Origin of the sequence: Streptomyces sp. NBC_01320 (genome assembly GCF_035974375.1) — a bacterium.
Taxonomy (GTDB): domain Bacteria; phylum Actinomycetota; class Actinomycetes; order Streptomycetales; family Streptomycetaceae; genus Streptomyces; species Streptomyces yanii.
The window spans coordinates 1551714-1667056 of the sequence record NZ_CP108390.1 but is presented as its reverse complement, the minus strand read 5'-3'; the positions used below and the strand labels follow the sequence as shown (position 1 = coordinate 1667056).

90 protein-coding genes and 24 pseudogenes (2 of these 114 cut by a window edge) are annotated in these 115343 nt (G+C 69.0%); 58 read left to right on the top strand and 56 right to left on the bottom strand.

Going from position 1 to position 115343, the window contains the following annotated elements; translation table 11 throughout:
• The 3 genes from OG395_RS08040 to OG395_RS08030 all read right to left on the bottom strand — a co-directional run.
• Window positions 1-1052, bottom strand: partial view of an IS200/IS605 family accessory protein TnpB-related protein gene (locus OG395_RS08040; protein ID WP_327242258.1) — the 5' portion only. 589 nt of this gene lie to the left of the window's left edge; 1052 of the gene's 1641 nt are visible here — the first part of the coding sequence; it begins with the start codon at window positions 1050-1052; its stop codon lies beyond the left edge, outside the window.
• Window positions 1045-1623, bottom strand: a complete 579-nt coding sequence (locus OG395_RS08035; RefSeq protein ID WP_327242257.1) for an IS607 family transposase — start codon at window positions 1621-1623, stop codon at window positions 1045-1047. The genes OG395_RS08040 and OG395_RS08035 overlap by 8 nt, the downstream gene beginning before the upstream one ends.
• A gap of 384 nt (window positions 1624-2007) precedes the next feature.
• Complete coding sequence (locus OG395_RS08030; protein WP_327242256.1) at window positions 2008-2475, bottom strand: SAM-dependent methyltransferase; 468 nt, start codon at window positions 2473-2475, stop codon at window positions 2008-2010.
• Window positions 2476-3366: 891 nt separating this feature from the next.
• Between OG395_RS08030 and OG395_RS08025 the strand changes: the two genes are divergently transcribed.
• Complete coding sequence (locus tag OG395_RS08025; RefSeq protein ID WP_327249275.1) at window positions 3367-4896, top strand: ISL3 family transposase; 1530 nt, start codon at window positions 3367-3369, stop codon at window positions 4894-4896.
• A gap of 78 nt (window positions 4897-4974) precedes the next feature.
• Here the strand turns inward: OG395_RS08025 and OG395_RS08020 are convergent, their stop codons facing one another.
• On the bottom strand, window positions 4975-5685 hold the full coding sequence (locus OG395_RS08020; RefSeq protein WP_327242255.1) for a hypothetical protein: 711 nt from the start codon (window positions 5683-5685) through the stop codon (window positions 4975-4977).
• A 122-nt stretch (window positions 5686-5807) separates the two neighbouring features.
• On the bottom strand, window positions 5808-7073 hold the full coding sequence (locus tag OG395_RS08015; protein WP_327241463.1) for an ISL3 family transposase: 1266 nt from the start codon (window positions 7071-7073) through the stop codon (window positions 5808-5810).
• Between OG395_RS08015 and OG395_RS08010 the strand changes: the two are divergent.
• Together OG395_RS08010 and OG395_RS08005 are read left to right on the top strand one after the other, a co-directional pair.
• Window positions 7057-7374 (top strand): annotated as a pseudogene (locus OG395_RS08010) (DUF5131 family protein); the annotation flags it as partial. The gene OG395_RS08015 and the pseudogene OG395_RS08010 overlap by 17 nt on opposite strands.
• A 19-nt stretch (window positions 7375-7393) precedes the next feature.
• Window positions 7394-7588, top strand: a pseudogene (locus OG395_RS08005) (ATP-binding protein); the annotation flags it as partial.
• A 36-nt stretch (window positions 7589-7624) separates the two neighbouring features.
• Here the strand turns inward: OG395_RS08005 and OG395_RS08000 are convergent.
• Window positions 7625-8392 (bottom strand): class I SAM-dependent methyltransferase, encoded by a 768-nt coding sequence (locus tag OG395_RS08000; RefSeq protein WP_327242254.1) that lies wholly within the window; start codon window positions 8390-8392, stop codon window positions 7625-7627.
• A 297-nt stretch (window positions 8393-8689) separates the two neighbouring features.
• On the opposite strand from OG395_RS08000, the gene OG395_RS07995 reads away from it, so the two are divergent.
• The gene (locus tag OG395_RS07995; RefSeq protein WP_327242253.1) at window positions 8690-9253 is read left to right on the top strand and encodes a dihydrofolate reductase family protein; all 564 of its coding nucleotides are present in this window, start codon (window positions 8690-8692) and stop codon (window positions 9251-9253) included.
• A gap of 61 nt (window positions 9254-9314) precedes the next feature.
• On the opposite strand, the pseudogene OG395_RS07990 reads toward OG395_RS07995, so the two are convergent.
• Window positions 9315-9691, bottom strand: a pseudogene (locus OG395_RS07990) (transposase family protein); the annotation flags it as partial.
• A 27-nt stretch (window positions 9692-9718) separates the two neighbouring features.
• Between OG395_RS07990 and OG395_RS07985 the strand changes: the two are divergent.
• Window positions 9719-9841: a hypothetical protein gene (locus OG395_RS07985; RefSeq protein ID WP_327242252.1), complete on the top strand. Its 123-nt coding sequence runs from the start codon at window positions 9719-9721 to the stop codon at window positions 9839-9841.
• Window positions 9842-9847: 6 nt separating this feature from the next.
• Here the strand turns inward: OG395_RS07985 and OG395_RS07980 are convergent.
• A pseudogene (locus tag OG395_RS07980) lies at window positions 9848-11054 on the bottom strand (esterase/lipase family protein).
• A gap of 251 nt (window positions 11055-11305) precedes the next feature.
• On the opposite strand from OG395_RS07980, the gene OG395_RS07975 reads away from it, so the two are divergent.
• Window positions 11306-11611 carry a hypothetical protein gene (locus OG395_RS07975; RefSeq protein WP_327242251.1) on the top strand — a complete coding sequence of 102 codons (306 nt, stop codon included), beginning with the start codon at window positions 11306-11308 and terminating at the stop codon, window positions 11609-11611.
• 51 nt (window positions 11612-11662) lie between these two features.
• Here the strand turns inward: OG395_RS07975 and OG395_RS07970 are convergent, their stop codons facing one another.
• From OG395_RS07970 to OG395_RS07955, 4 genes and pseudogenes are all read right to left on the bottom strand, one after another.
• A complete protein-coding gene (locus OG395_RS07970) occupies window positions 11663-12859 on the bottom strand; it encodes a HEAT repeat domain-containing protein (RefSeq protein WP_327242250.1) in 1197 nt (398 codons plus the stop codon).
• Between the two features lie 1085 nt (window positions 12860-13944).
• Entirely contained in the window at window positions 13945-15921 is a 1977-nt protein-coding gene (locus OG395_RS07965; protein WP_327242249.1) for a LamG-like jellyroll fold domain-containing protein, read from the bottom strand.
• A 474-nt stretch (window positions 15922-16395) separates the two neighbouring features.
• Window positions 16396-17243 (bottom strand): annotated as a pseudogene (locus OG395_RS07960) (IS5 family transposase).
• 117 nt (window positions 17244-17360) lie between these two features.
• A complete protein-coding gene (locus tag OG395_RS07955) occupies window positions 17361-17816 on the bottom strand; it encodes a DinB family protein (protein WP_327249274.1) in 456 nt (151 codons plus the stop codon).
• A 170-nt stretch (window positions 17817-17986) separates the two neighbouring features.
• Here OG395_RS07955 and OG395_RS07950 point away from each other — a divergent pair, with 170 nt between their 5' ends.
• Window positions 17987-19414: an IS1182 family transposase gene (locus OG395_RS07950; protein WP_442818744.1), complete on the top strand. Its 1428-nt coding sequence runs from the start codon at window positions 17987-17989 to the stop codon at window positions 19412-19414.
• 420 nt (window positions 19415-19834) lie between these two features.
• The gene (locus OG395_RS07945) at window positions 19835-21232 is read left to right on the top strand and encodes an IS1380 family transposase (protein ID WP_327242073.1); all 1398 of its coding nucleotides are present in this window, start codon (window positions 19835-19837) and stop codon (window positions 21230-21232) included.
• 366 nt (window positions 21233-21598) lie between these two features.
• Here the strand turns inward: OG395_RS07945 and OG395_RS07940 are convergent, their stop codons facing one another.
• Window positions 21599-22810, bottom strand: coding sequence for an IS4 family transposase (locus tag OG395_RS07940; protein ID WP_327249272.1), 1212 nt, complete (start codon window positions 22808-22810; stop codon window positions 21599-21601).
• A 168-nt stretch (window positions 22811-22978) separates the two neighbouring features.
• Window positions 22979-23253, bottom strand: a pseudogene (locus tag OG395_RS58185) (hypothetical protein).
• Window positions 23254-23301: 48 nt separating this feature from the next.
• On the opposite strand from OG395_RS58185, the pseudogene OG395_RS07930 reads away from it, so the two are divergent.
• Window positions 23302-23490: pseudogene (locus OG395_RS07930) on the top strand (helix-turn-helix domain-containing protein); the annotation flags it as partial.
• On the opposite strand, the pseudogene OG395_RS07925 reads toward OG395_RS07930, so the two are convergent.
• A pseudogene (locus OG395_RS07925) lies at window positions 23491-24324 on the bottom strand (transposase); the annotation flags it as partial. It lies immediately after the preceding pseudogene.
• A 118-nt stretch (window positions 24325-24442) separates the two neighbouring features.
• Between OG395_RS07925 and OG395_RS07920 the strand changes: the two are divergent.
• The 3 genes and pseudogenes from OG395_RS07920 to OG395_RS07910 all read left to right on the top strand — a co-directional run.
• Window positions 24443-24916: a recombinase family protein gene (locus OG395_RS07920; RefSeq protein WP_327242248.1), complete on the top strand. Its 474-nt coding sequence runs from the start codon at window positions 24443-24445 to the stop codon at window positions 24914-24916.
• Window positions 24917-24920: 4 nt separating this feature from the next.
• Window positions 24921-27026 carry a zinc ribbon domain-containing protein gene (locus tag OG395_RS07915; protein ID WP_327242247.1) on the top strand — a complete coding sequence of 702 codons (2106 nt, stop codon included), beginning with the start codon at window positions 24921-24923 and terminating at the stop codon, window positions 27024-27026.
• Window positions 27027-27059: 33 nt separating this feature from the next.
• Window positions 27060-27179 (top strand): annotated as a pseudogene (locus tag OG395_RS07910) (IS5/IS1182 family transposase); the annotation flags it as partial.
• Here the strand turns inward: OG395_RS07910 and OG395_RS07905 are convergent.
• Together OG395_RS07905 and OG395_RS07900 are read right to left on the bottom strand one after the other, a co-directional pair.
• Window positions 27173-27724 (bottom strand): annotated as a pseudogene (locus tag OG395_RS07905) (flavoprotein); the annotation flags it as partial. The pseudogenes OG395_RS07910 and OG395_RS07905 sit on opposite strands and share 7 nt — an antisense overlap.
• A 174-nt stretch (window positions 27725-27898) precedes the next feature.
• Entirely contained in the window at window positions 27899-28792 is an 894-nt protein-coding gene (locus OG395_RS07900) for a helix-turn-helix transcriptional regulator (protein WP_327242246.1), read from the bottom strand.
• Between the two features lie 234 nt (window positions 28793-29026).
• On the opposite strand from OG395_RS07900, the gene OG395_RS07895 reads away from it, so the two are divergent.
• The 6 genes from OG395_RS07895 (at window position 29027) to OG395_RS07870 (ending at window position 33015) form a co-directional block, all read left to right on the top strand.
• Window positions 29027-30043, top strand: coding sequence for a zinc-dependent alcohol dehydrogenase family protein (locus OG395_RS07895; protein WP_327242245.1), 1017 nt, complete (start codon window positions 29027-29029; stop codon window positions 30041-30043).
• A 65-nt stretch (window positions 30044-30108) separates the two neighbouring features.
• The gene (locus OG395_RS07890; protein ID WP_327242244.1) at window positions 30109-30774 is read left to right on the top strand and encodes an SDR family NAD(P)-dependent oxidoreductase; all 666 of its coding nucleotides are present in this window, start codon (window positions 30109-30111) and stop codon (window positions 30772-30774) included.
• Between the two features lie 10 nt (window positions 30775-30784).
• A complete protein-coding gene (locus tag OG395_RS07885) occupies window positions 30785-31336 on the top strand; it encodes a cyclophilin-like fold protein (protein ID WP_327242243.1) in 552 nt (183 codons plus the stop codon).
• Between the two features lie 64 nt (window positions 31337-31400).
• Entirely contained in the window at window positions 31401-32168 is a 768-nt protein-coding gene (locus OG395_RS07880; protein ID WP_327242242.1) for a glucose 1-dehydrogenase, read from the top strand.
• Window positions 32169-32232: 64 nt separating this feature from the next.
• Entirely contained in the window at window positions 32233-32553 is a 321-nt protein-coding gene (locus tag OG395_RS07875) for a carboxymuconolactone decarboxylase family protein (RefSeq protein WP_327242241.1), read from the top strand.
• A 48-nt stretch (window positions 32554-32601) separates the two neighbouring features.
• On the top strand, window positions 32602-33015 hold the full coding sequence (locus OG395_RS07870; RefSeq protein WP_327242240.1) for a (R)-mandelonitrile lyase: 414 nt from the start codon (window positions 32602-32604) through the stop codon (window positions 33013-33015).
• 158 nt (window positions 33016-33173) lie between these two features.
• Here OG395_RS07870 and OG395_RS07865 read toward each other — a convergent pair.
• Window positions 33174-33452: pseudogene (locus OG395_RS07865) on the bottom strand (VOC family protein); the annotation flags it as partial.
• A 647-nt stretch (window positions 33453-34099) separates the two neighbouring features.
• On the opposite strand from OG395_RS07865, the gene gyrB reads away from it, so the two are divergent.
• The 3 genes from gyrB to OG395_RS07850 all read left to right on the top strand — a co-directional run bounded on the left by gyrB (window position 34100) and on the right by OG395_RS07850 (window position 37597).
• The gene (gene gyrB / locus OG395_RS07860) at window positions 34100-36082 is read left to right on the top strand and encodes a DNA topoisomerase (ATP-hydrolyzing) subunit B (protein ID WP_327249271.1); all 1983 of its coding nucleotides are present in this window, start codon (window positions 34100-34102) and stop codon (window positions 36080-36082) included.
• Between the two features lie 456 nt (window positions 36083-36538).
• Complete coding sequence (locus OG395_RS07855; RefSeq protein WP_327242239.1) at window positions 36539-37192, top strand: helix-turn-helix domain-containing protein; 654 nt, start codon at window positions 36539-36541, stop codon at window positions 37190-37192.
• Window positions 37193-37219: 27 nt separating this feature from the next.
• Complete coding sequence (locus OG395_RS07850) at window positions 37220-37597, top strand: integrase core domain-containing protein (RefSeq protein ID WP_327242238.1); 378 nt, start codon at window positions 37220-37222, stop codon at window positions 37595-37597.
• Window positions 37598-37732: 135 nt separating this feature from the next.
• Here the strand turns inward: OG395_RS07850 and OG395_RS07845 are convergent, their stop codons facing one another.
• From OG395_RS07845 to OG395_RS07835, 3 genes are all read right to left on the bottom strand, one after another.
• Window positions 37733-41059 (bottom strand): S8 family peptidase, encoded by a 3327-nt coding sequence (locus OG395_RS07845; protein ID WP_327242237.1) that lies wholly within the window; start codon window positions 41057-41059, stop codon window positions 37733-37735.
• Window positions 41056-41388 (bottom strand): sulfurtransferase TusA family protein, encoded by a 333-nt coding sequence (locus tag OG395_RS07840; RefSeq protein ID WP_327242236.1) that lies wholly within the window; start codon window positions 41386-41388, stop codon window positions 41056-41058. The genes OG395_RS07845 and OG395_RS07840 overlap by 4 nt, the downstream gene beginning before the upstream one ends.
• 93 nt (window positions 41389-41481) lie before the next feature.
• Entirely contained in the window at window positions 41482-44610 is a 3129-nt protein-coding gene (locus OG395_RS07835) for an ATP-binding protein (protein WP_327242235.1), read from the bottom strand.
• A 268-nt stretch (window positions 44611-44878) separates the two neighbouring features.
• Between OG395_RS07835 and OG395_RS07830 the strand changes: the two genes are divergently transcribed.
• Window positions 44879-45061, top strand: a complete 183-nt coding sequence (locus OG395_RS07830) for a hypothetical protein (RefSeq protein ID WP_327242234.1) — start codon at window positions 44879-44881, stop codon at window positions 45059-45061.
• Between the two features lie 26 nt (window positions 45062-45087).
• Here OG395_RS07830 and OG395_RS07825 read toward each other — a convergent pair whose 3' ends face one another.
• Both OG395_RS07825 and OG395_RS07820 read right to left on the bottom strand, forming a co-directional pair.
• Entirely contained in the window at window positions 45088-45426 is a 339-nt protein-coding gene (locus OG395_RS07825; protein ID WP_327242233.1) for a hypothetical protein, read from the bottom strand.
• A gap of 185 nt (window positions 45427-45611) precedes the next feature.
• Window positions 45612-47915, bottom strand: a complete 2304-nt coding sequence (locus tag OG395_RS07820; protein WP_442818526.1) for a family 20 glycosylhydrolase — start codon at window positions 47913-47915, stop codon at window positions 45612-45614.
• A gap of 601 nt (window positions 47916-48516) precedes the next feature.
• Between OG395_RS07820 and OG395_RS07815 the strand changes: the two genes are divergently transcribed.
• The 4 genes and pseudogenes from OG395_RS07815 to OG395_RS07795 all read left to right on the top strand — a co-directional run bounded on the left by OG395_RS07815 (window position 48517) and on the right by OG395_RS07795 (window position 52006).
• Window positions 48517-49776 carry an acyl-CoA thioesterase/bile acid-CoA:amino acid N-acyltransferase family protein gene (locus tag OG395_RS07815; RefSeq protein ID WP_327242231.1) on the top strand — a complete coding sequence of 420 codons (1260 nt, stop codon included), beginning with the start codon at window positions 48517-48519 and terminating at the stop codon, window positions 49774-49776.
• A 31-nt stretch (window positions 49777-49807) separates the two neighbouring features.
• The gene (locus tag OG395_RS07810) at window positions 49808-50410 is read left to right on the top strand and encodes a DUF1349 domain-containing protein (RefSeq protein WP_327242230.1); all 603 of its coding nucleotides are present in this window, start codon (window positions 49808-49810) and stop codon (window positions 50408-50410) included.
• 171 nt (window positions 50411-50581) lie between these two features.
• A pseudogene (locus tag OG395_RS07805) lies at window positions 50582-51303 on the top strand (IS6 family transposase).
• Window positions 51304-51748: 445 nt separating this feature from the next.
• The gene (locus OG395_RS07795) at window positions 51749-52006 is read left to right on the top strand and encodes a hypothetical protein (protein ID WP_327242228.1); all 258 of its coding nucleotides are present in this window, start codon (window positions 51749-51751) and stop codon (window positions 52004-52006) included.
• A gap of 578 nt (window positions 52007-52584) precedes the next feature.
• On the opposite strand, the gene OG395_RS07790 is transcribed toward OG395_RS07795, so the two are convergent.
• Both OG395_RS07790 and OG395_RS07785 read right to left on the bottom strand, forming a co-directional pair.
• Window positions 52585-53505 (bottom strand): hypothetical protein, encoded by a 921-nt coding sequence (locus OG395_RS07790; protein ID WP_327242227.1) that lies wholly within the window; start codon window positions 53503-53505, stop codon window positions 52585-52587.
• Window positions 53506-54015: 510 nt separating this feature from the next.
• A complete protein-coding gene (locus OG395_RS07785) occupies window positions 54016-55269 on the bottom strand; it encodes a DUF3533 domain-containing protein (RefSeq protein WP_327242226.1) in 1254 nt (417 codons plus the stop codon).
• Window positions 55270-55455: 186 nt separating this feature from the next.
• Between OG395_RS07785 and OG395_RS58180 the strand changes: the two are divergent.
• The 4 genes and pseudogenes from OG395_RS58180 to OG395_RS07765 form a co-directional block, all read left to right on the top strand.
• A pseudogene (locus OG395_RS58180) lies at window positions 55456-55900 on the top strand (PAS domain-containing protein); the annotation flags it as partial.
• Window positions 55901-55936: 36 nt separating this feature from the next.
• On the top strand, window positions 55937-57658 hold the full coding sequence (locus tag OG395_RS07775) for an ATP-binding SpoIIE family protein phosphatase (protein WP_442818743.1): 1722 nt from the start codon (window positions 55937-55939) through the stop codon (window positions 57656-57658).
• Between the two features lie 162 nt (window positions 57659-57820).
• Complete coding sequence (locus tag OG395_RS07770) at window positions 57821-58537, top strand: hypothetical protein (protein ID WP_327242224.1); 717 nt, start codon at window positions 57821-57823, stop codon at window positions 58535-58537.
• Between the two features lie 107 nt (window positions 58538-58644).
• Window positions 58645-58806, top strand: a pseudogene (locus tag OG395_RS07765) (IS6 family transposase); the annotation flags it as partial.
• Window positions 58807-58939: 133 nt separating this feature from the next.
• Here the strand turns inward: OG395_RS07765 and OG395_RS07760 are convergent.
• From OG395_RS07760 to OG395_RS07750, 3 genes are all read right to left on the bottom strand, one after another.
• Window positions 58940-59326 (bottom strand): fic family toxin-antitoxin system, toxin component, encoded by a 387-nt coding sequence (locus tag OG395_RS07760; RefSeq protein WP_327242223.1) that lies wholly within the window; start codon window positions 59324-59326, stop codon window positions 58940-58942.
• On the bottom strand, window positions 59323-59616 hold the full coding sequence (locus tag OG395_RS07755) for a type II toxin -antitoxin system TacA 1-like antitoxin (RefSeq protein ID WP_327242222.1): 294 nt from the start codon (window positions 59614-59616) through the stop codon (window positions 59323-59325). Before OG395_RS07755 ends, OG395_RS07760 begins: the two co-directional genes overlap by 4 nt.
• Before the next feature lie 135 nt (window positions 59617-59751).
• The gene (locus tag OG395_RS07750; protein WP_327242221.1) at window positions 59752-60177 is read right to left on the bottom strand and encodes a hypothetical protein; all 426 of its coding nucleotides are present in this window, start codon (window positions 60175-60177) and stop codon (window positions 59752-59754) included.
• Window positions 60178-60845: 668 nt separating this feature from the next.
• Between OG395_RS07750 and OG395_RS07745 the strand changes: the two genes are divergently transcribed.
• Window positions 60846-61679, top strand: a complete 834-nt coding sequence (locus OG395_RS07745; RefSeq protein WP_327242220.1) for a sulfurtransferase — start codon at window positions 60846-60848, stop codon at window positions 61677-61679.
• 43 nt (window positions 61680-61722) lie between these two features.
• Window positions 61723-63369 carry a DUF1416 domain-containing protein gene (locus OG395_RS07740; protein ID WP_327242219.1) on the top strand — a complete coding sequence of 549 codons (1647 nt, stop codon included), beginning with the start codon at window positions 61723-61725 and terminating at the stop codon, window positions 63367-63369.
• A gap of 283 nt (window positions 63370-63652) precedes the next feature.
• On the opposite strand, the gene OG395_RS07735 is transcribed toward OG395_RS07740, so the two are convergent.
• The 7 genes and pseudogenes from OG395_RS07735 to OG395_RS07705 all read right to left on the bottom strand — a co-directional run bounded on the left by OG395_RS07735 (window position 63653) and on the right by OG395_RS07705 (window position 68758).
• Window positions 63653-64768, bottom strand: a complete 1116-nt coding sequence (locus OG395_RS07735) for a sensor histidine kinase (RefSeq protein WP_327242218.1) — start codon at window positions 64766-64768, stop codon at window positions 63653-63655.
• Window positions 64769-64799: 31 nt separating this feature from the next.
• The gene (locus OG395_RS07730) at window positions 64800-65504 is read right to left on the bottom strand and encodes a response regulator transcription factor (protein WP_327242217.1); all 705 of its coding nucleotides are present in this window, start codon (window positions 65502-65504) and stop codon (window positions 64800-64802) included.
• Window positions 65476-66351, bottom strand: coding sequence for a glycosyltransferase (locus OG395_RS07725; RefSeq protein ID WP_327242216.1), 876 nt, complete (start codon window positions 66349-66351; stop codon window positions 65476-65478). The genes OG395_RS07730 and OG395_RS07725 overlap by 29 nt, the downstream gene beginning before the upstream one ends.
• A gap of 22 nt (window positions 66352-66373) precedes the next feature.
• Window positions 66374-66727 (bottom strand): annotated as a pseudogene (locus OG395_RS07720) (glycosyltransferase); the annotation flags it as partial.
• Between the two features lie 9 nt (window positions 66728-66736).
• Complete coding sequence (locus OG395_RS07715; RefSeq protein WP_327242215.1) at window positions 66737-67615, bottom strand: hypothetical protein; 879 nt, start codon at window positions 67613-67615, stop codon at window positions 66737-66739.
• Entirely contained in the window at window positions 67612-68268 is a 657-nt protein-coding gene (locus OG395_RS07710) for a DUF998 domain-containing protein (protein WP_327242214.1), read from the bottom strand. Before OG395_RS07710 ends, OG395_RS07715 begins: the two co-directional genes overlap by 4 nt.
• A gap of 145 nt (window positions 68269-68413) precedes the next feature.
• A complete protein-coding gene (locus OG395_RS07705; protein ID WP_327249762.1) occupies window positions 68414-68758 on the bottom strand; it encodes a hypothetical protein in 345 nt (114 codons plus the stop codon).
• 53 nt (window positions 68759-68811) lie between these two features.
• On the opposite strand from OG395_RS07705, the pseudogene OG395_RS07700 reads away from it, so the two are divergent.
• A pseudogene (locus tag OG395_RS07700) lies at window positions 68812-69646 on the top strand (HAMP domain-containing sensor histidine kinase); the annotation flags it as partial.
• 109 nt (window positions 69647-69755) lie between these two features.
• On the opposite strand, the gene OG395_RS07695 reads toward OG395_RS07700, so the two are convergent.
• Both OG395_RS07695 and OG395_RS07690 read right to left on the bottom strand, forming a co-directional pair.
• The gene (locus OG395_RS07695) at window positions 69756-70700 is read right to left on the bottom strand and encodes a lysylphosphatidylglycerol synthase transmembrane domain-containing protein (protein ID WP_327242213.1); all 945 of its coding nucleotides are present in this window, start codon (window positions 70698-70700) and stop codon (window positions 69756-69758) included.
• The gene (locus OG395_RS07690; protein ID WP_442818525.1) at window positions 70697-72205 is read right to left on the bottom strand and encodes a hypothetical protein; all 1509 of its coding nucleotides are present in this window, start codon (window positions 72203-72205) and stop codon (window positions 70697-70699) included. The genes OG395_RS07695 and OG395_RS07690 overlap by 4 nt, the downstream gene beginning before the upstream one ends.
• Before the next feature lie 93 nt (window positions 72206-72298).
• On the opposite strand from OG395_RS07690, the gene OG395_RS07685 reads away from it, so the two are divergent.
• The 4 genes from OG395_RS07685 (at window position 72299) to OG395_RS58175 (ending at window position 75763) form a co-directional block, all read left to right on the top strand.
• Window positions 72299-72745, top strand: a complete 447-nt coding sequence (locus tag OG395_RS07685) for a hypothetical protein (RefSeq protein ID WP_327242212.1) — start codon at window positions 72299-72301, stop codon at window positions 72743-72745.
• A 103-nt stretch (window positions 72746-72848) separates the two neighbouring features.
• On the top strand, window positions 72849-73310 hold the full coding sequence (locus OG395_RS07680) for a BlaI/MecI/CopY family transcriptional regulator (protein WP_327242211.1): 462 nt from the start codon (window positions 72849-72851) through the stop codon (window positions 73308-73310).
• Entirely contained in the window at window positions 73286-75136 is a 1851-nt protein-coding gene (locus tag OG395_RS07675) for a phosphatidylglycerol lysyltransferase domain-containing protein (RefSeq protein WP_327242210.1), read from the top strand. The genes OG395_RS07680 and OG395_RS07675 overlap by 25 nt, the downstream gene beginning before the upstream one ends.
• Before the next feature lie 468 nt (window positions 75137-75604).
• Entirely contained in the window at window positions 75605-75763 is a 159-nt protein-coding gene (locus tag OG395_RS58175) for a hypothetical protein (protein WP_442818524.1), read from the top strand.
• Window positions 75764-75775: 12 nt separating this feature from the next.
• Here OG395_RS58175 and OG395_RS07665 read toward each other — a convergent pair.
• Window positions 75776-76360 (bottom strand): annotated as a pseudogene (locus OG395_RS07665) (transposase); the annotation flags it as partial.
• Window positions 76361-76748: 388 nt separating this feature from the next.
• Between OG395_RS07665 and OG395_RS07660 the strand changes: the two are divergent.
• From OG395_RS07660 to OG395_RS07650, 3 genes are all read left to right on the top strand, one after another.
• Window positions 76749-77132 carry a BlaI/MecI/CopY family transcriptional regulator gene (locus tag OG395_RS07660; RefSeq protein ID WP_327242207.1) on the top strand — a complete coding sequence of 128 codons (384 nt, stop codon included), beginning with the start codon at window positions 76749-76751 and terminating at the stop codon, window positions 77130-77132.
• Window positions 77129-78031, top strand: a complete 903-nt coding sequence (locus OG395_RS07655; protein WP_327242206.1) for a M48 family metalloprotease — start codon at window positions 77129-77131, stop codon at window positions 78029-78031. The genes OG395_RS07660 and OG395_RS07655 overlap by 4 nt, the downstream gene beginning before the upstream one ends.
• 309 nt (window positions 78032-78340) lie before the next feature.
• A complete protein-coding gene (locus OG395_RS07650; RefSeq protein ID WP_327242205.1) occupies window positions 78341-78532 on the top strand; it encodes a hypothetical protein in 192 nt (63 codons plus the stop codon).
• A 240-nt stretch (window positions 78533-78772) separates the two neighbouring features.
• On the opposite strand, the gene OG395_RS07645 is transcribed toward OG395_RS07650, so the two are convergent.
• Window positions 78773-79264 (bottom strand): GNAT family N-acetyltransferase, encoded by a 492-nt coding sequence (locus OG395_RS07645; RefSeq protein WP_327242204.1) that lies wholly within the window; start codon window positions 79262-79264, stop codon window positions 78773-78775.
• A 51-nt stretch (window positions 79265-79315) separates the two neighbouring features.
• Here OG395_RS07645 and OG395_RS07640 point away from each other — a divergent pair, with 51 nt between their 5' ends.
• Complete coding sequence (locus OG395_RS07640; RefSeq protein WP_327242203.1) at window positions 79316-79894, top strand: TetR/AcrR family transcriptional regulator; 579 nt, start codon at window positions 79316-79318, stop codon at window positions 79892-79894.
• A gap of 471 nt (window positions 79895-80365) precedes the next feature.
• Here the strand turns inward: OG395_RS07640 and OG395_RS07635 are convergent, their stop codons facing one another.
• Entirely contained in the window at window positions 80366-84238 is a 3873-nt protein-coding gene (locus OG395_RS07635) for a S8 family serine peptidase (RefSeq protein WP_327242202.1), read from the bottom strand.
• 195 nt (window positions 84239-84433) lie between these two features.
• Here OG395_RS07635 and OG395_RS07630 point away from each other — a divergent pair, with 195 nt between their 5' ends.
• Together OG395_RS07630 and OG395_RS07625 are read left to right on the top strand one after the other, a co-directional pair.
• A complete protein-coding gene (locus tag OG395_RS07630) occupies window positions 84434-84904 on the top strand; it encodes a helix-turn-helix domain-containing protein (RefSeq protein ID WP_327242201.1) in 471 nt (156 codons plus the stop codon).
• Window positions 84793-85575 (top strand): IS630 family transposase, encoded by a 783-nt coding sequence (locus tag OG395_RS07625; RefSeq protein WP_327242200.1) that lies wholly within the window; start codon window positions 84793-84795, stop codon window positions 85573-85575. The genes OG395_RS07630 and OG395_RS07625 overlap by 112 nt, the downstream gene beginning before the upstream one ends.
• A gap of 469 nt (window positions 85576-86044) precedes the next feature.
• Here OG395_RS07625 and OG395_RS58170 read toward each other — a convergent pair.
• Window positions 86045-86486, bottom strand: a pseudogene (locus OG395_RS58170) (helix-turn-helix domain-containing protein); the annotation flags it as partial.
• Window positions 86487-86936: 450 nt separating this feature from the next.
• On the opposite strand from OG395_RS58170, the gene OG395_RS07605 reads away from it, so the two are divergent.
• From OG395_RS07605 to OG395_RS07595, 3 genes are all read left to right on the top strand, one after another.
• Window positions 86937-87320: a hypothetical protein gene (locus OG395_RS07605; RefSeq protein ID WP_327241097.1), complete on the top strand. Its 384-nt coding sequence runs from the start codon at window positions 86937-86939 to the stop codon at window positions 87318-87320.
• A gap of 20 nt (window positions 87321-87340) precedes the next feature.
• On the top strand, window positions 87341-88348 hold the full coding sequence (locus tag OG395_RS07600) for an IS3 family transposase (protein ID WP_327242197.1): 1008 nt from the start codon (window positions 87341-87343) through the stop codon (window positions 88346-88348).
• An 81-nt stretch (window positions 88349-88429) separates the two neighbouring features.
• Entirely contained in the window at window positions 88430-89290 is an 861-nt protein-coding gene (locus OG395_RS07595) for an aminoglycoside phosphotransferase family protein (RefSeq protein ID WP_327249269.1), read from the top strand.
• Between the two features lie 284 nt (window positions 89291-89574).
• Here OG395_RS07595 and OG395_RS07590 read toward each other — a convergent pair whose 3' ends face one another.
• Together OG395_RS07590 and OG395_RS07585 are read right to left on the bottom strand one after the other, a co-directional pair.
• Window positions 89575-90720: a hypothetical protein gene (locus tag OG395_RS07590; RefSeq protein ID WP_327242196.1), complete on the bottom strand. Its 1146-nt coding sequence runs from the start codon at window positions 90718-90720 to the stop codon at window positions 89575-89577.
• A 72-nt stretch (window positions 90721-90792) separates the two neighbouring features.
• Window positions 90793-91476, bottom strand: a pseudogene (locus tag OG395_RS07585) (IS701 family transposase); the annotation flags it as partial.
• A gap of 526 nt (window positions 91477-92002) precedes the next feature.
• On the opposite strand from OG395_RS07585, the gene OG395_RS07580 reads away from it, so the two are divergent.
• Window positions 92003-93244 carry an IS110 family transposase gene (locus OG395_RS07580; protein WP_327242195.1) on the top strand — a complete coding sequence of 414 codons (1242 nt, stop codon included), beginning with the start codon at window positions 92003-92005 and terminating at the stop codon, window positions 93242-93244.
• Window positions 93245-93265: 21 nt separating this feature from the next.
• On the opposite strand, the pseudogene OG395_RS07575 reads toward OG395_RS07580, so the two are convergent.
• The 3 genes and pseudogenes from OG395_RS07575 to OG395_RS07565 all read right to left on the bottom strand — a co-directional run.
• Window positions 93266-93820 (bottom strand): annotated as a pseudogene (locus OG395_RS07575) (IS701 family transposase); the annotation flags it as partial.
• A gap of 156 nt (window positions 93821-93976) precedes the next feature.
• Complete coding sequence (locus tag OG395_RS07570; RefSeq protein WP_327242194.1) at window positions 93977-94369, bottom strand: hypothetical protein; 393 nt, start codon at window positions 94367-94369, stop codon at window positions 93977-93979.
• A 399-nt stretch (window positions 94370-94768) separates the two neighbouring features.
• Window positions 94769-95974, bottom strand: coding sequence for a hypothetical protein (locus OG395_RS07565; RefSeq protein ID WP_327242193.1), 1206 nt, complete (start codon window positions 95972-95974; stop codon window positions 94769-94771).
• Window positions 95975-96587: 613 nt separating this feature from the next.
• On the opposite strand from OG395_RS07565, the gene OG395_RS07560 reads away from it, so the two are divergent.
• Together OG395_RS07560 and OG395_RS07555 are read left to right on the top strand one after the other, a co-directional pair.
• Window positions 96588-97877: a DUF4241 domain-containing protein gene (locus OG395_RS07560; protein ID WP_327242192.1), complete on the top strand. Its 1290-nt coding sequence runs from the start codon at window positions 96588-96590 to the stop codon at window positions 97875-97877.
• 175 nt (window positions 97878-98052) lie between these two features.
• Window positions 98053-98454, top strand: a complete 402-nt coding sequence (locus OG395_RS07555) for an SMI1/KNR4 family protein (RefSeq protein ID WP_327242191.1) — start codon at window positions 98053-98055, stop codon at window positions 98452-98454.
• A gap of 164 nt (window positions 98455-98618) precedes the next feature.
• Here the strand turns inward: OG395_RS07555 and OG395_RS07550 are convergent, their stop codons facing one another.
• Entirely contained in the window at window positions 98619-99551 is a 933-nt protein-coding gene (locus OG395_RS07550; RefSeq protein ID WP_327242190.1) for a DMT family transporter, read from the bottom strand.
• 40 nt (window positions 99552-99591) lie between these two features.
• Between OG395_RS07550 and OG395_RS07545 the strand changes: the two genes are divergently transcribed.
• From OG395_RS07545 to OG395_RS07530, 4 genes are all read left to right on the top strand, one after another.
• Window positions 99592-100116, top strand: coding sequence for a MarR family winged helix-turn-helix transcriptional regulator (locus OG395_RS07545; RefSeq protein WP_327242189.1), 525 nt, complete (start codon window positions 99592-99594; stop codon window positions 100114-100116).
• An 860-nt stretch (window positions 100117-100976) separates the two neighbouring features.
• Window positions 100977-102521, top strand: a complete 1545-nt coding sequence (locus OG395_RS07540; RefSeq protein ID WP_327242188.1) for an FMN-binding glutamate synthase family protein — start codon at window positions 100977-100979, stop codon at window positions 102519-102521.
• A 554-nt stretch (window positions 102522-103075) separates the two neighbouring features.
• Window positions 103076-104152 (top strand): tyrosine-protein phosphatase, encoded by a 1077-nt coding sequence (locus OG395_RS07535; protein WP_327242187.1) that lies wholly within the window; start codon window positions 103076-103078, stop codon window positions 104150-104152.
• 53 nt (window positions 104153-104205) lie between these two features.
• Complete coding sequence (locus OG395_RS07530) at window positions 104206-104994, top strand: hypothetical protein (RefSeq protein ID WP_327242186.1); 789 nt, start codon at window positions 104206-104208, stop codon at window positions 104992-104994.
• A 75-nt stretch (window positions 104995-105069) separates the two neighbouring features.
• On the opposite strand, the pseudogene OG395_RS07525 reads toward OG395_RS07530, so the two are convergent.
• A pseudogene (locus tag OG395_RS07525) lies at window positions 105070-105338 on the bottom strand (hypothetical protein); the annotation flags it as partial.
• On the opposite strand from OG395_RS07525, the pseudogene OG395_RS07520 reads away from it, so the two are divergent.
• Window positions 105337-105591 (top strand): annotated as a pseudogene (locus OG395_RS07520) (aminoglycoside phosphotransferase family protein); the annotation flags it as partial. The pseudogenes OG395_RS07525 and OG395_RS07520 sit on opposite strands and share 2 nt — an antisense overlap.
• 130 nt (window positions 105592-105721) lie before the next feature.
• On the opposite strand, the gene OG395_RS07515 reads toward OG395_RS07520, so the two are convergent.
• Together OG395_RS07515 and OG395_RS07510 are read right to left on the bottom strand one after the other, a co-directional pair.
• Window positions 105722-106246, bottom strand: coding sequence for a hypothetical protein (locus OG395_RS07515; RefSeq protein ID WP_327242185.1), 525 nt, complete (start codon window positions 106244-106246; stop codon window positions 105722-105724).
• Window positions 106247-106415: 169 nt separating this feature from the next.
• On the bottom strand, window positions 106416-106661 hold the full coding sequence (locus tag OG395_RS07510) for a hypothetical protein (RefSeq protein ID WP_327242184.1): 246 nt from the start codon (window positions 106659-106661) through the stop codon (window positions 106416-106418).
• Window positions 106662-106698: 37 nt separating this feature from the next.
• Here OG395_RS07510 and OG395_RS58165 point away from each other — a divergent pair.
• A pseudogene (locus tag OG395_RS58165) lies at window positions 106699-106806 on the top strand (transposase family protein); the annotation flags it as partial.
• A gap of 33 nt (window positions 106807-106839) precedes the next feature.
• Here the strand turns inward: OG395_RS58165 and OG395_RS07505 are convergent.
• A pseudogene (locus OG395_RS07505) lies at window positions 106840-107308 on the bottom strand (Lrp/AsnC family transcriptional regulator); the annotation flags it as partial.
• 258 nt (window positions 107309-107566) lie between these two features.
• On the opposite strand from OG395_RS07505, the gene kynU reads away from it, so the two are divergent.
• Window positions 107567-108778 (top strand): kynureninase, encoded by a 1212-nt coding sequence (gene kynU, locus OG395_RS07500; RefSeq protein ID WP_327242183.1) that lies wholly within the window; start codon window positions 107567-107569, stop codon window positions 108776-108778.
• Window positions 108775-110202, top strand: coding sequence for an amino acid permease (locus OG395_RS07495; RefSeq protein WP_327242182.1), 1428 nt, complete (start codon window positions 108775-108777; stop codon window positions 110200-110202). Before kynU ends, OG395_RS07495 begins: the two co-directional genes overlap by 4 nt.
• Before the next feature lie 36 nt (window positions 110203-110238).
• Here OG395_RS07495 and OG395_RS07490 read toward each other — a convergent pair whose 3' ends face one another.
• The 5 genes from OG395_RS07490 to OG395_RS07470 form a co-directional block, all read right to left on the bottom strand.
• Window positions 110239-111099 (bottom strand): PaaX family transcriptional regulator, encoded by an 861-nt coding sequence (locus OG395_RS07490; protein WP_327242181.1) that lies wholly within the window; start codon window positions 111097-111099, stop codon window positions 110239-110241.
• Window positions 111100-111198: 99 nt separating this feature from the next.
• Complete coding sequence (locus OG395_RS07485; protein WP_327242180.1) at window positions 111199-111822, bottom strand: nitrilase-related carbon-nitrogen hydrolase; 624 nt, start codon at window positions 111820-111822, stop codon at window positions 111199-111201.
• 173 nt (window positions 111823-111995) lie between these two features.
• On the bottom strand, window positions 111996-112367 hold the full coding sequence (locus OG395_RS07480; protein ID WP_327242179.1) for a nitrilase-related carbon-nitrogen hydrolase: 372 nt from the start codon (window positions 112365-112367) through the stop codon (window positions 111996-111998).
• 2 nt (window positions 112368-112369) lie between these two features.
• Window positions 112370-114721, bottom strand: coding sequence for an oxidoreductase (locus tag OG395_RS07475; RefSeq protein ID WP_327242178.1), 2352 nt, complete (start codon window positions 114719-114721; stop codon window positions 112370-112372).
• Window positions 114718-115185 carry an acyl-CoA thioesterase gene (locus OG395_RS07470; protein WP_327242177.1) on the bottom strand — a complete coding sequence of 156 codons (468 nt, stop codon included), beginning with the start codon at window positions 115183-115185 and terminating at the stop codon, window positions 114718-114720. The genes OG395_RS07475 and OG395_RS07470 overlap by 4 nt, the downstream gene beginning before the upstream one ends.
• Before the next feature lie 99 nt (window positions 115186-115284).
• Here OG395_RS07470 and OG395_RS07465 point away from each other — a divergent pair, with 99 nt between their 5' ends.
• Window positions 115285-115343, top strand: the beginning of a protein-coding gene (locus tag OG395_RS07465) for a cupin domain-containing protein (protein WP_327242176.1). The gene runs 1054 nt beyond the window's last position; the window shows 59 of its 1113 coding nt (coding positions 1-59); its start codon is at window positions 115285-115287; its stop codon lies beyond the right edge, outside the window.

Genomic DNA, 115343 nt, shown 5'->3' with positions numbered 1-115343 from the left:
GCGTCGCGGTGGTCGGCGGTGCCGGACAGGTCGTAGTGGAAGCGGCGCGGGTCGCCGACCGGGTTGCCGTGCCGGTCGAGCCGGTAGGCGGCGAAGTGGTCGGCGTTCGTGTCGACGCCGACCATGCCCTTGGCGCGGGCGGTGGCCGGCGGCATCGTCTGCACGGCGGGCCTGGTCCACGAAGCGGTGAGATACCAGCGGCCCCGCTCAACGTGGTAGTGGATGCGGTAGGCGACGGCACGGTTGGCCTCGGTGCGGTCGCGCCACTGGTCCCCACGGTGCGCGAACGCGACCTTGGAGGCAAGAACGTACCGGCCATGCTTACTGTTGGCCAGGTGGGCGAGCGGGGCGGGCATCTTGATCGACACTTCGCCGTCAGGAGTGACGCGGATCGTCTCGTTCCCGAAGCGTTTTCCGGACTCGCCGTCCGCGGCGAGGAACCAGCGCCCAGCCTCCCAACGCTGACGCCACTCGCGCTCGGTGAGCTGCGCGGCCTGAAGGTTGTGCCGGTTCTTGAGCAGCCGCCGGCCGCCGCGAACGACACGGACATGTCCGGTCTTCCAGTCGTCGCGGGCCACGTCGAGGCGGTGTTCCAGGGTGGCCAGGCGGCGGGACTTGTGGAACCACTCGCCCTTGGACCGGTACCCGCCCGGCCCCCGCTTGCTGCCTTTCTCCCCGATCGGGAGGGACAGGCGGTGTCGCAGCGTGCGGATACCGGCCTCAAGGTTCTGGACATGGGCGAGCAGGCAGCGTCGGGCCAGGCCGTACTGGTCATGCGTGGCCTTCGTGATCGCACCCGCGATGCGCGACGACGACTGCTCGGTCAGGTCACGCTTGCGGGATGCCCACGCGTCGTTGTCGTGCTTGTGCCCGGCTTCGCAACGGGCCTTGAGGTCGAGGGAGGCCAGGCGGCCCTGGTGCTCGCCGACCAGACGCAACACCTTCTCGTCCTTTGGTGTGAGGTGCTTGAGGCGGTCGCGTAACGCCACACCGGACGGGCCGACAGCAACGAACGGCGGGTCGATGGTGCGGAGCTGCTTCTTGTCAGCCATCGGCAGCCGCCGCTTCCAGTGCCTTCCTGGCACGGTTCTTTGCACTGCGGCGGCCGTACAGGCGGGCACAGAACGAGGTCAGAACCTCCACCATGTCGCGCACCAGGTCGTCTTCGACCTCGCCGTCATCCAGCACAACGAGTCGACGGCCGGTTGCAGCCAGAGCGGCCTCAACGAGTTCGACGTTCATACGGCCCAACCGGTCTTTGTGCTCCACCACTACGGTGGTCACCGCCGGGTCGGCCAGCAGGCGACGGGCCTTGGCGCGGGCGCCGTTCATGCCCGAAGCGATCTCGGATTCGACGCGCACGACCTTATGCCCGGCCTTCGCGGCCCATGCCGACAAGCGTGCGGTCTGCCGCTCCAGATCGGCCTTCTGGTCATGGAAGGAGACACGGGCGTACAGGCCCACGCCACCGGTCACGGACGGTGAGGTGTTCGCATCGATGTTCACCAGGATCGTGCGCGGCCCCACTCGCTCCGCAGGGACCGGCAGCGTGCCCTCACGGAACCAGCGGTACGCAGTACGCGGGGCGACCCCCTGTGCGCGTGCCCATTCCGTCAGGTTCATACACCAGATCATACGACACTCCTGACACCTGAAGGACACTCATGGACACTTAGTCGAGAGCAGTTCCTGACCCCCGTAGCCAGCGCTTTTGCCCCGGGCTCCGGAGGGGCGGCAGTCGGCGTCCCGCCGGTCACCACCGAGCTGCTGCCCGAAGTCGTGAACATCCGGCGCGGGCACTGCCTTCCGAACTGCTGTCGAAACGCTCCTCTGCGACGTGAACAGAGCCACCAGCGGAAACTCAACGGTCATGACCGGTAACGGGTGAGGTCGTTAGGTCGGGCGGTCAGTTGATCGGATGCGTCTGTCCGATTTGTACTCCACCGGGGTTCGTGACCTGTCAGAGGGTCAGGTGGTGAGCGCAAGCGGTGGATCACGGGAGGCCGTCTACGGCTGGAAGTACTCCGACATCAGGCGGCTGACCCATTCGGGCTGCTTGATGTTCACTGCGCGGAACTCCGCCATCGTCGGCTTCAGGTCAATGATCGGGGTGCCGGAGACCGCGTCGAGGCCCACCACTGTCAGTTCGCGGCCGTGGACGGATTCGATGGCGCAGCACGTTACCCCGATGCGGTTCGGTCTGCGGGGGCCGCGGCCGGCGAAGACACCAACGGGCGGGAGGTCGGAGCGGCCGCGGTAGGGGCGGGGTTCGCGGTAGTCGTCGTGTTCCGGGAACTGGTCGAAGATGAAGAGGATCTCCACGTGGGAGAAGCCCTCCAGACCCTGGAGGCACGCCTCGCCGAAGCGCTCGTCGATGGTGATCGTGCTGCGGACGGCACCCCAGTTGTCCGTGTGCTGGACGTCCGTTCGGTTGTTCCGGACTGTACCTATCGGTGTGACCTCGAAGCTTGGCATGGCAAGGTTCTATCTCTTTGGTTGCCGACGGTCACGGAATTCCCCACTTGGAGTGGGTTGAGCGTCAGGCTTCGCCAGAGCCGGTAATTCCCACCCCTGCGCTCGCGATTCCCCATGGGGACGGCGATCGCGGGTAGTGCTGCTGACGAGTGTGGGATCGGGGGAGGGTTCCTGGCGCCCAGGTCTGTCGACGTTCCACTCCTGCGGCAGGATCCCGTTGCAGAAGACACAGACGAAGTCGGCCTCACGCGCGATGTTGATCTGTTGGCAGGATGGACACCGCCGGAAGATCACCTTGTGTGTGAAGCCGGACGGCCGGGCGACGCCGGCGCGATCCAGCGCCTCAGCAACGGCCGGCCACGAGCTGATGTCCGGGCAGTAGCCGGTCGACTGGTTGCTGATCTCATCGACAGCCCACCGACCGGGCTCTGCGCGGAAGCTGATCTCGCCAGCGCTCAGGACTTCATCTCCGCCGGCACATACCACGTGCTCACTACGGCGGGAGGCGAGCCGCAGGACCCCGGCGGCATCGACAACGAAGGTGAAGGGCTCTGCGAACTCCTCCGCGGGCCGGCTCGATGCCCACTCGTCGAAGTCCGCCGGCGAGCGTATGCTCTGGCCCTCGCCACCTGTTTGGATGAGGGTCCTCAGTTCGTCAGGCCCCACGTAGCGATAGCTCCACCCCCGCACACCCATAAGGGCAAACCTAGCCCCATCCGCCGCGAGGACCTGGGGAATTACGGGCTCTGTCGCTGATCTTGTGATCGGGGCTGGTGTCGGTGGTGCCTGCCATCGTGTCCCTGGTGTACTTCGCAGAGTTTCGAGGCGCTTGTTCCTCATCTATCTGGTGTCGTGGTGGAGTTGGTCGAGCGAACGGCGAACGGGATCACGATGCATGCCCGTGTCCGTAGCGCCGATGCGCCGTGCTCACGCTGTCAGAGCACCTCGGCGCGGGTGCACGGCCGGTACCTGCGACGCCTGTCCGACGCGGCGGTCAGCGGCACCCGGGTGGTCATCAAGCTGCTGGTACGCCGGTTCCGCTGCCTCAACAACGTCTGCCCGACGGTGACGTTCGCCGAACAGGTCACCGGGTTAACCAGCCCACACGCCCGCTACACCCCGCTGATGCGCGGGACACTGACCTCGATCGCCCTCGCGCTGGCCGGGCGAGCGGGCAGCCGACTAGCCCACGCGCTGGGGACACCGGCGGCGAAGGACACCCTGTTACGCCTGCTCAGAGCCTTCCCGGAGGAGCCCGTCGGGCAGGTCAGGGTGCTCGGCGTCGACGATTTCGCACTGCGGAAGGGTGACTCGTACGCCACCGTCCTGGTCGACCTGGAGCGACGCCGCCCCGTCGACGTCCTGCCGGGACGCGACGCCGACCCACTGGCCACCTGGCTCCTGGAACACCCCGAGGTGGAGATCATCTGCCGCGACCGGGCCGGAGCTTACGCGGAGGGCGCCCGCACCGGCGCCCCACAAGCGGTGCAGGTCGCCGACGCCTGGCACCTATGGAAAAACGTCGGCGAGGCGGTCGAGAAGACCGTCGCCGCCCACTACACCTGCGTGCGGGCCGTGTTCGAGAAGCCACCGGTCCCTGAACCCACCACCGCGCCCACTGGCGACGACGGCCCCCTTGCCGCATCGATCGGGACACTGGACGTCTGCGGGCGCGAGCGCCGCCTGGTGGTCCGCACCCGGGAACGGTTCGCCCTGGTCCAGGACCTGCTGCACGAGGGAGCCTCGCTGGAGTCGATCTGCCACCAGCTGCAGCTGGACCGCTCGACCGTGCGCCGCTTCGCCCGCGCAACCAGTATCGACGAACTCCTGGTCAAAGCGGTCAACCGGTCCACGATCCTGGACGCCCACCGGCCCTATCTCCACCAGCGGTGGAACGAGGGCTGCCACGACACCGCCGAACTGCACCGTGAGATCACCGCCCTCGGCTTCCCCGGGGGCATCCAGACCGTCCGCCGCTACCTGCGGAACTTCACGCCGTCCGCCCCCACGCCGGCGCCTAGGCCCGCGCCGCGGCCCCGTCGCGTCGTCCGATGGATCATGACCAATCCGGGCAGCCTCCCCGACGAGGACACCCTCTCGCTCAAGGAGATCCGCGCCGGTTGTCCCGAGCTCGACGCGGTCACCGACCACGTCCGCGACTTCGCCGAGATGATGCGCGACCTGCGCGGCGACCAACTGCCCCAGTGGATGGAGCGAGTCGAACAGGACCCCCTGCCCGCACTTCACTCCCTGGTCAACGGCCTTCGTCGCGACCAGGACGCCGTCGTCGCCGGACTGTCCAACCCATGGAGCTCCGGCCAGGTCGAGGGACAGAACACGAGAGTGAAGCTCCTCAAGCGCGCCGGATACGGCCGCGCCAACTTCGACCTCCTACGCAAGCGGATCCTGCACAGAACCTGATCCCCGATCACAAGATCAGCGACGCTTTCCATGGGGACGGTGGTCGCGAGCGGCGGCTCGGGCAGCCCTGGAGCCGGCCTAGACGTGCAGCCAGATCCGCAGCGGACCGACCGGCTCGAAGCCATGGCGGACGGCAACCGCCAGGTCATCGCCGTGCTCGTAGCCGACCACCGGCAGGGTGGGGAACAGCCAGTGCACCGCGTCAAGTACGACCGGCCAGGCCGCGTCAGGGCCGCCGTCCAGAGCGAAGACGTTGGAGATTCCGACCACCTGGTCGCTGCGGCTCGCCACCGCTCCGGCAATCACCCGGCCGCCAGGGGACTGTCCGGCGAGCACGAAGGTGGCCGGGTCGTCTAGCAGTTCGGGCCGGAAGAGGTCTGCGTTGCCGTCCCCGTCGTCCCAGGCGAGCGCCCAGGCGCGCAGCGTGTCCGGGTCGCCCGCCACGTCCCAGGCAAGGTCCGATGCGGTGGCGGGCGCACTCGCCGGGCGGTGGACCCACTGTGCCTCGAACAGCACCTGGAAGCCGGCCTCCGCCAGGTCGAGGTCAGCGAAGCTGTCCTTGACGGAGGCGCCGGGCGCGGTGGTGTCGATCCGGGCTGCCAGCACGGCCGAGTCGGCACCCGGCACCAACGTCACCGCGTCGGGGTAATACAACGGCGTTCGGGCCGGGGCAGCCCAGGCCTGTGCCCTGAACTCACTCGCCAGGTCGTGCGATCGGCTCATCGCCGCGCACCACTCGGCGTTGTTGCGGGCGGCGGCCTGGATCAGGAGCTGCTTCGGCGTCGTCACGAGCGCGGATCATGCTCCATCCCGGCCAGGCCTGTCGAACGGTTTTCCGCTGCCCGCAGGACGGATGCTCCGAACGTCGGCCAGCTCCTGGGGATTACGGGCTCTCCTGCCGTATGTGTGGGTCATCGGGTTGCGAGTTGACGGCCGGGGAGGGTGGGTTTGTCTCCTGCGAGGGTGAGCATGACGAGGGCGATGATGGCGTCGGCGGAGTGGAAGCCGAAGCCGCGGCGGATGATCAGGCGGGTCTTGGTGTTCGTGGATTCGATCAGCCCGTTACTCATCCCCGTGATCAACGCGGCCCGGATGGCGTCGTAGTGCCGGACGATTCGGCGTTGGAGACCAACGAAGGCATCGATGCGGCAGCGTCGGGCCCAGCCGATCCATCGGTCCAGTGCCGTGAGGGCCGCGGTGGGACGGGTCTTGGCCAGGGTGAACACCATCCGCAGGGCCTCCTTGAGGCGCCAGGCGCGGTGCAGGCGGGGGTCGGTGGCTTGGATCCAGGCGAGTTTGGCGATCTGCCGGTCGGTGAGGTCGGCCTCGTTCTTCCACAGCGCGAAGCGGGAGTCCTTCAACGCCCGGGCCCGTTCGCGGTCGTCGGCTTCGCGGCGGGCGCGGTTCCAGGAGGCCCGGCGCTCGGTGTCCAGGGCGTCGGTGGCCCAGGCGACGATGTGAAAGGGGTCCATGACACGCACGGCGCCGGGGACGCGTTCGGCGAGGACGTCGGCGATCCAGCTCGCACCGTCGGCGCTGATGTGAGTGAGCCGCGGGGCGCGTTGCTCTCCCAGGGTGTCGAAGAAGCGGTGCAGGACGTCCTTGCCGTGACCGTCGGCCATCCACACCACCTTCGCGGTGTCGTGGTCGACCACCACGGTCATGTACTTCTGACCCTTGCGGTAAGAGATCTCGTCGATCCCGATCCGGCGCAGACCGGACAGCCGGTCACGATCACGGTCGCGGTCGGTGACGTGCCGCTCGACGATGGCCCCGACCGTCCGCCACGAGGTCCGCATCAGCGCGGCCGTCGCGGACTTGGAACATTCGGCAGCCATCCAGGCCGTCTGCTGGTCGAAGCCTCGGGTGTGTCCCGCACCGTGCCTCGCCCAGGGCATCGATGTCACCGTCGGCCCGTGCACCCGGCAATCCACCCGGGGCGCGTCGGCCTCCAGGAACACCTTCACCACCCCGTGGTCCAGATCCCGCCAGCGGCGCCGGCCCCGCCCGGCGTCGTACCGGACCGCGGGTCTGCGACAGATCCCGCATCGCTGCCGACGTCGCGCGTCGGACCGTACCGACACGATCACACACTGTTCGGACCCGTCCCAGCGGACACCCTCGACCACGGCGTTTTCGACCGTCAGGGTCCGCTTCCATATGCTGAAGGTAGACACGCCGTTTCCTTGCAAGATCAAGCTTGTGACTAGACACCTCAAGCCTTGCAGGAAGCGGCGTGTTTCATGTATCACCGCAGGTCACAGCACCCACACATACGGCAGGAGAGCCGGATTACGGGCTCTGTCGCCGATCACAAGATCAGCGACAGAGCCGAATTACGTGATCGCCCACAGGGGCATCGCCGGAGGAGAGTCCGGGGCAGGCCACCGTCTCTTGGACGAGGCGTGGGTGACCGGGATCCGCGACACGTGCCAGGACGCGGGGGTGGCGTTCTTCTTCAAGCAGTGGGGCGGCCGCACGCCGAAGGCCAGCGGCCCGCGAGGAGAAGAACAGCGTCGCCATAGCCTCCAACGAATCGTTCGGCTGGACCAAGATCTTCGCCGACCCCCGCCTCTGCGCGGCCATCGTCGACCGCCTCACCTTCAACGGCACCGTCATCGAAACCGGCACCGACTCATACCGCCTCGGCAGCACCCGAGTGCGGGCCGAGGAACCCGCCAAGGCCAGCTGACACCTGCCGTCCCACACCAGGCGGTGGAACCATCACCTACTGACCAGCGCGGGCCACGAGTAGCGGCTGGAAGAAGCCCGTCTCCTGCGGCATCCGCCACCCAGGGTCAACAAACCCGGCCTCGGCTGCGAGGCCGGCCAGCCGGTCCCGGCCGAGTGCCCAGTAGGTGGTCCGGCGGACCTGGACGCGCCATTCTCCGCTTGCCGGAAGAAGTTGGAAGTGCTCCAAGTCGTAGTGTTCGCCGTCGTCATGCCAGTGCCAGAGCTGGAAGGTGACGGTTCGTTCCTCGCCATCGGCGGTCCGGTGGACTTGTGGAGGCGTCGAAGCCGGGCGCTCGCGCAGCAGGTCGTCGTAGTGGCGTGTGCTGACCAGCAGCAGGCCGTCGGGACGCAGCACGCGGCGCATCTCGGCCAGGGCGGCGTGTACATCCTGCTCAGTCAGCAGGTGAGGCAGCGAGTTGTCGGCGCTGACGACGGTGTCGAACCGGCCATCAGGAAAAGGGAGGCGTCGCATGTCGGCGGCGGCTGTGCGCAGGCTCAGGCTCCGGCGAGCGGCCTCACGGGCAGCGCGGGCGGCGGCGCGGTGGCTGATGTCGGTCCCCGTGACGCGGTGCCCGCGCAGCGCCAGGCCGATGGCCTGCGTGCCGATGCCGCAGGAACAGTCGAGCACCGTCGCACGATCCTGGCCGATCAGGGCGTCCAGGGCGTCTCCCTGCCGACGGATGCTTGCGTCCCAGTCTGAGTAGATCAGGTGGTAGTCGTCGGCCAGTTCGTCGTAGAAGTGCGCCACCGATGTCTCGGGCATGACCCGAGATTACCGTGCCTGATTCCCCGGAGGGGCTGGTCATCCCCGTGATTGGCGCGAACGCCGTCACTGACGACAGTGCCGTCATGTCCCGTGAACATCTTCGAGCGCGCTGATCGTCAACTGCTGTCGAAGCTCATCGATAAACGCTGCTGCTGAACGTGAATGAAGCCAGTGAGATTTTCTCAACGAAATGATCTCGTGAGGTGACTTGGCCCAGGGGATCCCGCGAGCCGCGACGAGTCCTGCGGCGTCCGGCGGTCGTACTGTCGAACCCGTTACCGGGGAGGACTTCTGATGCGCAGCGTGACCTATTCGATGAGCGTCTCACTTGACGGCGACATCGTCGGGCCGGACGGCGACTTCGCCTGGACGGCGCCCGACGATGAGGTCTTTCGCTTCTGGATCGACGAGATTCGACAGGTCGGCGTCCACCTGTTGGGACGACGGCTGTACGAGACGATGCTGTACTGGGAGACCGCCGACCAGAATCCCTCGCTCGACGACTCAATGCTCGAGTGGACCGCGATCTGGAAGCCGCTCCCAAAGGTGGTGTTCTCCACCACGCTGTCGGCGGTGCAGGGCCATGCCCGCCTGGCTTCCGGCGGCCTGGCGGAGGAGATCGAGCGGTTGCGAGCCGAGCCGGGGGAGGGCGACATCGCGATCGGCGGCGCGACTCTCGCCGCCGAGGCGGCCGCGTTGGGTCTGATCGACGAGTACCGGGCCATGGTCTACCCGGTGCTGGTTGGCGGTGGCATTCCGTTCTTTCCCCAGCGCGAGCGCTGGGTGGATCTCGAACCCGTCGAGACCCGTCCCTTCAGCTCGAGAGTCGTCTACCTCCGCTACCGCGTGGCGCGTTAGCCGGCTCGTCCGCCGAGCCCTAGGAAGAGCGGGCCAGTCAGTGACGTCTTCTCAGCGAAGATCACTTCCAGTGTCTGTTGAGGACGAGGGCGGCGCGGGTGATTCGCCGATTCGGCTTGGGCTGAGGGTGACATGTTGCAGGGTGCGCCAGCGTTGTTTGAGTTCGGCGGCGGTGCGTTCGCCCAGGGCGCGGACGTTTCTGATCAGGGCGTTCGTTGCGCGGGTGTCGGCGCGCAGGGCCTGCTCGGACTGGCCCTTGGGGCGGCGGACGGGCGCCCGGATACCGATGCCCGCACCGATATAGCCCTTGTCCGCCGAAGTCGGCATTCCCTCGGCGGCTGCCTTGTACAGCGCGGGTAGCGCGTGGCGGCGGGCGGCGGTGATATCGGGGGTGGAACCGGGCTCGACGTCGGAGACCCACAACGGGGTGCCGTCCGGGGCGGCTGGGCCCGCCACTCCCGCTCGATGCTCGGCTACGTGCAGCGCGAGGACGGCTGGGACGACAACGCCTCCGCCGGCCTCACGATGAAGGGGCTTGGGGCTGCCGTCCGCTGGTGTGAGCGGACGGCAGCCCCGGTCGGCGCGTGACGCGGATTAGTCGACGAGCCGTTCGATGAGCCAGGTGCACAGCTCTTCGGTGATGGCTGTGTGCGCGGTGGTCGTGGACGAACAGAGGAAGTCGTTCAGCTCGCTCTCCTGCGTGTCCAGTGCGTTGATGTCCGCGTACAGGTCGTCCTGCTTTTCGATGTCGCGGATCGCGACCGCGCTGACCGAGGGGACGAAGCACACGTCCTCGTGCCGCAGGTCCGCCTTGCCGCCGAGCTTCTCCATCGTCTCGGCGAGGATCTTGTAGGTGTGCAGGGTTCCGCCCGGCGCGCCGTCCACTTCCGGGAAGCCGCTGGTCGTGATGGTCTTCTCGGCCTTGGGGAGCCTCCGGTTCAGGTAAGCGGCCGTCACGTCGTCGCCTTGAGCCTGGGTGTAGAAGGTGGTGCCCGGGTAGATCCGGTCGATCCGCAGCGCGACCTCGCCGGGCTTCACGTCCGGCAGGCCGACCCCGTCGGCGCGACCGTTCGCCACGCCGATCGTCATCGGGATCTGTGGCCACCTGCCGACCCGGTCCAGGGCGGCCAGGAACTCCGAGCGCTCAGGGGCGATGCCGATCTTGCCGGTGTCCTTGTCGTAGTGCCGCCACAGCATCTGGCGTGCGGCCGGGCTGTTCATCTGCTTCGCGAAGTCGTTCGGGAACGGGATGAAGTGGGAGAACGCCTGCACACCGACGGGGATGGAAGCGCCGCGGTGCGGGCTGTCGTAGGAGAAGTACAGCGCGGTCCGGTGGTCCATCCGCTGCATCTCCAGTTTGGCGAGTGCGTAGCGGGTGACGATGCCGCCCATGCTGAAGCCGCCGACGACCAGGCGGGCGTCGCTCAGCTGCTCGGAGCGAGCCCGCATGATGGCGGCCTCGGCCGCCTGCGCGTTGTCCAGGATCGAGGCGCTGCGCTCATTGAAGCCGAGCAGGATCACGTCCCTGCCGCGCCGGCGCAGCTCGCTGATGAACGGGTAGCCGCTCTCCAGCCCGTGGTAGAGCGCGTCGAGTTTGCTCCGGCCGAGGTTGAAGCCGTCGGCCATGATCACGGGCCGGACGAGACCGCTGCGGTTGCCCTCGCCGGGGAACACCCAGGCGAAGCCGTTGGGCAGGGTCCACTCCGCGTGCTCCGGTACCTGGATCGCTCTGGCGGGTTCGGCGGTCAGCGAGACCGCCGAGAGTGAACGAACCAACGTTCGGCTCGGTCGTCTCGGGCATGGTTGTACTCCTTGTGGGAGAGGTGGTTGAGACGACGTCATCATGGTGGGCAATTCGGGCGCATCACTCTTTTGAGCTGCGGGTTTCACCACATCTGATGGACTGCGCAAGGGAAGTGTTTAGTGCGTTTGGCATGTGCCGTTGGCCTGTTCTTATCGCTCGTCCGTTCCAGGCCGAATGCCGAGAGGAGCGGCCATGTGACGGAGCAGGGCCGCTTGTCCAGGACGACGGGCGGAGACGATCATTCGGCCATGAGACCCGAAGTGCAGACGTTCGTTGCTGACGGACCGCTTCCCGACTGGGACGCGAGCGAGGAAGCAGTGGACAGGCGTTACCGCCAGCTGGCCATGATCTCCCGACCCGTCACACCCGACGAGGCTGCGGCGTTGGCCACGTGTTTCGGTCCCGATGACTGCTACGGGGTCGCCTGGACGCTCGTGCACCTCATCGAGACGGCCCCCGGTCCGGTGCCGAGGCTGCCGGACTCCTGTCTGGAGGCGGGCGACTGGGACAAGACTCTGCGGGGGCGATGGGCCAGCGAAGAACCCACGACTTGACGGCCTAACTGCATGAGGTGTCTTTCTCCCCGGGAGTCGGATGTAGAGGTTCTATGACGACGGCGGCCGCGGGCCGGGCAGGAGTGCCCTGATGGCGTTGCGGTCCGCAGGCAGGCCTGCTTCGTCGAACCACGAGGTGATGAGGTGGGTATATCGCCAGCACACGTCACGGTCGACGAGAGCAGCCAGGTATCCGTGCTGGGCCGGCGTGAGCTCGGTGCCTTGGTCGAAGCCGGAGGGGAATGCCGCGGCGAGCAGCGGGCCCCAGTCCTCGGCGACGGTGAGGTTGCTGCAGTACGGCACGGAGGCCAAGGCGGCCGGCAGGAGTTCCCCGAAGTCGGCGGCGCGGTCGATGGCCGCTGTCAGGAGTGCGTGCCGCAGGCGGCGTTCGATGTGCGGCAGCGGGTTGCCGGCCAACGGGTCGGTGGCGGTGGGTTCGAGGAACCAGGAGTCGATGGTGGCGGGTTCGAGCAGAGCACTGAGGATTGTTCGCGTTGCTTCGGGGTTGTCGGCGCATGCTGGTGACAGAGCGGCGCATGCTCGGATGGCGGGGTCGGGGTCGGCGAGCCAGCTTGCCGTGTCCTCGCCCCAGGCGCCGATGGTCAGGATCGTGGCGGCGCGTTCACGCCGATCGGTGCTCTCCGAAAGCAGCCGCCGGAGGATCTTGGTGGCTTCTGCGACGCGACCAGCCAGGTCGGGAGACTGGAGGAGCGCGGCTGTAGCGCTGAGCGCTGCCTCTCGGACGGCAGGGTCCGAGGCGAGGAGATGCGGGAGGACGGCGTCACAGATCAGGCCGCGCACGGCGCGCACCGCATCGGTGACGCCCGGCTCGTTGCCGTCCTCCTCGCCGGTCGTCTCGCCGTAGGCGGCCGAGTCCACGATCTGACCCAGCCACTCGAGCAAGGCCGCGCGCAGTGGCCGTGGGCGGTCATCCCAGGCCGCGTAGTCCTCGTGGCTGGTCATGGTGCGGGGATCGTTCAACACCGCTGCGACATACAGCGCGGCCGGCGCCGTCGCACTGTACAAGGACTCCTGGTGCAGGACGGACATGTCCAGCATGCCCAGCGATCCTGCTTGGACCTCCGGGTCCTCGTCCAAGAGCTGGACCAGGCGGTGCGGCGTGTCCTCCGCCGCACCGTAGGCATGCTCCAGTGCAGCCCAGTCGGTGCCCTCGATCACGGAACGTGGATCGGGCAGTCGGCCACCCAAGGCCTCACCGGGAATCGGGTACTCATCTTGCGTCGTCATGCGGAAAGCATCGCCCCTGCCACTGACAAGCCCCGTGGTCGGAGTCCGGGATCTCATCACTGCGCTCGTTGGCGAGGCGAGCCGCCCCTGTGGCGACCAGGTCGTCACAGGCGCTGTGCCAGGGCCCGGCAGATTCCTGGGGCAGTTCATTTGGCTGGGTGGCCGTTTCCACCGAAGAAGCGATCACTGCCCGGGCGGCGGTCGTGTGCCCCTGAGGGCGTTCGCCGCGCGCAGCGCCTCCTCGAGCGTCACGCTCCGGCCACGCCACCGTGAGTGGCGGCAGCGGCGGGATCCTGGGGTTTCACTGCCAGCTGGGAGCGGCCTCAGGCCACGGCGTCGTCCCTGGGCGGCCAGGGCGCCGGCTTCCGCGTAGGAGCGGGCGACGGCGAGGTTCTCCGCCAAGCTGGCGTCAGCGGTGTCCGGTGCAGCACCGGAGCTCTGCCGGTCTTTGTCCTCCGTCGCATCACCCGCCCCGCCCCCCCAACGGGTGCTCCCGGGCTGGCCGCGAGGGCTGGCGCATCTGCGGGGCTGGGAGGCCGCGTGCGAGTCCCGACCCTGCGCAATCACGGATGGCTCCCGACCCGCACTCCATCGACCCTGCCTGCTGCGTGACAGCACGATCACAGCCCAGAGGTTACGCGGGGCGCATACGGAAAGGCTGAGACATGGACCTCAACGAACTTCAGCGCCGCGCCCTGCGCGGCCGGGCCCCTGATCCCGCGTCTGGGTGATGAGCCGCGGGGCCAGGGGCGAGCGCAGTCTTGTCAGAGCACTCACCGTCGAACGTACAAGCCCAGCTCTGCTGCCGCCCGGCTGAATGCTCCGGCCGATCCGGCGACGCCCCTCTGCCGTGTGTGCGGCGCGACCGCCGTCTGCTCCGGGGTGGCGCGGATCAGGGCCGGGCGTGCCCGGGTGAGGATCTCGTCGCTGTGCTGGACTACGCCGAGATCGTGCATCTGCTGGCTGGGCTGCGCCTGAAAGCCCAGGGCTTGTTCGCCACCGGAGTCGGCCGGGTCGCGGAGGGGGCGGGACGTGTCCCGGGCCGCGGACCCGGCCGGAGTGGCCGGGGGAGCCGGAGGATGTGGTTACTTGCCGATCATGAACTCGCTGACCTTGAGCGGGCGGTTGACGATGCGGACGTCGCCGATCCAGCCGTGGAAGATCTGGTCGATGCTGCCGCCGTACTCGTAACCGCCCAGCAACCAGGGCAGGTTGAGAGTGGTCAGGCCGATGGCTACGGTCGAGGGGTTGTCGACCGTCTCGCAGCCCTCGACGTACATGACGGTGCGGCGGCCGTCGTTGACGACGGCGAGGTGCCACCAGGCGTCCTCCGGGAGGGCGTGGCCCCAGTTTGTGGATCCCTCCGTGAGGTTCGTCGGATAGACGGCCCACTGGGGTTCGCGTCCGCTGGAGAGGCTGAGGGTGACGATGGGCTCATCCGGGTCCGTGTTGCCCGTGGACTTGCCGGCCTGGCCGGCCTCGCCCCAGCGGCTGAGCAGGGCCATCCACGAGTTGTCGTCGGACGACCACGTGGTGGGGACCTTCACGAACGCCTCGAAGGTGTAACCCTGCTTGAAAGTCTCGGAGTTGAGCGGGGCCTTGTCGCCGGTCGTCAAGTAGGCGCCGTGCAGCGGGTTCTTGCCGCCGGAGAAGAGCAGGCTCCCGTGGCCGGGCTGGTCGGGGTGGTGGTCGTCGGACCAGACCAGCGCGTCGCCCGCGGAACCCGGCACGGTCACCAGCGTGCTGAGGTCGTTGCCGTGGCCGGACAGGTCCGGGATCCGCTGGCCGGAGGCGAACGCCGAACCAGGCTTGCCGCCCTGGTCGAAGCGCCAGTACGCGAGCGTACCGGGCACGATCATGCGCTGCGCGGATCGCGCGGGCCGCACCGGGACGGGAATGAAGCCCGAGAAGCGCTGCTCGAAGTCGATCGCCACCGAGAAGTAGTCCACGGGCGAGGTCAGGCGGGCCATCTGTCCGGCGAGCACGTTCCGTTCGGCGGACTTCTGGTCCAGGATCCACGGCGCCATGGTCTCGACGTCGATTGTGTTCCGGTCGAGGTCGAAGTGGTACAGGCGGATCATCGCCGCGCCGCCGTAGTAGCGGTTCTGGTAGTTGGTGATGTGGACATGGACATCGTTGTCGGTCGTGTTCTTCATCGTGGTGCGCGCGGGCGGCCAGTAGTGCCCGTTGAGCGTGAGGAAGATCTGGTCGTTGTCCTTGATCAGCTCGTCCCACATCTTGTGGCCGAAGTTGCTCAGCACGGCGTCGTCGTCCGGGTTCCCGTAATCCTCGGGGTACACGTCGTCGGTGTAGTTCGCGTTGGCGATCTCGTGCGTCGTCAGGATCACCGGCATGTGAGGGTGGTCCTTGATGACCTTGTTCGCCCAGGCGAAGCCGGCCGCAGACGGCCGCCAGTCCATCGCCAGCAGCAGCCACTCGTGGTCGGCCGCGCGGAAGACGTGGTAGGTGTTGTAGCCGTCCGGCGACGCGCCGCGGAACGACGGCGACTTCTTGAACCGCTGCGGGCCCAGGGTCTGGAGGTACGGGGTGCTGCCGCGCTGGTCGTCACCCCGGACGTCGTGGTTTCCCGCGACCACGCTGTAGGCGGCGCCGCCGCGGTCCAGCATGTCGAAGACCTGGTCCATGTGGGCGAATTCGGCGGCCGTGCCGTTCTCGGTCAGGTCGCCGAGGTGCGCCATGAAGACGATGTTGTCGCCCTCCGCGTTCGCGTTGTCCAGGATGTACTGGAACGACGCCTGCAGGGGCTCGGGCTTGATGCTGTCGCCGAAGAACAGGAACTGAGTGTCGGGCATCACAGCCACCGTGAACTGACGGCTCTCGGTGTCCGGCCTCCATCGCCCGCGCTGCCGCGCGGCCGGGTTGCCGGAGGCCGGGCCGGACGTGGCCGGCGCGGCGGCGAACGCGGGCGCCGCGCTTCCTGCCGTGAGGGCCGCGGCCCCTATGCCCGCGAGCCCGGTCGTCTGCAGGAACGACCTACGGCTGCGGCCGGCCGCCCCGCCGGCCGACAGGTCATCGGCGTCATGCTGATCATGGTTGCACATCTATCCTCCACAGGCCCCTGCGGCGACTGTTCGGCCGGAGCGAGCGAGTCGCACCGTACGGGGGATCGGCCAACGAGCGGAGAACGTTCCATGAATCGCCTGCATCCGGAAAAAGCAGCTCGCACCAGGCATTTCACGGAATCCATGTAGTCCGGGCACGGGGCGTCCGGGGGAGTCCCGGGGGAGGTGTGGCCCCGTCTCCTGTGGCGCGACAAGGGGTGCGGCCGGCGTGAGCAGGGCTGGGGACGTCGATGCCGTCTTTGACGTGACCGGCTCCGAGCCCGCGCTGAGCGTTGATGGCTGGGACCATGTCGTCGAGGTCAGGTCGTACCTTCACAGGCTGCGCCGGCCCGGTGGTGACCTCACTCCGAAGCCGATGCTGCTACCGGGCAACAGCGAGCGACGGCGAGCATATGACGCTCTGTCACACTCGCTTGCACTCTGGGAGGGCGTTAAGACCGACCGGCAAATGGATTACTTGAGGCGGCGTGTGGTGGGGCGCTGATCCCAGCGATAGTGAATGGTGGCGTGGCGGATCAGCATGCGGAGAGTGACGAGTGCTGCGGCCAGGTGGAGGTAGAACTCGACGACGGTGCTGCTCTTCTCGGTGCAGCGTCGTAGCTTGCCGTAGCTGTTCATCCACGAGTGCGTTCGTTCCACGACCCACCGCTTGCCGGCCTGGATCGGGGCGGGCACGCCCTTACGGGCGATCTCACCGGTGAAGCCCAACTCCCGGAGCAGAGCGCGGGACGTGTTGCTGTCATAGCCCCGGTCGAGATTAACGTTCACGTCCTCCGGCAGTGGCCCGACCTGGACCATTACTGCGTGGAGAGTCGGTCCGAACAGGGGCGAGTCATGGCGGTTGGCTCCCGCCGCGACCAGGCCGAGCGGGACGCCGCGGGCATCAGTGGCGACCGAGCGGTTCAGGCCCCGCTTCCCGCGGTCCACCGGGGACCGGCCCGCACTCTGGCCACCACACGGGGCCTTGGTGATGCAACCGTCCACGGATATCTCGGACAGTTCCAGGCCGATCATCCGGTCGTACGCCTCCAGAGCGAGAACGTGCACCACTTCATCCCCTGCTCAGCCCACTCTTTGACACGTCGACGGATGGTCCGGTCAGAACATCCGGGGCTGGAAACCCGTTCGTAGCCCGAGCCGTGGACCAAAGCGAGCACCACATGCTCGAACACCGTCCGGTCGGGGACATGGCGGCGGTGGCAGCCAAGCGGGTGGCCCGCGGCGAACTCCTCCCGAGCGGGCAGGAGCGCCACGAACTGGTTCCAGGGGGGTTCGAGCAGGCAAGACGGCAGTGCGGGCACGGCCGTCCTTCGTGATCACTGAGGGTAGAGAACTCCATGATCACGTAGGCCCGTGCCCGTTCTGATGCTCATCCCATCTCGCGGGCACCTGCTGCCGGGCCGGTCTGAGAAAGAAACTCAGTCACCCGTTGCCCCGTCGGTCCGCTCCCGCAGAAAGTCGGCGTGGCCGTTGTGGCGGGCGTACTCCTGGATCATCAACACGTAGACCCAGCGCAGGCTGAGGGAAACTCCGCGAGAGGACATGAAGGTCTCGTCGAGGTCGTGCCTGGCCGCCGCCGCGTCGCACGCTTTGACCTCGGTCTGGAACAATCCGAAGTCTCTCTCCGCATCGGCTGCGTGAACTCCGTCGAGTCCCTCATTGCCATCTGACGGGCCGGTGAAGACATCGCCGATAGCCTCGCCTGCGAAGCTTCGCCGGAACCACCATCGCTCTACCTCCGCCATGTGCCGGACCAAGCCAAGGAGGGTGAGGTTCGACGGCTCTACGGTCGTCTGCGCCAATTGGGCCGGCTCAAGCCCGGCACACTTGGCCAGCAACGTTTCCCGGTGCCAGCTCAGCCAACCCTCCAACATGTGACGCTCAGTTACGGTACCCAGGTCGCCTAGGAGCGTGTCCCAGTAACCCGCACCCCGCCTGCGGTTCGTGATCATTCGTGCGGGATGATCACGGTATGCGTGATCGGGATGGGCTGTTCGAGATCGAGCCGGGTGAGAAGAAGCAGCCGCAGGGTCGTCCCGCGGCGGTGGACAAGACGTTCCGGGCGTTCGACCCGCACCAGGTCCTGCTGCTGCCGCCGTCGCTGGAGGACTGGCTGCCGGAGGACCACCTGGCCCGGTTCGTCGCCGACCTGGTCGACGAGGTGCTCGACCTGTCGCCGATCCTGGCCGACTACACCGAAAAGCGCGGCTACCCGCCCTACGACCCGCGGCTGATGGTGCGGCTGCTGATCTACGGCTACACCACCGGGGTGCGCTCCTCGCGGGCGATCACGCGTAAGTGTGTCGATGACGTCGCGTTCCGGTTCCTGGCCGCCGACCAGACTCCGGACTTCCGCTCGATCGCCCGGTTCCGCCGCCGCCACCTGGACGCGCTCGCCGGCCTGTTCCTGCAGTCGCTGCACCTGGCGCGGAAGCTGGACATGGTCAAGATGGGCCGCGTCGCGCTGGACGGCACCAAGCTGGAGGCCAGCGCCTCCAAACACAAGGCGATGAGCTACGGCCGCCTGATCGGCAAGGAAGAGCAGATCGAAGCCGAGATCGCCGCCCTGGAGGCCGCGGCCCGGTCCCTGCTGGACGACGCCGAAGCAGTCGATACCACCGAAGATGCCCGGTTCGGCGTGGACGGCAAAGAGGCCGACCTGCCTGCCGAGCTGGACCGGCGTGAGAAGCGCCTGGCCAGGCTGCAGGCCGCCCGCGCGCAGATCGAGGCCGAGGCTGCCGACAAGGCCCGCCGCCACGCCGAGGACAAGGAACGCCGCCGTCAGGAGCGCGCCGGGACCAGCGACGAACGGGCCGTCACCGACGCCGGGCAGAAGGCCGCCGCGAAGGTCCGGCCCAAGCCCAAGGCCCAGGCCAACTTCACCGACCCCGACTCGCGGATCATGAAGAACAGCGACGGCGCCTACATCCAGGCCTACAACGCCCAAGCTGTCGTCGATGAAAAGCACCAGGTCATCACGGCCGCCGACATCACTACCAACGCCTCGGACGCGCTGAACTACACCCCGATGCTCGACCAGTCCGCGCAGAACACCGGCGTCCACCCCAAGCAGGCCCTCGTCGACGCCGGCTACTGCTCCGAAACCAACCTGGAAGCCGCCCAAGAGCGCCAACTCGCCTGCGGCACCGACACGTTCATGGCCACCGGCCGACTCGGCCACGACGAACAGGTCCCGCCCGCGCCCCGCGGACGCATCCCTGCCAGCGCCACCCTCAAGGAGCGCATGGCCCGCAAACTGCGGACCAAGCCCGGCAAGGCCGCCTACAGCCGCCGCAAAGCCATCGTCGAACCCGTCTTCGGCCAGATCATGACCTGCCAGAACGGCCGCCAACTCCTCCTGCGCGGTGAGGACGGAGCCCGCGGCGAGTGGCGACTGTTGGCCGCCTGCCACAACCTCCGCAAGATCTTCCGACACGCCGGAACCGCAGGACTCGCCGCGGCGATCAGCTGACCAGCCCGGTCAACGGCCCCCTTCAGGCCGATCCCCAAGCCGACATAACCAGGCCACCCGCCTCAGCAGGCACCCAGCGAGCAACCACCGATCTCACCGTCACGATCACCAGCCGATTGCCCGTTACCGGGACACGCTCCTAGCTGCTTGGTGCGCTCGACCGGTGGTGCTGTCCATGTCATGGATCCACCCTGCACCGCCATCTTGGAGGGTTCAAGCAGGCGAAATGGCAGGTCCGTGGACCGTGGCCGTTCTGCTGCCCCCGTCGCCTCCCGGGCGCCTATTGCCGGTCGGTCTAAGCCTGAATCCACCGGCTGTCCCGGGTCCTGTGGATAGAGAAATGAAGAGAGGTGCCTGCTGACCTGCGAAGATGGGAGTTACCACACCACCATCACGCACTATCAGCAAGGCACCTCGTAGATGAAAGTTTCCCACACCCCGGCGGCGGTCTCCGCTGCGTTCGATGACCGGAATCTGATCGCGTATGCGGGGCTGGTCCCGGTGATGCGGCTGGCCGAGCGGTGCGGTCTTTCGCGCCTGGTGGCCGAGAAGGTGAAGCTGCCCGGGGCGGGCAACGGCGCGGGTGCGGCGGCGGACGCCAAGGTCACCAGCATCGTGGGCGGTATGGCCGCAGGCGCGGACAGCATCGACGACCTTCGCCTGCTGCGGCACGGTGCGATGCCGGCCGTGTTCGACGGTATCCGTGCCCCGTCCACGCTGGGCACGTTCCTGCGCGCGTTCACCCACGGTCATGCTCTCCAGCTCCACGCCGTGCATCGCAGGTTCCTCGGCGCGCTGGCCGCACACACGCCGCTGCTGCCGGGCGCCGGTGTGATGGCGTTCATCGACGTCGACTCCACTCATAAACGGGTTTACGGGCGGGCCAAGCAGGGCGCGGAGTACGGCCGGTTCAAGGGCATCCGCACTCTGCACCCGTTGCTCGCCACGATCTGCACCCCGCACTCCCGGCCGGTGATCGCCGCGGTCCGGATGCGACGCGGCAAGGCAGCAGACTCCCGAGGCGCCCCGAAATTCGTGAGCGAGGCCCTGGCCACCGCCGCCGAGGCGGGCTGCACCGGCATGCGGATCCTGCGGGCGGACTCACAGTTCTACAACGCCGGTGTGATCGCAGCCTGCCGCCGGGCCGGAGCCCGCTTCTCCATCACCACCGGCATGAACCCGTCCATCAAACGGGCCGTCCTCAGCATCCCCAACCAGGCATGGCAGAAGATCAGTTACCCGAACGCGGTGGAAAATCCAGACACCGGTGATCTCATCTCGGACGCCGAGGTCGCCGAGATACCCGCATACACCGCGTTCGCCAGCCGCAACAAGAGTGAGCGCGTCACGGCCCGGCTGATCGTGCGCCGGGTCCGTGACCTGGCCAAACCCACCGTCGTGGGAGAACAGGGCGAGCTGTTTCCCGTCTGGCGCTACCACCCCTTCTTCACCGACAACCCCGCCGGGACACTCCAGGCCGAACGAGAACACCGCCACCACGCGGTGGTGGAACAGGTCATCGCGGACAGCAAAGCCGGAGCTCTGGCCCACCTGCCCTCCGGGCACTTCCACGCCAACTCGGCCTGGCTCATCTTGTGGGCGATGGCTTACAACCTGCTGCGGGCCGTCGGAGCACACACCTCGGCCTTCCACGCGAAGGCGACCACCGCCACGCTCCGGGCCCACCTGGTCCACGTCCCGGCCCGGATCGCCCGCTCAGCACGGCGCATCACCCTGCACCTGCCCCACAACTGGCCCTGGCAGCAAGCCTGGACGCATATGTTCGCCATCACGCACGGCCCACCGGGACTGATCTGACACCCCTGTCCACCCCGCCCTCAAGGCCCGACCGGAACCGAACCCGTGGAAAAGCTGGGCAGACCAGCAGATACCACCTGCCCCAAACCGAGCACCGACCCGGCACCAGCTCAGAAAACCGTTAGAAGATCCTTTTCAATCCAAGCCGGTGGATTCAGGCTAAGTCCAATACCGTTCAGTTAGTGGACTCGGATGGTGATGTGGGGGCTGTGTTTGGGCTGGGGCCAGTGTGCGTGGTGGGAGCGTTTCGCGGCCCATTTCAGGACCTTGCGTTTGACGACTCGCGGGTGTGAGCGTTTTCGGCGGGGTGGGTTGAGGTGTTGGGTGAGCCATCGGATGGCGTGACGCCATGCTGCGTCGGCCGTGTCAGCGCCCGGAGGGGGAAAATGCGCCCTGCGCGACTGAACGGCGGGCGATGCGGAGGGCCTTGACGAAGGAGACTCTGTCGGGGTCCTGGCCGGTGTGCGCGGCGGTGTCGGCCATCAGGGTACGGATGGCGTAGTGGCAGCACAGGTGTCCCCAGATTTCTTGCTGGACGAGGTCGGGGGCTTTCGAGCGCAGTACCGCGCGGGGCCCGCGTTGATGGGTCTTCAGTTCGTCGAAGGTTGTCTCGATCTCCCATCGTTGGGCATAGGCGGCTGCGAGGTCTTCGGCGCCGACGTCGGCCGGGTCGAGGATCGTGGTCAGCAGCCGGTATTCCTCGGGGTTGTCCCGGCCGTCATCGACCGTGTAGTCGATCACTCTGACTGTGAGCGGCTCTGTCGTGGCCCGGTTCGTGCCCGACGTCGGGACTATCCGGGCCAGCCAGGATCCATCGGCCAGTGTTTCCAGATGCCGGGGCCGCAGGTTCGTTTTCACTCGCCAGAGCAGATCCGCGCCCGTGGCGGCGGCCTGCTGCCACAGACGGAACCCGTAGAAGCCCCGGTCGGCCAGGACCAGTTGGTCCTGCTCCAGCCGACCGGCGAGCTGCCGGGACAACTCGATCTCCGACACGCTGCACGGGCCGGTGGCAGCGTCGAAGACGGCATGGGTGCCGCATTCCGCCAATGCCACCAGGCGGGCCTGCGGAAACGCGGACTGCTCCCCCCGGCTGGAAGCGGTGCGCCCGAAGAATTCTGCGTTGGCTGCCGTGTCTGCCACGTCCAGGCACGTCCCGTCGATCGCCACCAGACGACGCCCGGCCAGCCACGACCCCGGCGTGTCCGGCCCCGCCAGCGGACGCGCGACCCGCGCGAAGAGATCCCGCACCGGCTCGAACCCCAGACGAGCCCTGGCCTGGAAGATCGCCGACTTCGAGGGCGGCGTGAACGACTCCGACCACCCCGACGCCCACGACAGCCCATCCGTGAGCTGCGCGAACACATCCTCGTAGGAGCCATCCGAATACAGCGCCATCCCCATCGAGAAGTACGCCATCACCCGCGCGGGCAAGGACCGGTGACGCCGCTCAGTACGCCCCGCCTCCTCGATCACCGCGTCAACCACATCCGCGGGAAACACCCGCGTCAGCAACCCCACAGACACCAAATCCGACAACCGGACATCAGAAGACGGCTTCACCCAACCAGAACGCGGCATCCCCCACAATAACCCAGAAGCTCTTAACTGAACGGTATTGAGGCTAAGTCCCATCCCTCTTCTTCGGAGGGAATCCCCGCCTTCAGGCGGGGAGGGAATCCGATCCTGAACCCTGCGGCGCGGAGCGCCGCAGTTTCGCTCCGGAATGCCTCGCCCGCGGAGCCGCGCTCAGTCGGGCCGCTTCTGGTTCTCGATGCAGTCCTTGACCACGTGGAGGGGTGCGCCGGCGCATGACCCCGCGAAGTAGGAGCCGGACCAGAAGCGGCCGTGCATGATGGCCTGGTTGACGTGGCCGGTGAACTCCTCTCTTCGCAGCGTGTCAGTATCTCGTCGTTGAAGACGGTCCGCCGGTACCTGGTGACGAACACCAAATGCGCGTGCAGGTGGTGGACGACGTGACGGCCGCGCCGTACGTCGGGGTTTGGTTCCCAACGTGGTGACATGAACCAATGTTACGGTTAAGGTCGATTCGAGTCGGAGGGGTGGGCTGAATGATCCGTGCGTACAAGTTCCTCATGCGGCCCACCGCCCGGCAGGAACAAGCGCTCGGTGAGATGCTGCGCGATCACTGCTCGCTCTACAACGGCGCGTTGCAAGAGCGTCGTGACGCCTACCGGCACGCCTCGAAGACGACGGTCCGGTACGGGCAGCAGTCGGTGCAGCTCAAGGAGATCCGGGCATGCCTTGGTGGTCCGGCCCTTGCCCTTGCGTTCGGTGTTCCAGACCTCGCGGCGTACGACGTCCAGCGCGTCGGTGGCCCACTTCACCGTGTGGAAGGGGTCCATCACCCGCACCGCGTTCGGGCAGTGCGCGGAGACCGGGCCGGCGACCCAGTCCGCCGCATCGGCCGAAACGTGCGTGATCTTCGCGGAGCGTTCGGGTCCCAGCAGGTCGAAGAACTTGTTCAAGGTGGCCTTGTCCCGGCCGGGTTCGGCCCACAGCAGACGCCCGGAATCGTGGTCGACGACGACGGTGAGGTACTTGTGGCGCTTCTTGTAACTGATCTCGTCGATCCCGATCCGACGGAGCCCGGCCAGCCGGTCGGTCTGCGCCTCGGCATCCGCCCAGACCCGGGCAACGATGGAGCCGACCGTGCGCCACCCAATCCGCATCAGCTGCGTGACGGCCGTCTTGGAACAGCAGGTCGCCAGCCAGGCGACCTGCGCGTCGAAAGCCAGGGTGTGACCGGCGCCGTGCCGGGCCCAGGGCACCCCAGCCACCGTCACCCCGTGCACCGGACACGACACCCGGGGCGCGTCGGCCTCGATGAAAGCCGTGAGCACGCCGATGTCCAGGGCCCGCCAGCGACGCCGCCCCTCACCGGCGTCGTACTTCGCCGCCCTGCGCCCACAGATCCCGCACCTCTGCCGCCGCCCCTTGACCGGACGGGCATGGACAACGATCACCACACTGCCGTCGGCATCCTCGCCGGAGCCTTCCTCTTCGGCCTCGACCTGCTCGATCACCGTCTTTTCGACATCGAGCAGCCGAGTCCATATCCTTGTACTTCGCACGCCGTATCCAGGTTCTTCCGTTTCGTTCCTTAAGCAGTCGAAACGTACCCCGGGTACGGCGTGTTCTGCGTATCAGCCCTGGTCAGCGACCCACGGATCCGACAGGAGAGCCCTTTATGTGCGGGTCTCGGGCACCAGCGGGCAGGAGTCGTCGCTGGCCGCGCAGGAGGCCGAGCTGCGGGCCTCGGCTTCAGGGGTGGTGGTCGCGGTCTTCAAGGACCGGGCCTCGGGACTGCGGGAGTCGCGGCCGGGGCTTGACCGGCTGTTGAAGCGGGCCGCGGCGGGTGAGTTCACTCATGTGCGGGTCACGCACGGCGACCGGCTGGCCCGTTTCGGTGCGGGCTGGTTGACACAGGTTCTGGCCCATCACCACGTCACCGTCGAGGTGTTGCATGCCAAGGGGGCGGCCGGGGGGATGGAGGAGCTGCTGGACGACTTCATGTCGTTGGTAGCCACCTTCGCCGGCCGTATGTACGGGATGCGCTCACGCGCGGCGCGTCGGCGGCTTCTGGCCGAGGCCGAGGGCCGCGTGGAGCACCCTGCCCCCGAAGCCATAGCCGAAGCCGAAGTTGCGGGTGAACGTCGTGGCTAGGTTGATGGCGACGGCTTCGTGTACGGCCTTCCGTGGTGTCCTGGAGGGCAGTGGTGAGCGGGTCGGGCAGGGCTTGCTGTTCGAACGGGTGGGGTTTTGGGCCCGGTTGAGTCAGTCGCTGACCGGTGCTCTGGTGGCTTCGCGGTGGGACGAGGACTCGCTGGACGTGCTGGCTGCCGGGGTGGACGAGCGGGGCGAGGACCTGCCGTCCAAGGGGTGGATGGCGATGCGCCGCCTGGACTGGCGGCAGGACGTCACGCCCCCGGCCGGGGTGTATGTGTCGGACCGGGTGCGCCGCGGTGCCGAGGAGTACGCGGCCCGGGCTCTGCGTCTGGCCCTGCGCCGGCGCACCATCGTGACCGCGATCCTGGCCACCTGGCCCGGTGATCCCCGTCGGCGTACCGAGGCGGAGTGGGCCGCGCTGCGCAAGCTGCTGCCCGCCGGGGTGGCGGGTGCCGAAATCCGTAACCGCACCCGCCAGATCCGTGCGTATGCGGCCGAGCACGGGAAGCTGCCTACCGGGTTGTGCGTACTGGAGGGACCGCCGCAGGTCGGCGAGTTGGTGCTGCTTGCCGCGATGGACCGCCAGCAGGTCACCCTGGCCAGGGTGGACGAGACCACCGCCCGTTTGCGTCTCAAGCTTCCGCTGTGTGCGGCTCCCGCCTCGGGCCGTGACTGGGCCTGGCACGTGATCGACATCCGCCTGCCCGGCACCGTCGGGGTGGACTCGGTGCTGCACACCCCCACCCTGCGCCCCACTCGGGCCGGGAGGATCGCGGTGGATCTGCCGCACTCCCGGCCCGCCCCGGCCACCAAGGCGAGCGGGCATACTGTGGCACTCGGCTTCGACTGGGGTGTGGGCACCCTGCTCACCGGCACGCTCGGCCGCCTGACCGGCAAAGGACAGACCCGGCGGGTTCTCACCGACGGGCGTCCGCTGATCTTCGACGCCACGACGGTCAGTGCCGCCCTGCACCGGTTGCGCGGTGTGCGTGAGCACCTCGCGGCCAAACGCGATCACCAGCGGGCCCTCGCGGACGGGCTGGGCTCCCCGCACCTGGCCTGGGGTGAGCACCTTGATCGGGCCCGGGTGCTGGAGGTCGAGCACGGGCGGGTGTGTGCCCGGATCCGGCACTTGAACGACGCGCTGGCCTGGTCGGCGGCCCGCTGGGCCGTCGACCAGGCCGTAGCGCTCGGCGCGAGCGTCGTCTACCTCGAAGACCTCGCCACCCTCGAAGCCCGTGGCCACCGGCGCGGCAATGCCCGCCTGTCCGGGCAGGTGCGCGGCACCGTGGCCCAGGCGATGCGGCACCTGGCCGCGAAGGCGGGCATCGCGGTGGTCACCGTCCCGGCCCGCGGCACCTCCAGGCTGTGCCCCGGCTGCCTGGGCGCCCTGACCCACCACCCCGCCCCCGACCGGCTGGCCGAACGCGGCTGGAGATGGGCGCACTGCACCGGGTGCGGGCTGTCCATGGACCGCGACCATGCCGCCGCCCGCCGGATCGTCTCCCGCGGCCTGCTCGCCCAGACCCACACCACCACCACCGACCCCACCACCCACACCCGCACCATCCGCACCACCGTGGACGGCACCGTGGCCCTGGTCCGCCGCCCGAAGAAGACCACCCACCGCATGCGCCGCCAACGCCAAGCGGAGCAGGCCCCACCCCGGCTACGCGGAACCAACACCACCCCGGGCAAGGGCCGCCCCACCCCCAGCAGGCCCACCGGCCCTGGTGGCCGAGGCACCCGGCACGCTGCCGCAGGGCAGGCCCCGGGCCCGAAGACTTCCCGCCGTATGCCCGATGTGCGTACGGTCCCCGCCACCACCCCCACCGGGGTGGTTCAGCGTCCGGCGGGGCATGACACCCAGACACCCACCCCCACCGGGCCGGTGCCAGGTCATGGAGTACCCGCCCGCGTCCGGCCGGAAGAAGACCCTCTACCCGGACGCAGGCGGCTCTCACGCAGAACCTGTCGGCGGCGCACCCGCGCCGCCGAGCGGACCGGCTTCCACCACCTGCACGCCACCGAGGTCCACCCCCTCACCCCGAGGATCGGACCACCGGACGGCAACCGCACACGGCCACGCCGCGCCCGAAAAGCCTGAATCTCACAGGCACACACAGAGTTCTAGAGACGCTTCGTCCCACAGCCGAAAAGGTGGGTGGTCGAGCAGGTCAACGGCACGTTGATGCTGCACCGGCGACTGGCCCGCGAATACGACCACCGGCCCGACAACGCCGCCTCGCGTGTCTACTGGGTCGTCGCGCCGATGGTCAAAGCGGCGGGGGCCGCGCAGCAGCTGCTGTTGGTCTCCTCGGCGGCGGGCTGGTCGAAGAGGCCCGCGCCGCCGCAGACACCGGTCTCGGGCAGGGTGAGTTCGACTCGTTCGGCGGCCTCACGGTCGCCGGCGAGGGCGGCCGCGATGGAGCGGACCTGCTCGTAGCCGGTCATGGCCAGGAAGGTCGGCGCACGGCCGTAGGACTTCATGCCGACGAGGTAGACGTCCTTCTCCGGGTGGGAGAGCTCGCCCTCGCCGTGGGGGTAGACGGTGCCGCAGGAGTGCTGGTTCGGGTCGATCAGCGGGGCGAGCGCGGTCGGGGCCTGGAGGCGCTCGTCGAGACCGAGGCGGAGTTCGTCGAGGAAGGTGAGGTCGGGGCGGAAGCCGGTGAGGACGATGACCTCGTCGACCGGATCGAGTTGGCGGCCGTCCTCGCCGACCAGGACCAGGCGGCCGTCGGCGTCGTGTTCGATGGTGTCGGTGCGGAAGCCGGTGACGGCGTCGGCGCGTCCGTGGTCGTCCGCAGTGTCGGACCGAAGATCGACGGCGACGACCCGACCGGCCGTTCGGCTCGCCGGCCACACCGTCGGCAAGCCTGGATCAGGTCTTCAGTCTCGAAGGGCGCCAGATGGTCTGGGCCGGCGGCAACGGGCCCGACCATCCTCCCCCCGGAGCGGGTGCCAAGCGCGGTGGTGAGCTCACGTCTCCTGCGGGCGGCGGGCGGGAGTGAGGGCGTCCTGTGTCGCGGCCCACGAAGCGAGCAGGCGCAGACCCTCTTCGGAGGGTGAGCCGGGTTCGGCGGTGTAGATCGTGAGGGTGAGGCCCGGTTCGGCCGCCATCTCCAGCCCCTCGAAAGCGAGGGTGAGGTCGCCGACGGCGTGGTGATGGAAGCGCTTGGTGCCGGTGCCGTGGTGACGGACGTTGTGGGCGCCCCAGCGGGTGCGGAACTCATCGCTGCGGGTGGACAGTTCGCCGACGAGGTCGTGGAGATCCTTGTCGTGGGGGTTGCGGCCGGCCTCGGTGCGCAGGATCGCAACGGTGACGTCGGCGGCGAGGTCCCAGTCGGGGTAGAAGGGGCGGGAGACGGGGTCCAGGAAGGTGAAGCGGGCCAGGTTCGCCTGGTTGTGGGCGGTGGCGTAGACGTCGCCGTAGAAGGCGCGGGCGAGCGCGTTGGCGGCGAGGATGTCCATGCGGCCGTTGCGGACGAACGCGGGCCCGGCGGTGATCGCGTCGAGGGTCCACTGCAGGCTGGGGTGCGGGGTCCACTGGCGGGCGGGGCGTCGGCGCCGGGGGCGGGTGAGGGCGTCGGAGCCGTCGGCGGCCTGGGCCAGGCGGAGGAGGTGGGCCCGTTCGGCGTCGTCGAGCCTCAGGGCGCGGGCGACGGCTTCGAGGACGGCGGGGGAGACGCCGGCGAGGTTGCCGCGTTCGAGCTTGGCGTAGTACTCCACGCTCATGTCGGCCAGGGCTGCGACCTCGCTGCGGCGCAGGCCGGGGACACGGCGCCGGGCCCCGGAGGGCAGTCCGGCCTGCTCGGGGGTGATCTTGGCTCGCCGCGAGGTGAGGAACTCGCGGACCTCCTGATGGTTGTCCACCCTTCGACCGTACGTGCAGCGGGCCGCGGGAGGGATGTACTGCCAGTACACCCATCGACGGTGACTGGCTGCCCACGATGAATGGCAGTTACCTGGAGGACGTGGTGCTTTTCCCCGGCCGTCCGTCGGCGGGGAGGAGACCGCCCGACCCTGGTGTGCGGTACCTCGCGGCTCGGGGCCGGTACCACGCGGACCGCAACAGCGGTCCGGACCACGTACGCAAAGGAACCCCTCATGCGCGGCGCAGTGATCCACGCCCCCGGTGACGTCCGCTTCGAGACGCTGGACGACCCGAAGATCCTCCACCCCACGGATGCGATCATCCGTACGGCCGCCACCTGCGTGTGCGGCTCCGACCTGTGGGCCTGGCGCGGTCTGGAGCCGATCGGTGACCCGCATCCGATGGGGCACGAGTATGTCGGTTTCGTCGAGGAGGTCGGTTCCGAGGTCACGGCCGTGGAGCCGGGGCAGTTTGTGGTCGGATCGTTCGCGACCTCGGACAACACCTGCGCGAACTGCAGGAACGGCTTCCAGTCGAACTGTCTGCATCGCGAGTTTATGAGCACCTGCCAGGCCGACTATGTCCGCATCCCCAACGCCCAGGGCACCCTGGTCGCCACCGACGAGGTGCCGGCCGAGGAAGTGTGGCCGAGCCTGCTGGCCGTCTCCGACGTGATGGGGACCGGCTGGTGGGCCGCCGACGCCGCCGAGGTGCGGCCTGGCTCGACCGTCGTGGTCGTCGGGGACGGCGCCGTCGGACTGTCCGCCGTGATCGCGGCGAAGGAGATGGGTGCGGAGCGAATCATCGCAATGAGCCGCCACGAGTCCCGGCAGAAGCTGGCCCGCGAGTTCGGCGCCACCGACATCGTCACCGAACGCGGCGATGAGGGCATCGCCCGGATCAAGGAACTCACCGGCGGCATCGGCGCCGACAGCGTGCTTGAGTGCGTGGGCACTGCGCAGGCCATGCAGCAGGCACTACACTCCGCCCGGCCCGGCGGCAGCGTCGGCTTCGTCGGCGTCCCCCACGAGGTCGCCATTGACGGGCAGGAACTGTTCTTCTCCCACGTCGGCCTGCGGGGCGGCCCCGCCCCCGTGCGCCGCTACCTTCCCGACCTCATCGACCGCGTCGTGACCGGCCGGATCGACCCGGGCAAGGTCTTCGACCTCACCCTTCCCCTGGACCAGGTCGCGGAGGGATACCAGGCGATGGACGAACGCCGCGCCATCAAGGCACTTCTCAAGCCCTGACCCCGCACGTTCCCGTTTCCACGGGGCCGGACGCCCGGCCCGGCCCGCTTGAGGAGGACCCCAGCATGACCACGTACGTTCTCGTCGGTGCCGGTCCCGGCCTCGGACTGGCCACCGCCCGCCGCTTCGGCACCGCCGGCCACGGCGTCGCCTTGATCGCCCGCAGCGCCGAACACCTCGAGCACCTGACGGATGAGCTCCGCCGCGACGGCATCTGGGCCCGAGGATTCCCCGCGGACGTCCTGGACCCGGCCGCGCTCACCGGCGCCCTCCAGGACGCGGCCGAGGCGCTCGGGCCGGTCGAGATCCTGCAGTACAGCCCGGTGCCGCGCGCCGACTTCATGAAACCGGTCCTCGACACCACCGCCGACGACCTGGAGGATCCGCTCGCCTTCTCCCTGAAGGGGCCGATCACCTGTGTGAACGCGGTCCTGCCCGGCATGCGGGCCCTGGGGCGCGGCACCCTTCTCTTCGTCAACGGCGGCAGCGCTGTCCGCCCGCACCCCCAGCGGGCCGGTACCTCGATCGCGTTCGCCGCCGAAAGCGCCTACGCCCGCATGCTCCACGATGCGCTCGCCGCCGAGAACATCCACGCCGCGCAACTGATCGTCCCCGGAGCGATCCGGCCCGACGCCGAACAGAGCAGCCCCGAGGTGCTGGCCGAGCGCCTGTACGCCCTGCATGCCGAGCGCGACGGCTTCCGCCATTACGCCGAGCCGATGCCCGAGTGACGGAAAGGCGATGGACATGTTTCGGGTGTCCCATCCGGACGTGCGGCTCCGGCCGGCCCTTCCGGCGATCTCGGCGGTCGTGGGACTGCTGGCCCTGACCGCCTGCTCCGGCAGCGGGCAGACCACCGGCCCCTCCTCCCCGGCGGCCTCCTCCGAGCGCTCCCGGACAACCAGCACCCAGCCCGCCACACCGTACGACAGGAGCAGCGTCATGCGTATCCAGCTCACCCTCGACGGACACCCGGTCCGAGCCACGCTGAACGAAAGCCCTGCCGCCCAGGACTTCGCCGCGCTGCTCCCGCTCTCCCTCGAGCTGGAGGACTTCCACCGGACCGAGAGGGTCGCCGACCTCCCGAGAAAACTGGGCACCTCCGGCGCACCGGTCGCGCCCACCCCTCGGGCAGGGGACCTGGCCCACTACGCGCCCTGGCGCAACCTGGCCCTCTTCTACCGCGACGGCGAGGCGTCCCCGGGCCTGGTCGTTCTCGGGCACCTCGACGACAGCCAGGACATCGACCGGCTGGCCACCGCCGACCGCGTCACCATCAAGTCCCTGACCTGAACCGGCCGTCACACCTGCTCGGCGTACCGCTGTGTCCACACCGCACCGAAAGGGGAAAGCCCCGTTGAACCCCACGTACGACTTCACCGGTCAGGTCGCCTTCGTCACCGGAGCTTCCTCCGGCATGGGCCTGGCCACTGCCCGCGCCTTCGCCGAAGCCGGTGCCGCAGTCGGCCTCGCCGACATCGACGAAGCCGCCCTGGACGCGGCGGCACAGCAGCTCACCAACGAAGGTCACCGAGCGATCGCGCTCACCTGCGACGTCACCGACGAGTCCCAGGTCGCCGCTGCCGTCGACCGCACGGTGGAGACCTTCGGCCGCCTGGACATGGCCTACAACAACGCCGGCATCCAGATCCCGCCTGCCGATGCCGCCGAGGAAGCGGCCGAGGTGTTCGACCGTGTCCACGCCATCAACCTGCGCGGCATCTGGGCGAGCATGAAGCACGAGCTGCGTCACATGCGCGACCAGGGCAGCGGCGCGATCGTCAACTGCTCCTCCCTCGGCGGCCTCGTCGGCATCCCCGGCCGCGCCTCCTACCACGCCTCCAAGCACGGCGTGATCGGCCTGACCGGCAGCGCCGCCCTGGAGTACGCCCCACGCGGCATCCGCATCAACGCGATCTGCCCCGGCACCATCGACACCCCCATGGTCAGCGACATGATCGCCAAGGGAGAACTCGACCGCGCAGAGGCCGAAGCGAATCAGCCCATCAACCGTCTCGGCACCGCAGACGAGATCGCGCAGGCCGTCCTGTGGCTGTGCAGCCCCGGTGCCGGCTTCGTCATCGGCGTCGCCCTGCCCGTCGACGGCGGCTACGTCGCCCGGTAACCACAGAGACAGTGAGCGGCTTCCCCTGCGGAAGCTGCCCTGATGCACATCAAGGAGTGACAACATGCCCAAGCGGTCCGCCCCGAAGGAGCTGGAGGTGATCGCGCCCAAGCTCGTCGAGGTCACCAACGGGGTGCTCTTCGGCGACGTCTGGGAGCGTCCCGGGCTCTCACCACGCGACCGTAGCCTGGTGACCGTCAGCGTCCTGGCCGCCCTCTACCGCAGCGAGCAACTGCCGTACCACCTCGGCGTGGCACTGGAGAACGGCCTGAGCGTCGAGGAGCTCTCCGAGGCCATCACCCACCTCGCCTTCTACGCGGGCTGGCCCAACGCCATGACCGCGATCAGCCTGCTCAAGAAGCTCGCCGACGAGCGCGGCGCCTGACACCGGCCCACCGCTTCCTCCACACCCGCACAGCAAGGAACACCTTTCGTGGAACACATCACGCAGACTCCGACCGTCAAGGCCCCCGCCGAGCGCTTCACCGGCGAGGTCTACCTCAACATGATCGAGACCCCAGCGGAACCGGCCCGGCTGGCGACCGCCCTGGTCCGCTTCACCCCCGGCGCCCGCACCAACTGGCACTCCCACGCCAACGGCCAGACCCTCTACATCACCGACGGCGTCGGCCTCGTCGGCACCCGCGACGGCCATGTCGTACGGGTCAGCGCCGGGCAGACCGTCAAGTGCCCGCCCGAAGAGGAGCACTGGCACGGAGGCACCGACACCACCCTCATGGCGCACATCGCCATGGTCGTCGGCGATGCCGACGGCGACGGCACCACGTGGCTGGAACCAGTGACCGACGAGGAGTACGCCGCGGCGCTCGCCGCCGTCACCCGCTGACGCTGAGGCAGAGTGCGACGGTCGGCGACGTGCGAGACCCAGGGAAGGGGCGCAGTCATACCCTCAACTGGACTCGCACGTATCGAGCAACGATCGGACCATGTTAGAACTGACTCGGACCGGTGGGGACAGAGCGAGCAGCGTGATCCGGGCGGGGTGATCTGGACGACGTGCACGTCGGGCGTCATCTGGATGTCGGTGTCGACCTCGAAGCCCAGCCGGTCGGCGTAGAACTCCTTGGCTCGGTCCAGGTCGGCGACGGGGGCGCGGACGACTTCGAGTGTCCAGTTCACGATGGTCTCCTGGTGTAGAGGCGGCCCGTATGCGGCGGTTCGGCCGGGTGGGGCCGCCTCAATGTGCACAGCTGTTGATTCGTGCGGGCTTCGCACACACCGTGCTTCCCCCGGATGCTCGCGGGGAGGACGCCGGGCCACCATCTCTGGAGTGGTGGGCGAAGGACGGGGACGGTTGGGTTCCCCCACGCCTCTCTATCTCTGGGGGAACCCTGACGCATGCCGGGCCACACGAGCCTCGGGGCCGTCGGGGACTCCGATTCGGCGCCGCTGGCGGAGCGTTACGGACGCCGCGTGCGGGGCGCGGTGGGCGAGCCGAGGTCCTGGACCCTCGGGCTGGGTCCTGCACTTCCCACGGGTGGCCTTGCGGGCCCACAGGGGGCAAATCCCGGCCGCGCCCAGGTGCCTTTTTTGACGACAGTCGACCCAGAAGCAGAAGAAGCCGCGTGAGGCGTTTTAAGAGCCTCGCGCGTGCTGCGCGTAGGGGGGATCATCTTCGCCTTCGATCCACCGCTGAAGCGCCATTCGGAGGGCCTATTGCCCTATGAATGGAGGCCGTGTTGGGTATGCTAAATCTAGTTCTCGGTTCTATGGTGAACCTTGCGGAGTAGGGCTTGGCCGGTCGGCCGGGCCCTGCTGTCGACCCCTTTTGTCCGATGCCAGCCCGCTTCCACCTCCCGGGTGGGAGCGCGGTTTGTCGTGCCAGAAAAGAGAGCGCCCCTGTGACTCATCCCGGCATTCCCTCCGACCTTCCGGCCGACAACGCCGCGCCCGCGCCTGGCCCCGGCAACGTGGGAGACGCGTCTTACACCGGTGGCGACATCCAGGTGCTGGAGGGCCTGGAGGCGGTCCGCAAGCGGCCCGGCATGTACATCGGCTCGACCGGCGAGCGGGGTCTGCACCATCTGGTCTACGAGATCGTCGACAACTCGGTCGACGAGGCGCTGGCCGGGCACGCGGACCGCATCGACGTGACGATCCTGGCCGACGGCGGGGTGCGCGTCGTCGACAACGGCCGCGGCATCCCGGTCGACATCGTCCCCTCCCAGGGAAAGCCGGCGCTGGAGGTCGTCCTGACGGTGCTACACGCGGGCGGCAAGTTCGGTGGCGGCGGCTACGCCGTCTCCGGCGGTCTGCACGGCGTGGGCATGTCGGTCGTCAACGCGCTGTCCACGCGGGTGGAGGCGGAGGTCCGCTACGGCGGGCACCGCTGGAGCCAGGACTACGAGAAGGGCGTGCCGACCACGGTGCTCAAGCAGCACGAGGAGGTCACCACCACCGGTACCTCGCTGGTGTTCTGGGCCGACGGGGACATCTTCGAGACGACCGAGTACTCCTTCGAGACTCTCTCGCGCCGCTTCCAGGAGATGGCCTTCCTCAACAAGGGCCTGACCCTCTCCCTGACCGACGAGCGCGAGTCGGCCAAGGCGACCGTCGGCGCGGACGACCCGGACGCGGACGCGATCGAGCCGGCCGCGCGGACGGTCACCTACTTCTACGAGGGCGGCATCGTCGACTTCGTGAAGTACCTCAACGCGCGCAAGGGCGAGCCGGTGCACCCCTCGGTCATCTCACTGGAGGCGGAGGACACCGAGCGTCTTCTGTCGGTGGAAGTCGCGATGCAGTGGAACAGCCAGTTCTCCGACAGCGTGTACTCCTTCGCGAACACGATCCACACGCATGAGGGCGGTACCCACGAAGAGGGCTTCCGCGCCGCGATGACGGGTCTGGTCAACCGGTACGCGCGGGACAAGAAGTTCCTGCGGGAGAAGGACGACAACCTCGCCGGCGAGGACATCCGCGAGGGTCTGACGGCGATCATCTCGGTGAAGCTGGGCGAGCCGCAGTTCGAGGGCCAGACGAAGACCAAGCTGGGCAACACCGAGGCCAAGACCTTCGTACAGAAGGTCGTCCACGAGCACCTGAACGACTGGTTCGACCGCAACCCGATCGAGGCCGCGGACATCATCCGCAAGTCGATCCAGGCGGCCACGGCCCGCGTCGCGGCCCGCAAGGCCCGTGACCTGACCCGCCGCAAGGGCCTGCTGGAGTCGGCGTCGCTGCCGGGCAAGCTGTCGGACTGCCAGTCCAACGACCCGACGAAGTGCGAGATCTTCATCGTCGAGGGCGACTCCGCCGGCGGTTCGGCGAAGTCCGGTCGCAACCCGATGTACCAGGCCATCCTGCCGATCCGTGGCAAGATCCTGAACGTCGAGAAGGCCCGCATCGACAAGATCCTCCAGAACACCGAGGTCCAGGCGCTGATCAGTGCCTTCGGCACGGGCGTGCACGAGGACTTCGACATCGAGAAGCTCCGCTATCACAAGATCATCCTGATGGCGGACGCCGACGTCGACGGCCAGCACATCAACACCCTGCTGCTGACCTTCCTCTTCCGCTTCATGCGGCCGCTGGTCGAGGCGGGGCACGTGTACCTCTCCCGCCCGCCGCTCTACAAGATCAAGTGGGGCCGCGACGACTTCGAGTACGCGTACTCCGACCGCGAGCGCGACGCCCTGGTCGAGCTCGGCAAGCAGAACGGCAAGCGGATCAAGGAAGACTCGATCCAGCGCTTCAAGGGTCTCGGCGAGATGAACGCCGAGGAGCTGCGCATCACGACGATGGACGTCGACCACCGCGTGCTCGGCCAGGTCACCCTGGACGACGCCGCCCAGGCCGACGACCTCTTCTCCGTGTTGATGGGTGAGGACGTCGAAGCCCGACGCTCCTTCATCCAGCGCAACGCCAAGGACGTTCGCTTCCTCGACATCTGATCCGGCACCAGCTACACCCTCCCGGACCGGGGCCCGCACCGGCGGACCCCGGTCGCCTCACCTCTTCTTCCGCACCTGGAGCGAACGCGTGAGCACCCCGCCCTGCGCCCGTCCCCGCCCGCCGACGGCCTCGACTGCACCGCGCGGCACCTGCTTGTCCTCGAAGGGCTGGAGGCTCTTCGCAAGCGACTTGGGATGTACATCGGGTCCACCGACAGCCGTGGCCTGATGCACACAGCTCTTGGGACGGCGGTCGGCACGAGACCAGCCGCTACTGCGGCAACCGGCAGCCCGGCGACCCGATCGACGTCATCGCCCTGGAGCGCCCCCTACGCGGCTCGGCAACCGGGACTGCCTTGCCAGCCTGTCCCGCTCGAAAATACGATTTCGCGGCTGCGGCCTGCACGTTTGCTGATCCTGGCGACAAGGCCTCGACTGGCCTGCGACGATCTGCGGATGTCGCTGTCGGTCGTCGCCACGCTCGTCCGGAATCTGATCACCGTGCCCGCTGCCGTACTGCGCAGCCGTATGGCCAAGGATGCGGAAGTTCTCGCGCTCCGGCATGAGAACGCGGTGCTGCGCCGGCAGATCGCCCGGGTCTGCTACGAGCCCGCCGACCGGATCTGGCTCGCCGCATTCTCCCGGCTGATCCCGCGCGAACGTTGGCGCCAGGTCTTCGCGGTCACCCCCACCACACTGCTGGCCTGGCACCGTCAACTCCTCGCCCGCAAGTGGGCGTTCACCCAACGCCGCCGCCCCGGCCGACCCTCCACCGCGCCCGCCGTCAAGCAGCTCATTCTGCGCCTGGCCCGCGAGAACAGCACCTGGGGCCACCGCCGGATTCAGGGCGAACTCGCCCGCCTGGGCTACGCGATCGCCCCGTCCACAGTCCGGGAGATCCTGCATGCCGCCGGCATCGACCCCACCCCGCAGCGCTCCGGGCCGACCTGGCGCCAGTTCCTCACCGACCAGGCCCACAGCATCATCGCCGCCGACATCCTCCACCTCGACACCATGTCACTCAAGCGCCTCTACGCCCTGGTCGTCATCGAGCACGGCACCCGGCGCCTCCACCTCGCCGGCGTCACCGCCCATCCCACCGCGCAATGAACCGCCCAGCAGGCCAGGAACCCCGCCGTGATCCTGGACCCCCGCATCGACTCGCTGCGATTCCTCCTCCGGGACCGGGACAGCAAGTACACCCGTGCCTTCGACGCCGTCTTCGAGGCCGACGGCGTGGAAATTCTGCCCAGCCCACCACGGGCACCCAAAGCGAACGCGAACTGCGAGCGAGTTGTGGGCACCCTCCGCCGCGAACTCCTCGACCGCATGCTGATCTACAACGAGGCCCACGCCGTGAAAGTACTGACCGAGTACATCCAGCACTACAACGGACACCGTCCCCACCAATCCCGCCAGCAGCTCCCCCGGACAGCGACCAACCGTCCAACCCGGCCGCCATCACCGACCTCCAGGCCCACCGGATCCGGCGACAACCCATCCTCAAAGGATTGATCAACCAGTATCACCACGCCGCCTGACCAAACAACACCACCGCAGCTCACACCACCGAATCGTATTCTCGAGCGGGACAGGCACCGCCCCCTCTCGGGGACGGTGCCACCGTCATGTCATGCCGTCAGCGCGGGGTCAGCCGACCGGGATCGCCCGGGGGAGTGCCGAGTCGACGGTGTTGCCGCGCCCGTCCTCGGCCGTCACACGGACGCCCAGGAAGCCACCGGACTTCAGCGCGGAACCCGGCGCGGTGAACCGGTAGTCGCCGTTGTCGTCCTGGTGCGCCGACACCTGCTGCCAGCTGACGCCGAGGTCCGAGGTCACCCAGGCGCGCACATTGCGCAGCCCGTCGACCGCGCCTGTCACGTCGGCAGTCACGTTCAGCGAACGGTTGGCGCGCGCCTGGTTCATGTTGTCCAGGCGCGCGTCGAACGCCACGTTGAGCAGCTTCACCGGAGTCGCCGTATCACCCGTGCCACCAGCGGTGAAGGTCCACTTGGAGGTCGCCTCGCCGCCCATCGGGAAGATCCCGGCGGAGGTGTAGGTGCGCCGCAGCTCGTACGAGGCCTTGTCGGCGTCCGCGAACGTCTTGTCGATCAACGAGCCCCGGTCGGCGACCAGTGTGCCGTTGCGGTAGAGCTGGCTCGTGGCCTGGGTGCGCTGGGGGGAGTTGAAGTCGGCGTTCCGTCCGACGAGCCCCTTCGGGTTGACGCTGTCGTCCACCTGCAATTGGAGACGGGCACCGGTGGCCTGGCCGGTAGCGAGCACCGAGAACGGTCCGGTGAACCAGGTGTCCTTCGTGGAGGTGCCCGGCTGGTAGGTGAACTGGGTCGGCCAGTAGTTCATTTGCACGCCGCCCTGGTTGCGGTACGTGAACCGTAGCCAGATCCTGTCCTCGGCCTGGATGTACTCCGTACGCTCGCGCGGGACGGTCAGGTAGGACGGCGAGGACGTGTTGAGGCCGTTCAGCCCGGTGCCGTAGACCGTGCTGCCCTCCTGGTAGCGGAGCTTCTCGTTCATGCCCCTGTACGTCGTGCGGACCTTGGCGAACTTCTCGACCTCATCGCGCGTCAGCCGTCGCTCGGGGTTGTCGCTGACGTCGGTCCGGGCGTAGGCCGCGTCGTAGAGGGCGGACGTGTCGCCGACAGTGATGTCGCTGTCCGCGTCGGCGAGGCGCCAGCGCTCGTTGAACGCGACCTTGCCGAGGTGGGCTTCTGTGGTGGGCGTGATCCACAGTGCGTCGCGCGGGAAGGCCCCGTAGGCGCCGCCGGCCAGCATGCTGTGCCGGATGCCGTACTTTCCGTCGTCGGTCGTACGGGACAGGTTGCCCATCATGAACTCGGGGCGGGTGTCCTTGCCCTCCACCGACGCGGTCCAGCGGCGGGCCTTGCGGGCGTCGAAGACGATCTCGTTCGAGCCGGCCTTCAGGTCGGCGCTGACGATCGCGATCTGGCGGAGTCCGTCGATGGTCATCGCGATCATCGCGAGACCCATGTAGCGGCCCTCGGGAACCCGCAGGTCGCGGGTGCCCTCAGGGCGGACCTCCGCGTTCAGAGAGGCACCGCTGTCCGCGTTGAGCAGGGAGATCTGAGCGGGCGCGGGCTTGCCCGCGCGGTCGAGCGTGGTGACCTTGATGGACTGTGCCCGGTCCAGGAGCAGCGGGATGCGCAGAGCCTGGCTGCCACCGGCGGGGAGCGCCGTCAGCGCGCCGGTGTACGTACCGGTCGGAGTGCCCGCGGAATCGACGGTGAGCGTGACATCGGTGGACTCACCGGCGCCCAGCGTGACGGTCGAGGCCGACAGCTTCAGCAGGCCGGCGGGCGGGGTCGAACCCGCTGCTGCCAGCGTGCCCATGAGGCTCAGGGTCACGGCCGCGTCAGCCGTGTTGGTGAGCTTGACGGTACGGGTCGCGGTGCCGTCGGACACGTCCAGGCGTCCGAAGTCGACGGCGCCGGTGTCGGCCACGACGGACTGCTTCAGCGCGGCGGGGAGGTTCACCACGCCGGTGCCGACGTCGTAGACCGTCTGCCCGCTCTGGGGAGCCGGCGCTGTCGCGGTGCCCATCAGCGTGTGCTTCAGCTGGTCCGGGGTCCAGTCGGGGTGCTCCTGGGCCAGGACGGCTGCGGCGCCCGTGATGTGCGGGGCGGCCATCGACGTACCGCTCAGGGCGGTGTACGCCGGGTCGGCCTGCACGGTGCCGAGGTTGGTGCCTGTGGCGCGTGCCGCGACGACGTTGACGCCAGGGGCGGCTATCTCCGGCTTGATCGTGCCGTTGAAAGACGGCCCGCGGCTGGAGAACGACGCGGTACCGCCCGCGAAGTCCACCGCGGCGACCGACAGGGCGTGCGGGGCGATCGACGGGGCGGACACGGTGCTGATGTTCGGACCGCTGTTGCCCGCCGACACCACGAACAGGGTGCCGGACGAGGTTGCCAGCGCTTCGAGCGACTGGGTGACCGGGTCCTGTCCGTTGGTCGGGCCGCTGCCCAGCGACATGTTGACGACCTTGGCGCCCTGGGCGACGGCCCACTCCATGCCGGCGATGACCTGTGAGTCCGAACCAGAGCCCTTGTCATCCAGCACCTTGCCGACGATTAGGTCGGCGTCCGGCGCGACGCCGGACCGGATACCTGGGGCTCCCGCGCCGCTGCCGGCCACGGTCGCTGCGACATGCGTGCCGTGGCCCTGCTTGTCGAGCGTGCTGCCGCTTCCGGAGAAGTCCTTGGTCGCACTGATCCGGCCCGCGAGGTCGGGATGCGTCTGGTCGGCGCCGGTGTCCAGTACGGCGACCTTGACGCCCTTGCCGGTGCGACCGGCCTGCCAGGCGGTGTCGGCGCCGATCTGGGTGAGGTTGCGGTCCAGCGCGTCGGCGTGCACCTTGCCGTCGAGCCAGATGCTCTTGACGCCGTCCAGCTCGCCCTTGGTGTCGAGGGCGTCACCGACCTCGGCCGCGTCGTCCTTGTCGAGGACCGCCGTGCTCGCCTTGAGCGAGCGGAAGTCGCGCTTGGCGGGCATCAGCCCGTCGCTCGCGAGAGCCTCCGGACGGTCGGCGCCGGTGCGCCGCACGATCAGCGGCAGCGCGTCGACGTGGGAGTCGTCGTACCCGTCGCGGATCAGCCCGTCGACGTTGAACAGCTGCGGGTCCAGGAGGGAACCGACCTTGCCGATCACGTCGCTCGGGTAGAAGTACGCGTCGCCGTCGATGTCCGTACGCGCCAGAATCGTGCCCGGAGCCGAACCGGTGGCGGGGACCGCGCTGTACGACTTCTTGCCGTCCGGGGTGGTGGTGACCGTCACCTGATCACCAGTGATGAGGGTGACCGTGCTGCTCACCGATGCGCTGAACACTGCGGCGGGCGGCTCCGGTGCGGGCCCGGCCGTCGCCGACGGTATGACGGCCGGTGAGTAGAGAGCGGCGACCGTGATCGCCGCCACGAGTCTGGCGCGGGCAAGGGATTTCATGGGAACTCCGGCTTCTGGAGGGTGGACGGCGTCGGCGTGCCGGGCGCGGGAGGCGGCGGCAGTTTGATGCGGTAGGCACTCAGGTCGCCCGTCTCCTTCTCGGTGAGCAGTGTGGAGCCGGTGAGCCGGCACCATCCGTGGAGGGACGAGCGGACCTGAGGGTTGGCGCTGTGCAGTTCCAGCACGCTGCCGACGGGCAGCTCGCACCAGCGCCGCTCCAGCAGGCCGAGGATGCGGGCCCATGGCTCGCCGCCCGCGTCGACGACGGTAAGGACCGAGTCATTCGGACCGGGGGCGTCGGACGACGCATCGGGCGGGGCAGTACACATGGGCAGTTCTTCCTCGGAGGCTCAAGCACGGGGCACGCACACCCCGGGGTTGCGGGGCTGGCCAGACCGTAGGAAACCCGCGTTACCCGCGAATTACCGTGGCTCAGGTCGGCCAGGTGCGTCGGCTCGGGCGGCGGCGAGTTCCTCCGTCAGCCGCCGCATTCCGTCGAGGACTTGCGGGTCACGCGCCAGCGACACTGCGTCGGCGCACGCCGTCAGCGCCTTGTCCGCCTCATCGAGCCGCCCACAGCGCAGCTCCACCTCGGCAAGCCCCACCAGCGCGTACGGCAGCACCCACGAGGTTCCGAGGGAACGGGCCAGCCGCACGGCGGCGTTGGCCAGGGCGGTCGCCCGCTCATGGTCGCCTACCAGCAGCTCCGCTCCCGCGAGATTGCTCTGGTCGAAGGCGAGCACCGCGGGGTCGCCGGTGCGCCGGGCCACCGACACGGCGCGCCGCGCAGCGTCCCGGGCCGCATCCAGTCGGCCCTCCTCACGGGCCAGTTCACCCACCACGGACAGCGCACTGGAGATCAGCGTGGCATCGCCGCTCCGCTCAGCCGTCCGCAGCGCTTCCTCGGCCGCCTCGCGGCTCTCGCGACCGTGCCCGGAGAGCAGCAGCGAGGCGGAGCGGACGGTGAACATGCGCGACAGCAGCGGATCCCGGCTCTCTTCCGGCAGCCGTGCGGTCTCCAGTTCCACGCGGCGTAGTGCCGACAAGGTCTCGTCGTACCGGCCGGCGTAGAAGCTGAGTGCACCCTGGGCCAAGTGCAGCGCGGCCCGGTCGGCGACCGGCGCCTGGGCCGGCGCGGCGGCGCTACCGAGTACCGCGAGGCCGTCCAGCGGGCGTTGGGCGCGGCCGAGTACTTCGGCCAGTGACACCGCGGCGCGCAGCGCGCCCGCGTGGTCGGATGCCGCGGTCAGATCCCGCAGCGCCTGCCGCAGCACCGTCTCGGCCTCCGGATAGCGGGCGGCTCGGCGCAGCACCATTCCCCAGGCCAGTCGTGCCTCGGCGGACGAAGCCCGGTCGGTGGTGTCCAGATGGGTCACCAGTTCCCGGTAGTAGTCGCAGGCACTGTCGTTGGCATACAGGGCGGCCGCGCGGTCGGCGGCGGCCCGAAGGAAGACCGGCGCACGCGGGTCGTCCGCCACCGTCATATGGAAGGCGAGGGTGTCGACGGCGTCGGGACGCAGCCGCACCACAGTGTCCGCGTAAGCCTGGTGGAGCCGTCGGCGTGCGGCCCGGCTCAGCTGCTCCGCACACGCCAGACGTACCAGCGGATGACGGAACGCGTAGCCGAGCACGGGCCGACCGCCGAGGACGACATCGCGTTCCTCGACGATGCCCGAACCGGTTGCCGCGTCGAGCGCCGCCGTGACCTCGGGGCCCTCCAGTGGTGGATGCAGACCGGCGGAGGTGACGGATTCCAGCTCGGTCAGCGAGACCGCCGTACCGCCCGCCACCGAGAGCGCGGCCAAGGTACGCCGGGCCGCCACGGGAAGACGGGCCAGCCGGCCACCGACGAGGCGCCGGATGCTGTCGGGAACGGCATCCGTGTCCGGCTCGGCGGTGGTGCGCTGTCGCGGCCCCATGCGCTCCAGGCCGGCTTCGCCGCTGGTCGTCAGTTCGAGGGCGAACAGAGGATTGCCCAGGGAGAGCTGAAAGATGCGGGAGATCGTACGCCGGTCCTCCCGGCGCCCGCCGAGTCCGGCCGCCGCCGTCGCGAGACCCGCGCAGTCGGCGCGGCTCAGCCGCAGCAGATCGATCTCCACCGCCATCCGCTGCCGCAGGATGCCGTCGAGCACCTGCTGTCGCACATCGTCCGGCTCCAGGCTGTCATCGCGACAGGTGGCGATGAAGCGCCAGCGCCTGGCCTGCGCGGTCCGTACGAGGTGGTGCAGCAGGCTCAGCGATCCCGGATCCGCAGAGTGCAGGTCGTCGAGCACGACCAGGACGGGGCGCGCCGCCGCGAGGTCGGTGAGGACCCCGGCGACGGCACGGAACAGCCGGGCGCGCTCCTGCTCCGGGCTCGCGGCGGCGGGCGGACCGCCGCCCAGCGAGGGCACCAGGGCGGCGAGCCCGATGTGTTCGGCGCTCACCCGGGACCGCTCCTCGGCGCTGCACCCGGCGAGGTGACCGTCGAGCGCGTCGGCGAACACCGCGTACGGAGTCTGCCCCTCGGCCTCGTGGCTCGTACCCCACAGCACACACACGCCCTGCGCCGCCGCACGGCGGGCCGCCTCCGCGACCAGCCGGGTCTTTCCGATGCCGGCCTCGCCGCGCACCACCACGAGCGGAGTGTCCCCGGACGCGGCCGATGCGTGTTCGGCGAGGAGCGCCAGTGGCCGCTCACGGCCGAACAGGGGCAGCCGTTCGGGGCGGCGGATGACGGGCGGCAGGGGTGCGGGCTCCTGCGAGGGGCGGGTGAGCGGCGCTGCGCCGACGGCGTCGAGGGCGGACAGCGCCGTGAGGTGCATGGCCTCCAGCGCGGCGCCGGGACGCACCCCCAGCTCGTCGGCGAGCGCCTCACGGCAGGCGTGATACTGGCGGATGGCCTGACGCGGTCGGCCCATGTCGCACCAGGTGCGGGCCAGCAGCAGGTTCAGCTCCTCGTCGGCGGGGGAGCGTTCCACCGCTTCACGCAACACACCGACCGCCTCATCGGTTCGTCCCCCGGCCAGCAGCCGCCCGGCCAGGGCGGGGACGAGCTGCTCCCGCAGCACCTCGATACGGCGACGGCGATCCGCGGCCCAGTCCGCGAATCTGTCTTCCGGCAGCAACTCCCCGTCCAGGGCGGCCAGCGCGGCGCCGAGCGCATCCGGGCTTCCCGAGCTGAGGACCTCCCGCGCCGCCTTCTCCGCCTCGTCGGCATCGACACGTACCAGCTCCGGCGCCAGGAACAGCAGATCCCCCTCCGCCACCAGATAGGAGGACGGAACCCGGGGCGCCAACTCGGGCTCCAGAGCGTGGCGCGCGGCATGGAGGGTGACGCGAAGGTTCCGTATGCCCGCGTCCATCGAGGCGTCCGGCCAGAGCAGATCCATCACTTCCTCGCGGTGACGCCGCAGACCCGGAGCGACGGCGAGCAGTTTCACCAGCGTCTGCGCGGTGCTCCGCCGCCACCGGCGGGGGATCGTCAGCCCATCGTCACGAACCGCCGCAAATCCTCCAAGGAGACGCAGGGACAGCCCTGGTGCGCGTGGGACCTTGGCCGGCACTGACATGGCGCATACCTTAGCGATCTGCTGTCACCTGTTCGACAGCTGCCTACAGGCTGAGCGTTACTACGGCGTTACTGTGCGCGCGCCTGCCGGAGGAGCTGGTTCCGTGCGTCCGGCGAGACGGAGAACCTGAAGCGACCGTGCCAGGCCAGAGAAGGATTGTGGTGTTCGAAGCTCTGGGACTGACCGAGCAAGAGACCCGGATCTATGCGGAACTGGTACGGCAGGACCCGTGCCGGATCGACCGGTTGCCGGCCCTATCCCTGCCGGCGTGGCAGGCGATGCCGACGAGCTGCACGAGTACCTGGCCGACAACGAAGAGCCCTGGCTTGACTCGCTCGACCCTTCCGGCGCGAGCGGCTACCTCAGCATCGACGAGCGCAGCCTGGACACTGCCGAGGTCGTCCTTGCCGCCGCGCAGGGACGTCCCCCTTGCCCGGGCCGTCGGCCTTGACGGTGACGTCGTCGGTGCGGACGACGTCAGCGGGGTGATCTCGTCGGTCGGCGCCTGTAGTGGAGGGTCGCTGAGGACGAGGCCGCATCACTGACGGCGGTGCCCTTGCCCGAGAGGGCAGCGACGCCGCCGTTGTGCTTTGCGGCCTTGTGCGTGTTGATGACCGGTGCGAACACCTCGCTGGGCTCGTCGCCGGAGACCCGTGGTCCGGCGTCGTCTGCGTCGGCGTAGAGCCGCGTGAAGAGAGCTTGGTTGAGCACGCGACAGGCACGCTTGGCTAGGTCGCGGAGGCTGTAACCGGCCTCGTGCCTCGCCTCGTCGAGGAGTTCGCCCAGGGCGGCCTGCGGAGTTGTGCTCTCGGACATACGCGTCACCTCCTCCAAGGACAGGGCGGCTAGACCTCGTATACGAGGTCTAGCCGCCCTGTTTCGATTTCGGCACACCGATGCGGACTCAGGAGATGTTCACGCTCGTGGCTCGTCGTCGCGATCTTCGTTGCGGGACTGTCGAGGACGGGCGAGATCCTGCGCGATGAGCAGTAGGGCCCTCCTCAGCTATGTGTCGGTGGTCCGGCAGGCCGAGGCGCGGGCAGTGTCGGCGCCGCGGGGTAGGTCGCGCAGACAGCCTCGGGACGCTGCGTCCGCACGGAGGACACCTGGTCGGCCGTGAGGCGCTGTGCGTAGATGTCCAGGGCGGCGAGAGTCGTGCCGGACGCGCCGTAGAGCATCCGCGAGCGGGGCAGCGTCAGCTCACTGGTGACGGTGCCCACGCGCTCACCGTCGAGATACAGCGTGACGGTCGAACCGTCGCTGGTGAGAGCGAAGTCGGCCCACTGCCCTGACCCGAGGCCACGACCAAAGCTCTGGGTCACACCGTTCCAGCGCACGGTGACGTCGGTCGGGCTCAGGGTGACCCGGTTTGTGGAGTCGACCTGGCCGAGCAGAGTCACCGTTCCGCTCACCTTGACCGTGCCGGTGACCGACCAGGGTCCGGTCAGGTTGGAGGCCCCGAGCCAGTAGCCGCCGGAGTCGATGAGCTTCACCTGGCCCTTGTCCGGGTCGGTTGCTGAGCGCGTCGAGACGAACAGCGGGGTCATCCCGCTGAGGTCGCATCGGTCGATGATTCCGCGTCGGTTGTTCGACGTGTGCGCGTCGTAGGTGCCACGCGGGAACTTCGGATCCATGACGTACTGGTGGATCGGTCGGGCGTTCGTGGTGGCGTTGGGCTGCAGGGAGCCCGTGTATCCCGGTGCGGTACCGATGGTCTGCATGGTGGCCTCGTATGCCGCGTACTCCGTCTGGGTGCGCGGGCGGGTGTTCCACTGCCGGTCTGCGACCCGACCTCTCGGCATGATCGACAGCGACTCGAGCCACTGGCCCTCGGCCCAGCCCAAGTCGTCACCCCAGACGTGCATGCCCCACCCGAGGATCTTCGGGTCGGTGGGTGTGGTCCACGTCTGGGCGATGCGCTGCTGGTTGGGGCGGCCTGAACGGGCCGGCACCAGGTAGAGGAAGCTGCCGTCAGCGACGATCTTGTCGTAGGGCTTCAGGTGGGCGGCGGTTCCAGTGCCGGTCCAGTCCATGACGATGACGTTGCTGTCGAGCGGAATGTTGCGCGCCGACGCCTCGGAGCCGTTGTAGACCACCGAGGTGCGGCCCTTGGCTCGAACGTGGTCATTCACCTCATTGATGAACTCCATCTCGACATCGGCCGTCGTGGCGTACTTGCCGTTCGAGTTGGCCACGTAGTCCCGCAGAGCGGGGCAGCTGTTCATGTTCGGGGGCATCTCGTCACCACCGAGGTGGACCCATGGCGAGGAGAACCAGGGGAGGAACTCGTCGAGCATCTCCTGGGAGACCTTGAGGGCCTTCGGGTTCATGAGGTTGAACGTGAAGTCGTCGGTCAGGTGGCTGTAGCTGTAGCCCTGGCAGGTGTTCTGCGGAGTCGCGCCCGTGTCGCGCTCACCGAACCCCGGTTCGACCTCGCGCGGGCCGTCTGCCATGCCGACGTGGAAGTAGGCCGACTTGGGTGAGACGTGGGCCGGCAGCTCGAAACCCGGAACGAGGGTCACGTTGTTTTCCCGGGCGATCCGGTCGAGACTCTCGATGTCAGCCCGGTCGTAGCTGAAGCCTGGCTCGGCCAGCCCGGGGTACTTGGGGCTGTTGAGTCGGAAACCCTCGGCGTCATCGACGTGAAGCACCAGGTAGTTCTGTTTGAGGTACCCCATCTGTCGGATGACGTCGGCCACGGCGCGAGGCTCCCAGTACTCACGGGACACGTCGATCGTGTTCATGCGCACGGTGGTGTTGGCGCGGTCAGTGAGGACACCGGTGGGCAGGGTGCGTTGGTCGGCGCTCCCGACCAGCAGCTGGATCAGGCTGCGCGACCCGTAATAGATGCCACTGGCCGTGGGCGCGGTGAGCCGCACCGTCCGACCGATCTCCAGCCGGTACCCCTCGGGGCCGACCTCGGGTGCGAGAGCCGCATCGAGGGCCACCTGGATGCCGTTGTCGTTCGCACTGTTCGCTTGGGTGAGGGGCAAGCGGACACCCGTGCGGGCCTCGATGTCTCGAGCGGCATACCGTGCGACCTCGCGCAGCGGCCGGGTCGACACAATGGGGTCGGATTCTTTCGTCATGCCCGAGACAACGGTCCAGCGGCCGGCAGTGGCCGGATCGATCACGACCCTGGTCGTGTTTGCCAGGGTGAGCTTCCCCCCTGCGGGCTCCCAGTTCTGCGGAACCGGCAGCAGGGTCGTGCGTGGGTCGGCGACGTCGCTTTGGGCCCCCTCAGGCGTCGTCCGAACAGCAGGTTTCGCGACTGCCTCATTCGCGATTGCGGGCGAAACCAGCACCGAGCATGCCGTCAGGGCTGCGAGGCAGCCAGCGAGTCTCGATATTCGCAACTTCGCCGACCCCTGGTGACGAGGGACGGCACGACGACCAGATTTTGACATGATGCCTCCATCAACTGGTCTAGACCGGTTTAGAGTTGATGGGAGTGTGGCCCGTGCGAGCACCACGGTCAAGAGGGGGGGGCAGCGTGCAGGACTGACAAGCGGGGCCAATGTGCAGGACTGACAAGAGGGGCCAGCATGGAGGGCTGACAGACCGCCCAAGCCCCTTGGGGGGGAACTACTTTGAGACTTTAAGACCGTGTCCTATGTGGTGAGCTTGAGGAGGCGTTTGTAGCAGCAGAGGGCACTGTCACGTTGGCTGACGGTGTGGGATGGTCTTCGGGTTGATCGTGCCGCGTCGGGGGTTGCTGGTGTCGACCCGGCGCCCCCGCACCCTGACACAGCCTCGGATAATCATCCCTCAGCCAACGTGACAAGGCCCCCTGGTGGGTTCATCGACGATACGATTGAATAATCCTTCTGAAACTCGCAACGGCTGCCGAGTGCTGGTGCTCGTCCGCTTCTCAAAAGCCCTGTGGACGCGGCAAGGAGCAAGGTCGTGGGGGACCGGATACGGGGCTGGGCACACTTCCTGACGTTGCTCACGCTCATCAGCGTTGGAACGACGGGATGCACAGAGGACCCGGGCAACCGCGCCGCGATCGAGGTGGACGCACCCACGGCATTAGCGGACCAAGCGGTGCACCTACGGATTACCGGACTGACGCCCGGCGAAGAGGTCACCGTCAATTCGCAGACGGTGGACGGGCAGGGAAAGCAGTGGCACGGACAGGTCACCTTCCGGGCGGACGCCCACGGCCTGATCGCCCTGGACACAGCCCGTCCGAATGCCGGCACTTACCAGAACCCGGACGGCATGGGCCTCTTCTGGTCGATGACCCCCCAGACCGGCGATCCCGAGGGCACATCGTTCTTCCCGCCTGCCTTGCCGCAGCACACCTACGACGTCACGCTCACGGCCGCGGCACACGGACACCAGCTCGCTTCCCGGACGCTGACTCGCGAATGGTTCGGAGCCGGCGTGACCAGCAGGAAGCTCACCCTGGCAGCCCACAAGGTCTCCGGGGAGCTGTTCCTCCCGGCCCCTGGCACCCCGCGCCACCCGGCCGTGCTCGTCTTCGGTGGCTCAGAGGGGGGAAACACCCAGGCGCCTGTTGCAGCCCTGCTCGCCTCACACGGCTACCCGGCCTTGGCGCTCGGCTACTTCGGCCTCCCGGGCCTTCCCGACGTCCTGGAGAACATCCCCCTTGAGTACTTCACCACCGCGGCCCGCCTGTTGGCCGCACAACCTGGGGTCGACCCCAATCATGTCCTGGCGATGGGCTACTCACGCGGCAGCGAGGCGGCCCTGCTCCTCGCCGACGACTACCCCGATCTCATCCACGGCGCGGTCGTCTACTCCCCGTCGGCCCAGGTCAACGGCGGATTCCCAGATTACGGCACCACCGCCTGGACCAAGGACGGCAAGCCCATCGCCCAGGGACTCATACCGCTCGACCACATCAGCGGCCCCGTCATGACCATCGCCGGCGCCGACGACCAACTATGGAACTCGCCTCTTTGGGCTCGGCAGATCGTCCAGGAACTCGACGCCGCCGGCAACCACTACCCGCACCAGGCACTGGTCTTCCCGAACGCCGGACACGGCGTCGGCACTTACCCCTATCTCGCAGCCGGCACTCGTGCGGTCCACCCAGTGACCGGCAGGGAGATCGACCTCGGGGGCAGCCGCGCGGGCAACGCCGCCGCTCAAGAGGCAGGCTGGCCCAAGGTTCTGACACTCCTCGCCTCCCTGTAAGCACCTCGAACATTCTGACGAAAGAAGGCATATGGACGGGCAGCGCGCCGTCGACTGGTCCGAAGCAACCTGGCTCAATCCACCACTCGTCGTAGAAGCAGACGCGGCGGGGCTGCTGGTCACAACTCGGAATCGGAGCGACTTCTGGCGCACCACGAGCTACGGCTTCGTGCGAGACGATGGGCATGCCCTCCTGGCGGAGCTGACCACCGGCTCCGCCGTCGAGGTGACCTTCCAAGCGCAGTTCGACGCGTTGTACGACCAGGCCGGGGTCATGGTCCGCGTGGATGATCAGACGTGGATCAAAGCCGGGGTGGAGATGACGGACAGTGTTCCGCACTTGGGCGCCGTGGTCACCCGTGGCCAGTCGGACTGGTCCATGGCACCTGTCCCGGACTGGGCTGGGCGCCAGGTCACCGTTCGAGCCAGCCGTGACGGTGATGCGGTGACCATCCGGGCGCGCTGCGAGGAAGGACCCTGGCGAATGGTCCGGTTGGCACCCCTTGCCCCGAACGCGGCGGCATCGGCAGGGCCGTTCTGCTGTTCCCCACAGCGAGAGGGGCTGCAGGTGCGATTCACTCGGTTCGTTTCGGGGCCGGCGGACACATCGCTCCACGGCGATCTTCAGGTCTGATGTCGGGCTAACCACATTCGACCGGGGCGGCGAGTGGGCGCAGGATGCAGGCGGCGGGCGGCGGCGGTAACTCCACGAGGTTGCTGAACAGGCCGCAGATCAACAGGCATTGTTACGTTGACTGACCGGGTGGGATGATCTTCTGGTTGGTCATGCTGGGAGAGGTCGTCCGTGGACAGCGCACCGCCGTCGTACAAGGGGCACCGGTACCCGGTCGAGGTGATCCCCCACTGCGTGTGGCTGCACTTCCGCTTCCCGCTGTCGTTCGGCGAGGTGGAGGAGCTGATGCTCGAGAGCGGTGTCGCCGTCTCCTATGAGACGGTCCGCCGCTGGTGCGCCAAGTTTGGGCAGGCCTACGTCGGCGCGCTGCGCCGCCGGCAGCCCTGGCCCGGGGACAAGTGGCACCTGGACGAGGTCTTCCTCAAGATCAACGGAGAGCAGAAGTACCTGTGGCGGGCCGTCGACCAGGACGGCAACGTGCTCGATATCCTCGTACGGAACCGGCGGGACACCGCTGCGGCCAGGCGGTTCTTCCGCCGCCTTATGAAGAAGACGTGTTAGGTGCCGAGGGTGATCGTCACCGACACGCTCCGTTCCTACGGCGCGGCCCACTGCGAGGTCATGCCCTCGGTCGAGCACCGCTCACACAAGGGCCTGAACAACCGGGCCGAGAACAGTCATCAGCCGACGAGGCAGCGTGAACGCGCGATGTGAAGGGCTTCCGCAGTACCGGCGGGGCCCAGCGGTTCCTGTCCGCGTTCAGTGGCATCTCACCGCACTTCCGGCCCCGCCGCCACCTGATGAGTGCCCCCGGCTACCGAGCCGAGATGACCATCCGCTTCGCGAGCTGGGACCAGGCCACCGGCGTCGCCGACCAGCCCGCCGAAGCCTGAGCGCCAGCCCGAAACCCCGGCCCTACTACGCCCCGACGCACCGTCAGAGACCCACGCAGCCAACAACGTGACAGCGCCCGACCCTGACCTTCACGTTCACGCAGTCGATGAAGACGGCCGGATAAACGCGACGGTTTCCACCATTCGGCCATCACCGCGCGCGTCTCCAGGACCGACCGCGATTGACCCGTCGGAGTGAAGTTGACCGGCACTCCCGAGTACGCCAGAACTCCCTGGATGAAAGGGAGATGAGAGAAATTCACCCGCCATGCCGACTTGTGGTCCCCTTCGGACGAACTCTTCTCAGAGGATCCTCATGCTGGGCGCCCGGATGCAGTACCGACGGGGCGGCGCGCCGCTGTTCCTGGCAAGACCGCTCTGAACGAGGTCCCGGGACATCGTGATTCCGCGCCGGAACGCCCGGCACGGAAGGGACGAACGAACAATGAATCTCACCATCAAGCGCGCTGTCGTCACCGCGGTCGCCGCGATCTCGGTGCTCGCGGGATCGGCGACCGTCGCGAGCGCCGCCTCCCCGCACGGCGGCCCGAAGCATCGCTGCAAGCACGAGAAGTTCAACCAGCACGGGAAGTCCACCAAGATCCGCCACGGCGGCCGGCAGCACCACACGATCCACCTGAAAGGTCACCGACTGCCCGTCAAGTTCCTCGTGGCGAAGGGGCACGCGCACAGGTCGCATTGATTCCGGCCCTCTTCACGGCGCCCCCGTGCGAGCTACGCACGGAGGCGCCGCCGTGTCCCGACATGGCATGCGGGGCCAGCTTTGAACGGCGTCCTTCATGCGCTCTCCGGGTCACTCGGTCGCCACGAAGAACCCGCTGCCGATCCCGACGTGCCGGCACGGCCCTGACCGGCACGTCGAGCACGCGCTTCTTCGGTTTTCCCGAGCCCTGCCCGGAATGATCTCCATCGTGGTCTCGCCGCAGGCGTCGTGCTCCTGGTTCGCGCCTGACCGCCGCTGCGCGGGCTTCGGAACCGGCGTGGCAGACCTCCGGCGCGCTACTCGGCGAGATCTGACTCTCCGTAAGCGCTCCGCTGAGTAGGCCCGGAGCGCGGTCCTTCGGGTTTGGGGGTGTCGGGCTCGGGGCTTTCAGATCGGACCGTCACGGCGTCGGGAGGCGATGAACCGGTATCGGAGAGCGCCGGAATGATTACGGCCTCAGGAACGGAACCCCCATCGAGGACTTCGGACCGCGAGCGACGATCGCCTGTTCTTCTGTGAGAACGGCGGAGTGGTCTCCTTCTCGACCCACTGTGCACTCAGCTCTGGCCGGCCGAGAGCCCGTTCTTCTCGTACGGCACAGGTCGGCCCGTGAACGCGTCCAAGAGGAGACGATCGCCGACTGGCCGGTCCAGCTTCACCGTCACCTCTTTCGCAAGCAACTGGCTGGTGCAGGGACCGTCCTTGGTCCCGACGACAGATGCGGACAGCACTACGCTGCCGCCGGTCTCCAGCACGTCCACGGCGGGGCCGTCGTCGCAAGCTCCGTGGGTGGCCACCACTGTGACGGACCGGCCGTCCCCAGCCACCCCGATCATCCGGCCGAGCGGCGCCAGTTCGTCGGTGGGCACTTCCCCGGCCGGTTTGATGGGCGCCTCGGGGAGCTTCGACGGGCTGAGGGCAACCCGCTTGAGCGGGGTGTCGTAGCCCTCCAGGGCGAACAACCAGGCCGGCACTATCGCCGGGCCACGGCTGGTGGCCAGGGACATCTCACCCAGCTTGACCCCGGTCACGGTGAGGTGTGGTCCGTCGATGCTGCCGCCGGCCACAGTTGCGAACGCCTCCCGCGCCCCCATCAGGGGCAACGTGAGCGAGCCTCCGCTCTCCCACTTCACCTGCCCGTCCTTCTGCGACGTGGCGGGGAGCTCGCCGCGCAGGACGAGGTTCCGGGCCCCGTAAGCGAGCTTGTCGTCTCCGTTGCGGAAGGCGTTCTCGGGCAGCTGGACCACCTCGCTCATCGGGTAGTAGCCCTTGGCCCACACCTCGGCGGCCTTGGAGCCGTCCCAGGCATCGGCGACCTGGCGGGCGCGGGCCTTCGACTCGGGCGCCGGGTCGGCGCCGCGGCCCTGTGTGCCGCCTCTGGCCTTCTCGCTGCCGCAGCCGGTGACGGCACCGGTTCCGACAGCGAACAGGGCGAATACGACGAGCAGATCGACGGTTCGTGCGGCGCGTGTACGCATGGGGGTCCCCCTGGACGGTGGCGGTGACGAAGGCTGTGCAGTGAGAGGTGCAGGCCGTACTGCCCCTGTGACGAGCCGTCCCCGGGCTGGGTTCCTTCCCCGTCCTTCCGATTCGGGGCCGGCGGTCGTGGGGGACTGGTGACAACGGTTGGTACAAGCTCTACTAGGCAAGATCCAGAAGAGCCACGACCGGCAGAGTGTGAGGGCAGAAGCCTGCCGGAGACCAGTAGCGACACGACTCCCACGCTTACGGGAGCCACCGTGCCTCCCAAACTCAACATCCTCCGACCGTGGATCGGGGCACCTCCCAAACCCATCGACAAGTGACGTCACTGCTGGTCGATCAAGCCACCCAGGTTCTGGGTTACTGGCCGCACGAGAGCACTCAGCCCCCCTGCGCGTGTCTGGTCGCCGAGCCGGAGCGCCCGCCTTTCCGACGTCCGCGCCCCTCATACGAGGATCCGTATTCCGAGGACTGCCTGCCCGGCTGCCGTGACGACTGGTCGCCGCTCATTCAGCAACGGCCCCCGCCGGTCGGCGGGGCGCAGGCACTCGTGGCGGCATGTGCGTGAGGGCGGTTGTTGAGAACAGCGTTTGACCCGGCCGCGGATGGCTAGGGGTGTCTTGTCGGTCAGGCCGGAACGGTCCGTGGTCCGGGCTGCAGTTGGGGGTCGGACAGCTGGAGGGCCGAGCGGTGCAGCCCCTGCGGTCGTAGAGACGGGTGAGGACGAGGCCGAGGAGGAGCGATCCGGCGAAGCCGATGGCGGTCATGGTCCAAGCGCGTCCGAGTCCCGCGTCGGTCCGCGCTCCGAAGTAGAGGATGGACCTGATGCCGTCGACCACCTGGCGGAACGGCTCGAATTCTGCCAGGAAGCGGTAGAAGTCCGGGAGCGCCTGGAGCGGGATGGTGGCGCCGGCCGACGGGATGGCCAGGCCGATCAGGACCAGCATGGAGACGATGGGGCCGGGGGTGCCGAAGACGGCGAGCAGGGCCAGCGCAGTGATGCCCATTGCGGCCGTGGCGCATGTTCCGAAGATCCACAGCAGGCCCACATGTGAGGCGTCGATGCCGACGACGCCGACCGCGCCGGTCATCGCGAGCGCGGAGGTCAGCATCGACAGGACGACCATGAGCATCGAGCAGACCACGAAGTGGTGCATTCGCGCCATGTGTTGGGCGGGCTTGACGAGGCGGAACGGGCCCTTGTCGTTGGCCATGTAGCCGAGCGCCGTGTCCACCTGGGTGTGGATGACGTTGGCGCCCAGCATGCCGCCGAGGACCAGGACAAGGGCGTAGAAGAAGGCGCTCTGTCCGAGGCCGCTGTGGGCGCCGAGCGGGTGCCCCTCCTCGACGTTCACCTTTACGGGGTCGGCGATCATCAGCTGGGCGGCGGCGCCGGGCGCGGCGGGACGGCCGGCGTGGGCGGACGCGGAGTGATGCGCGGACTGCCGCCCGAGTTCCTGGGTGAGCCCGCGGCCCACCTGCGCGGAGGTGTTGGCGACGACCTTTCGGTTGATCTCGGCGGCCATGCCGGAACCGAAGCTTCCGGCCGCGGGGTTGGTCAGCACCGTCATGGTCGGCGGGTGCGGTTCGTGCTGGGGCGGCCCGGCGAGTGCGGCCACGGAGGCGGAGAAGCCCTCCGGGATGACGAGCGCGCCGAACACCTTGCCCCGGGCGAGCAGGTCGTCGGCGCTGCGGCGGGTCGGCCTTCTTCCAGGAGACCTTGTCCCGCAGCTCGGCGGACCCGGTGCGAGTACCGACATGCCGCTTGACCAAGCCGGATGATTATTCGGCACCCGCAGAGCCTGCTGTGACGGTACAGCTCGCTCTGGGCACCTATCGGTGCCCCGGGCGATCCTGGAGGCGCCCGCCCGTGCGGCCGGCGTACGCCCGTAATCGGCACGGACGGTGCACCCGGCGCACCCACGCCGAGGCTCGCTCGCGGTGCCATGCTGGAGAGGACAACCTCATCAGCCACGAGCGGCCATGGCGAAGCAGCGATGAAAACCAGTGACCAAGGCCAGGGACAGGATCCGTCCGCCATGTCCTCCGGCTCTTGGGGAGACCGCACCTCTGAGAGCGGAGAGTGGCGGTCTGATCACTCTCTGGTGGTGCAGTTCCTGGCTCGGTCCCCGATCGGCATGGCCTTCATGGACACCGACCTGCGCTACGTCTGGATGAACGACGCCCTGGAGCAGCTCGGCGGCGTGAGCCGCGAGGAACGCCTGGGCAAGCGTCTGGGCGTACTTGCCACGGCTCGACGCGGTCGCCATCGAGTCGGTCCTGCGGGAGGTGCTGGTGACCGGGCGGCCCGCCGTCGACGTCGAGTACCACGGCCGTACGCGAGCCGAACCCGACCGCGAACACGCCTACTCCACGTCGTTCTTCCGGCTGGAGGACGACTCGGGCGCGGTGCGGGGGGTTTGCTACATGGTTCTCGACGTCACCGACCGATGGCGTGCCCGGGAGCATCTCGCACTGCTGAGCAAGGCCGGAGCGTGGACGGCCAGGACTCTCGACGTCTTCAGCCTCGCGGAGGGCCTGGCCGAGGTGTGTGTTCCGGACCTGGCCGATCTGATCACCGTGGATATCTTCGACTCCGTGCTGCAAGGCGAGTCCCCTGACGGAGCGTTGTCCGGCGTCGAACGGCTGCGGCGGGTCGCACGCAGGGGCACCGACGGCGACGGGCCGGAGGGGATCGCGGCAGTCGGGCGTCTGGTGCAGTTCCCGCTGGGTTCACCGGGCGCGCAGTGCCTGTCCGACGGGACCTCTCGCAGAGAAGTCGTGCCCGCGCAGGGGTGCGCAGGCTGGATCGCCACCGATGCGCTGCTCGGAACGGCCGCACCGATCCTCAGCCCGTGCGCGCTGATGCTGGTCCCGGTCAGGGCGCGCGGCAGTGTGGTGGGGATGACGACCCTGCTCCGTCGTGCGCCGCGCGAGGCGTTCGACGACGACGACCTCCTCGTGGCCGACGAGATCGTCGGACGGGCCGCGCTCGGTGTGGAAAACGCCCGCCAGTTCACCAGGGAACGCAATACCGCGCTGGCGTTGCAACGCTTCCTGCTGCCACGCCGGATCGCGGCGCAGGCGACGGTCGAGGTGGCGACGCGGTATCTGCCCTCGGGCGGAGGTGTGGGCGGCGACTGGTTCGACGTCATCCCGCTCTCCGGGGCACGGGTCGCCCTGGTGATCGGTGATGTGGTCGGACACGGCATCACCGCAGCGGCGTCTATGGGCCGGCTGCGCACCGCCGTGCGCACCCTTGCCAATCTCGACCTGGCGCCCGAGGAGATCCTGGCCCACCTCGACGATCTGATGCTGGGGCTCATCGCCGAGGAATCCCCGGAGGACCACGGCCAAGCGCCGTCGGAACTCGGTGCGACCTGCCTATACGCGGTCTACGATCCGGTGGCCCTCACGTGTGTCATGGCGCGGGCCGGTCATCCGCCACCCGCCGTCGTCGGTCCTGACCGGCCGGTGGTCCTCCCCGATCTCCCGGCGGGTCCGCCGCTCGGTCTGGGAGGTCTGCCGTTCGAGTCCGCCGAGATCGCGCTGGCGGAGGGAACCCTGCTCGCTCTGTACACCGACGGCTTGTTCGAGGTCCGCGGCCAGGATCCGGACGTCGGTCTGGCACGGCTGTGCGCGGCCCTGGCGAGCCCTGACCGGCCGTTGGAGGACATGTGCGGTGAGCTGCTGGAAAGGCCGGACGCCGATGGGTGGGACGATGACGTGGCCCTGCTGATTGCACGCATCCACGGGCTTGGCGCGGACCGGGTGACTTCATGGGATCTGCCCTCCGACCCGGCCGCCGTGTCCGGCGCGCGCGCCATGGCGGGGCGGTGTCTCGAAGCCTGGGGCCTGAGCGACCTGGTGTTCACCACGGAACTCCTGGTGAGCGAGCTGGTCACCAACGCCATCCGCTACGCCGCGGGTCCCATCTGCCTGCGACTGATCCGCGAGTCCGTCCTGACCTGCGAGGTCTTCGACTCGAGCAGCGTCTCACCACGGCTGCGGCATGCACGTACCCTGGACGAGGGCGGGCGTGGCCTTTTCCTCGTGGCGCAGCTGTCGCGACGCTGGGGTACGCGCTACACCACGGACGGTAAGATCATCTGGGCGGAGCAGGAGATCCCGCAGAACGTGGTGGCATGACGTGCGTCGGTCGCGGCCATTCCCTTCCGGGGTATCGGGCTGCTCGTGGATGGTCTCGTCCCACAGCAGGCCGAAGCGGAACCGTGCGCGCTCGGTGTCCCCGAGGCCGCTCTGCGCGGAGCGCGCCTGTTCGTCGGTGAACGGCTGAGGTGTGTCGGCCGCATGAGTCGGCAACCGTGCTCGCAGCTGGTGCAGGTCGCCTCCACCCTCACCGAGGTCACCGCCTCAGCCGACCCCCGACAGGCCCCCACCGCGCAGGAGGACCAGGCCCTGCGCACGCACAGCTACCTTCGCGAACAGCTGGACGAACTCACCGCGCGCCATGCGCTGCTGATGCACGCGACCGTCCTGGCCGACGCCGCGGAGGCAGCTATCCCGGCCGCCCGCGCGGCCATCGCCTCCGCCTCGCAGACCACCGAAACGCAAGGCCGCCGCCGGACGATCGCTGACGTGATCGCGGGAGGGGAGGCGTTCATGCCTCAGGTCGACATGGCGGAAGGTCACATCGCCCAGTCCCTCATAGCGCAGCGCCAGTTGACCCGCGACGCCCTGCGCCGGCTCTTTCCTCACATCGTCGGCAGCACCGGCCTGCACGTGCTGCGCAACCAGCTGATCGAGCACTCCGGGCTCGGTCGGGACGCCTACAACCAGGCCTACCGTCGCGTCGCGGACGGCCCCCAGCGCACCCGCATCGCCGAACTTCCCGGCAAGATCCGCGACCTCGAACACGATCTCCCCGAGGGCTCCCTTTCCGAGTGCCCGGCTACCGCGCGGGGTGCCGACCCGCCGCCGGCGACAGTACGACCGCCGGCGCCGCAGGACCCATCGCGGCTCGCGGGATCCGCTGGGCCGAGTCACCTCACGAGATCATTTCGTTGAGAAAACCTCAGTTGGTTGCCGGTCGCTACAGCACGGTGTGTGTTTGTCCCTGTCTATGGAGGTTGGTGACGGGGCGTTGGGTGCCGAAGGCTGAGGTCGGGGCGATCGGCGTCGCACAAAGATTCCTGTCCGCCTTCAGTGGCATCTCACCCCACTTCAGGCCACGCCGCTACCTGATGACTGCGGCTGGCCACCGCGCCGAGATGACCATCCGCTTCGCGATCTGGGACCAGATCACCGGTGCCGCCGCCATGCCCACCGCGGCCTGACTCGAAACTGCCACCCGACCCCACCACACCCTGACACGCCATCAGTCGGCCACACCCCCACCAACGTGACACAGCCCTTCGCGCGTCGACCGGGCGGGCCCGTCCCCCGCTGCCCAGACTTCTGCCCGAGGAGTCAGGTGACGGTCCAGCCGTGCAGCTGGCGGGCGATCCGGGCGACACCGAGCGCTCCGGAGGCAGCGTCCCGAACGAGTGCGAGGGCTGCTTTGGGCGGGTAGTCGAGCCGGTGTCCGTTGAGGGCGAGGTAGGCCTCGGCGGTGTGCCAGGCGAAGGCTTCATTGGAATGCTCCAGGCAAGGCAACTTTGCCAGGGTCTGGAGGAGGGCTGCTGCTTTGAGGTGCAGGGAGCCGTAGATGGCACGGTCCATGGCTTGGGCGTTGACGCGCGCGACCGCGGCGTAGAGGGGGCCGTAGTCGTCGACCTGGGGGTCGCCGTCGAGGAGCTCGGCGGCGTGCAGCAGGTAGGTGACGTCGAGCGGGTGGATCGGTTCGGGCTGGGTCACGCGGCGTGGCCCTGCCCCTGCTGTTCGAACTCGCGCGCCTGCTGCTCAGCGGCACGCTGCTCCGCGGTGGCGTCGATGCTGCTGGGCTCGGCGGCGAACGCGGCGCCGCTGCGAGCCATCGATTCCTTGAAACTGTCCAGGAACCTGTGCTCGATGGCGGTGGCGCGGGCGTAGGCGGCGGACAGGATGTACTCCTGCATGCTGACCCCTTCCTGCTTTGCGGCGGCCGCGATGGCGGCCCGCTGCTCGGGATCGGGGAAGCGTAGATTCATGGCCTTGGGCTCCGACATGGTATCCACGGTACCAGCGGTACCAACTCATGCCCAGACCTCCGCCATCTGCTACCCCGGGAGCCGTGAAACTCGGCTGCCTGGAGAAGCTCGGCTTGACCAGTCGCAACGGACGGCACTCGCGCTCCTGCCGACTCACCGATAGCGACAGGAGCGCAACGGTCGGCACCCATACCTCCGGTTTGCGCTCGGCTCGCCGTCGCTCAGGTGGCCGAGCGCCTGCAGGTGGGTGCTTGGTTTCGAGCGCGACAGGAACAGGTAGCGGTACCAACGCAGCAGTTCAAGGCGTGCCTCGTTACTCCAGTAGGCCAGCCTGGTTCCCCCCTCTCCCACCTCTCCCATGGCCGTGTTGGTGGGGTCGCTGGAGTGCGGGTCGCGGTCGCCCGGTTCAGGATGTTTGTAGGCGGCCTGGAACTCCTGCAGCATGGCGTAGTCGAGGTCAAGCGGCGCGGCGTAGAAGATCCCGAACGTGCGCAGGTGCTGCAGGATCGTGCGAATCTCCTTGGGCTCGAGATCGTCGCGGATGTCGCTGGCCTCGTCGTAGCCTTTGAGCCCTTCCAACGGCTCTAGCCCGCTTTCCTTGAGTCGGCTGCAGACGTCACGTAGCCAAGCCGGTCCCGCTCCGGCCTTGCCGTAGTCGAGGTCCAGCCGGGTGGCATGTGGGATGTCCAGGTCGTTTACGGCGCCGCGCTGTCGGCCGTCCTCGCCGCCGTCCTCATCGCCGCCACCCGGGCAGCCGCGCCGTCGTCGCGACCGGTGCGCTTGCCGCGGCCCTACGGCCCGTGGCCTGGAACGCGATCCTGCGAGCCGCTTACGGAGAGCAGTTCTTCACCTACGCACCCGTGATCGTCTACCCCGTCAGCTGGCAGGACACCGGCTCCGGCGTCTTCCCCCTCGCCGCCGCGGCCCGGCCGCTACGAACTGGTGTGCAACGAACCCGGCCAGTACGCCGCCGGCATGTACGCCGAGCTCGATGTGACCGGCCGGTAGAGGCCACCCCGCGGGTCCGCCCGCTACGGCGCACGCCAGATGCCTGAGCGGCACCCAGGGGCTTGGAGCGAGCCTCCAGCCATCGTCAGCACCGGCGACGTCATTCAGCGGCCCTGCGACCGGCGCGCTCCAGCTCTGGAGCGGGGTTCCTGCAGTTGCCAGGCGGATCCTGATGTTGACGCCTTCCGAGGCAGGGGTTGTGCTGGAAGAGGGGTACACCCCGAGTGAAAGGCATGCCCATGAGCCGTGACCAATCCCTGGTCGACGCCGACTGGGTGCAGCAGCACGTGGACGACGCGAGCATGGTGATCGCCGAGGTTGACGAGGATGTGAGCGCCTACGACACCGGTCACATCCCGGGCGCAGTGAAGCTGGACTGGAAGAACGATCTGCAGGATCCGGTCCGCCGCGATTTCGTGGATCAGAAGCGCTTTGAGGAGCTGATGTCGGAGCGCGGCATCATGCCCGACCACACCGTTGTCCTGTACGGCGGCAACAACAACTGGTTCGCCGCTTATGCCTACTGGTACTTCAAGGTCTACGGGCACGAGCGCGTGCGCCTGCTCGACGGCGGTCGCAAAATCTGGGAACTGCAGTCGCGGCCGCTCACCGACGAGGTGCCGCAGCGACCGAGGACCGGCTACACCGCCAAGGAGCCGGACTACTCGATCCGGGCTTTCCGTGACGAGGTGCTGGCCTCGATCGGGCAGCAGAACCAGAACCTGATCGACGTCCGCTCCCCCCAGGAGTTCTCAGGTGAGCTGCTGGCCCCCGCCCATTTGCCGCAGGAGCAGGCGCAGCGCGGTGGTCACATCCCCGGTGCCAGAAACGTCCCCTGGTCCAAGGCGGCCAACGACGACGGCACCTTCAAGACAAACGAGGAACTCCGGGCACTCTACCTCGACGCAGGCGTCGACTTCGACCGCGACACCATCGCCTACTGCCGGATCGGCGAGCGCAGCGCCCACACGTGGTTCGTTTTCCACGAACTGCTCGACCACCCCAACGTGAAGAACTACGACGGCTCGTGGACCGAGTACGGCTCGATGGTCGGCGTTCCAATCGAGAAGTGACCCCGCCGGAAGCATAGGTGGGGCTGCACGAGACGGATCAGAGATGACTGCGACACCTGTGGATCCCAAACCCACCACCCGAACCGTCGTGACCGGCCGCGTCCAGGTCGCCGACGGGCCGGCCGCGGGCGTCTGGGTCCGGCTGCTCGATCCGGCAGGGGAGTTCGTCGGTGAGGTAGTCACCTCCGCGTTCGGGGAATTCCGCTTCTACGTGCCCCCGGGGCACTGGGTGTTGCGGGCGCTCTCGCCGCGTGGTGTCACGGAGATGCCGGTCGAGGCGGAGCCGGGCCGGGCCACCCAGGCCGAGCTGCGGCTCTCCGAGCGGCTGCCCGATAGCGTGGAGATCATCCAGATCTCCACGCTCAGCCTCGGGAACCGCAGCTACCTGATCACAGACGGGTCGGTCGCGGTCGCAGTGGACCCGCAACGTGACCTGGAGCGCGTCACCAGTGTGCTCGAGGACCGCGGCCTGCGGCTCGACACGGTCGTGGAGACCCACCTGCACAACGACTATGTGACAGGCGGTCTGGAGCTCGCCCGCCGCTGCCAGGCGGCGTACGCGGTGCCAGCCGGGCCGCCCCTTGGCTTCGACGCCGTCCGGGTCGGCGACGGCGACCAACTGACGGCCGGGAAGCTGCGGATCCAGGTGATCGCCACACCCGGGCACACCGACCACCACCTCGCCTACGCCTTCGCACCCGCCGACGCGGCGCCTCGGCTGGTATGCACTGGCGGCTCCCTGCTGTACGGCACCACGGGCCGTACGGACCTCATGGGTGCAGACCTGGCCGAGCCGCTCGCCCACCAGCAGTACCGATCAGTGCGCCACCTGGCCGAGGTACTAGCCGAAGACACCGTCATCCTGCCGACCCACGGCTTCGGCAGCTTCTGCGCCGCGACGACCGTCGGCGCGGTCCAACGCTCCACCATCGGCCGCGAACGGGCCGTGAACCCTGTCTTCAGCCAAACCGAAGACGCCTTCGTGACCGGGACACTGACGGGTTTGGAGCCCTGCCCCGCGTACTACCGCCGGATGGCGCCGATCAACGCCGCCGGGCCGCCGCCCCGCGCCTCGCTCCCCGGGCCAAGGCTTGCGGATCCGGCCGAACTGGCCGACCGGATCACAGCGGGCGAGTGGGTGGTCGACGTGCGTCTGCGAGCCGACTACGCGCCGGTCCATCTGCCAGGCACGGTCAACTTCGACGCCTCCGGATCCCTTGCCACCTACCTTGGCTGGCTGGTTCCGTTCGACGCTCCCGTCACCCTGCTGGCCGCCGACCACAACGAGTTGCAGTCAGCCCGCATCGAGCTGCTGCGGATCGGCTTCGACCATCTTGCGGCTGCCGCCGTCGGAAACCCGCTTGAATGGGTCGGCCCACAAGAGCTGGCCTCCTACCCGCGATCCGACTTCGCCACCCTCGCCACTGTCCGGCCCGGGCGACAGGTGGAGGTCCTGGACGTCCGCAGTGACCGCGAGTGGCGCTCCGGCCACCTGCCCGGCGCCCGCCACATCCCGCTGCCCGAACTGCCCAACGCCATCGTGTCCCTGCCAGAGGCCGAGTACTGGGTGCATTGCCGCAGCGGCTTCCGGGCCGCGATCGCCGCCTCGCTGCTCGCCGCCGTCGGACACCAGGTCGTCCTCATTGACGACACCGTCGAGCACGCGCGCCCCGTGGTGCAGGAGGGTTAGCGCACAGAGGTTCGAGACCGAGTCCGGCTGGGGTCGGCAGGCCACTCCGTTGGGCAGCGCCCCATCGGCTCTCCGGGGGCATCGATGCCGCGGCGGCATGGGGTGGAGGCGTGCCACGTGGCCGCGGCGCAGGGGCCGAGGAAGGCATCATCCCGGGCGCGTCGACCTCAACCACGGTGACGCTGCGACCCGGCCGCTCCGAACTGGTGTGCAACGAACCCGGCCGGTGGCGTCCACGCCCTGCGCGTGCGCCGAGCCCACGACCCGGCCCCGGCGCTCGGACCTACGCCGACTGCGTCTGCCGCAGCGGCAGGCGCACCGTGAAGGTGGCGCCTTTGCCCAGGCCGGGGGAGGCGACGTTGATGTCACCGCCGTGGGCTCGGGCGATGCCGCGGGCGATGGTCAGGCCGATGCCGCTGCCGCCCGCGGGGGCTGGTCGTCCGGGGTGCTCGACGCGTTCGAAGCGGGCGAAGATTCGGGCCAGGTCGTGGTCGGTGATGCCGATTCCGGTGTCCTCGACGCGGATCTCGACGTGGGGCGTCGGGTCGGGGTTGGTGTGCACGGTGACCGATACCCGGCCTCCGGGGTCGCAGGCGACCAGGGCGTTGCCGAGGAGGTTGACCAGCACCTGGGTGATACGGCCCGGATCGAGCAGGGTGGTGACGTGCGGGCCGGGGGTCACGTGGAGCGCGACCTGACTGTCGTCGAACTGGGGGCGCAGCCGCTCGGCGGTGGCCTGGGCCAGCGCGGTCACGTCGGTGGGCGCGGGGTGCAGGGTGAAGGCGCTCTCTTCGACCAGGGAGAGGCTGGAGAGGTCGTCGGCGAGTCGCCGCAGCCGGGCGAGGTCGTCCGTCAGGGAGGCGAACATGGCGTCGTCGGGGGCGAAGATGCCGTCAGCGATGCCCTCGATCTGGCCGCTGAGGATGGTGATGGGGGTGCGCATCTCGTGGGCGATCTCGGAGACCAGGCGGGCACGGCGCCGTTCGGTGTCGGCGAGTGCGGCCGCCAGCCGGTTGACGTCCTCGACGAGCGCGGCGAGTCCCGGCTCGCGGGGTACGTCGAGGACGTCGCCGTAGTGTCCGTCGGCGAGGCGGTGGGTTGCGGCGCGGACCCGGCGCAGGGGCCGTAGCAGGAAGCGGGAGAAGACGAGGGACAGGACGAGCGCCGCGGTCGCGCCGACGGTCAGCGCGGACCCGACCAGCGGGTCGAAGTCCACGTGCCCGGGGCGCCCGACGAGTCCGCGGCGGTCGAAGACGTCGAAGGTGTCGGCGGCGACGCTCATCGCCATGAGCGCCACGACCAGGACCGCCACGTGGGAGAGCGCCAGGCGGATGGTCAGCGGCAGGGGCGGCAGCCGCCGTACCAGCCGGTCTACGCGGGCCGGGAAGCGCAGCGTCACGTCGTCAGAGTCCTTTCCGCGACCGAGGCGGTCACGCGGCGGGGCGGGCGAGGAAGCGGTAGCCGATGGCGCGGACCGTGCCCACGAAGCGGGGCGCGCTCGCGTCGTCGCCCAGCGCGCGCCGCAAGGTGCGGATGTGGACGTCCACCACGCGTTCGTCGCCGAAGAAGTCGCGGCCCCATACGTGCTCGATCAGCCCGCGGCGGGTGAACACCCGGCCGGGAGTGCCGGCCAGGGCCACCAGCAGGTCGAAGTCGAGCGCGGAGAGCTCCACCGTACGATCGGTGCCGGCGGTGACCGTACGGGTGTCCGGGTCGATGACCAGTCCGTCGAAGCGCAGCGTCCGGTCCTCGGTGGCGTCGGGCGGGCCGTCCGCGCGCCGCAGGATGGCCCGTACCCGCAGGGCGAGCTCGCGCGGGCTGAACGGCTTGGTGACATAGTCGTCGCTGCCCGCGGTGAAGCCGATGACCCGGTCCACCTCCTCAGCCCGGGCGGTGAGCAGGATCACCGGTACCTTGCTGGTCGCGCGGATCCGGCGCAGTACCGCGAACCCGTCGAGGCCGGGCATCATCACGTCGAGCACGACCAGATCGGGCTGCCCGGTGACGACCGCGGACAGGCCCGACGGGCCGTCCTGCGCCTCCACGACCTCGAAGCCGTCCGCCTCCAGATAGCCGCGCACCGTCATCCGGATCTTGGGCTCGTCGTCAACGATCAGAATGCGCTGCGTACTCATGCTGTTCTCTGTTCTCACGGGCCTTGGGGAGGCGCTGGGCGACCGTCGACCGCAGGTGTCCGGCCGCTTCCCGATAGAGGTCTTCGAAGGTGTCCAGGGTGCGTCCGATGTCGTGGTGGGCGACGATCTCGCGGCTGGCCTCGCCCATGCGGATACGGGCTTCAGTGTCACCCAAGACCGAACCGAGGGCCGAGGCCAGGGCCGGGACGTCGCCAGGCGGAAAGAGCAGTCCGTTGCGTCCGGGGTGCACCAGATGGGGCAGGGCCATGGCATCGGCGGCGACGACGGGCTTCCCGGCGGCCATGGCTTCCATGGTGACCAGGCTCTGCAGCTCGGCGGTGCCGGGCATGCAGAACACGTCGCAGCGGACGTAGGCGTCCAGGACGGCCTGGTCGCTGACCAGGCCGTGGAAGGTGACGCGGTCGGCGATGCCGAGTTCGCGGGCGAGTGCCTCCAGGTCGCGGCGGCAGGATCCGTCGCCCACGATCTCCGCGGTGACCCGGAGTTCTGCGGGCAGGAGCGGCAGGGCGCGCAGGAGCTCGTGCACGTTCTTCTCCGTGTCGAGCCGGCCCACGAACAGCACGCGCAGTCCCTCGTCCTCTCTCTTCACCGTGGCCTGGGTGAAGCGGTGCAGGTCGAGGCCGCACGACACAGCGCGGGCGGTGCTGCCCAGGCCGTGCTGGTGCAGCAGCTGTACGGCGCGGGGGGTGGGGGCGGTGACGATCTGGGCGCGACGGAAGACCCGCACGAAGTCGCTCCAGGCCAGTCGGCAGGCGGTGTCGGCGATCCGGTCGGGGATGCGGGTGTAGCCGATGAGGTTCTCCGGCATGAAGTGGTTGGTCGCCACCACCGATATGGACTTGCGGCGGGCGGCGGGCGGCGGCGGCCAGCGTCCGGCCCACCGCGAAGTGGGACTGGACGTGGACCACGTCGGGTGCGACCCGGTCCAGCAGCCGGGTGACCGAGCCGCGGATCTGCCAGGGCAGGCTGATGCGGAAGGCGGGGTGGAACGGGGTGCGGTGGGAGGCGAGCCGGTGCACGGTCACCCCGTCGACCGTGGCGCGCTCGGGACCGGCGCCGGCAGAGGGACAGATCACGTGGACGTCGTGGCCTCGGCCGGCGAGCCCGATGGCCAGGCGGTGGGCGAAGTTCGCGGCGCCATTGACGTCGGGCGGATAGGTGTCCGCGCCGATGACGATCCGCTGCCGGGGGCTGCCGGGCATGTGGTGCTCCTATCGGGCAAAAGGGAGGGGAAGGGACGGAAGGGGGGAGGAATCAGGGGAAGGGGACGAGACGGTGGGGACATCACGCGAGAGACGGACGACTCCGCCGACCGCGAGGGCGGCACAGGCCAGACCCGCACCGGCGGTCAGCGGGGTCAGGTCGGGGGCCTCGCCGAGCAGGCCGACGCCGATGGCGACGGCGACCATCGGGTCCACGAGGGTGAGCGAGGCCACGGTGATCTCGGGCGGGCCCGAGGCATGGGCGTGCTGCACGAGCCAGAAGCCCGCGAGGACCGTCACGGCGAGACCGGCGAGCGTGCCGAGCAGGCCCGCGGTCACACCCTGCGCGGCGTACTGCTCCGTCGCGGCCCGCGTCAGCAGCGAGGTGTAGCCGTACGCCGCGCCGCCGCCCATGCCCAGAACCAGGCACCGGCTGCGGCCATTGAACAGACGGCCGGACAGCAGGCAGACGGCCACCACGGCGCAGACCCCCGCACCCGCCTGGATCTGCGCCGCCGTGGTGACCGGGACGGACACGGTGACCAGCGCGGCGAGTACCGCGAACGAGCCTGCCCCGACGAGGATCGCCGCCAACGCCCACCCAGTGCCGCGCCGCAGCCGGGCGCCCCGTGTCCTGAGCCCCCAGAGCACGCTCGCCACGATCCCGAGCACCCCGGCCGGCTGGACCACGGTCAGCGGGGCCAGCCGCAGCGCGTTGACGTGCAGGACCGCGCCCGCGGCGAAGAGCACCAGCCCGGCCAGCCAGCGGGGCCGCCGGACCACGGTCGTCAAGGACGCCGGGCTCGCGGAGGCGGAGTGCTGCAGCCGGGCTCCGGCCGCGAAGCAGCACGAGTCCAGGACCGCCAGGACGCCGGCGATCCAGGTCACTTCCGGCCCCGCTTCGCCCGCACCGCACTGGCCAGCACGAACAGCAGGCCCGTCTCCAGCCCGAGCGTCACCCGCTCGGCGAGTCCAAGCCGGCCGGCGATGGACCGTGCCGCGGGGGTGGCCGGGGCCGTGGCACACAGGTGCGCGCACAGGAAGCCGAAGCCGCCCGCCGTACTCGCCCAGGAGGTCCGGCGCAGGGACCGTGCCGTCGCCTCCCAACCGGGCAGCTCCCCGAGCTGCCGGGCGATCAGCAATCCGGCGGCCGGGAGCGCCGCCACGGCGCCGCCCGCGGCGTACCGGTGCACCAGCCCGCGTGTGGAGGGGGCGCTGCCGTTCGGGTCGGTGGGGAAGACGGCGGTGAGGGCCATCCCGCCGCACCACGCCCCCAGCAGGGCGGTCTCCGCGGCTTTGAGTGGCAGCCCGGACCGGACGAGTCCGGCGAGCAGCGCCGTCGATCCCGCCGCGAGGCAGGCCACGGTTCCGGTGAAGACCCACCCCGCGCCGTCGCTCAGCGCGTAGTCGCTCACCGTGTGCCGGACCGCATCCACCTGCTTCGCCCAGCCGACGTGCAGGGTGGCGGCGCCGAGCAGCGACCCGGCCAGCCCGGCATGCGCCGCGACGGCGAGTTTGCGTGTGAGGTGAGGCTCGTCCATGCCCCGTAGGCAACCGGAGCATCGTGTGGCACCTACGAGTCCGTCCGTGAAGCTTTCATGAAGCGGCACGGCAACACGAGTCTGCGGGGGAGCCGTTCAGGCAACGGAGGTCGGAAGCGGCGGCTGGTCCGCCTCGTCCGGGTCATCAGGGGCGTGCCCTGCGGATGCTGGAGAGGTGAGGTGTATGGCGTAGACGGTCGCTTCGGTATCGGCGTGCGCGACGGTGCACGGCCGGTCGAGGTCGGTGATCGCCCGGCCGTGCGGCGTCGTCACCGTGGGCCGCGTACAGCCGGAGCACCTGGCAGCCTATGTCCTCGGCGGCCTCGGCCAGGGCGTGCAGCAGAGCGGTGACCAGGCCGCGGTCCTTCCATGCATCGGCGGCCAGCAGCACGGCGTCGGTGCCCAGGCCGTCCCAGGTCAGCGAGCCCCAGCCCATCGGGCGTGCGTCCGTGGCCTCGGCGCGCAGACTGTGCCCGATGCGCGGGTGCAACAGTCCGGGCAGGTCCTTCGTGGGCCGGGAAGCCGCTCATCTCCCGGTGCGGCGCCGTCATCGTGGCGGCCGGCCTGCTCGGCTGGTGGCTGGCGCGTCGGATCCGGGCGTCTGGTCCGGTTGACCGGCGTGGCGGGGTACGTGGCGAGGACCGGCCGTCTGGAGACGACGGTTCCCGTCGCGGGGCAGGACGAGGTCGGCCGGCTGGGACGGGCGTTCGACGGGATGCTGGGGCGGCCTGTGGCGTCCGAAGAGCTGCAGCGGCGGCTCGTCCAAGACGCTGGGCACGAACTGCGTACGCCACTGACGTCGCTAACGGCGAACGTGGCGCTCCTGAACCGCGTCGACGAACTGCCCCGGCAGCTGAAGGCCGACCTGATCGCTGACATGAAGGGTGAGACCCGTGAACTGGTCGATCTGGCCGACGAACTGGAGGACCTGGCGGCCGGGGACCGGGACACCGAGGAGCCCGCCGAAGTCGCGCTGTGTACGGCAGCAGAGAAGGCGGCCGACCTCGCTCGTCGGCGTACCCGGACGGAAGATCCTCGTCGAGGCCGACGACACCGTTGTACGGGCCCGCCCTGCCGCGGTGCAGCGCGCCGTGTCCAACCTCTCGGAGAATGCGGTGAAGTTCGACCAGGAGGGAAAAGCCCTCATCGAGATGGTGGTGGCGGGTCTCCAGGTGGAGGTGCGCGACCGCGTGTCGGGCATCGCCGACGCCGACCTGCCCCGCGTCTTCGACCGCTTCTACCGCGCCGACAGCGCCCGCAGCCTGGCCGGCTCCGGCCTCGGCCTGACCATCGTGCGCGCCGTCGCCGTCACCCATGGCGGCACCGCCTTCGCTCGCAACCGGCCCGGCGGCGGGCCGTCATCGGCTTCGCCCTCGGACCCTCTGCCGGCGCCGAGCACTCCCGTACGCCGGCCGATGCTCACCACTCCGCGTCCCTGTGCTCGTGTCTGGCGTGTCCTCCCCGTGCAACCCTCGGCCGAGGCCGGGTCACAGCACCTTGCGGCGTACCAGGAGAGCCAGCACCAGCAGACCCGGGACCAACGGCAGCCAGACCGTCAGCAGCCGGTAGCCGAGGACGACCGTCGCGGCTGCGCCGCCCGGGATCCCGGCCGTGACCAGAGCCAGGACGAGCGCGGCATCCAGGGAACCGATACCGCCGGGGGTGGGCAGCAGCACGGCGGCACTGCTCGCCGCCAGGTACGCCAGGGCGACCCGGGCAGCGGGCAGCGGTATATCGAGGGCCTGGGTGACGGCGTACACGACGAGGGCGTGCGATGCGGCGAAGGCGAGCGAGCCGCCCCACAACGCCGCCGCTCGCGCCGGGAGTTCGTGCACCGCCCTCACCTGCGCGAGCGCCGTCTGGAGCCGGTCGCGGATCCGGGTGCGCAGCAGACGGGAGAGGAGTGCGATGGTCGCCGCGGCGGACACGAGGAGCATGGCGGGGATGCCTGCGGGAAGGTGCGGCAGGTGGAGGATGCCGGGGCAGGCCACGCTGAGCCCGGTGATCAGGGCGGCGCGGGAGGTGGCGCTCGCGGTGGCCTTCAGGGCGAGGGCGGTCGCCGTGTCGGTGGGGGTGAGTCCGCAGCGGGTCAAAAAGCGCCAGTTGACCGCGCCCGCGCCGACTCCGGCGGGCAGGACGTGGTTGGCGGCGGACGCGGCGAACTGGGCTGCCACCAGCCGTCCGGCAGGCAGTGGTTCGGTGACCGTGCCCTGCTGGACGAGGGCCGCGCAGCCCCACGTCAATGCGGCGGCGGTGGCCGCTACGAGCAGCCAGCCGCGGTCGGCGGCGGCCAACTCCTGCGTCCCGGTGTCGATGACCGTCCAGTGCCGGGCCGCGAGCACGGCCGCGACGAGCAGGACGAGCAGCGTGGCCGCGGTGTGCCAGGAGGCCTGCCTTCCCGAGATGACGGGAGCGTCGGACGGTGTGGTCATCGGCGTCCGCTCTCCGGTGCGGCGGCAGCGACATAGGCGAAAGTGCCGTTGTCCATCCGATACGGATGCCGGCTGCGGGCGTAGGACGGGGGACGTCCCGTACGGGTCGTCAGCACCGCCACCGGCTCCCGCTGGGCCGTCCGGGTGATGGCCGCCTTGGTGGTGTTGGCGTTGGGGCCGCTGGTCGCGACGGATGAGCACCCGGCGTAGAAGGCGATCGGGACCGCCGCGTGCCCGGTGAGTAGGCACGGCGGGCGTATGCCGAGGCGGTGCAGTTCGCCGGTGACGCGGGCCCAGTCCTGGTGGGCGGCGGTGGTGCGCTCCACGGTGTGCTGGAACACCGCGTTCTGCACCGCCAGATGCCCGGTGAGCCTCACCGCCACAAGGGTTACAGCCAGGGGGCGCCACCTCCGTCTCGGGGCGGTGACCAACCACCCGAGCGCGTCGGCGACCGGGATGGCCAACAGCGCGTAGGCCGGCAGCAGGAGGCGGGGAGCGGCGTACCCGACCAGGAACAGGTACGGGAGCGCCGCCGTCACCGCGCAGGCCAGGGGCAGCAGCGTGGCCGCCGTGCGCCGGGCCTTCATCGCCACCACCAGCCCGACGACCGCGAACACCGGCAGGGCGAACCACCAGGCGAGCAGTGGCTCGGCCCGCATGGTCCCGGTACCCGGGCGGCACAGAGTACGTCCGGCCAGGCTGCGCAGCTGGTCGTCGACGGCGTTGTTGAAGCCCAGGCCTCCCTGGATCCGGGAGCCCTTGGTCAGCCGGGCGCCCAGCCCGCCGTAACTGAGGTGCGCCTCGATCACCCACTCGCCCGCCTCGGCCACCAGCCCCGCCACCAGAGCGAACAGCAGCCGCCAGTAGCGCCACCGGCGCACGACAACCAACGCCACGAGCAGCGGCAGACTCATCCATACGGCGTCCGCGGGCCGCATCCACGCCATCAGTGCCGCACTCGCTGCCAGCCCACACACCGCACCGTGCCGGGTGCGGTCGGACTGGGCGCGCAGGAAGCAGCCGACGCCCGCGAGCGCGCCGGTCGCGACCCAGTAGGTGGGCATCGCCTGCGGACCGTAGAACACGGTCACCCACAGGCTCGCGAACAGGGCACCCGCCAACGCCGGCACCCGTACCGGAGACAGCGCCCGCCAAGCGCGGAGGGCAAGGAACAGTGCGAGGCCGGACAGCAGCGACAGATAGACCCGCAGCAGCGGCGTGGACGACGTCCACGAGGCGATCGGGGCGACCAGCAGGGAGACCCCGCGGGCACGTGGCGCGCTGAAGAACGCGGCCGGTGCGTGGGAGCTGACCTGGCTGACGTAAACCGACTCGTCCCAGCCCAGCCCCATCCCGGGCCGCACCATGACCAATTGCGCCAAGGTGAACGCGCCCGCCACCGCCGCCAGCCACCACTCGCCGCTCCGGTCCCACCACGTGCCCGTGATCAGCGGCGGCTCACGACGGGCGGCACGGTTGAACGTCGTGTTCAGGGTCTTGATCATCACTCGCCCCTCGCGCCCTACAAGATGTAGGGTTTCCAGTACCCTACAGACTGTAGGACCAGGGGCGAATGCCGACGAACGCTAAGGACGAACATGGCCAAACTGACGCGCAGTCCGCAGGAGTGCAGCGCGGAGGTCGACGAGGTCTGGCCACGCGACGGACAGATCCTGCTGCGCCTGTCCCTGGTCGGAGCGACGGCCGAGAAGGCTGTCCTCGTCCTCAAGGCCCGCGACGGAAGCCGCGCCGAGATGCGCCTGCCGGCCGACGAATACGGCGGCCGGTTCCAGGTGCGGATCCCGCTGGAAACCCTGGCCATCGCCTGCACCGCCCGGGAATGGATCTGGGACCTGTACCTCGACTGTCGCGACGCGGACACGGGCGAGGAGCCGCTGCGGGTGGGCAGGCATTGGGATGACATCCCCGGCACGCACAAGTCCTTCGTCTATCCGGCGCAGCGCTCCGCCGGGGTGCGGGTGGAGCCGTACTTCACCGTCAAGGACAACCTGTCGATCGTCTGCACGCGGGAGCAGGCCGGGTGAGCACCCGTTTCCTGCTGCTGAACGTAAACCCGGTCGGCGGCACCGCGCGCACGGTCGTCGACGAGGAGCGCCTGTGCGCCGACCCGGTGAGGGTGGGACGACCGTGACCGCGGGCCGCGGCGAGCGGCAGGGCGCTCGTGAGCTGGAGAGCGAGGTTCTCGCTGCCCTGTGGGCCACCGGCCGGGCGCTGACCGCGGCCGAGATCCAGGCCGAGACCGGCGACGATCTCGCACGCGACACCCTGCGCGTCATCCTCCAGCACCTTGGCGAGCAGGACCTCGTCCGGCCCGCCCCTGACACCGACCGAGCCTACGAACCCGTGCGGAATGCCGCCGAGATGACCGCCGAGGTCATGCGCCAGGTCCTCGACCGAAAACACGCCCCGGGCCGTGGGGCTCCGTCTCCGGACGCGCCCGCACCCCAGCTCGTGCCCCGTCCTCGCCGACGCCCCTGGGGCATTCGTGCCGCACGCAACACACCTGCCCGCCAGTCCCCGTCCCCGCCGGTACCCCCGGCCTCTTGTCAAGGTGATCCCTCACGGTGCCCGCACCCCAGCCAGTCCTGATCCCCAAGGACCCATCCCCGCTCCCGCACCACACCCCCGCACAGGCCGGACGGCCGCATACCTTCCCACGGCTCCGGCCACGGGCAGCCGCGGCCACGGTCTGGTACCTGCGGCTGCTCGCCCTGCTCAACATTGCGGCGGTGGTCTCGCTGCCGTTCCGTGAAGAGGTCCACGAGCACAACGCGGGCGAGTTCTTCACCCCATACCTGGCCACCGCCGGGCTGGTCTCGGCTGCGCTGGCCCTGTTCCTCGCCGTGGTGATGCGGCGCCGCAAACGAGCCGCGTGGATCTTCAACATGCTGCTCGCGGGCCCATTGTTCGCGCTCTACATCCTCGCGCTGACTCAAGACCCGTACCGCCAGCATGCGTTCAACTGGCTCTCCGCCCTGCTCACCGGCCTGTTCGTGGCCACGCTGCTGCTCGGCCGCACGGAGTTCCAGGCCGTCGGGGACCGCTCCAACCCGAAGCTGGCCATGGCCGTGGGAGTCGTCGGCATCCTGGTCAGCGGCACCATCGGCACCCTCCTCGTCGGCGCCACCAACCGGCTGCCCGGAGGCTCCCTGTGCGACCGCATCGCCTACACCCTGCTGCGCGGCATCAGCATCGGCCCGTTCGCCGACCGCGTCGAGGCCGTGCACGCGCCCCGCTGGGTGGACGTCACGATCAACATTCTGATCGCCGCGACCTTCCTCCTCGTCCTGTACGCCTGCTTCCGCGCCCCGAGGGGCCGCGATCTGCTCGGCGAAGTGGACGAAAAACGCCTGCGCGAACTGCTGGCGAAGCACGGCGAGCGCGACTCCCTCGGCTACTTCGCGCTGCGCCGCGACAAGGCCGTCATCTGCTCTCCCAGCGGCAAGGCCGCCGTCACCTACCGTGTGATCGGCGGTGTGACCCTGGCCTCCGGCGACCCGATCGGCGACCCAGAGGCATGGCCCGGCGCCATCGAGGCGTGGCTGGACGAGGCGCGTCGGCACGCCTGGACGCCGGCCGTGATGGGCGCGAGCGAGGAGGCCGGAACGATCTACGCCCGGCACGGCCTGGACGCCCTGGAGCTGGGCGACGAGGCCATCGTGGACCTGGCGGACTTCACCCTCGAAGGGCGCGCCATGCGGGGCGTACGGCAGGCGCACAACCGTGTGCGCCGCGCCGGGTACACCGTGCGCATCCGCCGCCACGGAGACATCCCGGACAGCGACATGACCACCCTGATCGACAAGGCCGACCACTGGCGGGACGGTGCGACCGAACGCGGCTTCTCCATGGCGCTGGGACGGCTCGGCGACCCGGACGACGGCCGCTGCGTGATGCTGGAGTGCCGCGACAGCCAGGGGGAGCCCCGGGCCCTGCTGAGCTTCGTGCCCTGGGGCGAGCACGGGCTGTCGCTGGACCTGATGCGCCGCGACCGCGCCTGCGAGAACGGCCTGATGGAGTTCATGGTCGTCGAACTCCTCCTGCACGCGGCCGAGTTCGGGGTACGGCGGGTCTCATTGAACTTCGCCATGTTCCGGGCCGTCTTCGAACGCGGCGCCCGCCTGGGGGCGGGCCCCGTCCTGAGGGGGTGGCGCTCGGTGCTCACCTTGTTCTCCCGCTGGTGGCAGATCGAGTCCCTCTACCGCGCCAACGCCAAGTACCGCCCCGTGTGGGAGCCCCGCTTCCTGCTGTTCGAGAAGACCAGCGACCTCCCGCGTATCGGCATCGCTAGCGCCCGTGCCGAGGGCTTCCTCACCCCACCGAGCCTGCCTGCCCTCTTCCGCCGCCGACGTACCGCGCACATCGCAGACCAGCCCAACTGCCCGACAGAAACAGCAACTTCCGTGAGAACCTGACTGAGTGCCCGGGCAGCAGCACGGCCCCGGTTCGTCATCATTGGCGTGCGCCGTGGGCTGGTCCTGCCTACCGCCTCACTTGACGCATGGTGCGAAGCTGCGTACCAGATCGCATGGCTGGGGGTGCCCCTATGTGTTTGATCAAGCGGTGTGGCTCACAATGCAGGCGTGGATGACACGGGTGGGGACTCGGTATCGGTGTGGCGGGTGGGTGGGACGGCTCGCGCGGCGGGCTATGGGATCCCGGCTGTCGCAGGGGTGCAGGCGCTCATCGGTTGGGCTGGGTGGGTTTCTTCTCCGGGGGCGGAGACGGCACGGTTGGCCGGGCTGTGGTCAGGGCTGGCCGTCGGCGTTGCGTTCTTCTTTTGGTGGGCGATTCTCAGAGTCCGGCTTGAGGTGGGCCCTGACGGGATCGTGGCGGTCAATCCCTGGGGGACCCATCGCCTGGGGCTGAACGAGGTGGCTTCGGTGAGGCTTGGTGCGTGGGGTGCGGAGTTCCACCACGGAGACGGCTTCAAGACCACGGCCTATGCTCTGAGCGAGCTGGCTGCGGGAACCTCGCAGGACCGGCGCTTCGCGGAGCTGCTGGCTGCCCTGGAAGCACTTCCTCGCCGCGGTGACGCCTGACGGAGACGCCGGTCAGGGACTGGCCGGGCGCGGTTCGTAGAAAGTGCCGTCGCGGAGCATCGCGAACAGGACGCCGGCTTGTCGTCCGGCGAGGCAGAGCAGGGCCTGGGTGTGGTGCTTGCCCTGGGCGATCTTCTTGTCGTAGTACGCCCGGGATGCCGGGTCGGACAGGGCTGTGAACGCGGAGAGGGAGAAGGCCCGTTTGCGCTGCTCGTTCCCTCTCCGGGAGAGCTGTTCGCCACGGATCGAGGAGCCCGAACTGCGGGTAGCCGGGGCGAGGCCTGCGTATTCGGCGAGATGGCCGACGGTCGGGAAGGCGCTGCCGTCGCCGACCTCGATGAGGATCCTGGCTCCGGTCCTGACGCCGACTCCCGGCATCGAGGTCAGGAGCTTCGTAAGAGAGTGGGCCTCCAGCAGTTCCTCGATCCGCCCGGCCAGCAGCTTGCGCTGGTCGAGGACGGCCTGGAGTTTCGCGAAGAGCTCGCGGAGCTTGGGTTCGGTGTTGGGCAGGCGCTTGTCATACGCCTTCTTCCCGGCCGGTGTGACGGCGGTGGCGTGGTGTTCACCCATGCCGACATCCAGTCCGAGGAAGACGTCGATGTCGCTGATGTCGATCACGTGCAGGCCCCTCCACTCACGCTTTCGTCCGGCCTGCCACGGCACCGAGCTGCCACATCCACGTTACGGAGAGCTGTTCCGGCTCGGGTGAAGCCGGTGCTCAAGCCCCTCATCAGCGGTCCGTCGATGCCTCCGGGCCCGGTGACACCACCCCCCGGATCATCAACAACAAGGGGGGAAGTCATGCCGGACCCGAAGGCCGGAGGCCCCATTTCTACGCGGCGCTGGGCGCCACGGCTTTGTGGAGTCTGATTCTGATCAGCGAAGTATCCGCACACGGGTCAAGAGATGCCGTGACGGGAGAGACCGTGACGATGGTGCTCCCGCACCGCCTGCCTGAAAACCCTACGCGCTGTAAGGTGACCGAATGACAGGTACATCTCCCCACGGCAGAGCGGACCGGCGCAGTGCGGGTGAACTGGAGAGCGAAGTCCTCGCCGCCCTGTGGGCGACGGAACAGGCGCTGACCCCGGCCGAGATCCAGGCCGAGATCGGTGGCGGTCTCGCGTACAACACCGTGCACACCATCCTCAGGCGCCTGTACGACAAGGGGCTTGTGCTCCGTGACGTGGCCGGACGCCGGGGCGCGTACCGGCCGGCGAAGAACGCCGCCGAGCTCACCGCCGAGGCCATGCATCAGGCCCTCGACCGCGGCCCCGACCCGATCGCCGCGCTCCAGCAGTTCGTTACCGGGCTGAGCCCGGAAGAAGAACGCGCCCTGCGCGACCTGCTCGGCGGGAGCGGCCCGTGAGGATCGACGTCTATATCCCGCTCGTCCTGTCCTTGCTCCTGACCACGGTGGCCCCGCAGGTGGGCCTGCGGGTGGCACCCGCCCTGGCCACCCGCGTCCTGACCGTGGCCGCCGTCCTCACCGCCGCCGCCACCACCTGGGCCCTGATCCTGCTGGCCGCCACCCTCATCAACGAGGCCCCGCCGGTGGCAGCCGAGGCCCGCGAGGACGGACGGCGCCTGCCCGAACCGGTCCCCGAGATCATCGCGCTGGCCGCGGTACTGGCCCTCGGCCTCATCGCCCACCGCATCTACCGGGCCCTGCGCACCGAGTACGCCACCCGCCGCACCCTGCACCGCCTGTGCGAGGGCCACCCGGAGGACACCGAACTTATCGTCGCTGCCTCCCCGGTCCCGCAAGCCTTCGCCATCCCCGCCACCTCAAGCGCGCCCGGTCGGATTCTGGTCACCGCCGCCATGCTGGGCGCCCTGCAGCCCGCCGAACGCCGCGTCCTGCTCGCCCATGAACGGGCCCACCTCACTCACCGTCACGCCCTGTACGCGTACGCCGTCGCTCTCGCCTCCGCGGCCAACCCTCTGCTCAACCCGCTGCGCTCGACTGTCACCTACCTCGTGGAACGGTGGGCCGACGAACAGGCCGCCGAAGCGGTCGGGGATCGGAGCATCACCGCCCTGGCTCTGGCCAAGGCAGCCCTCGTCGCCCAACGGCCGCGGCCCGCCTGCGCCCTGAGCTTCTCCGACCGCGCCGTCACCCGCCGCATCGCCGCTCTTCAGAGCACCCCGCCCCCGTATCTGTGGTCCATCGCTGCGCCCGTCCTTGCGCTCGGTGTTCTCCCCGCTCTCGGTGCCGTGGACGCCACCCGCGACCTGCTTGACCTGCTTGAGCACGTTCTGGTCTGACAGGTGGGGAGGGTGCCGCCGCCTCCACGCGGAAGAGGTCTCCCCTGCCCACTTCGGCGGTGTTGCTATGTCGATCGTCTACGACCGGACCAAGACCGTGGTCCGTCGGCACTTCGAGCGGCGGTGGGAAGTCGGCTGCGCCGACGAGCGATCCCGAACTTGTGGTGCGCCGCGCGGTGGACTCCATGAGGCTGGTGGGCCCGAAGGCGGCCAGCTCGAAGGCGGGCGGGTGGTACGTGGTCGGGATGCCGATGTGGATGTGGGTGGCCCCGTCCGCGAGGCACGTCGGCTCGAGCCCCGCCACAGCTGATGAACACGGCACGGCACACCGGCCACGTTGCCTACAGCAACCGGCTGGGGAACGACCAGTGCCGCACTCTGGCCTCCGACCGGGCACCGGGCCTGCTGCCGCCGACCACAACACCGGCCCCGAAGCTGCAACACGACTGGTGCCACACGGTGCTGCGCATGGTCGATCTCGGCGTCTGCAGGTGCGTCTGACAGGAGGAGCCTGGCGAGTCAAGGCGTACCAAATTGGCCCCTTGAACGTGTTGTTGGCATCGCCGTTCGCGACCGGTTCACGGAGGCGAAGCCGGCAGGCACCTGCAGAGACGCGGAGTTCGACCCGGCCGAAGCCGGTCGCCCTCACTTGCACTCCACGCTCGACCAGCGCCAGAAGGTGCGGAAGGCTGTCGGCCCAGCGTTGTCGGGGCGGCCATGGTGCCGGCCCCGGCGGTTCCGCTAGAGGCGGCGCTGCCAGGTCTGGCCGACGAGGTCGTGCCCGAAGCTGTGATGGGGCTCTTCGGCGATGAGCTCGAAGCCCTGCTTCTGGTAGATGCGCCGGGCCGAGCCGAGCACATCGTTGGTCCACAGGGTGATCGACTCGTACCCGGCCTCCCGCGCGAACCGCAGGCACTCCTCGACCAGGCGGGCACCCAGGCCCAGCCCGCGCGCCGCGGGATCGACGAGCAGCAGGCGCAGCTTCGCGGTCCGGTCGTCTGCGCGGACGCAGAAGACGCATCCGGCCCGCACTCCGTCGACCTCGGCGATCCATGCCGCCTGCGGTCCGGGGTCCTTCTGCTCGGCGTAGTCGGCGACGATCCGGGCGACGAGCGCCTCGAAGCTGGTGTCCCAGCCGAACTCGCGGTCGTAGAGCGCGCCGTGCGCCATCACCACCCAGCCCAGGTCCCCGGGCCGGTCCAGCGGCCGGATGACCACCTGACGCTTCTCCACGATGTCCACACTCCCGCAACACTGAAACGACTGTTTCAGTAGACTAGCCCGGTGACCCGATCCGAAACAAACCCCTCCCCGCGGCGGCAGGAGCTGCTGGAAGCCGCATACGCCTACGCTCTGCGCAGCGGCCTCACCGAACTGTCCCTGCGCCCGCTCGCCGAGGAGATCCAGTCCAGCCCGCGTGTGCTGCTCTACCTGTTCGGCAGCAAGGACGGCCTGATCCGCGCCCTGCTCGCGCGGGCCAGAGCCGACGAGCTGGCCGTCATCAAGGAGATCGCCGGCTCGCAGGATGGGCCCCAGGGGCTGCAACCGGTCGCCCGTGAACTGTGGCGGTGGCTGTCCGACGCCGCTCACCGCGGCCTGCTGACACTGTGGGTCGAAAGCTACGCCCGCTCCCTCATTGACCCGGACGGGCCGTGGGCCGGCTTCGCCCGCGATACGGTCGGCGACTGGCTGGCGCTGCTCTCCGCCGGGCAGCCCGCCGAATTCCGCGATACCGAGGCCGGGCTCGCGCAGCGCACCCTCGTTCTCGCAGCCCTGCGGGGAGCGCTGTTGGACCTGCTCGCCACTGGCGATACCGCGCGTACCACCGCGGCGGTGCACCTTCAGTTGACTCAGCCGGGGTGACACGGGCCGGCACTCAGCAGACCTTCGGGTCGGCGAGGATCGCACTCGGAGCCCCCCGAGATGAGCGCCGCACCTGGTGGGACGGGCCGACTACGACACTCGGTCACACGTCCACTTGTGGTCGCCCAGTTGGCACCTGAGTGGCTGAGTTGGCACCACCGAGCATTGGAGTCGGCAGAGTGATGCCCAGGGTGGCGATCCGCTGCAGGGTGGCGGGGAGTTGTCCTGGCGCAGTTGCCTAGGCGAGGGGGACCGCGGGTCACGCCAGGGTGACGTGCGTCCCGCCATCGGCCAGGGCGTTGAGGGCTTCCAAGAACGTCGGCACGGCATTCGCGCCGGCGCCCGGCGGGCGCCGCCGGGCAGGTGGTCCGGCAGGCGGCAGAGGGCGCGCCGGACATGGAATGGGGCCGCCGCCTCCGCGTGATGCGGAGGACAGCGGCCCCGGTCTCCTGTGGCGCGGTCGGCCAGTTCTTACTTGAGGGCGTAGGCGCGGGTGATGGTCTGGACGGTGCGGTTGCCGGCGGTGTCCCTGACCTCGGTCTTCAGGGTCACGAAGCCGTTGGTGTCAGCGAGCTTGGGGTGCTTGACCACCACCTGGAAGGAGCTGTCGCTCTTGCGCTCGACGTGGGTGGGCTGCCAGGTGGCGCCGTCGTCGTAGGAGACCGAGACGTTGGCGCCGGCCATCGTGGTGGAGCCCGTCCAGCCCTTGTAGCGCCCGCCGTTGACGGTGAAGACGAACGCCTGGCCGGCCGGCGCCTGGTTGAGCACGTTCAGCGGCACGTCGTAGCCGATCGAGATCGTCGGCATGGACTCGCAGACCGTCGGCTTGGGAGAGTACTTGTCGCAGTCCTTGACGGCCATCGTGGTCGGCGCGACCGAGGTGAAGTTCCACTCGGTATGGACCTTGCCGCCCAGAGTGACGCCTGGGTAGTTCTGGTCCCGCTTGGTGTCCAGGACGAACTGGTAGTCAGCCTGCTCCGGCACCATCAGGTTGCTGATATCGGTGATCGGCTGGCCGTTGCGGTAGAAGCTCCACCTGTTGCTCGCGCCGACCAGGATGTGCGTGGGGTCGCTGTCGCCGAGGTAGACGGGCGAGGTGTGCATCCAGACGTCGCTGCGGCAGAAGCTGCAGTACCCGGACTCGTACGACGACAGATTCACCGGCGCGGCGAACCAGTGCTGCTTGTACCTCTGGCCGGGCGTGGGGTAGGTGAGGCGGGGTGTCTGCATGAACGTGGAGGGCTGGGCGACGCTGGGGTACACGCTCGGCTGGTAGACCAGATCGGGGCTCGCCAGCACGTAGTTGTCCCTGCTGCCGCCCATGTTGAGGCGCTGGATCTGACGGACCGATTGCGGCTGGCCGGGCGACCACGCCGGCAGGACCTCGTAGCCCATGTGCCGGGTCTGGTCGGAGTGGTAGGTGTCCGTGATCTTGGCGAAGTCGCCGGCATCCGCGGTCTTGGCCAGACTGGCGGGGATGCTGCCGTTGGAGGTGAACTGTGCCGAGTAGGTGTAGCCGGATTCCAGGACGCCGTTCAGCGTGATGTCGACGCTGCCCTTGGTGAGCAGAGAGAGCAGCTTCTGGCCGCTGTCGTAGCCGGTCTGGGCGACCGGGATGGTCAGGTCGCCGGCGATTCCGCTGCCGCGCGGGCCCGGGGTGGACGGCGCCACGATCACCGCCACAGCCCCCGCGGCCGCGGCAAGGCGGACCTGAGCGTTGACGGTCCTGGTGTCGTACGCGGTGATGAGGACCGTCTTGCCCGCGGCGTCGAGGGAAGCGAAGTCCTGCGCGGTGCCGGCGCCGGCGTCGACCAGCTCCACGTCCTTGGCCCCCTCGAACCGCTGGGCGAGCAGCGGGGACTTGAGGGGGATGTCGATGGACTCGGGGCTGGTCACCGACATCTGGACCAGCGGCTCGCGCCGGGTGAGGAACGTGTCCACAGCCAGGGTTCCGGTGGTGGCCGCCTCACTGGGGATGGCGCCGAACTTCTCCTCGGTCCCGTTGCGCAGGCCGGCGAGGGCGAACATGCCGAGGTGGCCCCCGGCCCCGTCGTCACGACGGACGTCCACGGAGTACGAGGCGTCCTCCAGCGGACGCTGCTCGCCGGTGATCTTCATGGTGAGGTCGGTGGCGGTGGTGCCGTCGACGGCGAAGGTCTGGTCGCGGTCGGTGACGTTGATATTCGGCAGGGCGAAAAGATCCGCCGAGTACGGGTCCAGCGGGTTGCCGCCGGGGAACGCGGTGTAGAGGGTGCCCTCGAGCGAGTAGTGGCCGCCGGCCGGCACCGTGAAGGTGGCGCTGCCCGTGCGGGACGCAACAGAAGTCCGGAAGCTGTTGTCCAGGCCGTGCAGGGTCCCGCCGGCCAACAGGGGGATGTTGCCGAAGCGGTCCTTGAAGTTGACCGTGACCTTGTACTGCTGAGCGTCCTTCGCGACGCCGACCGGAGCGTGCACCGAATCGCCGTTGCCGGCGGTGGCGCTGATGTACCCGCTGTACTGGGACCCGAACGCGAGGAGGTTCGGGTCGAGGGTGACGGTGACCGCGGCGCTGCCGCCTGCCGGCACGGTGAGCTTGCCGCCGCTCAGGCCGGTACCCGAGAAGGTCAGGGCGCCGTCGGCGAGGGCTGCTCCGCTGCTGTCCTTGACCGTGGCGGCGAGGTCCGCGGTGGCATCGGCGGACCCGGAGTTACGGAAGGTGAGGGTGCGGGTCTGCTTGGCGTACGTGCTCTGCTGGTACTTGACGAGGCCGAAGTCGGCCCGTCCGGACAGCTCCAGCGTGGAGTCCAGCGCGGTGGGGATGTCGACCCGCCCGGATCCCTGCTGGTAGACGGTGCTGTCCGAAGCCTTGGAGTGGGCGGTGAGCGCGTCCTTGATGCGCTGACCGGTCCAGTCGGGGTGGCGCTCGGCCATGATCGCGGCGGCGCCGGCAACGTGCGGGGTGGCCATCGAGGTGCCGCTGACCGCGGTGTAGTACTGGTTCACCGGGGTGCCCATGGTGGTGCCGGCCGCGCGGGCGGCGACGATGTTCACACCCGGGGCGGTGATGTCCGGCTTGATGGCGTTGTCGCCGAGTCGCGGGCCGCGGCTGGAGAAGGACGCCAGCGCATCCGACTTGTCAACGGCGCCGACGGTCAGCGCGGAGTCGGCGATGCCGGGGCTGCCCAGGGTCGAGGTGCCGGGGCCGCTGTTGCCTGCAGCAATGACGAACAAAGTGTGGGAGGTAGTGCTGAGCCAGTCCACGGCGTCGGTCATCGCGTCTCCGCCCGGGGCGGTGACCTGAGCTCCCAAGCTCATGCTGACGACTTCGGCGCCCTGGGCGACCGCCCAGTCCATCCCGGCGAGGATGTCCGACTCGGATCCGGAGCCAGCGTTGCTGAGCACCTTGCCGATGAGCAGGTCGGCGCCGGGGGCCACGCCCTTGTACTTGCCCGCGGAGTTGGCGCCGTTGCCCGCGATGGTGTCAGCGACGTGGGTGCCGTGGCCGTGGCCGTCCTGGACCGACTCACCCGAGACGAAGCTCTGACTGGCGGTGATCCTTGGCGCGACGTCGGCGTTGGTCAGGTCGGCGCCGGTGTCCAGGACGGCGACCTTCACCCCCTTGCCGTCATAGCCCTCGGCCCACGCCTGCGGCGCCCCGATCTGCGGCACACTCTGGTCCAGCGTGACCTTCGCCTTGCCGTCGTACCAGACCTTAGCCACCCCGGCGCTCCCGGGCACCACAGCCGCGGCACCGCTCCTGGCCTTCCCGGCCTTCGCCACAGGCCTGACGGCTTGCCAGAACCCCTTCGCCTTGGCCTTGTCGACGTCCACCGCGGTCATCCCCAGCCTGGGCATGACCCTCTCGCGCTTGCTGCCCGGCAGGCCCTTGGCCTTCTTCTGCAAGGCAGCGGCGGAGGGGGTGCCCTGGAAGTCGACGATGGCTGGCACCTCGCCGGTCTTCGCGTCGCCGTAGCCGTCCTTGAGGGCCCGGGTGACGTTGAACAACTCGCGGTCGACCGTCCCCGCCGAGATCGCGGTCAACGCGTCCTCGGGATAGACGTACAGGTCTCCGCCCTGGCCCGTAGAGACCTGGAACTGCTTTGACGTGCCGGATTCGGAGACGATGTTCACCGCCTGCTTGCTGTCGGCCCCGGTCGTCACGGCGACCGTGTCCCCGGTGATCAAGGTCAACGTCGATGCGGTCGACGTCTTCTGCGTGGTGGACACCGTGGGGAGCGGGCCGGCGGCGCCCGGCGACGACGCCGCCACCGCTGCACCGGGCAGGCTCGTCAGCGACACTGCGAGGACCAGCGTCGCTCCGCCGACGGCGACCGATCGCGCTCGTCTCTCATGGAATATACGCATGGGATGTTCCCCTCACAGGCCGGAAATGGGCGCGCCAAGGATCCACCGCCGGATAAGCAGCGGACACGGAACGCCAGAGCGATGTAACGCTGCGCGAAGCCAACTAGTAGCGTGTCGCTGCTTAGTTATGGCATGTCTGGTTGGGAGGCTGTCGTCTGGTGGGTTCCTTCCCTTTTGCCAGACAGGACTGTCGTCATGGGTTCGCAGAAGAAGCGGCCGGTCAGTTTGACCGCGCAGGATCGTGAGGATCTGGTCCGGGTGACCACGACAGGTGTTCGTGGGGCCTCGATGATCATGCGTGCGCGGGTGCTGCTTGCGCTGGACAGCTCGGTGGGTGAGGTGGACACCAAGGAGGTGATCGCGGCCCGGCTCGGCGTCTCCGGTGAGACGTTGCGGCTGGTCGCCAAGCGTTTCACCGAGACCGGTGGCGATGTGCACGCCACGATCGCGCGGAAGAAGCGCGACCTCCCACCGGTGCCCTCGCCGGTGACCGGCGAGGTCGAAGCCCGGCTGATCGCGATGGCGTGCTCACAACCACCCCAGGGCTATACCCGGTGGTCCCTGCGGCTGCTGGAGAAGCACGTCGCGCTGGTCGAGGACATCCCCGACCTGGACCACTCCACCATCGGGCGGGTCTTAAAAAAACGGAACTGCGTCCTCACCTGAGAAAGTGCTGGACCATCCCACCACGAGCGAACGCGGAGTTCGCGGCCCGGATGGAAGACGTGCTGGCCGTCTATGCCCGGCCCTACGATCCGGCACGTCCCGTGGTGTGCATGGACGAGAAGCCCTACCAACTCCTCGACCATGCCCGCGACCCGCTCCCGGCCCGCCCTGGTCACGACGCCTGCCAGGACAGCGAGTACATCCGCCGCGGCACGTGCTCGATCTTCGTGTGGGTCGAACCCCTGCGCGGATGGCGTCGAGTCCAGGCACTGTCCCAGCGGACCCGGATCGACTGGGCCGGCCAGGTCAAACAGTTACTGAGCGTGGACTACCCCGACGCCGAGGCCGTGGTGCTGGTGATGGACAACCTCAACACCCACGGCATCGCCTCACTGTACGAGGCATTCGAACCAGAAGAGGCCTTCGCCCTGGCCCAACGCCTCGAGATCCACCACACACCCAAGCACGGGTCATGGCTCAACATCGCCGAGATCGAACTCTCCGCGCTGACCCGGCAATGCCTCGACCGCCGGATCAGCAACCTCGACAACCTCAACACCGAACTCTCAGCCTGGCAGAACGCCACCAACACCGACCAACGTCAGGTGAACTGGCAGTTCACCACCCACGACGCACGCATCAAACTGCGCCACCTCTATCCCAAAAATTAGCTGCGACGGTCTACTAGCAGACAGCGCCGCACGCCAGACTCAGAGCTGGCGCATAGTCGCCTTGTCATAAACTCGCCGACTTCCCGGCACAGGAGCACCGCCACAGGCTGTTCGGCCATGGCGCGCAGGGGCGCCCTTGTTGCCAGTGCTGACTGACCCCGAAGACGACGGCAGGTCAGCAGGTCGCTGTGGGCCGCTGCTTAGCGTGTGCAGATCACGAGTTTCGGCAGCACCTGCACTGGGGGTTCGGGCACTGTTCGGATCCGGAGGAGGGTAACTGACTGCCTGGCTGCCTGTGGGGCTCGGGAGGTCGTCGCTGCAGGTCAGGTGGCGTAGCGGTACTCGTTGATGACGCCGCCGAGGACGCGGGTCCGCAGGAGTCGGCGGCCTTCGGACTCGTGCACGGCGATGGACTGCTGGTCGGCGCCGGGCGGCAGTTGGTTGAGGGTCTGGTGGGGGCTGGTGTTCGTGTGAGGAACTCCGTCCAGGTCGGGCCGGTACGGCGCGGGGCCGGGTCGATGCCGGCCGTGTGGAGGATCTCCCAGGCCGTGGAGGCTGCGATCGGATACCCAAGTCGGGCCAGTTCGCCCTGGATCCGCCTGTGCCCCCATCGCGGGTTCTCCCGGGCAAACTGCAGGATCAGCTTCCTGAGGGCGGCACTGGTCGGTGGCCGTCCGGTGCGGGCGCGTCGGGCGCTGCAGTCCCACTTCGCGGCGATGAACCTGTGGGGCGGCCAGTCAGAACCGGTCTGCGGGCTCGTAGCGGACCGGGCCGGCGATCTGACGCCGTAGCACCGCATTCTCATGCTGGAGCACGAGCAACTCGGCTTCCTTGGAAGTGTCGCGGCCCAGCAGCACCCCAAGAACGGACAGCAGCTTGCGGGCCACCGTGTACAGCATCAAGAGGATCACGGCGGACATGGTCCCAGCCGAGAACGCTCCACCATCCCGACCTGCGACGATGACTTTACGAGCCCCGCAGACGACCACCGGCCAGCTCCACGACCTGTTGCGGCCCCACGCGGCACGGCAGACCGTCTCCACGCCGTTGAACGAGCTGCGCCACAAGCACCTGGTGGACTACACGGTGCTGCCGCACTCCAACCGGCGCCCACCTGGCGTTCGTCGCCGATGCCCGCAGGCGCGGGGACGAGCACGGCCACCTGGATGGGACGCCCGAGGTCTCTCGCCCGCTCAGCTTGATCTTTAAGGCTGCTGCTCGGCCCCGTCGTGTCTAGGTGTATCCGTTTTGCGCCGTTTCTTTCCGACTGGGTGGCGGGGTGCCCCTCTCTGTCAGCCTCGGGTGAGACGTCCCGTTCTGCGGGGTTAGCCTGAGAGGGCACGACAGGAGAACCGCCCCTTATGCCCAGCACTGAGCCCGTCGGGTCCGACCCGGCACCGAGGCCGAAGCGCCGTACCTTCACCTCGGAGTACAAACTGCGGATCGTCGCCGAGTACGACGCCGCGCCCAGGAACGAGAAGGGCGCGGTCCTGCGCCGGGAACGCCTCTACCACTCGCATGTCAAGGAGTGGCGGGCCGCCCGGGATGCCGGGGCCCTGGAAAACCTGGTCGACCGCCGGACCAGCCCCGCCCGCACGAAGAAGTCCGCCGCGGAGGTGGAGAACGAGAAGCTGCGACAGCAGGTGGAGCGGCTGCAGAAGGACCTGGCCCGGAACAAGGCCGCACTCGAGGTGATGGGAAAAGCCTCCGCGCTCTTGGAAATGATCTCCGAGAGCGCGGACTGAAACACGCCACCGACCCCGTGGTGGACACCGCGTTCACCGGCGTTCAGGGCCAGCTGGGCATCACGGCCGCGTGCCGGCTGACAGGCCGCTCCCGGGCCACCCACTACCGCAGGCTCAAGCCCCCGACCGACCGCACGCCCCGCTCCCACGTCCAGGCCCAGCCCTCGGCGCTGACGGATCAAGAGCGTTCGGCAGTACTGGAGTTGATGAACAGCGCCGAGTACGTGGAGCTGCCGCCCGCGCAGATCTGGGCCCGTGAGCTGGACGCGGGCCGCTATCACTGCTCGGTCTCCACGATGTACCGGATCCTGCGTGACAAGGGCCAGTCCGGCGAGCGTCGCCGTCAGGCCACCCACCCGGCCAAGACCGTGCCCGAACTGGTCGCCACCGCCCCATCCCAGGTCTTCACCTGGGACATCACCAAGCTCGCCGGACCGGCCAAGGGCACCTGGTACCACGCCTACGTCGTCATCGACATCTTCAGCCGCTACATCGTCGGCCACACCGTCGAACGCGCCGAATCAGCAGAGCGTGCCGAGGAGTTGATCCGGGACACCATCGAGCGCAACGGCATCGTGCCCGAGACCGCCCACGCCGACCGGGGCACCTCAATGACCTCCAAGAAGGTCTCTCAGCTGCTGATCGACCTCGGCGTCACCCGCAGCCATTCCCGGCCGAAAGTCTCCAATGACAACCCCTACAGCGAGGCCCATTTCAAGACCACCAAGTACATGTCCGACTACCCCGAGCGGTTCGATTCCCTGGCCCACGCCCGTGATTGGTTCGACGCGTTCATCGCGTACTACAACCACGAGCACCGGCACTCGGGCATTGGATGGCACACGCCCGCCAGCGTCCACTTCGGCACCGCCGAGGAGGTCCGCGACCAGAGAGCCGTCACGCTCGCCGAAGCGTTCGCCCGCCACCCCGAACGCTTCGGTCGCCGCCCCACACCGCCCGAGATACCCCAGCAAGCGTGGATCAACGACCCCGCCAAGCGCAGGGAAACCACACCACAGATCTCATAGCCACACAAATGTCTCACTGGACTTGAAATTCACCGGGTTGGCATCGCCCTCGCTCATCTATGCCAGGATTCGAGGGTGGATATGACCGACGTCACGCGTGCGATCGCGGCTGCGACTTCGGTCGCCGCATCGCTCGACCTGCCAGCCAACGATGCAATCGCTCTCCACAACTCGAACAAGCTGGCACTGCGGCTGACGCCATGCGACGTCTTTGCCCGGGTCGCCCCTGTGGGACAAGAGGTTGCACAGTTCGAAGTCGATCTCGCTCAGCGGCTCACCGAGATCGGATGCCCGGTGTGTCCCTTGGAGCCTCGGGCGAACCCGCGTGTGTACACGCACGATGGCTTCGCAGTGACGCTGTGGACCTACTACGAGCCCGTGACACCTCACACCTCACCAGTCGACTATGCCAAGGCGCTGGAGCAGCTGCACGCCGGCATGCGCAAGGTCGATGTGCCGAGCCCGAGGTTCACGGACCGGATCACGGAGGCGGAAGAAGTTGTCGCCGACCCGGATCGCTCGCCGGAGCTCACCGACGCGGACCGCGTGTTCCTCAGCGGCAGGCTAGCAAGCCTGCGACGAGCGATCGACGACCGCGGCGCCGTGGAGCATCTGCTCCACGGCGAGCCGCATCCAGGCAATGTGCTCAGCACGAAGAACGGCCCGTTGTTCATCGACCTTGAGACGTGCTGCCGTGGACCCGTCGAGTTCGATCTCGCCCATGTTCCCGAGGCGGTCTGCGAGCACTACCCAAGCGTTGACCAAGGGCTGCTGGACGAGTGTCGGCAGCTCGTTATCGCGATGGTCGCCGCGTGGCGTTGGGAGCTTGGCGACCAGTTTCCGAATGGGAGGCGATTCGGAGAGGAATTCCTGCGCTTGCTGCGCGAGGGCCCTCCTTGGCCGACACTCGACACAGTGACCAGGCGACTGGATGGTCTGTAGAAATCGCCGAAGGTCACGTGAAAGCGGCAAGGAACCAAGCGACGAGACTGTCGCCGTTGCAACCCCATGCGCGCCGGCCTCGCTGCCGCGCTGAACCATGGCGCCGGTGCCAACAAACGTGGCAATTCATTACAGATGCCAAGAATCTTGGCCAGACGGTGCCAACTAGCGTGGCCAGGCTGTTGGGAGCCCCAGGTCACACAGCCCGATTAGTGCCAACTATCGTGGCCCGGCACAGCAGACTCTCCTGTCGTCCGCCTGGACGGCAGGCATTGCTGCGTTCGTCAGCGCTGTAGCCGTCGACGGGTGTCGGTGATGAACGCCGCCCACCGGCTGTCCTTGCGGAAGTTGAAGTCGGAGACGGTCCGGTCAAGGTTCATCAACGTGCTAAGGAAGCCGCCGAGGCCCGGCAGCAGCTTGTTGCCGGCCACGCCGACGGCCATGCTCCCGAGGGTGCGGAGCATGGCTGGCCTATGCACCATCTGGAACGATTCCGCCTGATAGTCGGCGATGAGCAGTTCCACTTGTGCGGCGAGTGTCTCCGCCGTGCCTCCTTGAGAGGGCTGGCCAGCGAGGAAGGCCTGCAATTCCTTCACCCGTTTGTCCTTGCGCAGGTCATCGATGTACTCGTGGTAGGCACCGCGAGGCCCCAACGCGTCCGTGGTGCGCAGGTGGAGGACCTGCTCAATCCCCGCGATCTTGTAAGTGTCGAAGTACTTGCTGGTGTCCTTCACGGGGACGAGCTGGCCGTTTTCCACTGCCTGGATGATCTGCCCGTCTTCCGCGATGACGAGCTGGCCGTTGATTTGAGTGACGACGCGCTGGGGGGCGAGCTGCATGATCGACCCGCTGTTGACGATGCACTCCATGGGGCCAAGCTGCAGGGCGTCGGCGACCAGCCAGTCGGCCATTTGGTCGAAGTCGACACGCACACGGTCGTAGAAGGTGGAACCGCTGCGGAAGCTGTTGGGCTGCAGGACGCACTGGTGGCCAGCTGTCTCCATGGCGGTGGCAATGTGCTGCTGCAGATACTGCGCCTGGTGTTCCTGCCGCTGCTGCCGCAGCCGCCAGTCGGGCCCGTACTCACAGGCCCAGTTCATGAAGGCGGGGTCAATTTGATTACCGGGGTCCTTCATGTCGAGGTCAGGATCCTTGGCCCGGGCGGTCACCGAGGAGAATCCGAGAGACTGCTCGATGACGGGGTCTTCATAGATGTCGGGGGGAATGGGCGGAAAGCTCTGCCGGGCCTGCTCGTAGGCTTCCGCGGCGATGCTCAGCAGGGCCGAGTCGTCCTCTACGAAGTGAACGAAGTTCAGCTCTTGCATGTCTGCAGGGCAGTCCTGCCTTCTGAGGAACCACAGTTCGTCGTAGCAGAGCATCAGCCCCACCGCGTTCTCCAGGACCGCGTTGGGCTCGTCCTTGCCTCGCACTTGATGTCGGTTCGCCAGGTCGTAGTAAGCCGGAGCGAACCGGCCTAGTACTCCAGCCGTAGATCGTGATCTTCATGTCTGGTGCGCGGCTTGTCGGCGGTAATGGCTGGCCTGGGCTCGGGCTTGGTGGCGGCGTCGCCAGGCGGACCAGCCGAGCCGGTGGGCTGCGTCGTGCATGGGCTGGACGACGAGCGTGGTGAACAGTCGCTGGATTTCGTTGCAGGTGAGCGGGATCAGCCTGTCCGGGGCGGGATGGTGGGCGTGTTCGTCGGCGCGGACGACGGCGAGGAAGGCGTGGGCGAGCATGGCCAGGGTGACCCAGCGCGACCAGGAGGTGAAGCGGCGGACCTGGTGCTCGTCCAGTCCGGCCAGGCCCTTTCCGGACTGGAAGGTCTCCTCCACCCGCCATCTTGACCCGGCGACGCGGACCAGCGTGGCCAGGGGCGCCGGGGTGGGCGAGAAGCAGCGGTAGTAGGCCAGTTCACCGGTGGTGCGGTTGCGGCGGATCAGCAGCTGGTGGCTGCCAGGGCGGGGTTCGGCCAGGTCGATGACGGCCCAGTCGTAGAAGCGCTGCCCCTTGTCGCCTGCCCCCGCCGACAGCTTCTGCCAGACCCGGTTGGGCACCTTCGCGGCCAGCACGTCCGCGCGGAACTTTCCAGCACCGGTAGTGACTTCGGCCGAGCAGGCGACGGCGAGCACGTAACCGACACCGCGCTCTTCCAGCGGGGAGCGCAGCTTCGGGTTGCCGCCGTAGACCTAATGGGCAATGAAGAGAGGCCCGCTCCCCGCATAACCGGCCCGCCAGACTTGGACCGAGAGAGCGGAGTCACGCTTCGACGCAGGGAAGGCAGAGGACGGTACTGGGGGAACCGCACCGTAGACCAGGGGCTCGACCCCTGAGATGAGACTCGGTCCCCCGTATCGCCGTCTGCCCCCGCCCTCTCGGCCGCGGTGCCGGACGCCGACGTCGGCGCGACGCCTACCGAACACCTGGGCTCAAGCCTCGAAGAAGACCGGCGGGTGCCGACGCTGGCGGCCGGCACCGTGACCGAGCACATGATCGGACCGTTGATGCTTGTGGTCCGAGCCGCCCGCAGGGAGCACCTCTTCCGTGTTCGGGAGCCGCCGAGCTCTCGCCAAGACCGAGGACCCTGCGGGTCGCTGGGGTCACGAACGGCTAATCGGATGACGGGCCATCGAGCCCTGCCATTAGGGAGACGCGTGCCCCGCACGGCTGTGACCAGCCACGACAGGCAATTCGACCGAGAGGACGTGAACCGCTTTGAAGGTGTCCTGCGGCATCGACTGGGCCAGCGACCACCACGACGCCGCCATAGTCGACAACACCGGATCGTTACTGGCCAAGGCCCGGATCGACGACACCGCCGAGGGACTCGCCGAGCTCCTGCAGCTCCTCGCCGAGCACGGCGACACCGCCGAGGCCCCCGTCCCGGTGGCCATCGAGACCTCCCGCGGTCTGCTGGTCGCCTGCCTGCGCGCGGCCGGCCGCCCCGTCTACGCGATCAACCCGATGGCCGCCGCCCGCTACCGCGACCGCCACGCGGTCTCCCGCAAGAAGTCCGACCACCTCGACGCCATGGTGCTGGCGAACATCCTGCGCACGGATGCCGCCGCCCACCGCCAGCTGCCCGCCGACACCGAACTCGCCCAGGCCGTCGCGGTCCTCGCCCGCGCCCAGCAGAACGCCGTGTGGGACCGCACCCAGGCCGCCAACAAGCTCACCTCGCACTTGCGCGAGTACTTCCCCGGCTTCCTCGCCGCGGTCGGCGTCCGCCGCGAGGGGGTGTGCCACCCAATCGCCCGCACCCTGCTGGCCGCCGCCCCCACCCCCGAACAGGCCGCCCGCCTCACCCGCGCCCAGCTGCGGTCCCTGTTGAAGAAGGCCGGCCGAAAGAACACCCTCGACGCCGAGGCCGACCGGCTCCATGCCGCACTCCGCCTGCCCCAGATGCGCCACCTCCCCCTGGTCGAGCAGGCGATGGGACGCCAGACGCTCGCGCTGCTGCGGCAGATGGAGGCCGCCTGCACCAGCGCCGACGACCTCGCCGAGGCCGCGGTGGAGTCTTTTGAGAAGCACCCGGACGCCGAGATCATCACCAGCTTCCCAGGGCTCGGCACTCTCAGCGGCGCCCGGGTGCTCGCCGAGATCGGCGACGACCGATCCCGCTTCACCGACGCCAAGGGCCTGAAGGCCTACGCCGGGTCGGCCCCGATCACCAGGGCCTCGGGCAAGAGCGTGGCCGTCCTGGCCCGCCGGGTCAAGAACCAGCGGCTGGCCGGCGTCGGCTACATGTGGGCCTTCGCCGCTATGTCCCACTCCGACGGCGCCCGAGCCCACTACGACCGCCGCCGCAAGGCCGGAGACCGCCACACCGCCGCCCAGCGCAACCTCTTCAACCGCATGCTCGGCTGCCTCCACCACTGCCTCACCCGCCGCGTCTGCTACAGCGAGACAGTCGCCTTCCCTGCATGCTCAGACGCTCAACTCACGGAGGCCGCTTGACAGATCTTCCGCATCGGATGTCTCGTCCCCCGCGACCCAGCCCACGCGGTGCCCGGCGTCAAGGAACCGGCCGATCATGCGGGCGGCCAGCTCCGGCTTGGTGGCGAAGGCGGTGTCCTCGGCCAGGCCCGCGGCTCGGCAGCGGGCCGGGTCGCACGTCCACGAGCGCGGAATGTACAGCTCCCGGTCCACCGCCGCGTGCCCGTGGCGGCCTGCGTAGACGAGGTAGACGGCGACCTGCGCGTTTTCGATCCTCCCGGCGGTACCGGTGTATTGGCGCTGGACACCGACGGTGTGCGTGCCCTTCTTCACGTCCCCGGTCTCGTCGACCACCAGCACCGCGTCCTCGTCGCGCAGGTGCTCCAGCACGTACTCCCGCACATCATCGCGCACTACGTCGGCATCCCACCTGGCACGGCCAAGCAAGTGCTGCATGCCGTCCGGGGTGGCCTCCCCGACCCACTCGGCGATGCTCCAGCAGTTCTTACGTGGCAGGTCCGACAGCAGCCCCAGCACCAAGTCCCGTACCCGACGCCGTGGCTCCACTCGCGCGAACCGGCCCGCTATCCGGCCCATCAGAACTTCGAACGCCTCCTGCCAACGGGCAAGATCTACGCTGTGCCCCGCGGCCACCGCCTGATCATCTGTCTTCACACGCCGATGATCACCGGTGGCCGCACCAGTCTGCGGTCCACTCAGCTTCGAGCGTTCACGTTGGCGTGGAGGTCTTGCTCATCCTCTACGCCCGCGCCTTCGTGCGCCCGACCGCCAAAGAATCAACGGCATTCCCACGGCGAATGCCGCCTCGACTGCCGCCAGAATCAAGAATCCTTGGGCGGTGCCCGCGGACAAGGTGATCCCCAAGGCAACCACAGCACCGGCAGAGATCCCCAACGACGGCCGCCAGTCGTCGGTACGGATCACCGTCCAGCCCAGCGCGACCAGCGAAACAGCCGTGATGACGCAGACGGCAAAATGCCAGCCGTAGCCGTCCGGCACGCCACACACCCGACTTCGGCCGCTGAACCCCCAGTCGCACCCGCCCTCGACAAGCCCGGTCAGCCCCCAGCCGAACGCGATAGCCATGCACAGCCCATAGAGGGCTCCCCACCCTTTGCTGTTCATGCCCGGATCCTACGGGCGGCCTTCCCGGCGGACACGCCCCTGCACTTGGGCGCGGCCTCAGGACCCATGCCCGGACCACCAGCGGCGCACGGTGCTCCACGTCCAGATCCACGTCCCCGAGTGCCGGCCGCCGCATTACTGCCGCCACCAGCCGCCGCATCTGCGACTGAGCACGGGACCGCCAACTGAAGCGTCCAGTACACCAACGGGCAAGATCACATCTACGGCTGGAGTACTAGGCAGGAGAACCAGCGCGGCCTGGCTCAGTGCCGTGACGGGGCCACTGTGAGCGATCGATCAGCAGCCTGTCACCGCAGTCGTATGACGCAGTGAGCGCGATCGTCAAAGATCTCGACCAGCCAGTCGGAGACAGTAGCTCCGCGGCGTTGCCCGGTTGGGTCAGTGACCTGCAAGGGCGTTCTCTGGGTCCATGACCTGCGCCAGCAGCCCGTAGTACTGACTGGTGCGGCTCTCGAAGTCCGCCCGTGCGGACAGGCCGAGGTTCCGGTCGTCCGGTACGCGCAGCAGGTCGACGGATGTCTGGGCGAAGCGGGCGGGGAGTCCTTCCTGTTCGGCGATGGCCATGAGGGAGCGCAGCTCGGTGACGGCGGAGCGGGCGATCTCGCGCTGTTCCCGGCTGCCGCGCAGCATGCTCCGGTACCCGGATGCGGGTTCGGCCTCGGTGAGGGCCCGTTCGAGCTCGGTGGCGAGTTCCTCGCCGGCGCGTGCGGTCTGGTGGGCCTCGGCCCCGGCCTCCAGCAGGACTTGCAGCGCGACGAGCAGGGCGACGGTGTGCGGTCCGGGGGTGGTGGGATCGACGCGCACCGACAGGGTGGCCTCGATGTCGTCGGCGAGGCGGCGGGCGGCGGCATGGGCGTGTTCGGCCGAGCTGCGGTCCATGCCCATGTGCCCCAGACCCAGCACTCCGGCGTCGAGTACATCGCGCGCGGTGCGGGCGCCGGCCGCCTCCACATCCTGCATCGCCCGGCTGACCGATGCTTCCTTGAACAGTCGCGCGACGGGGACAGCGCTCAGCTTCGCGTCGATCTGCTCGCGGCGCAGCGCGTTCCACGTCACGCGCACGGCATGGCGAGCCTGTGCGTGGTCCCGGGCTACCTGGTCAGCGACCTCGTACAACTTCCGTGCCCTTGCCACGGTCTTGGGGCGTACGCCGGCCAGGCGTATCGAGGCGCGGATGTTTCCCCCGATGAGGCCGACGGCTATCAGGGCCAGTCCGATCAGCACGAGCGCGTCGGACAGGCCGTAGGACTCCTTGTCCTCGAGCGACGGCTCCAGGTCGCCCTTGTGCTGGCCTTCGGTGAACATGAAGCCGCTCTCCCAGCCGTACCCCGTGTCCTCGTCGTAGTTCGGTGGCTTGAGCAGCGCACCACGGTCCGGACCGCACTGGTAGGCGGTCTCACGCCAGCGACCCCCGTCGCTGTACGGGTCGTTCCAGCGAACCGTGCACCGGCCGTCAGGCTTCTCGCTGATCACGGTGAGGTCGATCTGCCGCGTATCGGGATACGACGCGTAGAGGTACGCCGACCAACCGAACAGCAAAACGCCGAGCGTCAGTACCCAGCGAAAGAACGGCCGGTGCCGCATAGTGTCTCCCCCTCTTACCCCGGCCACTGCGTGGCCAGCCCCGAGTTCATAATCTGCCCGCCCGGCACCTTTACTCAAGCCTTCAACGGCCTCTCTTGCGCGACGACCGCTACGCCTCGCCCCAGTCATCGCGGACCGCGCAGAACCCGAGAATCGACCAAATCAGCGCCATCGTGCCGCTCTGCGAGCCACCTCCGGGTCGACGGCGGGTCCGGGCTCGGAGCGACACATTGAGCGTGTACTTGGCCGGACGGGCCATCTACGGCGCTCAGTCACACCACTTGTGACCGAGCGCGATACCTGGCCCTTGAGCGCGACAGGTGGCCCACTGCGCTTTTCAGTTGGCACCGATGGGCTTGCCGGGTTCACCAACCCTCTGGTTTGCGCGAATGCAGACCCGCGTAGCTCGGCGAGATGAGGACAGCGAGGCCCCGGATCCAGTCGCCAGCCGCGAGATCGACGGGGCGCCCCGTACTCCAAGCTGATCGCAGGCCCGTCCCCCCTTCCCTCTGGGCGCTGCGGCCCGGCCGCTGCCCGGCCCGGTAGGGCCGTTGTCACAGACGGCGGTTACGTTGCAGCTCAGCACGTAAGCGAGCGGGAGCGGGGAGCGGCAATGGTGGTCGAGGTGGAGTACGCGCAGGCGTGGGACCTGGAGGCCCGCTTGCCCTGGCGGCCGATATCAGTGGGGGAGGCTCGTGAGCGGGATGCCGCCGGCCTTCCGTACGTGGTGGTGTACCGGGCGGCGGGCCGGGAGGCTCCACTGGAGGTCCGGCTCGTTTCCTGGCGGGACCACTATGTCGGGCTGTGGGTCTACGACTCTCAGGGCCGCCGTACCTACGACCTGGACATGCGGCTGCTGGACGACCCGGCGCGGCTGCTGCGCCGGTACACCGTCGGCTGGAGCTACACCGGCCCGGAGATGGCGGAATTCGACGAGGCGTGTCCGCGCGTCACCGTGGAGCTCTTCCCGGACGGGAGGGGCCGGCGGACGGAAGAGCCCCAGGGCAAGGGCGGGGGCTCGTACGTCACCGTGCCCAGGGTCCGCGACGACGAGCGCTGGACGGACCGGCCTGTCTGCGGGGAGTGGCCGCTGCTCTCGGCCCAGGTCCATGGGCTCACGGAACCGCCGGTCTTCGTGATCACCGAGGCGGCCAACGACAGTAGCGGCCTCGCGCCCGCCACCTGCTGGCGTCCGCCCCGCCCCGCGCAGCCCGGGCCGATCACTGAGCTGTTCCGGCCCGGCGTGCGTGTGACCGACGGGTACCACCCCGAGATGACGGTCGTGGAGCCGCGTCGGATCGGAGCTCTGCGCGTGCCTAGCGGGCTGCTGGCCGTCTCCGGCCCGGACAGCGACGACGGCAAGGGGCCGCACATCACGGTCCCCGTCCCGCCAGGGGAGTACGTACTGGACGAGGCGCAGGCCCGCCACACCTACCATTGCGAGTGGGAGGGGAGCCAGGTCACGCGTACGGACACCATGGCCGTCCGCGTGCTCGTCAGCGACATCCCCGCCGCGACCTGGGAGATGGCCCTCCGGCCCGACGACGACCCCCGCTTGCTCCGGGAGAACGGGATCTTCGGCTTCGACACCGACGGTGCCACGGGCTGCTTCGCTGACGCCGGGGCCTGGGAGCCGCTCCTCGCGCTCTTCGAGAAAGGGCTGATCCAGGGAGACCCGGACCTGGACCCGAACGTGTACGAGGACATCAACGACTCCATGTACCTGCTGCGCACCCGGGACCAGGCTTCCGGCGGCGAGCTGGCGGCCTTCGCGACGACAGGGGACGGCACCTATCCCGTCTGGGTCGGCCGTTCCGAGGCCGGCGAGGTGGTCGGGGTCGTGGTGCTGGTGGAGGGGATGCCCGAGCTGCTCCCGGAGAGCGGAGCTACCGCCGTTGCCTGACGTGACCTACGCGTGGCCCCGGGACCCAGCGTCACGTACCGCCAGGCGGGACCTGTCCCCGACGAGGTGCCGGCGGACGAGCGAAACTTCCCCTCCTTCGGAAGCGAGTCCTGCTCACCGCAGCTCAGGGCAGCCGCCGCCACCAGGCCTGACCCGGCCTTGATAGAACGGCCTCATGAGTTCGAACGGCGACCAGATCGCGCAGGCCGAGTGCCGCTTCGGAGTCCGATTTCCCGAGGACTACCGACACTTCCTGGCCAAGGAAGGGAGCATGGCCCGGTTCGTTCCTCCTGCGGACGACTTCCTGATGATCAATGCCCCAGCGGAGCTCATCGAAGTCAATGAGGCTGGCGACTTCCAGGAACGCTTCCCCGGGAGCGTCGTCATCGGCGGGGACGGAAGCCGAGAAATGCTCACCTACGACTTTCGGCAGGACCCCCCGTCTCTGGTCCTGCTCGACGTCTCCGCTCAGGACTGGTCGTCCGCCATCCAACAGGCAACTTCGTTCTCTGCCCTGCTCGAGCAGTTCCCCGAAACCGGATGGAATTGGGACGACTCTGAGCCCTCGCCCTCCTGACAGGCGTCGTCACGAAATTTGTGCCTGATCCCGACTTGGATCTGGTGCAAATTCCGTGAGCTGATGACTGTCCGTCAAGCTGGTGGCGTGTGATGTGATGGCGGAACTTCACATGTCCTCTACGGATCCGTGGTGGGGCGCGCTGGCCTCCCCACGCCTGATTCTCACGGGGGCTTGCGCATCGAGGGCGCTCCCGCGGGACACTCGCCGGATACCGGATGGGGAGGTGTCTGACTGCTGTTGCGTCGGCCCGCACGCTTGGGCTGACCCAGGACGACTCCGGCCGCGACCATGACCAGTCCGCACAGTTGCTGAACGGTCACCACCTCTCCGGCGACCGCTGTGCCGAGCAGCACGCCTGTAACGGGGTTGAGCAGTCCGATCAGTCCGACTGTCCCCGCAGGCAGGTGCCGCAGCCCGGTGAACCAGGCGGCGAAGGCCAGCGCGGTGGCGACCAGGGCGACGTAGCCGAACGCGAGGAGCGTTGATGGGGAGAGCGCGGGCGGAGGGCCCTCCACGGCCGCGGCGACGGGGAACAGGAACACACCCCCGGCGGTGAGTTGCCAGGCGGTCGAGGCAAGCACATCGGTACCGTCGCTCCACCGTTTGGCCAGGATGTGGCCGAAGGACGACACCAGCATGGCGGCGGCCGAGGCGAGGACTCCCGGCACGCTCACCCCTTCCACCCCCGTGAGCAGCATGAGACAGACCCCGCCGAATCCGATCGAGGCGCCGGCCAGATGGGCGGTCCGGGGCCGTTCGGACACCAGGGGCCAGGCGATGAGCATCATCGTCAGTGGGGACATCGCCATGACGGTTGAGGCGACGCTCGTCGGAAGCAGTTGGGAGGCGGCGTAGACGAGGACGAAGAACACGCTCATGTTGAGCAGCCCGAGCACCGCGGACCGCCCCCACCACGCGCCGTGCGGCCGCTGCCTGCACAGGGCCAGCAGGACTAGGCCGGCGGGCAGCGCCCGCAGGGCGGCCCCGTACAGCGGGTGGTCGGCCGGCAGGAACTCGTGTGTGACGAAGTAGTTGGTCCCCCAGGCCACCGGTGCGACTGCGGTCAGTGCCGCCCAACGCATATTGGCTTCCATGGAAGACAATATAGCTTCCTGGGAAGCTACTATGGAGTCCATGGAGCACCGTCAACCGCTGGACCGAGTGGCCCGCATCCAGGCCGACTGGCGCCTCGAACGGCCCGACGTCGACGTCAGCCCGCAGGGCGTGATCGGCCGACTGCACCGTCTGGCCGACCTGCTCACCGAGGAGCTCTGCCTCGTCTACGGCCGCTACGGTCTCAGCGAGGGAGAGTTCGACGTCCTGTGCGCACTGCGCCGCGCCGGTGAGCCCTACGAGCGGGCACCCGGCGAGCTCGCAGCGCACACCATGGTCACCACCGGCGCAATGACGAAGAGAATCGACCGCTTGGAGCGAGCCGGACTCGTCACCCGCCGCCGTTCAGACGACGACCAACGCGGCCGGATCGTCGCCCTCACCAGACCTGGACGCGAACTCATCGACCGGGCGTTCACCGACCACATGCACAACGAACGCCACCTGCTGGATCTGCTGACACCAGCTGAAGCCAAGACACTTGAAATGCTGCTCACCACCTGGCTCTCCCGCATGGAACATCCGCGTCCTGCCAACAGCGAGTGACTCACCATCCCTCCGGGCTGCGACCAGCGCCCTGGAGGCTCACGCGGAAGTCCTCAGGAGCAGAGCGGACCCGCTCCGTCCACCGGGTGCAGACGGGACAGACGGCCCCGGTGGGGTCCACCGGGCCTCGACGCGGACCGCCTCGCTATCCCATGTGGACGGCCGCGACCGCGCCGCCAGGGACCGATAGGTAGTGGCGGCCTTTGCGGGTCCTCGCCGTCCAGCACTCGCCCCGCCCGCTGACCCGGCACCGGGCGATGTGGCATCGGCCACGGACAAACCCGCCCAGTCGATAGCCAGTCCAGGGCAAATGGGACACCACCCGGGCGTGACGAGTAGACCGCGGACAAGCGGTGCTTCCTCACGGTGGCTCCGGCCCGTACGCCTCGCGCTTGCGGGCCGGACCTGTCACCGATCCGGCCCTGCCTGGCCGGAGAAACCGAGGACGCGATGACCACGGCCCCCACCCCGGCGACCCCACCGACCACGGCGGACAACGCTGCCACAGCCGGCCCGCAGCAAGCCCCACGATGAGCCCCGCTCCCAGCCACATAGCCTCCAGCCGCCGTCTGGCGGTTGTCGCTGATCAGACCCCCTCTTCGCCCACCCCGGCCGTTTGCAACTCCGCTTCTCCGAGCATTGAACTGCCTGGAGAAGCGTCCCGGCCCCGCACGAGCGCCAAGGCCGGAGCCGGACTCACGCACCCTGCCCCGTCCGCCCATCCACGAGACCTCTAACATCATGTGGCGTTTCGTCGTCGGACGCCGATGCCTACCTGGCCGTGTCCGACGCCCAACGCCCACGACGTCCGCCGCACAGCGATGGAGTCGGGTATCGAGCAGCCGAGGAGAGGAACGTTCATGCGCGCTCGGAGCATCGGCGCGGCCGCCGCAACAGCATTGGCGCTGGTGGCTGCCCGCGACCTCGTCCAGAAGAAGCACGCACTGCTCCGGAACTTCCCGGTGATCGGGCACGCCCGGTACCTGTTGGAGGCGATCGGGCCGGAGCTGCGGCAGTACGTCGTGACGTCCAACGAGGAAGAGCGCCCGTTCAGCCGTGACCAGCGCACCTGGATCTATGCGTCGGCGAAGGAGGAGAACAACTACTTCGGGTTCGGAACCGACGTAGACGTTGAGCACGTGCAAGGGCACGCGTACGTGAAGCAGCGGACGTTCGCCGGCACGCTGCCCGATCTGCACGACCCGCAGGGCCCGCTGCCTTCGGCCAAGATGCTGGGCGGCCCGCGCGGGCGCGCCAAGGCGTTCCGGCCGGCGAGCGTCGTGAACATCTCGGCGATGAGCTTCGGATCGCTGTCCGGCGCGGCCATCACGGCGCTCAACAAGGGCGCGGCGCTGGCCGGCGCGATGCAGAACACGGGTGAGGGCGGCCTCTCGCCGTACCACCGCAACGGCGGTGACCTCGTCCTCCAGATCGGGACGTCGTACTTCGGTTGCCGCAACGAGGACGGCACCTTCAACCTCGACAAGCTCAAGGACGTGGTCGCAGGCGCCCCGGTCAAGGCGATAGAGATCAAGCTGTCCCAGGGCGCCAAGCCGGGGCTCGGTGGGCTGCTGCCGGGCGCGAAGGTCACCCCCGAGATTGCCAAGATCCGCGGCATTCCGGCCGGCAAGGACTGCGCCTCCCCCTCTCGGCACACCGCGTTCCACGACGTCGACTCGATGCTCGACTTCGTGGAGCTGCTCGCTACCGAGACCGGTCTGCCGGTCGGGATCAAGAGCGCTGTGGGGGAGATGAGCTTCTGGCAGGAGCTGGCCACGCTGATGGCGCGTGGTGATCGCGGGGTCGACTTCGTGACGATCGACGGCGGCGAGGGCGGCACCGGGGCGGCTCCCCTGATCTTCACCGACTCGGTGTCGCTGCCGTTCCGGATGGGCTTCTCCCGCGTCTACAGCACGTTCGCCGAGCGGGGTCTGACCGACGACCTCACTTTCATCGGCTCCGGCAAGCTCGGCCTGCCCGAGAACGCCGCCGTCGCCTTCGCCCTGGGTGTCGACATGATCAACGTCGCCCGCGAGGCAATGCTGTCCATCGGCTGCATCCAGGCGCAGAAATGCCACACCGACAAGTGCCCCACCGGCATCGCCACCCAGGACCCGTGGCTGGTGCGCGGCGTCGACGCGCCCTCGAAGGCCACCCGGGCCGCTGTCTACCTGCGCACCCTGCGTAAGGAGCTGCTGAAGGTCTCGGCGGCCGTCGGCGTCGCCCACCCGGCACTCATCACCACCACCGACATCGAGATCATGAACGGCGACTACGACGCCCGCACCCTGGCGAGCGTCTACGGCTACAAGGACGGCTGGGGCGAACTCGGCCCGCACCTCGCCCAGGAGATCACCGCACTGCTCACCGCCAAACCGACCCCTCTCCAGAAGCCTGTCGGCTGACGAGTTGCCAGTGCCTGATCTGCGAGGTCGGGCGGTGCGGGGCGGTCGGCCGGGCCGACTACGACCCACGGCCTGTTGACCCGGGCAGGTGGGACTGGCACGGCGACTTCCCGGCCCCTCCGGGGCGCGGGTCCTGGGAGCACGCCCGACCAGCACCACCTGCTGCACGACGAGATGGCGGCCGCCCAAACGCCGACTCCACGCTGAGCCCCGCCGCATTCCCGGGGACAGTCCCGCCAAGGCGGCAAGCCGGTCGACGCTGCCGAAGGCTCCCCATGTCGCCGCCCGTGGCAGCGATGAAGGTGGCACCGGGCATGGCGCCCATGCCGGGCGGACGGCGGATCACGGTCACCTGTGGGTTTCGTGAAAACGGGGCCTCGATGAGCGCGTCGAGCTACGCGATCTCGTCTTCGAGGGGCATCAGCCCTTGGCGAGGTGGGCCACCCTGCGGTGGCGTCCAGGCTCACCCGCGCCTTCGAGTTGCCATTTGGCCATCACAGCACCGCCTGGCCGCATTAACCAGGGGTTTCTTTCAAGCACGAACCATCCGGCACATGAAGGTCCCATTTACCGTCGCCGCAGTGCTCACCTCAGCGCTCGCATTCACCTCCCTGGCCGCCACCGCTCCCGCGGCCTCCGCGGACTCCGCCCCCGCCTCGACATCCGCCGCGCAGCACATCCCGTTCACGGACGCCACGGTCACGGCCGACGACGACGGCTCGTACAGGATCGTCTGGAAGGCACCCGGTGCGCACGAGGTCGCCATCCACGCGAACGGCCGCGTGGTCGCCCGCGGCGGGGCAGAGGGCGAGGCCACGGTGCGCGGGCTGCCCGCGGCCGACCGGCAGTGGTTCAACCTGGTGCCGGACCGCGGTGCGCCGCTACGCCTCGCCGACCGGCTGATCAAGCTGGAGGGGACCGTCAACTTCCGGGACGCGGGCGGCTACCGCACCCGCGACGGCCAGTGGGTCAAGATGGGCGAGATCTACCGGTCCGACGCTCTGGACAAACTCACCGACGCCGACCTCGCGAAGCTGCACCGCCTGGGCATCGGTACCGACTACGACCTCCGCATGAAGTCCGAGCGCGCCTCCGCGCCTGACCGCGTGCCCGCCGGAGCCACCTACGTCGTTGCCGATGTGCTCGCCGGCTCGGCCACCTTCACCACCATGCCGACTTCCGAGGATGCGGCGGTGCGGATGATGGTGGACAGCGAGAAGTTCATGGTGAGCGGCGACAGCGCGCGGGCTGCGTACGGCCAGGTCTTCGCCGGGATCGCGAACGACGACGCGCGCGCCGTGGTCTTCCACTGCACGGCGGGCAAGGACCGCACCGGCTGGTCGAGCGCCGCCCTGCTGACGGCGCTCGGCGTGCCGCGCGGAACGGTGATGGCGGACTACCTGGCCAGCAACGACTATCGCGCCGCGGCCAATCAGGCCGCTCTCGACCACCTGACCTCGGAGCAGGCCAAGATCTACAAGCCGCTCCTCGACGTCCGCCCCGAATATCTCAACTCCGGCTTCGACGAGGTCCAGGAGAAGTACGGCTCCTTCAACTCCTACCTGAAACAGGGACTGGGTATCGACGCGGGCGACCTGCGCGAGCTGAAGCAGGACCTGCTGGTCGGCTGACGCCCGCTGTTTCAGGCTCTGACACACGCAATTTGAGAAAGGCCGAACCACCCATGCAACGACGTAACTTCGCCGCCGCTCTGACAGCCGCCATCGCCGCACCCGCGCTGGTCGGCGCCACCCCCAGCCAGGCCCAGGAGCGCACCGCCGCCTCCGGCGATGACACCGCGCTGCTGCACAGCATGCTCGCATCCCTGTCCAAGGAGCTCGACGACAAGGACACGGCCCGCGCCGTCGTCCCGCACCTCTACGACGTCGGCTTCGACTGGCACCCTGAGACGACTCCCTTGGCGGACATCGACTTCATCGTGGCGTACGGCTTCGGGAACCGGGCGCCGGCCGGGGGCGGCGACCCGACGAAGGTGCTCTACGAGCCGGGCCCGGTCAATGAGGAGCTGGCCGACACCGTGGCGAGGATCCGGGCGGTGCGCAACATCCCGGTGTACGCGCAGTGGGAGATCGCGCGGTTCCTGGAGGCCAAGTACCACATGACACATGTGACGTCGATCGAGCCGGTGATCGCGGCGGACGGCACGATCACTTATCTGAGCACCGACGGAGTCGCCGCCCAGGTCCTGGCAGCCCGCAAGCAGCTGCCCGGCGGCATCGGCACCGCAGGTGTGGTCGGCTTCCGCGATCACATCAAGCGCTGCGTACAGACCACGCGGGACCGGGGCATGAAGGCGTACGCTCCGCGCGGCTTCGACATGCCGCACACGTACGACGCCGAGTCCGGTCAGGCCTGGACGCGGCGGCGGGATCTCTACCTGGTCCACGACATGTTCGCCCAGTGGGGGGTGCTGCGGCAGAAGCTGATCGCTCAGGCCTACCCCAACGGCTGACGCCGGGGTCGCCCCTGGCCGCATCCGGGACGATCAGGGGCGGACGTCTTCCCGCTCGGGATCGTTTTCGGCGTCCTGCCCGGTTTGTTCTTCGAGGCCGCCCCCTTTGACCTGGTCTTCTCCTCCTCGGCGGCGGCCTTCTCCAGCGCGGCGACGACGTCCCGGTCCAGATGCATCCCGGCGGCGTCGTGGTGAGCCCGCGCGGTGGTGGAGTCGACGCTGACCAGGGACAGGTCCACCTCGCCCCGCTTCGCGGCCTCCGCGATCAGCCCCTCCAGCAGGGCCTCGAAGACGCCGGCGTCACGCCACTGCCGGAAGGGGTTGTGGACGGTCGACCAGGCACCGGCTCCTGGACTGGTCGCGGTTGATCCGACCGCCGCGCATTGCGAGTATCCATCACTCCTCATGACACATCTGGCGGGCCAGATGGTCCTCGACGATGAGGGATTGGAGACGCGCGTCCCTCTGTTGGCCCGTCAACTCGCGGCGATGCACGCGTTGCGACCCGCCGAGCGGCCCCGGGAGTATGTGGCGTTGACGACCGCCGACACCGTCGTGACTTCGAAGGGCGCCGACGCGGCGGCATGGGCCGTGTCGACGGTCACGGAATTCCCCACTTGGAGTGGGTTGAGCGTCACGTAATTTCCCACCCCTGCGTTCGCGATTCCCCATGGGGACGGCGATCGAGGGTAGTGCTGCTGACGAGTGTGGGCTCGGGGGAGGGTTCCTAGCGCCCAGGTCCGTCCACGTTCCACTCCTGCGGCAGGATCCCGTTGCAGAAGACACAGACGAAGTCGGCCTCACGCACGATGTTGATCTGTTGGCAGGATGGGCACCGCCGGAAGATCACCTCGTGCGTGAAGCCGGACGGCCGGGCGACGCCGACGCGATCCAGCGCCTCAGCAACGGCCGGCCACGAGCTGATGTCCGGGCAGTAGCCGGTCGACTGATTGCTGATCTCATCGACAGCCCACCGACCGGGCTCTGCGCGGAAGCTGATCTCGCCAGCGCTCAGGACTTCATCTCCGCCGGCACATACCACGTGCTCACTACGGCGGGAGGCGAGCCGCAGGACCCCGGCGGCATCGACAACGAAGGTGAAGGGCTCTGCGAACTCCTCCGCGGGCCGGCTCGATGCCCACTCGTCGAAGTCCGCCGGCGAGCGCATGCTCTGGCCCTCGCCGCCCGTTCGGATGAGGGTCCTCAGGTCGTCAGGCCCCACGTAGCGATAGCTCCACCCCCGCACACCCATAAGGGCAAACCTAGCCCCATCCGCCGCGAGGACCTGGGGAATTACGAATTACGGGCTTTGTCGCTGATCTTGTGACGACTGCATCCGCGGGCTTCGGGAGCTGACCGCCGCCCGAGGGTGGCTGCATCCGCCACCTTGATCACCGAACCCACACGCCCAGCCTCGCCTTTCACCGCCAGGCGGGATTGCGGCTCGGTAGCCATGGCCCGAACAGAGACTCGTACTCCTCGCCGGTCTTGACGGTGAGCACGAAATCAGGCGCGGTAGCGGAAACCGCAGCATGCAGGCGAGCCAGCAAGACCGGGACGGACCCGAGCTTCAGGTCCAGCGCCGCCGCCAGGCGCACTCGATCAGCGCCGATTTCCGGTTCATCCCGGAGCTCGTCGCGGCCAAGGTGAGCTGCGGTCGCCCGCATAACCTCCAGATCAGCCGATCCGGAGAATTCAGTGCCGTGCCCGGGCTGTGGGGCGCCGTCCGGGCGTGTGCAGGGCTACCACCTGCGGACGGTGGCGGATGTGTCGGTGGACGGGCGGTGGGTGGTGATTCGCGTGCGGGTCCGGCTGTGCCGCGGGGGTCTGGCGGCCCGCTCGGGTGCGGGCCGTGCGGCCGATCTCCTCGACGAGGGGCAGCGGCCGATGCGGGACCCGTTCGCGCAGGGCCACCTCGGTGCGGGTGCCGACCACGCCCGGGAGCCGGATCACCTGCTGGATCACATCTTCCAGATGGGCGTTGTCCCGTGCGGCTACGCGGGTCAGCAGATCCCCGCCGCCGGTGATCGAGAAGGCCTCGATGATCTCCGGCACGGCCGCGAGCGCTTCGCTGACCTCGTCGAGATGTCCCTGCGTCACCTCGATGTGGACGAAGGCGAGCACCGGGTGACTCAGTGCGGCGGGGAGAGGGAGGGCCCGTTCCGGTGATCACGCCATCCCGTTCCATCCGGTCGAGCCGGGCCTGGAGCGTGCCACGAGCGACACCGAGGATCCGCGCGTACTCGCGCACGCCGGTGCCGGGCTGCTCCAGCAGCAGCCGCAGGATGCGGGTGTCGAGCTCGTCGACGGCAATGGTCCGGTGGCCTCCTCCGGGACAGGGGGTGATCACTGGGGACTGTGCGGGTCACGCGGCCCGGCTCTCACTCGGACTCTTGCGTTTTCGTGACGACCGTCGAATAATCGACGCATTCTCTGGCGTGATGGTGTCGTCCTCTGTCGGCTACCGCGTCCGGCACGCCATGCGCCGCCCCCTCCCGAAAGGCCCCCCCCGATGGCTGTTCCCGACACCGCTGTGTCCTCACCGAGTGCCCTGGCGCGAAAGGCTCGCGCCTTGGACGAGGCGGACCCGCTGCGGTCCTTTCGTGACCGCTTCATCGCTCCCGAGGGCTCCGACCTGGTCGCCTACCTGGACGGAAACTCGCTCGGCCGCCCCGCCCGCGCCACCGCCGAGCGGATGCAGCGCTTCATCATCGAGCAGTGGGCCGGGCGCCTGATCCGTGGCTGGACGGATGGCTGGCTCGACTGGCCGCAGACCGTCGGCGACCGTCTGGCCGCCGCAGCGCTGGGTGTCGCGCCCGGCCAGACGGTCGTCGCGGATTCGACGACCGTCATGCTCTACAAGTTGGCGCGGGCAGCGCTGATGGCCCGCCCTGGCCGCCGCGAGATCGTCCTGGACACCGACAACTTCCCGACCGACCGCTATGTCCTCGAAGGCATAGCCGCGGAGCTCGGCCTCGTCCTGCGGTGGATCAAGACGGATCCGAAGGGCGGAATCACCGAGGAGCAGGCCTCGGAGGCGGTCGGAGCGGACACCGCCCTCGTGGTCTTCAGCCATGTGGCCTACCGGTCCGGGTATCTGGCCGACGCCGCCGCGATCACCCGGACCGCACACGCCGCGGGCGCCCTGGCCCTGTGGGACCTCAGCCACTCCGTGGGCTCCGTCCCGCTCCAGCTGGACGCGTGGGGCGTCGATTTCGCCGTCGGCTGCACATACAAGTACCTGGGCGGCGGTCCGGGCGCACCCGCGTTCGGGTATGTCAGCCGCCGGCACCACGGAAGCACGCAGCAGCCCGTGTGGGGCTGGATGGGGCGCAAGGACGCGTTCGAGATGGGTCCGGGGTTCGAACCGGCGGAGGGGATCCGATCGGTGCTCAGCGGCACCCCGCCCATCCTCGCCATGCTGCCGCTGCTGACCGGTCTGGAGATGCTGGAGGAGGCCGGCATCGAGGCCATCCGCGCCAAGTCCGTGCGACTGACCGAGTATGCCCTGGAGCTCGCTGACGCCTGGCTCGTCGGCCAGGGCGTCACGGTGTCCTCGCCCCGGGATGCGGACCTGCGGGGCGGCCACATCACCCTGAGCCGGCCCGACTTCCGTGAACTGACCGGGCAGTTGTGGAAGCAGGGGGTGGTGCCCGACTTCCGGGCGCCCGACGGTATCCGGATCGGGCTGGCGCCACTGAGCACGTCCTTCGCCGAGGTGCATCGGGGCATGGCCGTCCTGGCGGAACTGGCCGGAGCCACGGGCATCGGAGACGCCGAATGACCGCCCCGGCCGATGTGTCCGCCGAGGGCGAGCGCGAACTGTCACGGTCGCTGACCCACCGGCACATCACGATGATCGGACTCGGCTCGGCCCTGGGCACCGGCCTGTTCCTGGGATCCGGCTCCGCCATCGCCACGGCGGGCCCGGCCGTGATCCTCTCGTACGCCGCCGGAGCGGCCCTCGTCGGGATCATCGGCCTGGTCCTCGGGGAGATGACGATCGCCCACCCCGTCCGGGGCGCCTTCGGTTCCATCGCCCAACGCTATCTCGGGCCGTGGGCGGGCTTCCTGACCCGCTGGCTGTACTGGGAGGGGGCCGTCGTCGCGGTCGGTGGTGAAGTCGTGGCCGCCGCCGTCTACATACGCTTCTGGTGGCCGGGCGTGCCGCTGCTCGCGGCGGTGCTCGCCGTCGCGGCCGTCGTCCTGGGTGTGAACCTCATCAGCGTGAGGTCGTTCGGTGTCGCGGAGTTCTGGTTCTCCACGATCAAGGTCACCGCACTCATCGTGTTCATCGCGTCGGGTGCCCTGCTGGTCTTCTTCGGCATGCCGCACACCCCGGCCGTGGGTCTCGGGAACCTGACGCGGGACGGGGGCTTCTTCCCCGCGGGCGGCAGCGCTGTGTGGGTCGCCATGGCCGTGGTCATGTTCGCCTTCGCGGGATTCGAGACCACGTTCATCTCGGCGGCGGAGACCTCGGACCCCGGCCGGTCCATCCGGACGGCCATGCGCTCGCTGGTCTGGCGGCTCGGACTCTTCTACGTGGTGGCGATCTCCCTGGTGGTCACGCTGCTGCCGTGGCGCGAGTCCGCCGGGGGCGACGGCAGTGTCCAGGCCAGTCCCTTCGTCCGGGTGTTCGCCGACATGGGGATACCCGCGGCCGCCTCGCTCACCAACGCGGTGGTCCTGATCGCGGCGATCTCAGCCGCCAATGCCAATCTCTACGGCGCCAGTCGCCTGCTGCACTCCCTGGGGCACGACCGGCTTGCCCCAGCCGCGCTGGGCCGGCTCAACCGGCGGGGTGTCCCGGTCTTCGCCCTCATCGGATCGGCCTGCGGGATCGCCGTGGCCGCCGGGCTGGCCGCCTACGGCGTCAGCAACGTCCTGAACGTGCTCGTGTCGATCGCGATCTTCGCGATCCTCCTCGTCTGGCTGCTGATCCTCGCCTCGTATCTCGCCTTCACGCGCGGACGCGGGCGCGCGTCGGCGGACGGGCGCGGAGGCCGGGTGCCCGGCGGCCGTCGCACCGCCTGGGCCGGCATCGCCGGGGTGCTGGCGGTCATGGCAACGGCGGCTGTCGTCCCGGCGATGCGTCAGGCTGCGGTCATCGGCCTGGGCTTCACGCTGGTGCTCTTGGCCGTCTACGCCGTGGTGATCCGGCGGCGCACCGCACCGGCAGTCGTCGAGGAAGAACCTGTCACCGTGTGACCTTCGCGGTCCCGCCGACTGTCCGGGACGGGGCGGTCAGCGGGACCGCACCCGTTCCACATGGCGGCGGGCCGGTCCGGCCAGCCGGGCGTGCAACTCGTCGAATACTTCCGACGCTTCGGTGCCGCTCCACTTGGCGGGCAGCAGTTCCCGGGCCACGCCGGGATCGAGGTAGACCAGCCGGCGCCAGTCGGTGAGCACCCTGATGTGGGCCGTGAAGGCCTCGGCGTCCGTCGCCGGGCCGCCCTGGGCCAGGAGTTCGGCCACCGGGCGGTGGACGGCGAGGAACTGGAGGTAGAGGTCCTGCAGCCGCTCGGTGTCCCACCAGCGGCGCACCTTCGCGGGCAGGTCCGGGGTCACGGCGAGGTAGTCGGCCCGGAAGAGGTCCGCGTAGGACCGCAGTTCCAGCCGAGCGAGCACGTCCTCCGCCTCGTCGTGGACATGGCCGGGTGCGATCCACACGCCGGGGGAGGCGGCGCCGAAGCCGAGGCGGGTGAGCTGGGTGCGCAGGGTGTGCCGCTTGGCCCGCTCGGACTCCGGCACCGAGAACACCACCAGCACCCAGCCCTCGTCCAAGGTGGCCCGCCGGGCCGAGAAGATGCGCTGATCGCCGTCACGCAGCATGCGCCGCGCCTGGTCGGAGAGCCGGTATCCGGCGGCTCCGGCCATCGCTTCGGACTCGAGCATCCCCGCGCGCTTGAGACGTGACACGGAGGAGCGCACGGCGGACTCGTCGACACCGAGGTCGGCCAGCAGGTGGACCAGGGAGGCCACCGACATCCAGCCGTCCGTGGCGCGTGAGTACAGTCCGTAGATCGTTACGATCAACTGCCGGGGTGGAATCTGCCCCGCCGGTCCCCAGTCCCCATCGGACTCATGTCCGCTCGTTGTCGCCATGACGTCATCCTAGGACACCGTCACACTGCTGGGACTTCCGTCACGAGAGCGGCATGGGCGGGCGGCGCACCCGTGGTGAGCCGTCCGCCCATGGAGCGATCAGGACTGGGCCGCACCGTCGCCCGGCGCCGATGTCCGGGACGTCCAGGGGCCGGTGAGAGGAGCGTCGCCGGACGGTTCCTCGGTGCGTACGAGAGGCTGCTGGGGCGTGGTGTCGTGGTGCAGCCGGAAGACGTCGAAGCGGTTGTAGTGGCCGACGATGTCGTGCATCTGCTTGGGTTGGATGCAGCGGGCCAGGTCGATCTCGGCGTACACGATGCCTTCCTCGTCCACGAGCGGTTCGGTGACCGGACGGCCGTCGGGGCCGAAGACGCCGGACAGGGCGCTGCGGGGGCGTCGCATTGCCTTGGCGATCTCCGGGTCGTCGCCGGCCGCGACCTCGACCGTCTCCTCGGTGATCGTCGAGCAGGCCACGATCGAGAAGAGCTTGCCCTCGAAGGAGTGGGCCGCGGTGCGGATGGCGATGGCCTCGGACATGTCGTAGTCGGCGGGTGCGACCGGCAGCGAGATGTAGTTGGAGACATGGATGAGTTCGCCCTGGGCGAGGAGCGAGAAGCGGGCGAGGGTGTTGGTGTTCTCGCCGCAGGCCAGCACGCCGAGTGGGCCGAGGGGCGTGTGGTGCACCCGCACCGAACTCCCGTCGGAGCCCTGAACCGGGTTCATGGTCCAGTTTCAGTGGGGGCTCACAACTGCTGAGCAAGCACATCGTTTTGGCGAACATGGACACGATTGGGTGAACGGTGTGACGAGCTGCGGGTACGCCCGGCGGGGTGTGCGTAACGTATTCGGTGCGATCTGGGACGCCGGGTGTGACGTCAGCAGTCGGGGCCCCCGTGTCACCAGCGAGATGGTTCGGGGCCTCCCCGTCGCCTCTGGCCACACCCATATGGCCAGGTCGTAGGAATTCCGCCCGCCCGGGACGGACCGCATACGGGATATGCGTCGCCGACCGGGACGCGAAAGCGGAGGACCAGTGCGCCCAAGACCGTTCGGGGCGTACCGGTGAGCCAGGACTCGCTCCTGCTCACTGCCCAGGAACGGTAGCCGGGGACGAAGACCTCGGGGAAGGCGATGAGCCGGGCGCCGTGGCCGGCGGCCTCGTGGATGAGGGCGACGGCCTTGTCGACGGTCGCGGCGGCATCGAGGTAGATGGGGGCCGTCTGGACGGCCGCCGCGGTGAAGCGGGGGAAGTCCTCCAGGTGTCGCATGCTCAGGCGATCCTTTCCTGACGAGCCGGGCGCCAGCGGTGGTGGATGTCGGGCATGGCGGCCGGGCGCAGGGTCAGCGCCGGACGTTGCCTGCTGCCGTCCGGGAGCGGGGTGCTGCCCGCGCGCAGGACCCGGGGCCAGTAGGCGGCCGGGCCCCGGTGGCCGAGTGCGGCGGCCGCGTGCAGCGTCCACGCCGGGTCGTGGAGCTGGGCGCGGCCGAGCGCCACCAGGTCCGAACGGCCCGCGAGAATAGTGGAGTTGGCGTCGTCGTACGTGGAGTAGCCGCCGACCGCGATCACCGGCACCCCGGCCTGGGCGCGGAGGCGGGCCGCGAACGGCGTCTGGTACGTACGCCCGTACGCGGGACGCTCCCAGGGCACGACCTCGCCGCTGGAGACGTCGATCGCGTCCGCGCCCCGGGCATGCAGGGCGGCCGCGATGGTGACCGAGTCTTCGATCGTCGTGCCGCCCTCGGCCCAGTCGACGGCGGAGATCCGCACGATCAACGGCTTGTGGGCCGGCCATGCGGAGCGCACCCGGTTCAGGACCCCCAGCGGGAAGCGGAGCCTTCCCGTCAGGTCGCCTCCGTAGGCATCCGTGCGGCGGTTGGTGAGCGGGGACAGGAAGGAGGAGAGCAGGAAGCCGTGGCCCGCCTGGAGTTCCAGCACGTCGAAGCCCGAAGCGTCGGCGCGCCGGGCCGCGTCCGCGAACTCCTCTGCGATCAAGTCGAGTTCGTCCTCTTCCAGCGCGTGCGGCGCGGGGTGGTCGCCCCAGGCCAGCGCCGAGGGCGCGACGGTGCGCCAGCCGCCCTCGGACAGGGAAGCACCCAGTGAGCCGCGCGTGGGGACGCTCGTCGCGCCCTTGCGCCCGCTGTGGCTGAGCTGGACACCGACGGCGGCGCCGCTGTGCGCGTGCACCAGGTCGGTGATCCGCCGCCAGCCGGGTATCTGTGCGTCGTCCCACAGCCCCGGGCAGCGCGGGGTCACTCGGCCCGCGGGGCTGATCGCCGTCATTCCGGCGAACACCAGGCCTGCCCCGCCGAAGGCCGCGCCGCCCAGGTGCACCAGCTCGGCGTCGCCGACCACGCCCTCACCGGTCGCCGTGTAGGTGGCGACGGGCGCGGCCACGACGCGATTAGGCAGCTCCAGCGAGCCCAGCCGATACGGCTGGAACAGCGGGGGCGCCGCCCGCTCCCCGCCGAACCAGCGCTCCACCCCTGCGGCGTACTGCGGATCGCGGGCCCGCAGATTGTCGTGGGAGACCCGGCGGCTGCGGGTGAGTAGAATGAACGTGAACTGCTCCGGCTCCTGGCCGACCGCGTGCCGGATCGTCTCGAACCACTCCAGGCTGGCCTGTGCCGCGCGCTGCGTGGACTCGACGACGGGCCTGCGCCCGCGCTCGTACCGGTCGAGGGCCGCCGCCAGGTCGCCGGGCTCGTCCTCCAGGCTCGCGGCGAGCGCGAGCGCGTCCTCCATGGCCAGCTTGGTGCCGGAGCCGATGGAGAAGTGCGCGGTGTGCGCGGAGTCGCCGAGCAGCACGATGTTGCCGTGCCGCCAGGTGCGATTGCGCACCGTCGTGAACTGCAGCCACTTGGAGTTGTTGGTCAGCAGCCGGTAACCGTCGAGGTGGTCTGCCAGCAGTTCGGCGCAGCCCGCGACGCTCGCGTGGTCGCTCTCGCCGGGGCCGTACCGACGTGCTGCCGACCGGTCGAAGCCGGCCTTGCGCCAGGTGTCCTCCGGCATCTCGACGATGAAGGTGGACCGGTCGGTGCCGAATGGGTAGGCGTGCACCTGGAGCGGGCCGTGCTCGGTCTCGGCGACGATGAAGGTGAACGCCTCCAGCGCCCGGTCGGTGGCGAGCCACATGTAGCGGCAACCGCGCACGTCCAGCGAGGGCTGGAACACGTCGGCGTGCTTGGCACGGATCGCGGAGTTGACCCCGTCGGCGGCGATCACCAGGTCGTATGCGCGCGACAGCTCGTCGGCGGGCGGGGCCTGGGTACGAAAGCGCAGGTCGACGCCGAGTTCGGTGCAGCGCCGTTGCAGGATCTGCAGCAGCCGCTTGCGGGCGATGGCGGCGAAGCCGTGCCCCCCGGAGGTCTGCACGCTGCCCCGGTAGTGGATGTCGATGTCGCTCCAGCGCGCGAATTCGGCCTCCACCCCGGCGAAGACGGCCGGGTCGGCGCCCGCGATGCCGTCGAGTGTCTCGTCGGAGAAGACGACGCCGAAGCCGAAGGTGTCATCCGGGGCGTTGCGCTCCCAGACGGTGATCTCGCGGGTCGGGTCGAGCTGCTGGGCGAGGGCGGCGAAGTACAGACCGGCAGGGCCCCCGCCGGTGATCGCGATGCGCGTCATGCGATCGCCCCCGAGGCAGTCGCGGGTGCGCCCTGCCGCGTGTCCCGTTCGCCCTCCAGCGCGTCCCGCACGTCCTGCGGCCAGGGTGTGGCCGCGGGCGAGTCGGGCTCGGCATGGGCGACGACCAGCGTGCCGTCGGCGGCGACGCCCTCACGGCCGCGCACCTCGAAGGCATAGGTGAGGGAGGTGCGCCCGAGTCCGACCATGCGCAGCCGGGTGGTCACGGTCTCCCCGAACCACAGCCGGGCGCGGTAGTTGACCTCGTGGCGCACCCGCGGGGTGCGCCCGAACAGCCGGTCCAGGCCGTGACGGCGCAGCAGCTCGGCCTCCGCGGCCTCCACCCAGCGCAGCACCGCGGAGTGGTGCTGATGGCCCGAGGCGTCGGTGTCGTACCACTCGACCCTGCGCTCCACGGCCGTCTCGGAAGCCGTACGGGGTGTGGATCCTGGATCCGGTGTGTCCATCGCTCTTCCTCCAGCCTCTTGACACCCCGGAAGCTATAGCGTGATCCTGACGACCGTCAATATAACGGGATGACGGCGAGGCGAGGAGGCCGAGCGGACATGACGTACAGCGACGACGTGCCGGGCCGGGCGCGAGTCAGCGACACTGCGGACCTGAG

Bases quoted from the DNA above. Each gene is read 5' to 3' on its own strand.
- OG395_RS07560 (WP_327242192.1), top strand. From the start codon at position 96,588: ATGGTGGTCGAGGTGGAGTACGCGCAGGCGTGGGACCTGGAGGCCCGC.
- OG395_RS07470 (WP_327242177.1), bottom strand. From the start codon at position 115,185: ATGGACACACCGGATCCAGGATCCACACCCCGTACGGCTTCCGAGACG.
- OG395_RS07550 (WP_327242190.1), bottom strand. From the start codon at position 99,551: ATGGAAGCCAATATGCGTTGGGCGGCACTGACCGCAGTCGCACCGGTG.
- OG395_RS07535 (WP_327242187.1), top strand. From the start codon at position 103,076: ATGAAGGTCCCATTTACCGTCGCCGCAGTGCTCACCTCAGCGCTCGCA.
- OG395_RS07685 (WP_327242212.1), top strand. From the start codon at position 72,299: ATGGCCAAACTGACGCGCAGTCCGCAGGAGTGCAGCGCGGAGGTCGAC.
- OG395_RS07495 (WP_327242182.1), top strand. From the start codon at position 108,775: ATGACCGCCCCGGCCGATGTGTCCGCCGAGGGCGAGCGCGAACTGTCA.
- OG395_RS07755 (WP_327242222.1), bottom strand. From the start codon at position 59,616: ATGTCGGAGCCCAAGGCCATGAATCTACGCTTCCCCGATCCCGAGCAG.
- OG395_RS07690 (WP_442818525.1), bottom strand. From the start codon at position 72,205: ATGATCAAGACCCTGAACACGACGTTCAACCGTGCCGCCCGTCGTGAG.
- OG395_RS07825 (WP_327242233.1), bottom strand. From the start codon at position 45,426: ATGTCCGAGAGCACAACTCCGCAGGCCGCCCTGGGCGAACTCCTCGAC.
- OG395_RS07660 (WP_327242207.1), top strand. From the start codon at position 76,749: ATGACAGGTACATCTCCCCACGGCAGAGCGGACCGGCGCAGTGCGGGT.
- OG395_RS07740 (WP_327242219.1), top strand. From the start codon at position 61,723: ATGACTGCGACACCTGTGGATCCCAAACCCACCACCCGAACCGTCGTG.
- OG395_RS07695 (WP_327242213.1), bottom strand. From the start codon at position 70,700: ATGACCACACCGTCCGACGCTCCCGTCATCTCGGGAAGGCAGGCCTCC.
- OG395_RS07875 (WP_327242241.1), top strand. From the start codon at position 32,233: ATGCCCAAGCGGTCCGCCCCGAAGGAGCTGGAGGTGATCGCGCCCAAG.
- OG395_RS08035 (WP_327242257.1), bottom strand. From the start codon at position 1,623: ATGAACCTGACGGAATGGGCACGCGCACAGGGGGTCGCCCCGCGTACT.
- OG395_RS07955 (WP_327249274.1), bottom strand. From the start codon at position 17,816: ATGTTGGAGGGTTGGCTGAGCTGGCACCGGGAAACGTTGCTGGCCAAG.
- OG395_RS08025 (WP_327249275.1), top strand. From the start codon at position 3,367: ATGCATGCCCGTGTCCGTAGCGCCGATGCGCCGTGCTCACGCTGTCAG.
- OG395_RS07890 (WP_327242244.1), top strand. From the start codon at position 30,109: ATGACCACGTACGTTCTCGTCGGTGCCGGTCCCGGCCTCGGACTGGCC.
- OG395_RS07915 (WP_327242247.1), top strand. From the start codon at position 24,921: ATGGCGACGGCTTCGTGTACGGCCTTCCGTGGTGTCCTGGAGGGCAGT.
- OG395_RS07810 (WP_327242230.1), top strand. From the start codon at position 49,808: ATGGACGGGCAGCGCGCCGTCGACTGGTCCGAAGCAACCTGGCTCAAT.
- OG395_RS07970 (WP_327242250.1), bottom strand. From the start codon at position 12,859: ATGACGACGCAAGATGAGTACCCGATTCCCGGTGAGGCCTTGGGTGGC.
- OG395_RS07710 (WP_327242214.1), bottom strand. From the start codon at position 68,268: ATGGACGAGCCTCACCTCACACGCAAACTCGCCGTCGCGGCGCATGCC.
- OG395_RS07570 (WP_327242194.1), bottom strand. From the start codon at position 94,369: ATGAACAGCAAAGGGTGGGGAGCCCTCTATGGGCTGTGCATGGCTATC.
- OG395_RS07965 (WP_327242249.1), bottom strand. From the start codon at position 15,921: ATGTGCAACCATGATCAGCATGACGCCGATGACCTGTCGGCCGGCGGG.
- OG395_RS07855 (WP_327242239.1), top strand. From the start codon at position 36,539: ATGTCGCTGTCGGTCGTCGCCACGCTCGTCCGGAATCTGATCACCGTG.
- OG395_RS07785 (WP_327242226.1), bottom strand. From the start codon at position 55,269: ATGTCGGTACTCGCACCGGGTCCGCCGAGCTGCGGGACAAGGTCTCCT.
- OG395_RS07795 (WP_327242228.1), top strand. From the start codon at position 51,749: ATGAATCTCACCATCAAGCGCGCTGTCGTCACCGCGGTCGCCGCGATC.
- OG395_RS08000 (WP_327242254.1), bottom strand. From the start codon at position 8,392: ATGCCCGAGACATCGGTGGCGCACTTCTACGACGAACTGGCCGACGAC.
- OG395_RS07885 (WP_327242243.1), top strand. From the start codon at position 30,785: ATGGACATGTTTCGGGTGTCCCATCCGGACGTGCGGCTCCGGCCGGCC.
- OG395_RS07595 (WP_327249269.1), top strand. From the start codon at position 88,430: ATGACCGACGTCACGCGTGCGATCGCGGCTGCGACTTCGGTCGCCGCA.
- OG395_RS07530 (WP_327242186.1), top strand. From the start codon at position 104,206: ATGCAACGACGTAACTTCGCCGCCGCTCTGACAGCCGCCATCGCCGCA.
- OG395_RS07770 (WP_327242224.1), top strand. From the start codon at position 57,821: ATGAGTCGGCAACCGTGCTCGCAGCTGGTGCAGGTCGCCTCCACCCTC.
- OG395_RS07515 (WP_327242185.1), bottom strand. From the start codon at position 106,246: ATGGGTGTGCGGGGGTGGAGCTATCGCTACGTGGGGCCTGACGACCTG.
- OG395_RS07845 (WP_327242237.1), bottom strand. From the start codon at position 41,059: ATGAAATCCCTTGCCCGCGCCAGACTCGTGGCGGCGATCACGGTCGCC.
- OG395_RS07545 (WP_327242189.1), top strand. From the start codon at position 99,592: ATGGAGCACCGTCAACCGCTGGACCGAGTGGCCCGCATCCAGGCCGAC.
- OG395_RS07945 (WP_327242073.1), top strand. From the start codon at position 19,835: ATGAAAGTTTCCCACACCCCGGCGGCGGTCTCCGCTGCGTTCGATGAC.
- OG395_RS07940 (WP_327249272.1), bottom strand. From the start codon at position 22,810: ATGCCGCGTTCTGGTTGGGTGAAGCCGTCTTCTGATGTCCGGTTGTCG.
- OG395_RS07510 (WP_327242184.1), bottom strand. From the start codon at position 106,661: ATGCGGGCGACCGCAGCTCACCTTGGCCGCGACGAGCTCCGGGATGAA.
- OG395_RS07995 (WP_327242253.1), top strand. From the start codon at position 8,690: ATGCGCAGCGTGACCTATTCGATGAGCGTCTCACTTGACGGCGACATC.
- OG395_RS07835 (WP_327242235.1), bottom strand. From the start codon at position 44,610: ATGTCAGTGCCGGCCAAGGTCCCACGCGCACCAGGGCTGTCCCTGCGT.
- OG395_RS07490 (WP_327242181.1), bottom strand. From the start codon at position 111,099: ATGGCGACAACGAGCGGACATGAGTCCGATGGGGACTGGGGACCGGCG.
- OG395_RS07840 (WP_327242236.1), bottom strand. From the start codon at position 41,388: ATGTGTACTGCCCCGCCCGATGCGTCGTCCGACGCCCCCGGTCCGAAT.
- OG395_RS07605 (WP_327241097.1), top strand. From the start codon at position 86,937: ATGCCCAGCACTGAGCCCGTCGGGTCCGACCCGGCACCGAGGCCGAAG.
- OG395_RS08030 (WP_327242256.1), bottom strand. From the start codon at position 2,475: ATGCCAAGCTTCGAGGTCACACCGATAGGTACAGTCCGGAACAACCGA.
- OG395_RS07485 (WP_327242180.1), bottom strand. From the start codon at position 111,822: ATGAACCCGGTTCAGGGCTCCGACGGGAGTTCGGTGCGGGTGCACCAC.
- OG395_RS07975 (WP_327242251.1), top strand. From the start codon at position 11,306: ATGAGACCCGAAGTGCAGACGTTCGTTGCTGACGGACCGCTTCCCGAC.
- OG395_RS07730 (WP_327242217.1), bottom strand. From the start codon at position 65,504: ATGAGTACGCAGCGCATTCTGATCGTTGACGACGAGCCCAAGATCCGG.
- OG395_RS07650 (WP_327242205.1), top strand. From the start codon at position 78,341: ATGAACACGGCACGGCACACCGGCCACGTTGCCTACAGCAACCGGCTG.
- OG395_RS07555 (WP_327242191.1), top strand. From the start codon at position 98,053: ATGAGTTCGAACGGCGACCAGATCGCGCAGGCCGAGTGCCGCTTCGGA.
- OG395_RS07480 (WP_327242179.1), bottom strand. From the start codon at position 112,367: ATGCGACACCTGGAGGACTTCCCCCGCTTCACCGCGGCGGCCGTCCAG.
- OG395_RS07565 (WP_327242193.1), bottom strand. From the start codon at position 95,974: ATGCGGCACCGGCCGTTCTTTCGCTGGGTACTGACGCTCGGCGTTTTG.
- OG395_RS07540 (WP_327242188.1), top strand. From the start codon at position 100,977: ATGCGCGCTCGGAGCATCGGCGCGGCCGCCGCAACAGCATTGGCGCTG.
- OG395_RS07745 (WP_327242220.1), top strand. From the start codon at position 60,846: ATGAGCCGTGACCAATCCCTGGTCGACGCCGACTGGGTGCAGCAGCAC.
- OG395_RS07775 (WP_442818743.1), top strand. From the start codon at position 55,937: ATGGTTCTCGACGTCACCGACCGATGGCGTGCCCGGGAGCATCTCGCA.
- OG395_RS07985 (WP_327242252.1), top strand. From the start codon at position 9,719: ATGCTCGGCTACGTGCAGCGCGAGGACGGCTGGGACGACAACGCCTCC.
- OG395_RS07895 (WP_327242245.1), top strand. From the start codon at position 29,027: ATGCGCGGCGCAGTGATCCACGCCCCCGGTGACGTCCGCTTCGAGACG.
- OG395_RS07630 (WP_327242201.1), top strand. From the start codon at position 84,434: ATGGGTTCGCAGAAGAAGCGGCCGGTCAGTTTGACCGCGCAGGATCGT.
- OG395_RS07475 (WP_327242178.1), bottom strand. From the start codon at position 114,721: ATGACGCGCATCGCGATCACCGGCGGGGGCCCTGCCGGTCTGTACTTC.
- OG395_RS07635 (WP_327242202.1), bottom strand. From the start codon at position 84,238: ATGCGTATATTCCATGAGAGACGAGCGCGATCGGTCGCCGTCGGCGGA.
- OG395_RS07790 (WP_327242227.1), bottom strand. From the start codon at position 53,505: ATGCGTACACGCGCCGCACGAACCGTCGATCTGCTCGTCGTATTCGCC.